The following is a 112,531-nucleotide window of genomic DNA, read 5'->3' as shown; positions in this document are numbered from 1 at the left end:
TGCAACAGGTCCCAGGCGGTAGCAAGATCCTGGGTCCACAGCGCGGCTGCGAGGCCGAATTCCGTTTGATTTGCCAGCGCGATGGCTTCATCGGTGGATGCCACGCGAGTAATTGCTGCGACGGGTCCAAACGTTTCCTCGTCAAAGGCCGCCTGGCCCGGTTTGACGCGGTCGATGATGGTGGGGCGATAGTAGAATCCGGGTCCCTCAACAGCCTCGCCTCCGAGCAGGAGGCGTCCGCCTGCATCCAGGGTGCGCTGGACCTGGTCGTGAAGTGAGGCCCGAAGGTTCTCACGGGCCATCGGCCCGACCTCTGTTGCAGGATCTGAAGGATCTCCTATGACAAGTTCCCGGGTTTGAATCACGAACTCGGCAACAAACTCGTCAGCGATTTTTTCATCGACGATGAAACGCTTGGCATTAACGCAAGCTTGGCCTGCATTGGTAAATCGGGCTTTGACAGCAACCCTGGCTGCTTCCTTGATATCCGCGTCAGCCAATACGATGAATGGATCTGACCCGCCTAGCTCCAGCACCTGCTTCTTCAGGGCAGCCCCGGCTTGCGCAGCCACTATGCTGCCGACCTGTGTGGAGCCGGTTAATGTGACTGCCGCTATCCGGTCATCTGCGATTATGCTGGCTACCCGTTCAGGCTCGACGAGGATGGTAGCGCATAGGCCGGGGGCCAGGCCCGCCTTATCGAGAACGTCCTGGACGGCCAGCGCCGAGCGCGGGACATTGTTTGCGTGCTTGAGAATGGCTCCGTTACCGGCAGCGAGTGCCGGAAGCGCGAACCGGAAGAACTGCCAGAACGGATAGTTCCAGGGCATGATCGCTAGCACCACACCCAATGGTTCGAAAACGACTCCGCTGTCCTGAGCCCCGCTCTCGATGCTTTCGAAGCTCAGGAACCGGGGGGCGTTCTCGGCGTAGTAGTCCGCTGTTAGGGCGCACTTTTCGATTTCAGCACGGGCCTCGGCTATGGGTTTGCCCATCTCTAGGGTGATGAGATGGGCGTATTCCCCGCTGTTTTCACGGAGGATCTTGGCGGTGTTTCGCAGTATTTGCACCCGGTCTTCAACAGGCACAAGCCTCCACGCTTTTTGGGCCTCGGCTGCTGTGGTCAGGATGGAATCAACCTGGCGGTTCGAGTGTGCATCGAAGGACTGAAGGTGTTCGCCCGTGGCCGGGTTGATCGTGGCGATCATGATGTTTTCCTTTAGGAATGTGGGTCGTGGCCGGGATGTGGTTGGTCAGAAACTTAGGGGTCTCTGTACCCAGCTGCAGCCTCGCTGGAAAGGTGGGCAAGACTCCGGCAGATCATTTGGACGCGTGCTGCCTCGACTGAAATCAGCTACGTCCTGGGGGAGGGAACCCGGCCTGGCGGCAACCGGGTTCCCTCTAATGTGTGCTGCGCTGGATTGGCGGTCAGGCCCCGGCAGGTGCGAAGTGGTGGATGGGCTGCTCTTCGACGGCTTCGGCCGACTGGTTGTCTGCACCCTTCCAGGCTTCATCGTCCTGGTACGGGAACCACCAGAAGTCATGGCTGGTGGCGGCCGGGTCGATCATGACAAGTTTGGTGTGGCGGAACGTGTCCAGGCCCTCGGCACCCAGCTGGCGTCCGATGCCGGACATTTTGCGTCCGCCGAAGGGTCCTGCGTCGTTGTCGAGGATCGGGGCGTTGATCCAGACCATGCCGGCGACAATTTCGTTCGTTGCCCGGGTGATCTCCTCCACGTCCTTGGAGTACAGGGTGGAGCCGAGGCCAAAGGGGGAGTCGTTGGTGATCTTCAGGGCTTCTTCGAAGCTTGATACCTTGTATACAGGGGCAACGGGGCCGAAGACCTCGGTGGTGAAGATGTCCATGTCCGGGCGCAGGCCTTCGAGGATGGTCGGTTCGAAGAAGAAGCCGTTTTCCAGCTTTCCGCCGAGGTTCAGCCGCTTTCCGCCAAGGGTGATTGTCGCGCCTTGTTCCACCGCGCGGGCGAGGATGGCCTCAACACGGTCAAGCTCACGGGCGGTTTCCAGAGGGCCAAGGTCAACCTTGTCGAGGCCGTGTCCTATGCGCAGTTTCTTTACGTTGGCGATGAAGGCCTCCATGAACTCGTCATAGACGTCTTCGTGGACAAGGAACTTTTCTGCCGAGGTGCATACCTGACCTGCATTGAAGAAGGAGGCAAAGGTGGCCGCCCGTGCGGCCACATCGATGGGTGCCGAGGGCATGACCAGGAAGACGTCACTCCCAGAGGCTTCAATGAGGTGCGGCTTGAAGTGCTCGGCGCAGGCGCGGGAGACAGCCTGGCCGGTGGAGATGCTGCCGGTGAATGCGATCATGTGTGTGTTCTTGTGGGAGACAAGCTGCTTGGCGACATCTGGTCCGCCGGTCACACACTGCACCAGGCCGGCCGGAAGAGCGTCGAAGGCCCGCATGAACGAAAGGGTTGTCAGAGACGCGGTCTCCGAGGGCTTGATGATGAGGGAGTTACCGGCGGCCAGCGCTGCCGCCGCAGACCACATGAGCAGCAGAATCGGGAAGTTCGCGGGCAGAATGCTCACGACAGTGCCCATAGGTTCCTTGAGCGTGTAATGGGTTTGCCCGGGGACGGTCGAGCCAAGCATGGAACCGATTGAATGCCTGCCCAGCTCGGCATAGTAGTCAACGGCCGAGACGGACCAGCCCATCTCATCTGCGCTTTCCTTATAGGGCTTGCCGGTTTCAAGCGTCAGCAATTCAGCGATTTCCGGGCTGATTTTCTTCATCTCTGCTGCGACCTCGTGAAGGATTTCAGCCCGTTCGAGGGCGGTCTTCGCATACCAGAGCTTCTGCGCGGAGTTGGCATTGGCAATGACTGTCTCGATGTCGTCATGGGGGACTTCGGCCATGCTTCCCAACACGGTGTTGTTGGAGGGATCGATAACGTCACGCCCGTGCGGCGCTGCCAAGTATTCACCGTTGCTGAAGAAGCTGTTGCTTACGCGGGCGAATTCGATGTCGGAGTTCATGACTTGGTTCCTTTTCGGATTTGTTTCTGTGGATAGGGGCCGGGGTGCCGGCTGGATTGAACGGCCTTTGGTTGCCGGAGCATCCGCAGGTTGGCGGCCTCAGTACTGGCTGACGATGGAGTAGGACTTGACCAAAGGCGCGGTTATTCGCCATCGGCCTGCCCATCCTTCTGGCAGTGCTACGACAGTCCCGGCGCGCAGGTCGATGGTTTCGCCGTCATCGTGGATGAGTTGGCCTGCGCCCTCGACGATGTGGATAAATTCCCTGTAGCCGGTCAGCCTGGTCGTGAACTCACCTGGTTCGACCTTCCAGAGCCCGGCTTCTGTGCGGGAATCGCGGTAAAGGACAAAGGTGCTTGCGGAAGGACTCCCGGAAATCACACGTTCTGGGCTGATGGCTACCTTCTTTGGCCATTGAACAGTGGCTATCGTTGCTACGACGTTTGTCATTGGACACCCACCACCTCGGCAGCAACGCCGACGGCAGCGTGATGAATCCTGGCGGCTGCGCGCTCCCCGCTTCTCAAGGCACCTTCCATGAGGCCCGTGAAATCGGGGTCTGCATATTCGCCTGCAAAGTAGATATGGCCGACTGGTCGTTCGAGCTCTTCGGAGTCTTTCTTCCCTCCGCCTGGGCCGAACGCAGCATAGGCGCCCCGGGCGAGGGGGTCGTGACGCCAAATTGTGGTTACAGCTTCGGACTCATCGAAGTCCAAGTCCGGTCGTATGTGCTGGGCGTGTGTAATCCAGGCCTGAAAGTCATCGTCACTGCCGGCGGCCCTGTCCAGCGCTCCGGGGGAGCCCATGAATGAGTTGAGCACCGGCGTCACTGTCCCGGTACTGTCGGTCGCGGTCCAGGTCCAAAAACGACCGTTCGTCGACATAACTGCGCTGGTCTTTGGCGCAGAGCGGAGAGGAAGATGGAGCTTGGCAGCGTCTCCCTGCAGCACCCGACCCAGTGCCGCCTTCTTCCATCCGGGCAGGGGCAGCGCGATGGTGGCCGCGTCCCTAATCAGAGACAGGGGCAGCGCCACAACCACTGCATCAAAAACTGCCACTCCGCCTGTCGTTTCCACGACGACGCCGGCTCCGGAATCCTGTACCGAGTGAACGTATTCCCGATAGCGGACTGCACTACCAAGACGGGCCGCCAGGGCCTTTGGCAGTTCCTGGTTGCCGCCGCTGACTCGCCAGCTAGGGAGTGGCTCGAAAGAGGCTATGTGCTCGAGGGTGTCAGCACTGACCTGATCCGCCGCTACAGCGGTCGAGATCTCAATGCGGCCCCGCAGTGCGTCGACGAGGCGGTCGCTTAGCTCCAACCGCTGCAGAACGGTTTCGGCTGAGGGCGGCGTATCGTAGGTCCGGGCGATGGCTGCAGCGGCCCGTCCTGCTTCGACGACATCATCCGTGCTGATTTCCGGCGTGTCTGCCAAGGCACGGACGTAATAGCTCATCCCCGTGTCGACGAGTTCAAGCCCGGTATGAGCCAAGAGGCGGCGCATCGTCGTGTAACCGTTAAGCACGAACTCTGCGCCACGCTCGATGATGCACGGTTCCTCACGCCCGGCCGAAATGGATTCTGACCAGACGCGGCCGCCGGAGCGGTCCCGGGCCTCAAAAACGGTTACCTGGAATCCGTCGCTCTTGAGCTGGGTAGCAGCGGCCAGACCGGCAAGACCAGCGCCGAGCACGGCAATTCTGGCACCTTCACGAAGGGTACTCATTGTTTTGTCTCCCTACCGACGCACAACGAGGCGTTGGCCGCGGCTATACCTGGGCGGTGTGCTGCTTTACGCCATAAATCAGCTGCAAGCCCGTAGCTTGGGGCCATCGGTGCATCTCCTTTGATGGTTGCTTCCATGTCGTGTGACTCACAGTACTGACCATGAAAGGGGAGATATATCGTACGAATGCAAGAATTTCACTGCAATTTGGTTTAGGCGTACCATTTCATACGTGGACCAGTCTGTTTTGACCGTAAATGACCTAGTAAGCACCCAGAGCTTGGGGACCCGAGTCCTGGCAGGGGCAAATGGTCTTGACCGACAAGTCCTTTGGGCCCACAGCTGCGAGCTAAGCGATCCGGACCGTTGGCTGGGGCCCCACGAACTGCTCATGACCGTTGGGCTGTGCGTCCCGCACGAAGCCGAGGAGCAACTGGCTTTTATCAGAAGGTTGGACGAAGCGGGTTTGGCCGGAGTAGCCCTTGGCGACCACCCAAGCTTGCCGCCATTAACTCAGGAACTCCTGGATGAGGCCGACCGCCGAGCATTTCCAGTTCTGCTCACCAATGAGGAAACCCCCTTTGCGGCCCTTGGCCGCACCGTTGCTGCCGCAACTGCCTCCACTCAGACACTGCAGGTGCTCAAGCTGAGCAAGCTTTACCAGCTTTCTACATATGCCCACGCCGATCCGAAGCGTTTGATGGACGACCTTCAGGCCCTCTTAGGGGCTAGGCTCAGCGTGCTTGACACCCAGACGGGCCTGACCATCCTCGAGGGGCCGCCCGTTACCACGATGTCGCCGAAGGCTCGCGAGCGTTCATACTCCCTTCCCGGCGATACCAAGGTAAAGCTAAGAGTCACCGAATTTCCCGGCGAAGAAATCGGTAGCTTCCTGCTGATCCACGTCCTGCAGGTTATCGACGTCGCAGTGAGCCAACTTCTGAGTTCGATTAGAGAACGAGCTGAACGCTCCGCACACGCGCTTGAAGCCCTTCTCGACGGCCACATACCCGATAATCTCGATGCTGTTCTGAAGCCAGGTGCCATCGCGGCTGGGTATCAGATGGTTGCGATCGCGACGGACCAAGGGCCCAAAGCCGCCAGGGCAGTCTCGATCGGGGGAATGCCAGTGCTCGCCGGCCCCGGACGCAACTCGTTCATGCTTCTTATGCCCGAGAGAATCCGCAAGGACGTCCGGCAGCTCCTTGAAGGGCTAGGAATCCGAGCCGCCGCGTCATCAACCTATATTGATCTCCGGGACGCAAAATTCGCCGCAGAGGAAGCCCATAAAGTCTTGTCCTCCGGTGGAGCAAATCACCAGTGGCTCGACTTCGCGGGCGTACCAATTTCGCTACTGACCCGATCAAGGAAAGAGGCGTCAGCAATTGTGCAGCAAGTGCTAGGTGAACTGGCTGCGCCCGACGCCAAATCCTCAGCTCTTCGTGAGACGCTTTTCGCTTTCCTTGCAAAAGACCGCAGATGGAACGAAACGGCCGCGGAACTAGGGATCCATCGCCAAACCCTGTCTTACAGGTTAGCCAAGATCAAAGAGATCACCGGTAGGGATATCTCATCGTCAGCGGACCTTTCTGCGTTCTGGTTGGCATACCAGGCATGGGCCTCCTATTCACCAACTTCAGATTGATCTAGCATCCGCTAAAGCAGATGCAGCGAGAAACAAAACGACGCGTTGCGGGGATGCTCACCGACAACGAACCGGCCACGGGTGCAGCACTTCCGCCGGGAGCTGACGAAGGCCGCCCGTCCCCAACCTTTCGTCACCCTAGGCTGACATAATCCCCGGTATCGGGGATGTGCGAAGTACTTGAGCTGGGGGAGCGGTCGCGCTAACCGTGTTTATGCTGACCTTTCACGGCTGACAGGGCGGGTGCAGGCGCAGGCTTCCGCCTGATGAACCGTGCGATGCGCTGACATCTTTGCCGCCCAGGCTCGGCGCCCGACTCACCGTCCCCCCACTTCGAGCACGTCGAACACGGTGCGGAGCAGCGCCAAGGCCAGGCTGGACGCCGCGATCCACAGGCCCGCGACCTGGACCCGGGTGGCCTTGCCACTGCTTTGTTCCTTCACCTGAAACCACCTGTTCCTTCGACTGGGATGATCATCGTAAGGGTGGGGTGCTGACACTACGATGTGCCCGAACCAGCGCCGGAGGCCGCTGCACACAGCATGTCCACGGGCACTAGCGGGCCAGATTAGGGATCTGTGGAAAATTGCCTTCCCCTGTCCACGGAGAAATCATCGGCGTGTCTAGGCGGCCGGGAGTGTCATCCTGGACGTTCCGGTGATGTGAACCCGTTCGGCCCTTGTAGCGAACGTTCAATTGTCCAAAGCGCTTTGGACAATTGGAGCAACCCGCTTCCCGGCCCGGCCAGTTCCAAAGCGAATAGCTCAAATCCTGAGTGCTCGACTTACAGACTTCCAGACAGACAGAGTCCGGAAGTGCCAGTCAGCCGCCGATGAGTGGCCGAAGCGCAACGTCCAGCAGGGGCTGCGATATCCAAGGACGGCCTCCGAGGGGTCCGCCGCAGGCCTCAGGAGTGCCTTGGCAATGGCCTTGCCGGTCATGGTGCTGCTTCGGTGGCACAGGTGGCCTATGAACCACTATCGGTTGGAAGCTCCCGCCGTAATGTGTGAGGCGTGGTCCAAGGCAATCCCAACCTCGCCGGGTGATGATGGCGGAGCTCACCCGCACACTTAGGTCCACGACGATGAAACGCGAAGACCTCGATATGACCACGATTGTCGATCAGGCATTCAGCCGCTGGCTCGAAGCCAACTCCCTCCCCGGCATGATGGGTGCCCTGCCGCCGCCGAAGCTCGAGCAGCTGAAGCGCTCCATGGCCGCCCCGATCTTCCACGCCATCCAGCACGTCATCGCCGGGCTGGAGGAAGAGATCATCTCCTCGTTCTCCACACCGGACAGCTTCGAAGGCCTCACGCCGTGAGCCGCCACGTCATCGACGAGGCCACGGCTGAATCCGGCGACGGGCACACTCTCACCCTCAGGGCCCTCACCGAAGACAAAGCCCTGGGCGAGCCGTGCGTGGCCAACCGCGGAGCCGTCGACGTGATCGTGACCGCCCCGGACGGCACCTGCCTGTCCTTTCGCCTTCCGGGGGAGCAGGCCGAGCTCATCGCCGGACCCCTGGCACGCGGCGCCGTCCTGCGCGAGTCGGAAGCAGACGTGGCACGCCGTAACCTACGGACCGCCGGCAACTGGATGTCGCCCGGGCAGATCGCCGATCTCAAGCGCAGGGCCGGAGAGTAGTGCGCAGCCCACTGTCTTGGGAGCTGAACCAGGACGACCCGGTGGGCCCTTTCGCGGCCGGCATAGACCCCTGAACCGAAGGACTCCCGCACCGGCTGGCACCTGCGCGGGAGGGCTTCCCTAGGTCCGCGTGCGGCGGACGCCTTACCGGATCCCGTCCTGACGCCGCGGATTGTCAGGCTGGGCGCGCGGGAGACTGGAGCATGGCGTTGTGCGGGCCGCTGGAGTTGAGAGAATGCCTGTATGGAAGACCCTGTAGCCGAGATGACGGACGGTGCGGACTCGATTTTGGAGGTCCGTGTCCGCCTTCCGGAATGCGATCCCGAGATATGGCGCGTGCTGGAGCTGGCTGGTTCGTTGTCGTTGGGGCAGGTCCACGAGGTCCTGCAGGCGGCGTTTGGGTGGGAGGATGCGCATTTGCACCGGTTTACCGCCAGCGATCCCTTCGCGCGTCTGCACCCTGTTGACGGGGAAATCGTCGAGCCCCCGCAGTGGCTCCCTGCGGAGTGGTGCGAGGAACCTACCGATCTGGCCGAGGAGGAGTGTTCGCTGGACCAGCTTTTCGCCGCGGAATCAGGGTCCGCGTTCTATGAGTACGACTTCGGCGACAGCTGGCTTCACCGGCTTGAGCTGGTCACCCGCCGGCCGCGGAACGAAACCGACCCGCTGGCGCGGCTGGTCGCCGGCGCCCGGCGCGGCCCGCTGGAGGATTCGGGTGGCTTCCCGGGGTACGGGGAGATTCTGGACGTCCTTGCCGATCCTGCCCACCCGGATCACGCCGAAGTATTGGAATGGGTGGCCGGGGTCACCGGCACGGATGAAACCTACGACCCCGACTTTCTTGACGTCGATGCGGTGAACCGCGCCCTCGCCGCCAGCTCCAAGGCAGTCTGACAGCGCCTGACGTGCCGGGGTTGCTCGGACCTTTCTGCCTAGTGCTGGTAGATGTCCCGCCGGTGGCCCATGGCGACAACCAGGACGATCAGCTCAGCGTCCCGGATCTCGTAGATGATCCGGTAATCGCCGGTGCGGACGCGCCAGTCGCCGCTGCTTCCGGCGAGCTTCTTCGCCCCTGGAGGGCGCGGTGTTTCGGCGAGCAGTTCGATGGCGGCCTGGATCCGCCGGCGGGCGTCGGGCGGGAGTTTGCGCAACTGCCGCAGCGCCGCCGGCGCGACCTGCACGACATAGCTCACGCCAGGCCCAGCTCCGCCTTGACTTCCTCCCAGGGCACCGGGCCTTCGCCGGTCTCCGCCATCTCGGTCCGCGCCGCGTTCGCCGCGCGGAGGTCCTCCAGGTCCTCGGCGGCCTCGATCAGCGTGGCGAGGTCTTCGGCGTCAATCAGCGCCGCGACGCGGCGGCCGCGGCGCAGCAGGTACACAGGTTCGTGACTCACCCGGGCGGTGTCGACCGCCTCGGAGAGACGGCTCCGCGCGTCCGTCACTGTCATCTCGCTCATGATCCAATTTTAGGCCGCGTGCGCTGAAATGTACATAACCGCAAGAAGCGCGGAATTGCCGATAACGGACGTTATGTCGTGTTGTTAGGATGATAGGACAAATTTCTCGCTACTCCAGAATAGTGATCGCAGCTCCAAGATGCCGCGGCCGCAATACTTCAACTTCCTTGCCTTAGAGCCTTTTGTCGCAGCTCAGTGGGTGCGTCTTTGGCAGGAGCCTCGGTTCGGGGACGCGCCGGCGGCCCTTGACGTTCTCCTCGTCGACCCAAACCGTGTAGCCGCGGGGGCAGCGGCAGACGTAGCGGGTCCCTACGCGGTTTTCAACATCCACGATGGTGAGCCAGTCGCCATCGTGCTGACTGTGGTGGTGATCCGGGATCTGACTCAGGCGGGCCTTGATTTGGTCCACCATGGGCCGCTCAGTCTCGCCCACCGAGCCTCGGACTTCACTAAAGGTCTTCCGCCCCTGCTTCGCAGCTCGTTGAATTAGCTTGGTCCAGTCAATGGCCATAAGTCTCCTAGGTCGAGATCGGTTCCACACAACTCTAAGGGGTGCTGCCGGGCTTAAGATGCTGGTCAGGCGCCGACCTGGGCCAGTAGTCTCGCGACCACCTGCGGGGCAACGACACTGGCCGGCTGCCGACTCCCAATGCCTCAGCGCGGTCCCATGCGACCTAGACTTCTCGATGGTTCGTGCACTTCGGGACACAGTGGCGCCAAACTGCGACAGTCGACTGCAAATACGATTCGCCTTACTACAAGAGTGATACATTCATGTATCCAAATGAATCACTAAGTAGAATAGGCGACCTTTTGGAACACCTATCCGAAGTTGTAAAGATCCTTGAAGCCGCGCTCCGTCACGACCCCCGAAAAGCAATCGATTACGCGAACCTCCTAGCCTCCAAGCTCGAGTCTGAGCATCAGGGACGCCAGGCCAGAACTTTGAGAACCGTACTAGCGAAGTCGCCAGCTCCAGCCTTCGCCGCAAGCGGTGTGGGGGCTGCACCGCCGAAAGACAGGGAGTCACAGACCCACACTGTGGATGTGTTGCAGCCGGTTCTACCCATGGAGGACCTAGTCCTTCATCCCTATGTAGCATCCAAAATCGACGACTTCATTGCGTCAATCAAATCGCATGAACGGTGGGAGGCCGCAGGTGTGGCCACGCCCAATCGGCTATTACTGTACGGCCCCCCGGGGACGGGCAAGACCTCGATAGCTGGACAGATCGCATATGACCTTGACCTGCCCCTGGTTACAACGCGCAGTGACACCTTGGTCTCATCGCTCCTGGGCCAGACGAGCCGAAACATCCGGGAAGTCTTTGAATACGCTCAGAGTCAACCTTGCGTGCTGTTTCTTGATGAATTTGATGCTCTTGCGAAGAATCGTGCTGATGTTCGTGAGATCGGCGAACTTCAGCGAGTAGTCATCGCTCTACTACAGAACATAGATGCACTGCCGAGTTCCACCATCCTTATCGCGGCCACGAATCATGAAAATCTCCTCGACCCTGCCATCTGGAGGCGTTTCGAACATGCGGTGAGGTTGGCCCTGCCGTCCAGCGAGGAACGCCATGCAATTTGGAAGAGGAAACTTGCTCCCGTCACGTTCTCCGAACGCGACCTTAGTCATTTAGTCCGCTATTCGGACGGTCTGTCCGGGGCAGCCATTCAAACTGCGGCCTTTGACATAGTGCGCCAAGCACTAACAGAAAATGCGACCACTATGTCGATCGGCGCGGCGCTTCGACGTCTTGCACGGATACTTTGGAGCGACCGCTACGATCGATTCAACGGTGTCAAGTCCGAAGTTGCCGCCCTCAGAGAGTGGGCGCCGGACGTATTTAGCATTCGAACACTGGGGGACCTCTTCGAGATCAGCACTCGGCAGGTTACGAATGCGATGAAGGGGAAAGAAACTGATGGCGCAGCGCGAACCAATTCTGCTGCTTCCGGGGATGCCCAGCGAAGCTAGAAAGAAACACGGCGGCGGCGGCCCTAAGATTCCACTTGTGCCAGTGACATCCGCGCTTCTAGCCTCCATGCGGGCAGAACTTGCGCGTGTGGAACGGCTTGCGGGTTCAGCCGCTCCCCTAACAGGCGACAGCATCCCCCTCGCAATTAAGCTTCGTGATAAGGCTCTGGCTAAGACTAAGCGCCCTACAAACTTTCTCGCCGGCACTGGAATCTCAGCGCGGGCCACTGGACGCCCGGGACAGCTGATAGCGGAAGCAAGTAGTGACAGCATCTCACGGCTTAGGGCGGCAATTGCATCCCCTCAGACCGTCGAAGCAAAGTATGCCGTTTCGACTGTCGAGTCTTTTGACCTCTGGCACCCTTTTCTTGGCAACGGGGTAGTCCAGGGTAACGGCGTCGTCGAGGCAGCCGCCGGGCTCCATAAGCCCTTGCGACTCGACCTTTTCCCTTGGCTTCATCTGACGTCGCCCCTGTCAACTGGGGAGATCTTGGAGGACTACCTCGCCGACTCCGGTTTCAGACTGATCCGACGGGCCGGTGATGAAAGTCGCCTCAGTCATTACTTTGCCGTCGATGAGCACACTGATGCCCAGGCCCTGACAAAAATCTTGGGAATTCGGGGAGCGACCGTGGCGCCTGACTATGCTGCATTTCAGGATTTGGTGTTGCAGTCATTTCGCCCTGTCGAGCCAGGTGCCTCAGTAACCTTAGCGGGCGATCCTTCAGTTCACCGACCAGTCGGGGTTCTTGACTCAGGAATCGCTCCAGGAGTGCTGGATCCATGGATTGCTCATCGATATTCGTACGACGTTGGCGCAGACCTAGACACTACACACGGGACGTTTGTGGCTGGACTCGTAGCCGCCAGCAGAGAACTAAACGACGACGCAGGGTTTTTCCCAAGTGACACTGCACGCCTGGTTGATGCACAGGTTCTCTCGCAGGGGCCGATCTCAGAGGATCTTCTGCTGGAACGAATTGAAGAAGTACTCAAAGACCAAGGCGAAGACGGACCACGTGTCTGGAACTGCTCCTTCGCTGCCGTGTCACCACTGAGCCCTGTTATGTATAGCCCCATCGCCCAGGCTATGGACGAACTATCCGCGCGATATAACGTGCTTTTCGTCCAGGCCGCCGGAAACTACGTCATTCCGCCGGGCCGGTCCTGGCCGCCAGCGCAATCAGTCGAGGACGGAATTGCGAGTCCGGCTGACGCGGTCAGGTCCCTTACGGTTGGATCATTGGCCCACAAGGGAGGGGTGGTTCCGCATGGCGCGCCGTCTTCCTACTCGCGCCGAGGGCCCAGTTTCGCTGGCCAGCAAAAACCTGACATCGTTCACTGGTCGGGCGATTTTACTTCGTTTGGCGTCTTGGACGGACACGGCGTTCAATCCATCGCCCCGGACGATGTTCTGGCTGAATCTGTCGGCACGTCGTTCGCGACTCCGATTGCCAGTGCTGTTGCAGGAAACGTATGGGGGGCGATTGAAACCAGTGAAGGGGCCAGCGCCGCTACCCCCGAGCTCGTCAAGGGGTTGCTGGTCCATGCTGCGGCCATCGGCAACCCTGATATTGATCCGCTTCACAGAAATTATTATGGGGCCGGAGTCCCTTCCAGCTCGATCGAGATCCTCGGCAACACGCCTGATACATTCACTACGGTTCACGATGTGAAGCTGTCGCGGGGGGTCAACTGGTTCCGAGAAAACTTCCCAGTTCCCGACTGTCTGCTGACCGCGGAGGGTAAACTCCGAGCTGAAATAGTCATGACGGTCTCATACTCGCCATTGATCGACCCTGCTCATGGCGATGAATGCGTCCGGACAAGCGTCGAGGCGAGCTTCGGGCGACTTGTCCGGGGAAAGACTGGTATGAACATCGACGGCATCGTACCGGCTGAAAGAGACTCGGCTCCGCACGCTTGGGAGTCAGATCGAATTTCTGAGGGCAAATGGAGTCCTATTCGGACTCATCGCAAGACCTATCCAGGTGGCCACCAGGGTGGTGAAGGCTGGGGACTCAGGCTATCGCTCGTAGAGAGGGAGGATGGCGAGCTTCAGAGCGAGCAGCGCGTTTTCGTCATCCTAACGTTCAGGGGACTCGAACCTGACCTCCCTGTTTATCAGGATGGGATCGACGCCATCGCCCGGCTTAGGCATTCAAGCTTTCGATTGAGTTCAACTAATCAGCTTCGAATCACCAGTGACTCATGATGTTGAATCAACTGATTACGAGCCTGGACGTGCGGCGAACACCCAACCGGTTCCTCAGCACTGGACGGGTCGCATGAAATAAGGGATTCTGCGGCCGGACCGTGACTGCGTCCGGCCGCATCCAGGCGATCGTGTTGCCCCTTAGCTATCTGACGGGTTCACGCGTGAGCCGCTCACGCACCTGAGTCGGTAGCAGTCCCGATTCCCACAGGACACGTGTGGTTTGTCTAATTTGTTCTGCGTCGTTGGCGTCCGTGGCAAACGTTCTAATGGAGGCCCAGGCCTTTTTTACATCCAAGGCGATTCCCTTTATGTCGTCGGGCGAGGAGAGGTACATATATTTATTGGCGCCTGCTACAGCTGCCGGGCGGACGACCCCTTTGGGGCTGACCATAATGCTGATGCTTCGCGGCGGATACTCTTCCGCGCCCTCGTCGTAGGCAAGTGAATTCAGTTGCGAAGCAACTTGGCGGACGTAAGTGGGATTGATGGTACCGCCCTCCAGCTGCTCGCTCTTAGCCTCAACAGTTACCCAGACCGAGTCCCAAAGCCATGCACTGTCTGACCTGGCATCGCCCTCGGGCTTGAAGGCGCGGGCGCCAAGGTAGGTGCCGAGCGTCGCCAGACCACGTTCGTAGACGGTAGCTTTAGTCTGGCCAAGGTCGGCGACCATCTGCGTCAATTCGGTTGTGGTCTTGGTTGGACGGGTAACGGCCGCAGCCTTCGAATGAATCTTCAAAACGGCGTCGCGTTCCCAGTCCTCCAGCGATGGAGTAGCCGACCTTTCGCGCTGCAGCTCCTTAAGCCAAGTCGTCCCAAATGAAGCCCGATGGGCAAGATCCAGGTAGTCCTGCGACTTCTTAAGTGTGGGTGCCCCGGCGTCAGCTGCGCGAGCTAACCAAGAGTGCGCGAGGTAGGCCCAAAGCGAGCGATATGGTGTGAGTTCGGTCCCGTTGAGTTGAGCATGAATCTCCATTGCTAATTGCCCAGCCGCCGCCCAGTCCCCTGCCCAGGCTTCTCGCCAAGCCCGGACTTCTCGAGGGGCTGAGGCCGCCAGGACCTCCAAATCAGGATTTGAAACCGAACTTGAGTCTTCACGCCACTCGATAATCTGAGGTTCGGCTTCCTTTGTCCATTTCTTGTCTTGTGTAAGCGCGCTTTTCGCCAAGGCAACCAGCTGCGAGCCGGTCACGCTGTCGCTGGTGTTGAGACCAAACTGGAGTTCCGCCTGTAGTTCACTGGGCATGGCTGCAATGTTTTCGTCCCGAGACAGGAACCTGACCAACGCTTCGTCCTCCACAACGACCACGGAGTAGTCCTGGGGGCCACGGGTACAGCGGCCTAGTCCCTGAATGACTCGTGTGCGCAGACGCTCTTTAAGGACACCCCGCGCCCGCAGTTTGGACTCGAAGAAACGATCTTGGAGATGGCTTGCGGCAGGGAGGCCATCCATAAGCATCATCCGACAGACGTCATCGGCAAGATCCATGCCGTCATACCGGTTAGCCGCGAGCAGTGTCCCATTAGTTGCGCCTACAAAGGCATTGAATTGCCCCTTGTTCACGCGGTAGGTTTCATCATCATCAAGCTTCAGAACAGAAGCAATCTGGTCAGTCGCGCGAGTGTTCTGTGCGAGTATGAGTCGTTTAGCGGCTAAATCGAGAAGTTGCTTCGTCAACGGTTCTTCATCCTCACCTGCATGAGACGCGTCTTGAATATCCTCCTCGGCCAGACTGGGGAACACGAAGAACCTCCGGCCGCTGCCCGTCTTTTCCCACGCATCCGGCACTCCGATTTTGGCGATGAGAGGGCGTCCGAAAGCGCGCTCCAATTCGCCACCCCGACCTATCGTTGCCGACAAATAGATCCGCTGGACTGGATCTACGAATGGCCCATGCAGGTATGTGGGTGGAATCATCGGCCGGATGTACCAACTCTTCTGGTCCACATAAAAGAGGCATGAGTCCAGATGAGGAAGCAACCGCTGGACGCTCCATTTGAGTTCGTCTTTTTCCTGCACAGCCGACTTTAGAACCAAAGCCAGCGCAGCCTTGTTCTTCGCAACTACCGCAAACGGAAGCATCCGCACCTCCGGTGCCGACTCCCCATCAGCTTCTAGGGAAGTCATACGTTGAATGAGGACCTCATCAAGATCCTCGACTAACGCGTCGAACATCTGCTTATACGCAGACAACTTCGACGAGATAGTGACCGCCCAAGACTCAGCAACGTAGTTCTCCGCCGCGTGAGAATCATCAAAAACAATTGCTTGAGCATCCGGGAAACGCGAGTACTGATTGAAGATGTGACTATAAGTCGTCACTGCCGTAGCGCTGCCCCGCGTATAAGCATTTACATCTGCGGGATTCCAACCTTTGTGGCTGTCGATCAACAGCACCGTTTCCAAGCCCTGTCTTATAGCCGACGCATGCACCTGCTCCGCAAGCTGCTGGGTGGGACATGCGTATACCGTCCGATTTGAAAGGGCACGTCGACGCCACTCCGAAATCAAGAGTCCCATGAGTGTCTTCCCCGAACCCGTTGGGAGCTCGAGTGCAACATCTGAATTATCTTTGTATTCCTTATGAAACGTGCGAAGCTGATCCGCTTGGTGAGCCCAAAGTACTGGTGCTCGTGTCGGTGTCTTAGGCAGGGAACCGAACAGCTCCTCAGGATCGACAGGAGGCCTGACCTTCCGCTTTCGGACAGGAAAAGATACATCCTCGACTGACGTCAACTACTCCCCCAATTTTGTGAGATCGATATTGACCTCCAGAGTACATTCATGAGAACCTCCGATCCGGGCCGGCGTCTTTCGGGACGGGCTTATCTTCGTCGGTGCTCCAGGATTTGGTGGCCGGGCAGGCTTGAGGTGAACGATCAGTGGCTGGCCTCACCTCAGTGCAGTGTTCTGCAGCCGCAATTCAGGCATGGATCTGCGCGATCGTCATGGGTCGTTCCGCTGCGGATGGGCCGCGGGGCTGAATGTTGGACAGAGAGTCCCTTTGGCGTCATGAAGAACCTTCTTGGTACATGAAGGCAAGCATCTCGTCTGGCCTTAGCAGAGCCTCGGATGCCCAAATTGGCGAAGCCCCGATCAAATAGCGGTTTACCGAAGCTTCGGTCGTATTATGCCCAACCAAGGTTTGAGGTTGGCTGGGAGGACAGCAGACCTCTAGGAGTCATCCCGGGTAACTGCGGTCAACGGGGGCTCTGATGGCCTTTAGAGACCAGCCAGGCCCTCCCGGCTCTTCTGTTCGCTGCTGCTCCTGGACTGCGCGTTCCGCGTCGAGACGTGCTTGCCGTTGCGCTTCGTCAGGGATCTTCTCGGCCGTTGGCTTTCCGGCCGGCGTCGGAAGCACGTTGGGCCTATGATTTCTGGCCTGGGTGTCCTGGTGACCGTCCAGTTGAGGCACACCCCAACCTGACGTCAGGCTGGGACTTAAACACCGTCAGAATAGGGTCCTGAAGGCGTTTCCTGGACGCCCTTAGCCCCACTCTTAGATGCCAATCTGACGGAGTTTGCAGTCTGGAGGGTGATGCACAGTTCGGGTGAAGACTGATGAATCTTGTGAATCCCAGCGGGGTGTCGTTTCCCGCTGGGACTTGTTGTTCCCGGCCGGTGAATCACGTCGCGCCAGTAGTCGACCGGGCCTGGACGGGCGGTTATTTCTTCGGTTTCGTGCGCCTCTTTTGCACCGGGGGGACGTCCAGGTGCGGGACGGCTCGCAGCATGAACCGGTCAAAGTGCGGCACGGTGAAGCCGGCGTAGCCGTGGGCGGGCGTATAGAGCAGGCCCATGTTGATGAGTTCGGATCGTGTAGGGGCCAGCTGGGTGGACTCGCGTCCCATGACAGCGGCGACGTCGGCGGCCTTTTGGGAGTCGGGGCCCAGCTGTGCCATGGCGCGCATGTAGGCGATCTGCAGCTGGGTGGCCCTGTCGAGCCGGACGCGGAAGAACGAGGAATCAAGTTTTGCCTCGTAGGCGTCCTTTGCATCTTCAACATCTTCCAAGGTGATGGAGTCGCCGTCTGCGACTGCCCACACCTGGTACCCAAGTTCCTGCACGAAGTATGGGTAGCCTTCAGTGAGGTCGAAGGCCCGGACCAGTGCATCGTCCTCGAAGTGCACATGTTCGATGTGCGCTGGCTCGGCCAGTGCTTTCTTGGCATCTTCGAAATCCAGGGATCCGAGTTTCGGGAACTTGAAGAGCCGCTCGGCGTAGGATTTTGCGTCGCCGGCAAGCTCGGCGATCTGGGGCAGTCCTGCACCGACAAACGTTACCGGGAGTTTTCTCTGCACCGATTTGTGGATCGCTTGGATGACGGCTTCGAGTTGTGATTGGCTCAGGAACTGGACCTCGTCGAACAGCAGCACCAGGCCCGTCCCGTGTTCCCTGGCGGCTTCGCCTATCGAAACCAGGACGTCCGTCAGGTCCAGGGTAAGACTGCCGTGATCGGCAAATCCTTCGGCGGCGTCGACATCGAGTGACAGGGTCGGGATACCCGAGGAAGGATCGATGGAAAGGCTGAAGGACTGCAGGACCTGGGCAGCCTTCCGTGCTTTGTCTCCCCACTTGGCCCGTGGTGAAATCTGGTAGAGCGCGGCCCGCAGCTGCGAGTAGATAGTCCTGCGGAAGTGGTCGTCATCGTGCTTGCTGGCCTCGAGCTCCAGCACCTTCCATTTGAACTCTTCGGCTATCTGACGGAACTCCCCCAACAAAACGGTTTTACCGACACCGCGAAGCCCGGTGACGATCATGGATTGATTGGTGCGGCCCTTGTCGAGCCTCCGCAGGAGGACCCGGAAGTCCTCAAGGAGATCGTCACGGCCGATGACAATTTCCGGCGTCGCACCCGCGTTCGGAGTGTAGGGGTTGTTCACTGGATCCATGTCCCGAATCTTACAAGATTTACTTCACTTTATTGGTTTCTCATAAAGTGCGTATTTTGCAATAAAGTAATCCGGGGCCGGGCTCGAAGCTTACCCACTGCTGTGCGGCCTGGCTTCAGCGAGTCCTCGGCGTCCTGACAGCATCGCTGGTTCGGGTGCTCCGACGGCGGATGGAAGCCGTGAATGCCTTACGGGTGAGAAATCCAAACGTTCAACCAGGCCCGGGCAGGCGCTGATCAACGGCGGAAGAGCGGCCCCGCTCCTCGCTGGAAGACACCCACTCTTATGGTGTTGCGTGGATCACATTTGGTCTATGGTTATTCGGGGTCGCTACAGCGTCGTGGCACCCCAACATAGAGCGGAGAAATTTCGTGACAGACAAGCTTCGGGTGTTGGTCCGGGTGGACCTCGACTGCGCAAAGGCCCAGGTTGCCGCGCAGGGTCATGTGACATCCAAAAGCGTCCACGGCCTGTATGCAGTGATGAAGCGCGCCAACTCGCTCACCACGGACATGGCCTTAGAGCTTGATATGACCCGGGCCCGGATCGAGCCCGACGCGCTGGAAGAACTCCGGGCCTGCTCGAGATCCCACCATCTGCCTGCCCGCGTCGATCCGCTCCAGTCCGACTACAGGCTGAGCATCCTCGCCCCTGAGACCGCGGCCCTGGCAGCAACGGCTACCCAGGCAGCCTGACCCGCAACAACCAACTCCCCATATCAGGGCAAGAATCCACGATGAATGGATGCCCTACCCTTCGCATTCGATGCAGTACGAGTGGCCGTTGCTTTCGCGCGCGAGTTGGGACCGGTGCCGGACAAGGAAACAGGAATAGCAGGTGAACTCATCCGCGGCCTGCGGAATGACCTGAACAATGAGCTCCTCGGCGACGATCTCCCCCCCGGGGGTGAGGCCCGCATCGAGCGCATCGGCCTCGTCCAGTTCCGTGACGACGCTGCGGGCATCCGGGGCATTCGCGGACTGCAATGCCTCCAAGGAACGGTCCTGGGATTCCTTGACGTCGGAACGGACTTCGTCGTAATCGGTTGCCACTTTAGGTGATTCTCGTTTCTGATGATTTCTACGATGTTCTTCTGACGAGACAGCAACGTACACCAATGCGCCGCTGTTCCCACCTCCAAGGACCGAAAGACGTCAGTGTGCCGTCCTCAGCCGCGGACGGCGTCGGTGCATTCCCCGCATTACGCAGTGCCAGAGCAATATGCCGCCGCCGGATCGGGAAACTCCCCAACAGGCGCTGCCTGATGGCAGCCCCTGTTGCGGTGTGCCTACCGGCTGAGGCCGTTCTTACCTCGTAAAGCCCCTACTGCTGCCCCAGTGCGAGACTTTCTGGCTTTGGCCGCGCCCTTGCCCATGGTTACTGCCGAATTAGGGTGTGTGCCCTCACTGCGGGCTGCGGCGAGGCGGCCCCGAATCTGGGTTTCGCTAGCGCCGGTGGTTGCCAGGGACTCAGCGAACTTCTCGTGGTGTTCGGCCGAGCCGTAATCGGCGGCCGACGTAGTCTCCGCTTTGAGGCTTTGGTCCGTCAAACGGCTGCTGTCGTTACCGTTGACGCGGTTCTCGATCTCGCGGCCGACGCTTTCCATACGGCCGAAGAGTTCCTTTTCCGCTCGTTCGTAACGCTGTTCAGCTGAGGTCCGCTCGGAGCCTTTGAACCCGCCCTCGGCGAGGAGCCTGGCTTCGTGCATGTCCTTGGCGGCTTTCACGAACGCGGGATCCTCGAAGTGGGAGTCGCCGGCGCCGTTGACGATCGCGGTGGTTTCCTTCCGCAGCTGGTCAATGTTGGGACCATTGATCCCGTCCTTGCCGATAAGGAACAGACGTTCCTGCACGGTAGCGTCCGCTGCCGCCACTGCCGTGGGGGTCTTCGCGCTGTGGGCGGCCTGCAAGGCCTGGGCCAGTTCGGGGTTGGCCAGGTACTCGGCAGGTACCTGGTGGCGTTCCATTTCCGGGGCCAGTGTCGCGGCCTGGGCGCGGAATTCTTCCGTGCGGGCCGCTGCGAGCAGCTGCATGGCCTTCCCGTGTTGGGCGGCGGCCGTGCGGGTCTCTTCCTGCCTACGGTCCAGCTCATCCTGCCGGGCCTTCCCGGTGGTGATGGTCTGGATCCCTGACTCAAGGTAGGCTGCGTCCGCGCCGACGTCGTGGGTGTCGATGCCGTAGCGGGTGAGAACTTCCTGACGGATTTTCTCCGAGGCTGCCAGTGCGGCCGGGTCGTGGTCCTTCCAGCTTGTCGCGACGGCGTGTGCCGTGGCGATGTCACTGGGCTGTGCCTTGTCCCACCACTGGTCCTTCTCCACGGGCGCCAGCGCTGCGCGGGCCGCGCTGCGTTCAGCCCCGAGGCGAGCCTTGGCTTCGTGCGCTGTCTGGGCGTCCTGGTGTTCCTGTTGCCGCTGGGATTCCTGCCGGCGGCGTGCCAGGGTCTCTGCGATGCGTGAGGCGATCATCAGCGACTGCCGCAGACCGCCGTCCAGGACGTCATCCATGCCATCTGATTCACTCATGCTGTTCCCCTTGCAGTTGGTGGTGGTCTATCAGTCCAGGCCCGGCCCGGAGTCGCGCCGGCTGGGCTGGTAGGTCTTGGCCGGCGTCGCCGGTGTTGGCGTCGTCGGCACCACTGACCCGGGGCGGATGGGGACCATGCCGCGCCGGGCAATATCAATCGCCCTCGGCGCCACTGCAACGTCGGGAGCCGGCTGCTGCCCGGCGCCCACCGGAACCGCCTTGGGCATGGTCCCGGTGAACGGGGCCAGCCGCTCCTCGACCACCGACCGGATGCGCTGCGCCTCACGGGTCCGCCCGGACTGGGCGTGCATTTCATACACGGCAAAGGCGGTATTGATCAGCTGCACCATGAGTGCCGTTTGCGCGGCCGTCTTATCCTTGCTGGATGCGGCCATGAACAACATGGCCGTACCGGCAATCGACGGGAGAGCGACAGGTTTGCTGTGCTGCCTTGGTGCGCGCAACTGGGCGGTGCGGGACAGTTCAGCGGCGGTGGCCGCCAACGGACCGGGGGTTGGTTCAAGCCGGTAGGACCATGCCGCGAACGCCCCGGAGACGTCCCGTGCAGCCTTCGCCCAGGTCGCGTGATCATCACGCGGAATAGTGCGCAGCTGGTCAGCCAATTCAGCCGCGTTGCGGGTGTATTCCACCCACGCTTCCGGCGGCGGTGTTGCGTTCTCGGGGCCGGTCCTGGTGACCGTGCGTTTATTCCGGGCAGCTGCGTTCCACTCCGCCGCAGCCTCGGTCGCCAGTTGCGGGGTGTCGGGCCATTCCTCCCGGAGGGCACCGAGTTTGAGGTCAGAGGCGAGGGTCCCGCCGCCGAACCAAATGGGACGTTCACCCCGGGCGGGACGTTCGGCTACGGAGTATCCGACAACGACGTCGGTGGTGTTCTTCGCGTACCGCGGCCGCACCAGCAGGCCGGTGTCTCGTGCCCGGCGGACGAACTCCGCTTCGGACCCGGAGGCGCTGGCGCTGGCCCGTACTTTCCGTGCCAGGGATGTCCGGTGCATTTCGCGCTCGTCCCTGACGGCGGTGGCCTTTTCGGCCCGGTCGTAACCGCGGGCGGCGTGCACCGTGGAGAGCTGCTCCAGACCGTACTTGGTCTCGAGTGCCCGGCAGGTCTGCTGCGCTTTTTTGTAGTCGCCGTGGGTGGAGGCTTTGGTACCGTCTTCACGGACCAGGGACACCGCGATGTGAATGTGGTGATTGCCGTTCTCGGACGTGCCGTGGTTGATCGCGGCCCAGCGGCACTGGGCTTTGCCGCTGGCTTCGGTGAAGCCCATGGCGTCGACGAAGTCGTTGGCAATGTCCCCCCACTGCTGATCCGTCAGCGGCCCCTCTTCGGCGCGGAGGCTCAGCGAGCAATGCCAGACATCCGCCGGTTTGTGCCCGTTCTCCACGCGCTGCTTCGATGCCGCGTCCCAGCGGAAATCCTTCTGCAGAATCTCGACGCCAAAAGACTTCCGGGGCTGGTCCAGGTGCTTCGCGATCGCCACGGCGTCATCGCGGTCCAGGACGCCGTCGTCGTACCAGGCCATGATCGCTGCATCCCCGGCCACCAGGTGCGGATCGGTGTGGGAGTTCTTCGTCTTATCCGCATCGGTCGAGGCCAGATACAGCAGCAGTCCGGACATCCTGGAGCCGCGGGTGATGTTGGGAATCATCGGCTACATCAGCCCCTCAATGGTCCGGTCAATCCGCATCGCGACCTCGCGCACATAAGCCAGCGCAGCCTTCGCGTCCTGCGGGAACTCATCGCCGGCGTTCGCATGCCGGGCGATCTGGTTCACGTTGTTCGACACCCGCGCCAGGAGCGTGTGCAGGGCCATCAGTTCCGCCATCGCCGCCTTCCGCTCCGTCGGCGTCTCAGCAGTCTCGGACAGGGCCGCGGTGATCAGCAGGTTCGGGACAGTAACCTTCTCCCGGGCGGCCCGGGCAACCAGCGCCGCCTCTTCCCCGGCGGTCACCCATACCTCGCGGCGCTTCTTCGTCCCCGCCGGCGAGTTCTCACGGCGGCGCTTGGACAGGCGCGGACGGGACTCATTCTGCTCAGTCACGCACTCCCCCGTCCCCTTGAAAGCCCAGCGCAGCGACCCCGAAACCGGGGACCACACCACCGAGTGTGCCAAGCAAACCGCCGCAGGCGCGTGAGCGACACGCCATTTACACCCGTGTAAATGTATAGCTTGCTCCGCCGCGATTCCGGAACGCCGTCGGGTCACCGCGTGTCTCGGCAGACGCCGATGGGTGGCGGGTTAGGGTGGGTGGCATGGCGAACCTCGACCTTGAACAGACACGTAACCAGGCCCGCGCGCTGCTCGACTCGCGCATCGAATCCGTCACCACACTGGTCAAGTCCCGGCAACGGGTCGCGGACCTCAAGGAACAGCTCGCCGAAGCCGAACGCGACGACAAACGCGCCTACGTCCGGGCCACCAGAGACGGATGGAGCACCGAAGAACTGAAGAAGCTCGGGCTCGAACCCGGCGCCGTCACCCGCCGGCGGAAAGCTTCACCGGCCGAGACCGCCGGACAGGCCTCCGCTGCCCCGCACGGTGGTGTTCTGACCGCCGCCACCACACAGCCCTAGCGGGCTGCCGGGTCCTTCCCCATGGGTCATGCCGGGTGCGTCCGGCGCGCCAGAGGTGTGGGCCGGCTTTCTTCAGCCAAGGACCACAAAGAAACACCCGCAAGCGGGTGCACCAAACGCAGGAGCGGCCGTCACCTTTAGGTGGCGGCCGTCGTCCGTTTATCCGGTCTACGGCCTGGCGTCGCTGCGGCTCCAGCAGGGGCGTTGAATTGGCGCCGCAGGCCGGCGGGTTGTTCCATGGGTCAGGTGGCTGGCTCGATGAGTTCAGGGCCGTTGTTGCGGACGCTGTTCACCCTGTCCGTGACCACCGTCGGCGTCAACACCGGTTCGGGAATGGCATCCAGGATCTTCTGCACCTCCGTCTTGTCGGTGGTGCCGGGATTGAGCCAGTCACCGAACATCTCCGGCGGGACGATGACCGGGGCCCGGTCATGGACATGGCCCAGGGAGTCGTGGGCCATGGTGGTCAACACGGTGCAGCTGAGCAGCCACCGGTGCGGGTCATCCACGGGCAGGGACGGATCCGGCCAGAACTCATAAAGCCCGGCGAAGGCCAGCAGCTCGTTCTTCACGGAGTGGAGGTAATGCGGGATCTTCTTCCCGTCCGGGGTTTTCTCCCACTCGTAGTAGCCCTCGGCCGGGATCAGGGCGCGCCGTTTGATCGCCGCCTTGCGGAAGGCCGGCTTGTCCAGGATGGATTCGCTCCGGGCGTTGATCAGTTTCGAACCGATCTTCACCTCCTTCGCCCAGGACGGGACGAGGCCCCAGCGGGCGATCAGCAGCCGGCGCTCCACGGCGTCCTCATCCAGCCTCTCGGCGATGATCGGGACGTCCTGGGTCGGCGCCACATTCCAGCTCGGCGGCGGCGGGCTGCCCTCGACTTCCTTCGCCTCGAAATGGCGCAAGAGATCCCCGGTCGCCTTGGACATCACATACCTGCCGCACATGCCTTAATTCTCCCCCACAAGGGTTTGCGGCGGAGGGATAGGCGGGTCAGTCCTCGGTGGTTTCCGGGATTTGTCCGGCCGCGATCCGCTGGGCCGTTCTGTCGTAGGCGGCTTCGATGTAGGCCAGCAGGTCATCTTCCCGGACGCGCCAGACGTTCCGGCCGCCGAACTGCGCGGCCCGCAGTTCCCCGCTGCGCACCAGCGTATACACCAGAGGGCTGTTGACGTTCAGGATCTCCTTCACCTGATCCAGCGTCAGCATTCTCGGCCATACCCGGCCGTTGAGGGCCGGCGGCGTCTGGGCCGGTTCCGTGGTCTTTCCGGGCATGGGTCAGTTGTCCTTGGTGTCGCGTTGGCGGATCTCTTCGCGGGTGCGCTGGCCGTGCCTCAGCGTCCCGGCCGGGGCGGGCTCCCATGTCCTGCCTTGGTTGTGTTTGCGCTGCAAGCGTTTCACTTCCCGCATCGTGGCGCGGACGATGAAGTCCGACACGCTCGCGTCCCCTTCAAGCCGGCCGGTGGCCAGGAACGCCGCCCGGACTTGCCCGGCCTGTTCCTCGGTGAAGTACGGGGTGAACGCCGGAATTTTTTTAGCCGGCATCCGGCGCCTGGGGCCAGGGGTGGAGGCTGTCCAGGTATCCGGGCTTCAGGCTCATGCTTCCGTCGTCGGTGGTCCGGACATCCGAGTGCTCGTGGCTACCGCCGGCGTGGGCGATGGCGGCCAGTAGGAGGTCAAGGTTGCCCCGGTCCAGTCCCGGAACAACCTTGCCTAGATCGACCGAATAAGCGTCGGCTACCGAGGTGGCCAGCAGCAGGAAACGCCGCTCCCCGCCGGAGAGCCCGTCAACGTGTTCCGGGATGGCCGCGAAATCGATCCACACGTTTCCGCCGCCGTCCTCCTGCTTCACCCATGGCTGCCCGAGCCGGGCAAACCGGCCGCCGAAGGCGCGCAACAGGAGCTCCGTTGCCGCCTCAAGGGTGTAGGTGCCTTTGGCCCAGGCCCGGAGTTCATCATTGTGAGTCATGGATCAGCCTTTTCAGTGGACGGGCGGGACGGTGCTGTCTGAAGACTAGTGCTGCAGACAGCTCACGGCCAGCCTTGGCCGTGGCCGCGGACAGTATTTAGAAGGCCGGCTCGGTATCAGGGGAGGAGAGGTTAATGTGGCCGGCCGGGTTGGCGGCCAGGCCGAACCAAGCCTCATCATCCCCGAACTCCCGGGGGGACAGGCTGAACCTGTCCGGAGGGAACTCCTCGTCCTGCTCCGGGCCGGGCCCGGTGTGCGTGAGGACCGCGGTGGCGTGGCGCAGGGACGGGCCGATGTCCTCGACCTCGAGCTCGACGACGGTGCGCGCCTCCCCCGCCTTCGTCGTGTAGGACCGGGGTTTCAGGGTTCCGGTGGCGATCACGCGCATCCCCCTGGTCAGGGACGCGGCGACGTGTTCGGCGGTGCCGCGCCATGCCGTGGCGGGCACGAACACAGTCTTCCCGTCGGCCCACTGACCGGTCCGGGGATCGAGGGTCCTTGGGGTGGAGGCGATGGTGAAGCAGGCGAAGGCGGTCCCGGATCCGGATCCGGTGGACCGCAGCACCGGGTCGGCGGTGAGGTTGCCGATGACGGTAATGGCCGTTCCGCCGCTCATGCGAGGGCGTCTTCCCGGGTGCCGGCTTCGATTCCGATGACCCTGGCGATCTTGTCCGGGTTCAGCCCGGACCAGTGGTCCTCTGTATTGTCCTTGTCGTAGACCACGACGGGGACCTGGGAGTAGCCGAGCTCTTCGGTGATGTACTCGAAGGCGGGCCGGTTGGTGGTCACGTCGACCTCGGTGAAGGCGATGCCGGCGTCGGTGAACTTCTGCTTGGTCTTGGTGCAGCCGAAGCATCCTGCGGGCTTGGTGTAAATGGTGACAGTCATGGTCAGTCCTCGGTTTCGTATCACTCTTAGTTAGGTTCGTCTGCTCTGTACTGCTGCCTCAATTCTACCAATCATTCAACTGAATGAACAGGAGTTTAGCCGCTAATTCTAGATGTTTTTGCCTGCACTTCTGTGACCATTCGCGCCGGTGAGACCGTCAGCAAAGAGGCGTTGAGCCACCCGGCACCCGGTCCCCGGAATAGAGCCGCGGTAGAAGCCGCCCCGGGATTCGCCGCATCTGCACACGGCAGGGTCCCCGCCCGCTCCTGCTGTCGTCCACGGCCATTCTTCCCGGCTGCTGACCGGCCTGGGGAAACAATGAACGCAGGTGCGGCCGATGGGTGATGACAAAAGCCCGGCAGTGATGTGTTGAGCCACTTCGAAGCTGCGGAAGTTGGGGGTGCTGATCACCGGCAAGGACTGTGATCGCGCGGGCCAGGTCTGTGTCCTTGGGCAGGGGGCCCGTGGGCGGCCCTGCCGGTGCGCGGTGTCCAAGGCAGGTCGTGCCCGGTCGCGCCAACGGCGGTCCGCCGCTGGTGAGTGGCTGCTGTGGTTCGCCCTGGGCGGCGGACCGCCCGCGTTGCGGGAGGTTCCCGGCCCTTCATGGGATGTGTGGCCGGGCGGCTGTATTGGGGGGTCAGCCGCCCGGCACACTTTCAGATTAGTCGGTTTCGGCGGTGTGCTTGTCGATGATGACGCGCTCGACGTCGCTGGCGGTGTAGCCCCAGGAGACGAGCTGGTTCAGGTAGTGGAAGTGCCGCTTTTCGGCGCTCCGCCATGAGTCTTTCTGGATGGTCTTTTCATACCCTGCGCAGATCAGGGCGATCAGGGAGAACTCGGGCCGGGCTGTCGTGGCGGCGGTGTGGTCCCGCAGGGGGTTCCGGCCCCACCGGTTGGTGTCCTCGCCGGTCTTGGCCCCGATCATCTCGGTGGCGACCTTGCCGTCGTAGCCGCTGGCGGTTTCGGGGTGATGGGTGATGGCGTGGACGGTGAAGTACTGCCAGCACTTCGGTGCGACTTTGCGGGACAGCAGGGTCTTCACGAATTCGCGCCTGACCTTGGTCGCGGACTCCATGGCCTTGTTGTTGGCGATCAGGGTCTTCCGTTCGGCCTTCTGTTCTTCGGTCATCGGTCCCTTCTGTGCCTGGGTGCCGCCGTCGTAGCGTTCGTACTTCGGGGTGAAGCCCAGTTCCTTCCAGCCGGTGATGACGGGGACGGCGGTGTGCTGGCGCCGGTAGTCGGTGCTGATCAGGACGGCGTTGGCGTCCTCGTCGGTGGCCGGTTCCCCGTCGGCCCGCTTCAAGGCATCCACGCGGAGGGTGTCGTGGTCGCCGTAGTGCCCGGCGTCCTCCACGATGGTCTTTCCCTCGGCCTCGAGTGCGGATTTCAGTGCGGCCAGCTGTTCGCGGGAGTCGCGTTCGTCCCGCAGTTTCTGGGTTATGTGGTCCAGGTATTCGGGTTCGTCCTTGATGACGGATTCCAGCTCGGCCGTCGCGTCCTCGTCGGACTCGAATTCGGCGAGGATGAGGGCCTGTTCGACGGTGTAGCCGTTGTGCAGTGCCTGGGTACCCGCGGTGGTGGCTTTGGCTTTCAGGGCGCTTTCGACGGTGGTTTTGGTCCGTCCGGTCTTTTTGGCGATCGCGGCGGCCGAGACGCCGATCAGGGAGAGCTGGTGGTAGGCCTCGGCCTCGTCGGCTTCGGTGAGTTCGGTGCGCTGGATGTTCTCCACGACCTGCGTGATGAGCCGGTCGGCTTCTTCCGGGCTGGTAACGATCATGACGGGGATCAAGTCGCGCTTGGCTTCGACGGCTCCGAGGGTGCGGCGCTGGCCCATCAGCACGTGCACGGTGCCGTCGTCCTTGCGGTGGGCGATCACGGGTTCGAGGACTCCGAGTTCCTTGATGCTGGCTACGAAACTGGCCGACAGGGCGGCGTCTTTGCGGACGTTGACGTCGACCGTCAGGGTGGCCGGGTTGAGCTGTTCCAGCGTGGGTGTGGTGTTCATGGTGGTGTGTCCTTTTCCGAGGATGTGGCGGGCGGGGWKCGGTGGGTGACCGGCCAGCTTCCCCTTCTCCCCCCGTTGTTTTTTGGCTGCTGGCGAAGCTTGCGGAGCTGTGCCCGACGGAGGCCCKGTCCACCCGMAGGGCCAGGGACGTGCAATCTGCGCAGGAAATAAGCGACKWAGGAGCGCCGGAGCCGATTGCGCGGGCCGCAGGCCCCGACGAAGGAGGGGCTGGAKGGGGCCGGAGCGGGCACGATAATCCGAAGGACAGCAGCCAAAAAACGCCGTAGGCAAACAGGTCCGGGGTGTCCGGAGCCCTGCGACGGACACACTGGACCCCACAGCCGGCCGCGCCAGCGGACGCCCGTTCTGGTCTTTGGTCCTACTGTGAGGGGCATGACTGATGCTGATTCGCCCCGAACCAACGGGCGCGCTGCGCGGCCGGGCCGCGCGGTGCTGCCCCGGAAGGCGCTGCTGGTTCTGGCAGTGGTCTTTTCCTGCGTTGCCTTGGGTTCGCTGGTCCTGGTCGGCATTGACTTGGCCATCGGACGGGCAGCGGCCGGCGATGTGTTTATTGCGGGGCTGAATGGCGTCATGGCCGCCGTCTTCTGGGTGTGGCGCGTACGTTCCCGCGAGCATGATTCGAGCCGGAGCAGCTAGCGGTGGGCAGGTAGGGTGCATCGAAAGAATAACTCTATGAATTGGGGAACCGTTGAGACTCGAGCTGTGGCACCTTTTGATCATTCTGCTGATCGCGGCGGGCGTCGCTGTCGTCGTCATTGTGGCCCGGGTGGTGCGTGGGGCCGGACCGGAGACTCCGGTCACGGTCCTGGGAACGGCCGGCTGACGCGGCGCGGGACTTCTTGTCTTAAGGCGAAAGAGCCGGCACAAGGGCCGGCTCTTTCTGTTTCCCTCGGAAAAAGGAAATCTTAGGGTGCAGCGTCGATGCTGCAGGGGTTACGGCTCGTCGAGCCGGTGGTCTTTCACGGGAAAGTCTACCGGGCCGGTGTGCGGGCCCGCGGTCAGCAGGCTCAGCTCCAGCACGTCTTCGAGCTGGTTGGCGCCCGGGGCTACGGTGTCTTCCTCGGTCATGCGGATCTCATCGGCCACAGCTGGGGTTCCTTGCCTGGTGTGTCGGACGCGGTGTCCTTTCACACTAGCGGGAGTTCCTGCGCGTTCACCGGTGTTGGGGCCGCGCCCGCGCCAGCGTTACCGGCGGCCGGCGGAGATGTTCCTATAGAAAAGCCTCGTGAGAAGCTTGCAGAAACGATCTCATATGGGGGAAGACTTTGGACATGGTTTCGATAGTCATCGGCGTGGTTGTGGTCGCTGGGACTGTAGTTCTCGCTGTAATGGCCCTGTATTGGATCATTCGCCTCGGAGTGAAGCACGGGTTGCGCTCATACGAAATGGATAAGGCCCGAGACTCAGAGACTGTGGTCTAAGCACTTCGAGTCGGGTGCGGTTACGGCCTCTTGTACCAGCTCCTAATTCCTCGCCCCTACATTCCTGATCGCGCTGTTGTCGCGCCATCGGCGGCCGGCGGAGCGGAGCGGGGGAGGCCGCCGCGCACCTGGGGCAAGATCCCGACGGGTAGGCCGAACCCCTTTGTGTGGGGCCCGGCCTCAGTCCCTTCGGTTAGCGGTTCTTCGGGCGTGCGTAGGATTTTTCCGGGTTCCGTGCGCAGTCAGCGACGAGCCCGCGGTTCACGAGTTCGGCCAGCAGCACGGCGAGGCGGTAGTCGGTGGTGTCCTCCAGTGCGAGCTTGAAGTACCGGGCGGCGAAGCTGGACTTGCCTTTGAGCCATTCCAGCCAGCCGATCAGGCACAGCACCGGGGCGCGCTGCCCTTCGGGGGTTGCCTTCATCAGTTCGAAAGCGACTTCCTGGGCGGTGTCCACGCGTGCCCAGTCGGGGCGGGTCGGGAACACTCCGAGCATGACGGACGTGAATTGATCCGGTGCACTGGTGATGACGTCGGTCATCAGGTAGTCCCGGGTGGTGGGGTGCTGGAATGCTCCTGCCAGTTCCTGCGCGGTCCGGGCGGTCAGGGTGGCGGGGTTCCCCAGCACCTGGTCCCATTGGGATCGGCTGTTCTCCAGTGCTTCGGGCCATCCATCGGGGCGGTAGGCCGCGATGGCTTCGCGGGTCCCGGCGTCCCCGGTGAACGGTGCCGGTTCGGTGAATCCGGTGATGTTGCTTCCGGCGTAGATCAGGGCGGCGTTTCCGGTGCTGGTGGTGATCGCGTCCAGCGGCTCCTCGGCGCAGCACAACGGGTTGGTGCAGAGGTAGTTCATCCAGACTTCGGAGGTGACCATCCATGCGTACCGCAACGGCATCCCTGCGATGTCCAGTTCGGTGCGGAGCGCGGCGACGTGCTCGGAGTAGGGGCGCGGGTTGTCGGAGCTGTTTTCGTCGGTGTAGATCGCGAGGATGCTGCCGGTGGCTGCTTCGTCGGCGGTCAGGTAGCTGACCAGCGTCTGGGCGTAGTCGAGCGGGTCCGCGCCGAACGGGGCGTCCATGCGGAGCGTGGCACCGAGCCGGTTTCCCTGCATGGTCAACGCGACGAAGGATTCATTCGGGGCCTCTCCGAGCGTGTGCGGGATGAACGCGAGGATGTCGGCCGCGGCGGTGAACTTGATGGGGTCGTTCATGGTGGTGTGTCCTTTTCCGAGGATGTGGCGGGCGGGGARCGGTGGGTGACCGGCCAGCTTCCCCCGAAGGAGGGGCTGGAGGGGGCCGGAGCGGGCACGATAATCCGAAGGACAGCAGCCAAAAAACGCCGTAGGCAAACAGGTCCGGGGTGTCCGGAGCCCTGCGACGGACACACTGGCCCCAACAGCCGGCCGCGCCAGCGGACGCCCGAATGGGTGCGAGCCCCGCGAGCATGCTTCCTGCCAGGTTCGACGGGATCCGCCCGACCGGGCCCCGAGCCCTGGGTGGCCCGGCACGCCGGCCTTGCCACCTGCGGGACTTTCCCGAAATGGCGGTCCGCCCGCCGGCGACCCCCGCGGCACCCGGCCACCGGCGGCGGGCCGCCCGCGGTGACCGGCCCACACAAGGGGCCGGCCACCGGGCTCCTACTCGCGGCGGTCGTGCAGCGGGACGGCTCCGTAGAAGTCGATGCCGGCGCGGAACCGTGAGTCGCTGCTGAAGATGAACGCACCGCCAAACATGTACCACGGCGCGGGTTCATCCTCCGTCGGCAGGGGTTCGGCGTGATAGGTCGCCTCGTTCGCGTTCTCCCGCTTGATGATCCGGACGGCGGGCCGTTGTTCGGTGGCTTCAAAGACGGGGTCGATGCCGGGGCCGACGACGGTGACTTCCGTTGCCGTGGCCGAGATTCCCCGGTTGGAATAGTCGATGCCCAGGGCGTCGCGGTAGATCAGGGCGGTGAGGCCCTTCAACGGTGCAGGGTTTCCGGTCATGGTCGTGTCTCCTGTCTGGGGTGTTAGGTGCCGGTGCGGCCCATGGGTTCCATGGGCCGCACCGGCACAGGGGTGGCTAGTCTGCGAAGACGGAATACGGTTCGCGGTAGCGGCTGGGCAGTTCCGCGGCGGCCATGGGCAGGTCGAGCGGGCCGTGGGCCTGCCCGCTTGTCCAGTAGAAGAAGGCGTGTTCGGTGATCGCTTCCCACTGCGCCCGCTTCGTGCGGTAGTAGCTGGTCTTCACGTCCCCCTCGCAGTACGTGGCGACGCCGAACAGGTTCCCGATCCGGTCAGCGGTCCGGATTCCGGCGACCATGACGTAGGGCCAGTTGCCGAGGTCCCACCCGTCACAGCCCCAGCTGGGGATCACGGACCAGCCGTGTTCGCCGATGAGTTCCATCCAGTCGTAGCCGTCGTTCATGTGGTAATCCCCCAAAACGGGGGCGTCGTGGATCACCTCGCCGGTGTCCTTGGTGGTCACGGTCGCGGTAGCGATTGCGTTCATGCGAAGGAGGGGCTGGAGGGGGCCGGAGCGGGCACGATAATCCGAAGGACAGCAGCCAAAAAACGCCGTAGGCAAACAGGTCCGGGGTGTCCGGAGCCCTGCGACGGACACACTGGCCCCAACAGCCGGCCGCGCCAGCGGACGCCCGAAAGCAGTGTCGTTGAACCCGCGGTGCCCGCTAGCCGGGCCGGGGGTTTCCCCCGCCTTCGGGCCCTGGACCTTTGAGCGGAAGGCGCTAAATTCACGTCGTTGTCACCGGCGGCTGTTAGGGTCCGGGCATGGATGAACTGCTGCTAGAACCAGGCCCTGCTGCTCCACGCGACCTGTCGGACCGGCCCGGTTTCGACACCGCCTTCCTCGGCGTGCCGGTGCCCGTTCCGACCCTGCCAGGGGTCGAGACGGTCCTTCTGCCCTACACGCATTTCTCGGTGCTCATGCGGCCGGACAAACGCCTGGCCGCGGTGACGGCCCTGGGGATAGACGGGGCAAAGCTGATCAACCTGGACCGCTCCGGCATCCAGTGGCGGCTCGACCCCCGGCTGGGCGAAGACCAGCAGACCGGCGAGAAGATCTACGCCCGCAACGACATCGACCGCGGCCACCTGGTCCGCCGCGCCTCAGCCGTCTGGGGCGAAACCCGGGACGAGGCAGCCCGCGCCAACGAGGACACCTTCCACTACACGAACGCCGCACCCCAGGCGGCAACATTCAACCAGGGCCTGAACCTCTGGCTCGGCCTGGAAACCTACCTACAGGACAACGCCGCCGACAACGGCCGGCGCCTCGTCGTTTTCACGGGCCCGATCTTCAGTGACACCGACCCCGCCTACCGCGGCGTGAACATCCCGCTGCGGTACTTCAAGGTCGCCGTCTTCCTCCACCACGGGGACCTCGCCGCCACCGGCTACATCGTGGACCAGACACCCGAGCTCGCGAACCTGCCCGACATCCCGCGGCCCGGCGCCATCGACGAGGCTCCCCCGCTTGGCCCGTTCCGCACCTTCCAGGTCCCCATCCGAGACATTGCCGCCCTGACAGGCCTGAACCTGGACCAGCTCGTAGCCGCAGACCGGATGCCGATCGCCCGCGCGCTGACCACCGCACCGGTCACCTCCACCTGGAGACGGCTGAACTCGCCGCTGGACCTCGACCTGGACTTCGACCTCAACGGCACGGACTGACACCCGGCCCGACCTGACCTAACCCGGCACCGGAGCCACCCCGGCAAGGCAGGCTCCGACGGTGGCAAAAGCAACAGATTTGGGCACGGCAAAGTCCTGCGACGGGCCGTGGCAGGATGGGTCCACTATGGACAGGCGGTTGCGGCGGGCTCCCGACGCGGAATGGGTGCTGATGTACCGGCTCGGGCTGAGCCGGAAACGCATCGCTGCCCTCGTGCGTGCCGAGCCCGCCGCCGTCGGATACCACTTGGTCATTGCCCGCCGGCAGGACCCGGGCCTTGAGGCCGAGCACCAGGCCGCGGCCGGCGCCGCCCCCGTTCCTCACCCCTCCCCCACGGACCTTGCCCGCATGGAGGAGGTCATCGCCTGGGTCACGGCCGAAGGCAGGCTTCCCGGCTGGCGATCCAGTGACAGACGTGAGAGGTCAATGTCGCGATGGATGACCGCGCGGCGGCGCGAAGCAGCCGCCGGCACCCTTGACCCGGCCTACAGCGACGGCCTTGCCCGGGTGCCCGGGTGGGCCGACAACCGCAGGGAAGCCGAGGACGAGGCCCGCTGGCACGACCACCTCACCCAGCTCGTGGCCTACCGCGAGGAAGGCAACGACTGGCCCCGCCACCAAAGCACCGATTCGGAGCGCGAACACACCCTCGGGGTATGGATCCACACCCAGCGGTACAAACGCCGCCGCGGCGAACTCGACCCACTGAAGGTCAAGCTCCTGGACGATGCAGCTCCCGGGTGGCAGACCGGGCGGACCCGTGGCCGCCCTCCCCGACAGTGACCGGAAGGTCGCGTCTCCAGCGGCCATGAGGTCAGGCCCGCTAGTACACTTACATCGGCTCTCCAGTCCCCCCAGCTTGGAGAGCCGGGAGTCGCCGCGCTTGAGTCCTGGACTCGCGCGGAGGCTTTCCTCATCTGCCCAACAAAAACCACGTGGTGCCAGGCAGCAAACGACCTCACCAGGTTGTGCCCACTGGGGGCAGGTGGAGCCCTCCGAACAGCTCAGGCTGGGTGGTTTCCAACCATCGACTCTTCTATGAAGCTTCTATATCTCGTCAACCCCCAATTTCGCTGCCGGCGGCGGCGTTGAGCGTGCGGTAGATGCGGCGGGCCACCTGGCGCAGCCGAAAGGTTTAGCCGGCATCGTTCGGCTTTGGTGTGGGCCCGGGCTATTTTAGCGCCTTCGTTACCTTGTCCGTGTCCGGTTAGTCCCCACGGGCTCGAACTGCATGCACGAGGCGCCGCGCGAAGTAGACGACGGCGGCCACGCTCACCGCCGCGAAAATCCACGTGCCATCCATGCTGAGCGCGGGGCCGCTAGTACACATGCTCGTAGCGCCAGACTCGATTGTGTAGTCAACGCACTCGCCCCGTTTATACCCCAGAAGCGTTATGTTCACGGTGATCACGAGGAGGACCGCGATGGCCCAAGGCCACCATCGCGGTGAACGGAATCGCGGCGTTTCATCCATGCAGTCACCCTACTGATCGGGCCATCAAATTTCTGCCTCCTTCAACGTTCTGATTAGTACCTGCAAATCCTCCGGCCGCCCCCCATTGGGTACAACCCGTCCTGCCGGCGACCGGTCCGGAACCTGAATAGTTCTTTTGTCGGCCCACACCAGTAGACTGAATGAATCGAACATATATTCGAATAAAGGTGTGTTGTGGGCGTTGTTGTCGGTCCCCGCGTGATAGACGCGGGCGCATCGTTGTTGTCGGTGCTGATCTCTCCGGTCCCCGTCGCGGCCGGGTATCCCTCGCCGGCGCAGGACTACTTTGATGGGCGGATCGACCTCAATGAGCACCTGATTAAGGACATCACCAGCACCTACGTCGTGCGGGTCTCCGGCGACTCCATGCAAGGCGCCGGCATCAGTGACGGCGATGAACTGATCGTGAACCGGGCCCTGGAACCACGGGACGGGTCCGTGGTCGTGGCCGTCCTGGACGGGGAACTGACGATCAAGCGGCTGCGGCTCACCGGAGCCGGGGTCGTGCTGCAGGCGGAGAATCCGGCGTACCCGGACATCCGGGTCCCGTCGGTCGCGGATCTGGTCATCTGGGGTGTCGCGACCCGGTGCCTGCATCACGTCTGAGGCGCGCAGTGTCTAAGCCTGCCACCATGCGGCGGATGCCGCAGATCGCGCATGTGGATGTGAACTGCTTCTATGCCTCGGCCGAGCGGGCGTTCGACCCGTCCCTGGAGGGCCGGCCCGTCATCGTGCTGTCCAACAACGACGGCTGCGCCGTCACCCGGTCCCCGGAAGCGAAGGACCTCGGTATCCCCATGGGTGAGCCCTGGTTCAAACTCGCCCCGCGGGCGAAGGAATGGGGACTCGTTGCCCTCTCCAGCAACTACGAGCTGTACGGGGACATCAGTGCCCGGGTGATGGAGCTGCTGGGCCGGTATTCGGCCTGGCTGGAGGTGTACAGCATCGATGAGGCCTTCCTCGGAGTGAAAGGCACCCCGGACGAACTCCTGGCCCTGGGCCGAACCATCAAGGCTGCAGTGCGGCGCAATGTCGGGGTACCGGTCTGCGTGGGGATCGCACCCACGAAGACGCTGGCGAAGCTGGCCAACAAATGGGCCAAGAACAACCCGGCCTTCGACGGTGTCTGCCACTGGGACTCCGTCCCCGCCGCCGACAGGGAATCCCTGATGCGCCGCCTGTCGGTGATTGAGATCTGGGGCGTCGCCACCCGGCTGACCAAACGGCTGAACGTTCTGGGGATTCATTCCATCCTGGAGCTGTCCCGGGCCGATCCGGTCATGATCCGGGACCGCTTCTCCGTGGTCATGATGCGCACCGTCCTGGAACTGCAGGGCACCCCCTGCATCCCGATGGAGGAAGAACGGATCAGCCGGGACCAGCTCATCTTCTCCCGCTCCTTCGCCACCCCCATCACCACCGCGGCCGGGATGCGGCAGGTCATGAGCGTCTACGGCCAGCAGGCCTCGGCCCGGCTGGCCAAACACGGGCTCCAGACCAAAGTCCTCACCGCGTTCGCCGGCACCTCACACTTCAACCCGAAAGACACCTCCTACCCCTCGGTCTGCGTGCCGCTGCCGATGCCCACCGCCGATCCCGTCCTGCTCACCAAAGCCGCCCACGCGCTGCTGCCCCGCATCTGCGAGGGCATCCCGTACGCCAGGGCCGGCATCATGGTCACCGACCTGCGGCCCACCGGCAACCAGGCACCGCTGGCTCTGTTCGAAAATCCCCACGAGGAACGCCGCGTCGGCACCCTGCTGGAAGACGTAGTTCGCCGCTACGGGCGCGGCTCCATCGGCCTCGGCCACGCCGGAATACGGGGCGGACCGGACTGGACCATGAAAAGGGACATGCTCTCTCCCCGCTACACCACGCACTGGGATGAACTCCCCCTCGTCAAAGCCGCCTAACCAAAACACACCAGCACGACAGCATCACGAAAGAGCACCACTCCATGAGCACCATCATCGACACCGCCCCGCTGAACCACGCCACACTGGTCCGACTCGATACGGCGGGCAAACCCCTCGCCATCCGACACGACGGACGGATCTGGCTTGTCGATCCCGACACGGAATCCCGGCACTGGTACGGCAGAGACGCCTGGTGGGACACCCGCCGCACCGCGGCCGTCGGCAGCGGCGACCTGGTCAGCATCGAATACTGGCAAGTTCAGGTCCGCTCCGGCACCCATTCCGCCCTCCGGACCGCCACGCTCCGCCGGAACCCGCTCTCCACGCACTGGCTGCTCGACAGCATCAGCGACGCCGACGAAACAACCGAAGAAGAGTGAACGGCCGACCCATCAACGAGCAGACGTGGGCAGGGATCCGGACGGAATTCACGCTGCCGACCCTGGACCAGGTCCACCGCCGCCTCTCCGAACTCATGGAGGACCCGGAACCGATAATGCAGCAGCTCGTCCCAGACCGGCGACACGCGCCGTTAACCATCGGCTTAGTCCGGTAAACAGATCATCGACGACGGCACCTTCTGCCCCGGATTCCAGTTCCTCCCCGGTGGCCAGCTCCGCCCGCCGGTCGTTGAGCTCTTTGACCGTGCGCTGGAGCTGCAGATCCCGCACAACTACTTCACGCTCTGGATGGTCACCCCATCCAAGCGACTTGCCGGTTCCCGCCCCGTCGACCAGCTGAAAGGCGACCCCGCTCCCCTGCTGCGCGCGCTGGAAGCCCACCGCTGGCACTGACACTGACCCTTGACCGCGCCGGCGGGCTGCGCGGCGGCCGTCGGCAGCGGCGACCTGGTCAGCATCGAATACTGGCGCGTGCAGGTCCGCCTCGGCTCGAACTCGGTGCTGCGGACCTTTGAGCTGCGCCGCGACCCGTTGTCCGAACAGTGGCTGCTGGAGTCCATCACCGACAACTGAGCCGGGCCTGCGTATAGCGTGGGGCCATGGGACCCATTTACGATGACCCGCGGCTGGCCGCGCTTACGCTGATGCGCATGGCGGCAGAGGAATCCCAGGGCCCCAACGAACTGACAGGGCGCATGCATGCGGTCCTGGACGACCTGGCGCAGCGGAACGGGGCCGGGTATCTGGCTGAGCTGGCCATCGCCCTGGCCCGGACCGGGTTCATCGCGCTCGATGAGCTGGCCAGGGTCACCGGCAACAGCACCACCGAGCTGCTGGACGCGGTCGAAATCGACGCGCTCGAAGGTCTCGATGACGGCCGCTAGACCGCCGGCCGGAACCGGGCTGCCGGCGGGCCTTGCCCCGCCGGTGAAAGTCGCCCTGGCCCGGGCCGTCACGAAGATGCCGCGTGCCGGGGCATTGCCCGGAAAGCTGATCTACGAGCCCAAATGGGACGGCTACCGGGCCATCGGAATCCGTGACAACAGCGGGGCCACACTCTGGTCCCGGCAGGGCAAGGACCTGACCCGGTATTCTGTAGGGCTTCAGCACGACCACGGTGACTTTTCCCTAGTCAAGGGGCAGTTAGTAGTGCGCGACAGGTGTTGCCCACTTACTTCCCAGTTAATCCAATAGTCAGGTCACCCGATCGAGGAGCACCTCCGTGGGACGTATTGGGCTCCCTCTCGCAGCTGTGGTGTGAGGGGCGAACAGCAGAGCGATCGGGACGGGGCGGACGACCACTGCCGGGTCATGGTCGTCCGCCCCGTTGTCCTGTTCTGTTACGGCTGCCGGGCTGTGGCGTGGGTGACGATGGGTGCCGCTCCGGTGTAGCCGTCGCGTGCAGCGGCGATCTGGCGGATCCGCTCGCGGCATGCGTGCCAGCCGGCGATCATGAGCGCGACCGCGATTGCGGTTACGACCATGGTCAACGGGGATTCGATAAGGATCATGACAAGGACCACGGCGAGGAAGGCAATGGTTAGGTAGCCGGTAAACGGGGCTCCGGGCATGCGGAACGCGGGACGTTGGGTCCAACCTTTCCTGCTCCACCGCTGAAACTGGATTTGGCACAGGACGATCGCGGCCCACGCGACGATGATGCCAACGGCAGCGATGTTGAGGACGATCTCGAACGCGTCGCCGGGGACGATGTAGTTCAGCGGGATGCCGAGGAAGGAGACTGCTGCGGTGATGGCAATGCCGCCGTAGGGGACGCCCGCCTTGTTCATTCGGAGCGCGAATTTCGGCGCTGAGCCGGCGGCGGCCATCGAGCGCAGGATTCGTCCGGTTGAGTAGAGCCCGGCGTTGAGCGAAGACAGGGCGGCTGTGAGCACGACGAGGTTCATGATGGAGTCCATGCCATTGATGCCGATTGAGCTGAAGAACGTCACGAACGGGCTCACGCCCTTTTGGTAAGCGGTGTAGGGCAGCAGCAGTGAGAGCAGGACGACGGATCCGACGTAGAAGACCGCGATGCGGGCGATGACGGCGTTGATCGCCTTCGGCATGACCTTGGCCGGGTTCTCGGTCTCGCCGGCGGCGGTGCCGACGAGCTCAATTGAGCCGTAGGCGAAGATGATTCCCGACATGAGCAGGACCATCGGCATGATGCCGTTCGGGAAGATCCCGCCGTTGTCGGAGATGAGCTGGAAGCCGACCGGGCCACCGGTAGGGGTGCCGAAGACGACGAAATAGATGCCCACGAGGAGGAACACGACCAGTGCTGTGACCTTGATGAGGGCGAACCAGAATTCCATCTCGCCGAAGACCTTGACGGAGACGAGGTTGAGGGCAAGGACGAGCACCAGGGCGATGAGGGCCCAGCTCCATTGCGGGACCGCGGCGATCCAGGGGACGTACCTGCCGAAGAAGCTCATGTAGAGCGCGGCAGCGGTCGTGTCGGCGATCGTCGTCGCGGCCCAAACTAGCCAGTAGAACCATCCCACGGTGAACGCTGCCTTCTCTCCGAAGAATTCTCGGGCGTAGGAGACGAACGAGCCCGACGATGGCCGGTGCAGTACGAGTTCACCGAGGGCGCGCAGGATCAGGAAGGCGAAGGCCCCGCAGATCGCGTAGGCGATGAAGAGTGATGGCCCGGCTGCGACAAGGCGGCCACCTGCGCCGAGGAACAGGCCGGTGCCGATCGCGCCCCCGATGGCGATCATCTGGATTTGTCGGGATTTGAGTCCTTTCTGGTAACCGGCATCCTCGGCGTGCAGGACTTGGTCAGGTGCGTCTGCGTGCCCGGAGTCTGTGACGGGCGGCTGAATCGACATGGGAAGCCTTCCTATGGATGTGAAGCTCGAACTGCGAGGCCTGATGGTCTATGGCGTAACCGCCGGAGTTGGGGTCTGGGCCCCGGCGGATATCCGCCCTTTGCAGGGCTTCCAGGCATTCGAGGTGATTGCCGTTCTGGGCCCGCCCGCGGTCGGCAGTGATGAGCAGAACGACGGATATGGCAAGACCTGAACCCCGACTGTCAGAGATTCAAATCACAGTTGAGAGTATGCGGGATGTCACATCCAAAGATCAACACTTTGTTGGATAGATTTTGATAACTCTTGGTGCGATACCAAGGGAACTAGCGAAATGGCGCCTTTAGGGCATAACGCTCGGTCTACCGCATGTAAACGAAATGTGTAATACTCGTTGAAAGCTCCGCTTCATTCAAACTGTATGTTGAATACTCTTGGAAGTGGATCGACGTGGCTTACCTACTGTGCCGCGTCTGTCTCTCGAACGTCTGGAAGGTTTCTCATGGCTGAGTCCGTTACGTCCACACCGCTCTATGAACGCGCGGTCCGGGTGGGCGATCTACTCTTTGTCTCCGGCCAACTCCCTATCGGAGAGGGTGGGTTGCTCTATCCCGGGCGTGTGGGCCAGGACGTTACAGTCGAGCAGGCGCGTGAGGCTGCAGTGCTCGCTGCCAGCCGTTGCCTGGACGTCGTCCGCGACGAACTCGGGTCCTTGGATGCGGTCAAGGGTATCGCCCGGATCGGAGGGTACGTCTCAGCAGGGGAAGGATTCGTGGATGCGCCCGCCGTCGTCGATGGTGCCTCCCAACTCGCCCTCGATGTCCTTGGAGAAAAAGGGCACCATGCGCGGTTGGCAATGGGAGTAGCCTCGCTGCCGCTGGGTGCATGCGTCGAGATTGAAATGACTGTCCGGTGCTAAGGGCAGCCGGGCAGACTCAAACCCGCAGCTTCACGACAATCGGGAACCCGCTTGAGGAGCTCTCCCTCGAACAGCTCCGCCAGCGCACGAGCATGAAATGGCGCACTCATCCCTCGGACGTGCTGCCTCTGTGGGTTGCTGAGATGGACGTCCGGCTCGCGCCGCCGGTATCGGAAGCGCTGCACCAGGCCATCGATGCCGGAGACACCGGATACCCGGCTGGGACGGAGTTCGCGGAGGCCATAAGTGCGTTTGCTTCCCGGCGCTGGGGCTGGGATGGGCTGGCAGTCGAGCGCACCGCCATCGTGCCCGACGTGATGATGGGCGTCGTCGAAATCCTGCGGCTGATCACAGATCCAGGAGACGCCGTTGTCGTCAACTCCCCGGTCTATGCGCCTTTTTACGCTTTCATCACCCATGATTCGCGCAGGATCATTGAAGCGCCGCTAGGACAGGATCTCCGGATCAACCTCGGCACCCTCGAGGAAGCTTTCAAGCGCGCGCGGTCTCAGAGACGGAAAGCCGCGTACCTGATCAGCAATCCGCATAACCCGACCGGGGTGGTCCACAGCCCTGAAGAGCTCGCAGCTGTCGCGGCCCTCGCCCGCAACTACGGGGTCCGGGTCGTCTCGGATGAGATCCACGCCCCGCTCGTCCTTCCGGGGGCAACATTCACGCCATATCTCAGCGTGCCCGGGGCCGGGAACGCGTTTGCGCTCACCTCCGCGTCAAAGGCCTGGAACCTTGCCGGCCTCAAGGCAGCACTCGCAATCGCCGGACCTGACGCGGCGGATGATCTGGACCGCATGCCCGAAGAGGTCAGCCACGGACCGAGCCACCTGGGGATCATCGCCCACACCGCCGCATTCCGTGATGGTGAAGAATGGCTGGATGCTCTCCTCCAAGGCCTCGACGCGAACAGGGCTCTCCTCGGAAAGCTGCTCGCCGAGCATCTTCCCGGCGTCGGGTACGCCGCTCCCGAGGGGACATACCTGGCTTGGCTGGATTGCAGCCCTCTCGCCCTCGATTCGTCAAGCGGCCCCGAAGGCCTCGCCACCGTTGCCGACCTTGCCGGGCCGGCCAAGATGTTCCTCGACAAGGCGAGGGTCGCTCTAAGCTCCGGCCACGTCTTCGGCACGGGCGGGGCGGGACATGTCCGCCTCAACTTTGCCACTTCCCAGGCCAACCTCACAGAGGCCATCACCCGGATGGGCCGAGCCGCCCACGCCGATTGAACCAAACTTCATCAGCCGTGCCTCAGGATCTAGCAATTAACCCCGCCGGGCACCGCTGACCACGGAGAACACGATGGCCCTGCGTATCCACCACACCTGGCACCCTGTCATCGGCCAAAGAGTCCAGATGCGCAGCGGAGGCTTCATCGTGCGCGAAGGTATCGTCGACGCAGTCACCCTGGACGACTCGATTCTCTGGATCGCCGGCGGCGAGTTGCAGCCGCGGTCAATGTTCCAGCGGACCGAGGGCTTCGAAGTTTGGCTCAACTACCAGTGGGAGTCATGCAAGGGAGAACCAGCATAATCCTTACCCTGCAACAACATGTTGAAGAGGAAAGGACTTGCTTGGGGACGGATCACTGACGATAGCGGATACGCTTCAACAAAAGGCACAATTACGGCGGTTCACCTGGATCGCCGACTAATCGGAAGGACAGCAGCAATGACCCAGATTGGTTCGGTCGGATCAACAGCTCCGTCCCCGGACGCGCTGCACGGCATGGACGCCGAGACCATCAACCTGGTCCTTGAGCTCCTGGTGGCACCCCTTCAGGCCGCGGTGCCTCAGCCCACGGAGGTCGTCCTGCACGACCTGCAGCGAATCCCTAACACAGTCCGTGCTATCGCCGGAGACGTCACTCGCCGTCAGATCGGTGACCCGCCTACCGACAAATTGCTCGAACGCATCGCAGCCGGTGACTTCTCCCATGAGATCGGCTACCGCTCGCAACTGCCTGACGGGAGAATCCTCCAGAGCACGACGATCATTTACATCGACAGGGAAGGCCGGGCCGCGGCAGCCCTGTGTCTGAACGCTGACGTGTCGGCCTGGGTCACGCTCCGCTCGGCCTTGGACCGCTTCGTTCTCGGCCATGACGGGAGCTCCATGCTGGCGGCGCCTGCCGTGAACAGAGCGACGTCGGTCGGCCCTCAGGGGAGCGAGTACTTCCCGCGCAGCGTGGAGGAACTCAGCTCCAAGCTCGTCGAGGCGGCGATCGCCGCCATTGGGGTCCCGGTTGAGCAAATGCGCAAGGAACACAAAGTGCAGGTCGTGGCGGAGCTCGAACGTCGTGGATTCTTCCTCGTAAAGCAGGCTGCCGAGACTGCGGCCATCGCGCTCGGGGTCACCCGGTTCACCATTTACAACTACCTCAATGAGCTCGGCGGAGAGGTCGAAGAGACAGCCTAACCCCGGCAGAAGCCAGCGTTACCCGGTTCCTGGAGCTCAAGCCTTCATCAGCGCCGGATCACCAGCAATGAACAATTCCCTACCCCGTCATGCCCGAAATGAGGCACTGGACCATCACACTGCCCCATCAAGTCAGGCAGGAAATATCGAGGGTATGGATCAAGCACCTCCCTGAACCAGACAATCGTCAAATTTATCAAAAGGAGAAAAAATGAACACCGTCACCACCACCAAGCCGTTCGCCGACCTCGCTGCTATCGAGGCAACCGTCGAAGCCGTCACCGCCCAGCGTGAACTCGGCCGCGTCACTTTTACCATGAACAGCGAATCCGCAGGCGGTCTAACGGCAAAGACCGAAACAGGACCTCTACTGCAGGCAGGCATACCGGATGACTCACGACGTGGAAAGTACACGCTGCACAGCGACGAGCCCATCTCACTGCTAGGCACAGACACTGCCGTCAGCCCGGCTGAATACATTCTCAAAGGGCTCGCCGGCTGCTACATCGTTACCCTTGCCTCACTCGCCGCAGCTCGCAACATCACGCTCGAACAGATCCGGCTCACCCTCGGATTCGATATCGATCTGAGTGGATTCCTCGGCATCGACGAATCCGTCCGAAAGGGCGCAGAACACATCACGGTCAACGTCGAACTCGAAAGCCCGGGCACTCCACGGGAAGACCTCCAAAACCTCGTAAAGGCACTGGAGGCGACCTCGCCAATCCGCGACACGCTTGCCAACCCCGTGAAAGTCACCACCACGCTCAACTAGCACCATCGGTGTGTTCCTGGGCCGGGCTTCGAAACCCGGCCCAGGAACACCTGGGAAACCAACGGCTCATCGACGCCATCACGCAGTACTTTCTCCTTTGCCGGAGCACGCCGATGACCTCATCAAGAACCTGGGCGCCCGCTGTCCGCACTGGTGCATGCGCCCGACGGGCGTGGATGCGACCAAACTGGCCAACGGTAACTCACACAGTCGACCCCTGCAGCGCGATCTCGCACGGCCCCTCAGTGCCCCGGAAAACACATGAACCTGCCGGGGAGAGGCCCGCCTGAAGCCTCGGTCAATCGAGTCCAACTACTGCAACTAAAGCGTGTCGCTTGTCGGAATAATCTGCGCGGGCTGCGTCCAGGGCGTCTGCTGCGAGACGCCCAGCGACACATACTCTTTACCCTATTACCCTGCCCCCGAGGTATGTCCTTAACCGTGTATGCGTGAAGGCATGCCGGCGGTGGCCGACTTGCCGTCAAACAGGCGCTCGGAAGCAGCGCCTGCCCGCACCCGCCGATTGCCCGGGCTCGACGGCGAGTGGTGACAGTTCGGAAACTCTTTAGTGCGGTCAACGGGCTACGTGGTCGTTGAACTGAAGCCGGGAAGGTTCAAGAGGAGCCCCTTGGACATGCTGAACTTCTCAGCCGATGCAGCGGAACCGCTCGCACCAGACCCAGAAGTTGGGGAGGTTTATCCACGCCCCAACCGCTTCCCGCTTCGGTAGACCCGAGGCAACATCCCCACCAGATGTTCGTAGTGTGCCAGGACCACGAAGTCTGGGTAACGCCACAGGAGTTCTCCGGCGACCTGCACTTTCGAATGACGACACAAAAGATCTTCGGGACCTCTTCAGGAGTGAAGCCCTGAAAGGCACTCGAAGTCGTCAGTCGTGCATGCTGGGACCGCCGATCGAACGGTGAAAAGCCCCGTCCCCAGATGTCCTCCTAGTGGGCCGCGCCGAGTTCAATGAGTAGGACGCCGGCAATGATGAGGCCAAGACCGGCGATCATGACGGGGGTCAGGTGTTCTTTGAAGAAGATATGGCTGGCGACCGCAGTAAGTGCGACGCCTGCAGCAGCCCAAGTGCCATAGGCGACTCCGAGGCTCATGCCCTGATCCAGGGTCAGGCTGAGAAGAGTGAACGCGAGCAGGTATCCGATGCCGACAGCGACGTACCAGATGCTTTTCCCCTGCGAGGCAAGACGCAGACACAGGGTAGCGCTCACCTCGGTGAGGATTGCCGCCGTTAATAGCAGCCACATCATGGCCCAACCTCCTTTTGGGGTTGTTGTTTATGGGAACCAAGTTCGACGCAGAGCACGCCGCCGATAACCAGGGTGACCCCCATGAACATCAACGGCGTCAGTGGTTCGCCTAAGATGGCGGATGCCAGCAGCACGGTGAGAATTACGCCAAGGGCAGCCCAGATGCCGTAGGCAACCCCCAAAGCCAGGCCAGCCCGGAGGACTCCTGTAAGGAAGGCGAAAGAAGCGGCGTACCCGGCAACGACGATGATGAAGAAGACCGGCTCGTTCAGCGCCGCCTTCAGGGCGAGGGATGCGGCAACCTCGCTGATGATCGCGCAGCCCAGAAGTATCCACTTCATGCTTTAAGTCCTTGTGAAGTCGTTAGCGAATCATCAATTTGCTGCCGTGGCGTCAGCGGAATCGGTTCCGTGCTGGCTGCGCCGCAAGGCAACCCTCCTATCTTTCGCGTTCCGGACAGCGGCCACCGGTGGCGCAAATGTCCATATGCGATTGATTCAGGCCAAAATATCCGGCGCGGGAGCCGTGACCTTTTTGCGGGCGTATGCGCGGTTGGCCCGTTGCCTGGCGCCGCAGCGGGCGGAGCACCACTGCCGCCTCCCGTGTGTTCTGACCATGAAGCGATCGCAGGGTTCGGACGCGCAGCGTGCAACCCGGTCCGCATCAGGACCCGTCAACAGTGCGGCTGCGTCCTCCGCGATCTGCGCCATTGCATGGTCGACGATCTGGGTGAGCGGGTGGCTGGCTACGCGGTTCAGGCCCTCCCCGGGACTGTATCGCAGCAAGGCGGCGCTTGGCACTGCCGAAAGGGCACGGTTGATGCCTTCCAGCGAGTCGGGATCGGGAGCGACGCCCTCGGCATGGGCCAGCAGCACGGCGCGGAGCTTCCTTCTCAGATCCGTGAGCCGAAGCTGGCAATACTCCAGCAGGCCGGTGCCCTGTGGTGCCAGGCCATGGCCAACGAGCCACGCCGTGGCGTTCACGGGGCCGTCCAGTTCATCGAACTGCTGCCCGCCCGGGAGGGTAACAACACTGTTGCCCAAAGCCAGGCACAGATGCTCGGCGGTTCCCGGAGCGTCAGGAAGTGGAACTGTGGTCATCTGATCACGTTATCAGTTGCAATTTAGCGTGATAAGCCTCTACCGTGTACTCATCACGCTAAAAACATCTACATACCGTGATAGGTGAGGTAGTTCCATGTTTCGTCCACGTCCTTCCGGCACAGCCCCGTTCGCGCTGTCAGTGCTCGACAATGCTTTGACCGGCGCCGGTTTTTCAGCCCAGGAAGTGTTCAGCGACGTCGTTGGACTCGCGCGGCTTGCCGATGAGCGCGGGTACCAGCGGTTCTGGATGTCAGAACACCACGCCATGCCCGGAGCTTCCATCCCATCTCCCCAGCTCATGGTGGCGCGGCTCATCGGCGAGACCCGGCGCATCCGGCTCGGCGCGGGTGGAATCATGCTGCCCAACCACGCTCCCCTGATGATCGCCGAACAGTTCGGCATGCTGGACGCACTGGCCCCCGGGCGGATCGACCTGGGCCTGGGGCGGGCGCCTGGAACCGACGGAGAAACGGCGGCGGCGTTGCGCAGTCATCATGCCGCGAATGATGACTTTCCCGAGCAGATCGATGAATTGCTCGGCTTCCTTGGGGACGATTTTCCGGAGGGCCATCCCTACCGGGGCGTGCCGGCCGTGCCCGGTCCATGGCAGGACGAACAGAACCGGGTCCCTCGGGCCACTTCGCGCGTCGACATCTGGATTCTGGGATCCTCCACCTATTCGGCACACCTGGCGGCCCGCCTCGGCCGGCCATACGCCTTTGCGCTGCAATTCGGCAGCGCAGACGTTCTGAATGCCATGCGCATCTACCGCGAGAACTTCCGCCCTTCACCGTTCCTGGACAAGCCCTACAGCCTGGTCAGTGTGGGCGTGGTGGCAAATGATGATCCGGTTGAAGCCCGGCGCCAGTCGGCGACGGCGGCCCTGGCGATGCTGAGGATGTTCCAGCGCAAGACTTTTTCGATCTTCCCGCCCGAAGAGGTTGAGGCCTTTCGGGCCACCTTCCAGGAGAGACAGGTCATTGAGGAGTACACCGACCGGGTAATTCACGGAACGGCGGACGACGTGGCGCAGGGGCTGGAGGAGCTTCACGGCCAGACCCGTGTTGACGAGGTCATGCTGGTTGTCCAGGGTCACTCGCGGGGCGTGCAATCGCGCACAGTCGAGTTGCTGGCGGACCATTACAATATGACCGCACAGGCTGCGACTGCCTAACCCAAGGTCATTGGGGCGGTGCGGTTGTCATAGGAATCCCGGGCTGACAGTACGTCTTCGATATGTTGTTCGGCCCAGCGGCCAAGCGCCGTTAATGGCTCATGCAGTGTTTGGCCCAGGGTGGTCAGCTCGTATTCAACGCGTGGGGGCATTTCGTCGTAGGCCGTCCGTTCTACGATCCCGTCACGCTCCAGATCCCGCAGGGTATCGGCCAGGACCTTGCCGCTGATGCCGTCCACGGCATCACGCAGTTCGCCGAACCTCAGTGGACCGCCACTCAGGGCGATGATGATCATTGCGGTCCACTTGTTGGCGATTTTCGCTAGGGAAGTCCGCGAGGGGCAGGTGGCCACCATGACGTTCCAGGCGGGTGCGTTCATGGAATCGGGCTCCTTAGTTACGTTGATGTAACAGGTTACCGAATGTAACCATGAGCTTCGTAACCCAATCTAGGAGATCAAGATGACTGACCAGACACCCGTTGCCGTAGCCGGCTCATACTTCGCCGCCCTCGGCCGGGGCGATGTGCCCTCGGCAATGGCATTGCTCAGCCCCGACGTCGTCTGGCACCAGCCGGGCTCGAACCGATTTTCCGGTGATCACAGGGGAATCGACGGCGTGGGTGCGCTGCTCGGCGGGATGATGGAAACGAGCCAGGGAACCTTTCAGCTCGCCGTCACCGGGCCCGCGATGGCGAACGGCGAGTTCGTCGCCGTTCTGGTGCAGTTCTCCGGTAAGCGCGCGGATGCATCGATGGACATGTCCGGCGTCGATCTCCTCACGATCCGTGATGGAAGGATCGCGGAGGTTAGGCTCTTCTCGGCGGACGGCCAGGCGGAGGACGCCTTCTGGGGTCAGCCCTAAGCCCTGCGGCAACGGACAGCCGGCAGTGCCAGCAGCATGCTGCTGGCTGTCAGCCTGCCCGCCATCGCCGAATCTAAGAACGCCCGCTCCAGCCGGACAGCTTCCTTGAACGTGGCCGCGACGCGTGCGCGGATCACCGCGTCGGCGGGCTCGACGGCGTTGAACTCCTCCCGCAGCCACGTCACCCAGCCGTTGTACTCCGGGTTGTTGTGCAGCCGGATCCATTCGCTGTGCTTCGGGGCTGCCGGCCAGGAGCCCGGCTCGCCGGCACGTGCCGCCCAGTCGCAGTACAGCCACTCGGCCACGAGCAGCACCGCAACAAACGTCCGGGTAGCAGCGGGTGTCCAAGGCACGGCGCATCAGGGCGTCGAAGTCCTGGGTGGCCGCCGTCAGCTCCGGGCTGTTGCGCTCCGCTTCAGGGACGGCCAGTTCCTTGAAACAATCCTGGAAGTAGCCGTTTTCATCCAAGGCGAAGGCTCCCAGGACACCGGCGAACACCAGCCTGGACGGCAGCGACGGCGAGGAGGCCACCGCCTGCCCCAGCAGGGCAACAAAGGCATCGCAGAACTCGTAATCCTGCACCAGGTAGTGCCGCAGCACGGAATCCGGGAGGCTGCCGTCCAGCACCCGGACGACGAATCCGTGCCCGACGGCGGCGTCCCAGTCCGCGGCGCAGCGGTTTCTCAGCTCTTCGGCAAAGCCCATGATGTTCGCTCCTGGAATGTCAGGTGGGAGCCTGACAGTTCCCCAGACGCGTCGTTCTAGAACGGAAAACGCAGCATATGCTCTGACCATCTCCAGACCTGGGGGCCGGTAACAAAGCGCCCGTGGAAGGTGCCAAGGCCCACACACTCGGGTCCCGTCTCCGACGTCCAGCACTGGTAAGTGCCCGCATAGTCGACGTGTGGCCCTTTGTAGGCAAGGCTGAGATTACTGGTGATGACGACGACGCGCCGCCCGTCGGGAGCGAGCCGGCTGAGAGTCTCTTCCGGCGACGTGACACGGCGACCGCCGTCGCGTTCTTCCGCAATAAGGCGCGCACCGCGAAGCAGGGTCGCCAGCCCTTCAGGATCCGCGGCAGCGATGGCGGAAGAGAACCCCGCAAGGAGGTTCTCGAGGTGGTGCCGCGCCACGGCAAGGCGTGACTGGAACTCCATGTCCTGTTGGGCTGCTGCGAATACCCCGGCGAGGGCTTCAGCCCGTGGCGCACAGCTGACGGCTGTCATGTCAGCTGGCCGGAGCCCGGCGATCCGTGAGCAAACGCAAAAGGGTCCACACCGTGACGGCCACGACCAGGGCCATGGCCCCTGCGCCGAGTCCGGAATAGCCGACGGCGGTGAGAACCGGTCCTGCGAGGGCTCCGCAGCTTGCTCCGGTGAGGTTCATGAGGAGGTCTGAAACACCTTGCAGGGGACCCCGGTCGGCTACGGACACCGAGTCGCCCACCAGGGCCGAACCGGAAACGATTGATGCCGACCATCCGAGGCCCAGGAGGATCAGGCTTGGAGTCACCATGGTGTGCGGTTCGAGCCAGGCGAGCACCAAGGAAGCCAGCAGCATTGCCTGCCCCGTCAGCAGCACCGGAACCCGGCCGAGGCGGTCTGAGAGCCATCCGAACAGCGGTGAAAGGCCAAACATCCCTGCAATATGGAGGCTGATGGTCATGCCGACGACGGCGAGGCTTGCCCCATGGTCGTGCAGATGCACCGGCGTCATTGACATCAGCGCCACCATGGTGCCGTGGCTGAGCGCCACCACCGTCACGGCGTAACGGGCGCCGGGTTTGCGGCGAAGGATCGAGAAACCGGAATCGGTTTTGGTGAGGGCGCCGTCGTCTTCTGCCGCCGCGGCTCCCTCGACGGGAGGTTTGGCCCGGAGGCCCGCGTAAAAGACCAGGGCGGCAAGCAACTGGGCCGCCACGGTGAACGCGAAGGCGCCCGTCAGTGTCGGCAAGTGGAGCAGCCTGCCGAGGGCCTCTCCCGGTTCGAAGAGGTTGGGGCCCGAAACTGCTCCAATGGTGGTTGACCAGACGACGATGGAAAGGTCGCGGCCGCGGGTCTTTGGTGTTGACAGATCCGTGGCGGCGAATCGGGCCTGGAAGCTCACCGCGGTTCCCGCACCCAAGAAGATGAGTCCGATCAGCAACGCCGGGAAGGCTGATAAGGCCGCCGAGGCGATGGCGATGGCTGCTCCGAATCCGGAGGTCAGCGATCCGGCCGCGAGCGAGGCGCCCCTTCCGCGTTTTACGGCGGCACGGGCCAGGGGGATGGCAAAGGCGGCGGCGCCGAGTGTGTTCATCGTGGCGGCCATTCCGGACCAGGCCGTGGAACCGGAAACCTGGACGGCAAGGAGGGAGCCCAGCGAGAGCGAGGCACCCATTCCGATTCCACCGAGGATCTGCCCTGCGATAAGGACGCCGATGGTGCGCCGTTGGTCTTCGTGCCGGCCCGGGGCGTCCGTTTCAGCCGCTACTTGAAGTGTGGCAGGAGTTTTCATATTTGCTGACTTTCTCCGTGAATCGGGCACGGCAACAGAAGGGAAGGTCCGCGAAACAAGCGGAGCTTCCCCGTTGCCGGACCTCAGCCCCAGGTGGTCTTGATGCTTTCGATGAAGGTTCTGAACTGCGACACCATGGAGAAGCTCCCTGGAGCGCAGAGCCATTGCTGCTGCATGCCGTCGAGGACGGCGATGGTGTTGTTGACGATTGCCTCCACGGGCGCGTCCTGTGCGACGTCCCCGTGGCTCTTCCCGTCTTCCAACGCTTCGCCGAGCCATCGGCGCAGGCTCGAGTAGTGGTCCAGGAGCCATTGGTGCGCAGGGTGTCCCGGTTCGGTGGCTTCGGCGGAGAGCCTGACGAAAAGGCCAACCCAGTCGGGCCTGGTGGAGTTCCTCGCAACCAGGGACACCAAAACGTCGAAGGCTGCCCAGCCCAGCGGGGCCAGCTCTCTGTCGAAAAGGAAGTCTGCGTCTTCCTTGGAACGGTGCTCGAGCACCGCTGCCAACAAGGCCGTTTTGGACGGAAAATGATGGAGCAGGCCGGATTGCGAGAGTCCGGTCTTCGCCGCGACATCGGCGATGGACGTTCCACCGTAGCCGCCCACTGCGAAGAGCTCAATCGCGGCCTGGATTGCCTTCAGCCTTGCGGTTTCGCCGTTGCGGCGGCGCCGGGGGCGCTCCCGCTCTATCCGGTATCCGGCTGGATACGACATGGTTTACTCCTTGCTTGTTCCGGCCGCCATGGCCTCGCGCTCTGTGGGAGCCAGTTCCAGTCTGACATCGCCGAGTCCACGCGCGACGACGATCCGGCCTCCGGTGATTTCGTCCCAGCGTTGGGCGGTACTGTTCCACAGCCGTTGTGCGCGGCAGTCGCAGCTGACGTCGATGCTTGCCTGTCCTCCGGGTTCCAGGTGAAGCTGTGCCCAGCCGACGAGCCGTGGAGGGATGGACGGGTCATCGGGGAAGCGGTAGACCTGCACTGTTTCTGTTCCTGCGCGGTCCCCGACGTTGCCGAGCGTCACGCGTACGGATGTCACGGTTTCCCGTTCCATGGAGGTGATTTCGGCGCCCTTGTAGTCCCATTCGGTGTAGCCGAGGCCGTGTCCGAACCAGAACAAGGGTTGCTCGTCGGAGGTGCTCCATCCGCGATATCCCACCCGCGTTCCCTCAGAGTAGGGGAGTTTGCCGCCGCGCGGCGTTACTGACCATGCCGGGCCTTGGCCGTCCCGGGCTGGGAAGGTGGTCACCAGGCGTCCTGCAGGTTCGACGTCGCCGGTCAGTGCCGCGGCGATCGCGTCGCCGGCTTCCTGTCCGGGCAAGCCGGCAAACAGCACAGCGTCCACGTCCGCGATCCAGGGCATGAGAACGGGTGTGGCGGCGTTGAGCACGACGACGGTTTGCTTCGCCACGGCTGCGACTGCTGCCACGAGGGCGTCCTGGTCCCCGGGCAGGGCGAGGGTGTTCTTGTCCTGGCCTTCCGTTTCCTGTTCCTGGGTGTATCCGACGACCACGACGGCGATGTCGGCGTCTGCGGCTGCTGCGACGGCGTCCCGGATGGCGGCGGCGCTGTTTTTCAGCGCAGGCTCCACGACCAAGCCGATGAGGCGGTTCTCGTTCTCAGCGTCGGTGGTCGCGGTGATCCGCGCGCCCGGTTCGACGTCCAGTGGTGCAGCGTGGCTCTTGGGGCGGAAGAAGCCGCCTCCCGGGCCGTCGTGGAAGGGGGTCCGTACCGATTCGCGGTGGCCGGGGGCAGTTATGTCCCAATTGCCGGCCCCGCGGGTGCCGATCATCATCCGGGCGGGCCTGTCGATTGTCAGCTCGGCTGAGAGTTCGATGGACGCCGCTCCGGAGGCCCAGCTTTCGCCACTGACTTCAAGCTCCGGGACTTCGAGATGGCGGGTCCCGAGCAGCTTGCCTTCCTTGTCGAAGATCCGTGCACGCGCACCGCGGGTCCCGGTTTCCGGGTCGCGGAGGAGTTCCGGGTTCGCTGCGAGCCATTGCGTGCGGGTCTGGACCCCATCGACGACGGATACGCGGTCCTTGCCGAGGGCGCGCGCTATTCCCGTGGCGGCGCTGACGACGTGGGGCGGGCGCACGATGGCGGAGCCGCCGCCTTGGGCCACCGTATCGATCCCGTGGCGACCGATCACCACGACGCTTTCTGTGGAGTCCTTGCGGAGCGGAAGCGTGCTGTCGCGGTTGAGCAGGACGGCCATGCTGCGGGCGGCGAGCCGGCGCAGCTGTTCGCGGCGTTCCGGGCCGTCAGGGCGCGGCAGATCCGTTGTCCAGTTGCGCCCTCCATTGAAGGCCCCCACCCGTGATGCGAGCCTGAGGAGCCTGCGGAGGTGGTCATTGATGGTGTCCTCGGAGACGTCACCGCTTTGGACGGCGGCGACCAGGGACCGGCTCCAGGGAGTGTCCGGACCGGGCATGACGAGGTCGAGTCCGCCGTTGGCGCTTTCAACCGCGGTCTTGGCGGCGAGCCAATCGGAGATCACCAGACCGTCGAAACCCCATTCGTCCTTGAGGACCTTGTTCAGCAGTTCGTCGTGCTCGGTGGCCGTGGTTCCGTTGATCCGGTTGTAGGAGGCCATGATCGTCCAGGGCCGGGCGTCTTCCACCATGATCTGGAAGGGAAGAAGATACAGCTCCCGGAGGGCAGCTTCCGGAACCACGGAGTCCACGGTGGTGCGCTCGGTTTCGGCTTCGTTGGCCAGGAAGTGTTTTGGCGTCGCGGCGATCCCACGTTCCTGGAGGGACTGCACATAGGCCGCTCCGAGGTGGCCGGTCAGCAGAGGGTCTTCGCTGAAGCATTCAAACAGGCGCCCGCCCAGAGGGGTCCGGTGAAGGTTTACCGTGGGCCCCAGGACCACGTGGGTTTCTTGGTCTTCTGCTTCGTCCGCAAGGATTTGCCCGACCTCGCGCATCACGTCCAGGTCCCAGCTTTGGGCGATGAGCGTTGCGTTGGGCAGGAGGCAAGAGACCCGACCTCCGACCACCAGCGGCCCACGGACCCCTGAGGGGCCATCAGACATCACGATTTCCTCTAGGCCGATCGAGGGCTCGTCCCAAAGGCTGAACATCCTTTCGCCGGAGAGCAGCCGCACCTTCTCCGGGAGGCCCAAAGTGGCGATTGCCTGTTCGATGGCGTTGCCAAGGTCCTGGCCCATTGCCGCGGCCTCCTCGCGGTCCGTGCTTGTCTGGTGATGTTCACTCATCGGACCCTCTTTACGGGGAGGATGGTCAGTGCACCGAGCAGGGCAATTCCGGCCGCGACGGCGAGCATGAGTTTGTAGCTTCCGCCTCCCATTGTGAGCAGTGCGGCTGATACTGCCGGGGCAAGTGTTTGGGGACCGGCCATGGCGATGTTGAAGACGCCGAGGTCCTTCGCTGTGTCGTCTGGGTTGGGGAGGACATCGATGACGAGGGCGAGGTCAACGGCGATGTAGATGCCGAAGCCGATGCCGATGACCAGTTCCGCCCAATAGAACCCGCTTGTGGAGTCTGCCAGGCTCAGCATCCACGTGCCTATGCCGAAGATTATGGCTGAGATCCAGATGAAGACCTTTCGACGCCCGAGCCTGTCCGAGATCCAGCCGGCGATTTGGCCTGCCGTAACGAGGGCGAGGGTGTAAATGAGGACACCGGTCGCCAAGGCACCTGCTGCGTCCTGTTTGGAAAGGCCCAGGTCCTGCTGCAGGTACAGGAGGCGGAACGTGACGAACATGAACAGTGCCAGGACGACGAGAAAGCGTGAGATCCAGGCAAAGGCGAAGTCCGGGTGCTTGACCGGGTTGACCCAGAAGGTCTTTAAGGCGGTGCGGAAGCCACCTTCGGATGCAGGTCGGCGTTCCATGGGCTGGTCCGGCAGCACGAATGCAAAGACGAGGACCAGGATCAGCCCGATGACGCCCGGAACCACGAAGAGAAGGAGCATGTTCTGCCCGAGAAGACTTGCCGAGTACGCCGCCCCCAGGCCGGCGGCTTGGGAGGCGATGCCGATCATGCCGCTGACTTTGCCGCGCTGCCACTGAGGTATTTGGTCTGCCAGGGAGGCCGTATGTGCAGCGACCGCAGCATTGCCAAGGGCCTGTGCGAAGAACCAGCCGATGCCTAGAACCACGACATTCGGTGCCATGGCAATCACGGTCAGGCTTACCAGGAGTCCCAGGGCTCCAGCGACCAGCCATGGGCGACGGCGGCCGAAACGCCCAATCGTTCGGTCGCTCAGCCGGCCAAAGACGGGATCGAAGAGTAGGGCGGCGAAGGCGCCCATGGAGATGACGAAACCGAGTGTAGGGGCAACTTCAGCTGGGGACACCAAGGACTGCACCTTGAGCGTCATCCCGGCCACGATTGGCACGGAAAGGGCCGTCATAAGTCCAAGCCGGGCGGCCACCATCGTGGCGATCACGCTTGCTTTGGCTTTTTCTTTGGGGGCAGAGGTGGGGGGCGACTGCAACGTCGCTGCTGCAGCCGGATCAGACACAACCATGGGTCTCATCGCTTTCTGTGGATTGGGAACGCCAGGCATCGGTGCCGGGTGTGATGAATACCACGGTAGCATTAACAGACCGAGTACTCGGTCTGTTAACCAGATCGTTATTTAATTCCTTGGGCCCGGAGCCTTCTGAACGGAATGTCAGAAGGCTCCGGGGCCCGGACTATCCGTGAAGCCGGACGGCTCTGCTCAGACGGTGAAGACGCCGGCCTGTGGCACCGTTGCGGTCTCTCCCGGTTTCAGGACCAGCAACCTGTCACCGCTGCCGTCTGCCTCGAACAGCTCGCGCATCTGGCCCGAGGTCTGCCGGAAATGCGCCCAGGAATCGGCATGGACGGGAATGATCAGCGCCTCGGCAAGAATCTTCGAAACTTCGAGGGCTGCGTCATTTCCCAAGGTGAGGTCGGCACCGTCGGCCAGTTCCTTGAATCCCGCGCCGCCGGCACACAGGATGGCGACGTCAATGGGTCCGCAGTTCTCCTCGATTTCCGCCACCACATCAACGGATGCGTTGTCTCCGCTCACGTAGATCCTGGGGCAGTCCTCACCCGACAGGACAAACCCGGCTACCGGTCCACCCTGCTGCACTACTGCTTCAGGGCCATGCCGTGCCGGAACCGCGGTGACAGTGAGGGCCTTGCCGACCGGGCGGGCCACCGTGGCGGACTCATAGTCCGCCAGCCCTGTGACATGCTCTCCGAACTTGGCTGCCGCGTCCGGGGTGGTAAAAGCCCTGGCCGAGGACGCCAGGAACTTCCGTCCCGCGCGGTCCAGGTTGTCATCGTGCTCATGCGACGCCAAAACCAGATGCACCGGGGCGATCTCCCCGGGCGAAAATGCGGGCCCGGCCGTCTTGACGAGGGTGATCGGAGCACCTTCCTGGCGGTATTCGCCCGGTGGATCAAAAGTGGGATCGGTGACGATCCGGAATCCGTCAAGGTCAAGGACTGCAGTGGGCCCTCCAATGAGCGTGACGGTGAGGGTCACTGCGCCGCTACCCCCGCGGCCGATTCCACCAGGTTGCTCTTCTCCAGTGGCTGCTCCGCATGGACGGCCCCGCTCCAATCCGCGGTATTTGCCACGGCCGCGAAGTTCGAGTTGAGCAGGGCCATCAGCGTGGTGTGCACGGTCTTCGCGTCCACGGTGCCCGCGCTGTTGGAGATGTTGATGGCGCCGGTGGCGTCGGAGAGGACCTCGGTGGTGAAACCGTGGATTTCCGCGTCGCTGGCGGATGCGATGACGCAGTTGTTGGTCATGTAACCGGCCAGCGCGATGGTGTCCACGCCGTTCTCCCGGAGCCATTCCGCCAGCCCGGTACCCGGGAAGACGGAACTGTACTGCTTAACTACCGTCTTCCAGTTCGTGGAACGGCGCTCCTCCAGGGAGGGATGGAGCTGCCATGCTTCTTTGCCCGGATTGAACACCGGGGCGTCCTCGCCGGCGGAGTGCTGGACCATGACAACCGGAATGCCGGCCTGTTCCGCGGCTTCGACGGCGGCCGCGATGCGCTGGATCGAGTCCTCGCGCGGCGGGTACTGGATGGGCAGGAGTCCGGTGAAGTATTCCTGCTGGGCATCGATGACGATCAGGGCACGACGGGGAGCCGTCATGTCCACCTCCTGGGTTCTTGGACGGGCGCGGCCTTCGCGCCCAAGTCCAGCCTTCCGTGCCCGCGCATGTGCCACAATTGGCACAAGTGCACAACTCCGATGAAATCGGGCCAAGCAGGAGGTGCTTCCTTGTGAAAGCGGTGAAGATCGCTGTCTATGCTTTCGACGGCATAACCATGTTCCACCTCTCGGTTCCCCAGATGGTGTTCGGCGAGGTGGCCCGGCAGGGCCTGGCCGACTGGGAGACGGTCCTGTTTACGGACCATGGCGGGTCGGTCCGCACGGTGGAGGGGTACGGGATCGATGGCCTCTCCGGAAACGATGTGGTGCCCGCGGCGGACATTGTGGTGGTCCCTTCCTGGTTTGACGACGGACGGCCCCTGCCGGAGGCATTTGCCGGCGCGATCCGGCAGGCACACGGGAAGGGAGCGATGATCGTCGGCCTATGCCTCGGGGCGTTTCCGGTGGCTGACAGCGGCCTGCTCGGCACCCGCCCCGCGGTAACCCATTGGCATGCGCTGGACGCGTTCAGCGAACGCCACCCCGGCATCCCCGTGGACCGGTCCGTGCTCTACATCGACCACGGGGACGTCCTGACCTCCGCGGGAACCGCCGCCGCAATGGACGCGTGCCTGCACATCGTGCGTTCGCGGCTGGGGGCAGAAGCCGCCAACCGGGTAGCCCGCAGCTTGGTGGTCGCTCCGCACCGCAGCGGCGGGCAGGCCCAATACATCGAGCGTCCGGTCCGCCGGCCCGGGGACTCGAACCCCATTGCGGAGGCGCTGGACTGGGCGGTGGAACACCTTGGCGAGAGGCTCGGCGTCGACGACCTCGCCCAGGCCGCCCACATGAGCCGGCGCAGTTTCATCCGGGCATTCCGGGCGGCCACCGGCACCACGCCGGCCACCTGGCTCCGCACGCGCCGGCTGGACGAAGTGCGGCGGCTCCTGGAAATCACGGACCGTCCCATTGAGCAGATCGCCGCCAAATGCGGTTTCACCAGCCCGGTCACCATGCGGCAGAACTTCATGTCCGCCTACGCCACCACGCCGTCCGAGTACAGGCGCCTTTTCAGCGGGCAGACCGCCACAGGTTAGCTAGGGCGACAGGGACCACACAGGCGATGTCTCCCCGCGCCATTCAAGGAGTGAGGCAGTTGGGTCCTGGTAGGCCGCCTGCGGGATGGTGCCACGTCGGCCATCTAACCATCGCTTGACGTCGATTTATTGAGCTGACCTATGAGTTGGCGGTTCGCCTCCCGGGCGGCACCCAGTTCTTCCTCTTGGTCTTGCAGCTTGGCTTGTAGTTCTTGGATCTCATTCTGCAGTATGTGGTTCTGCTCCTCGAGGGCGGCATGGTTATGGGGTGCACCCAGTCCTGTTCGGGAGTAAGCCTGCTCGCCGAGGAGTTCCGACAGCCGGGCTTCCAGGTCGGCGATGTGCTGGGTCTGGCGGCGGACGGTGGCTCGAAGGTTTAGGTTGTCGGCTTCGAGGCTTTGGCGCGTAGTCGTGGTAGCGGTGGCTGCTGCCGACGGCTGGTCTGCAGCCGCGTAAACGGCCGCGCGGAGGTCGAGATGGCGGTGGATAAAGGAGCGGTGCACTCTGGCTCGGGCTGCGACCGAGGAGATGGTGATCTCGCTGCCTTGTGTCCGCATGGCGTCCAACGCCTGGGCCACGCGGGCGCGGCGGGCATTGACGTCGCGTCGTCGGGCGACGGTCAGCGCGCTGGGACCAGGTTCGGGCATCATGACTGCCCCTCTTGGAGGCCGATTGTGGGCATGCCCAGCGATACCTTCTGCCGGGCGCTGCGAATCACGTCGATCGCTTCCAGGATCTGCTGCTGGTCCGCGGGACTCAGCTGGTCGAGGTCATCCTCGACACGGCGGATCAACGCGCGCAACTGGGCGATCTCTTCGTCACTGGGCGCCGCCTTGGCCCGTACCCACTCCTGCACGTCGGTTGCCGCGAGGATCCGTTCGCGGTCAGCCAAGAGCTGTTGGAGATAGGACTTCAGCTCAGGTAGGTAGGAGGCGTCGCTGCGGAAGTGACCGCAGCCGATGCAACTGTACTTATAGGGGCAGGCGTGGCCACCAGCTTTGACGTTTGATGGCTCCGTGCACACGCCAAACGGCACGGCGATCTGCCCAACGCGCAGCCGTGCGTGTTCCTCAGCGACCAGTCCGGCGATGTCGGCGAAGACACGGTGGCCCTGACTGTCGAACTGGTGCTGGGCGACTTGATTCACTGCCTGGCGGACCCGCTTTTCCGTCACCCGGTAGTAACCCATCGTTGTTTCCATCGAGACATGGCCCATCAGTTCACGCAGTACGTCCGGAGGTGTGCTGTGATCGGCGTGGCGTTGGGCGTAGCTGTGCCGGTAGGCATACGGAACCACGACCCCGGCGGGAAAGGGCTGGCCGGCGGCGTCGACGAGCTGCTCGGCAATGGAGTCAATGAAAGCTCGGTGAGCTTTGCTCATATGCGGGACGCCCACGTGGAAAGTGCCATAAGGGTTTAGCTGGTTCCGCGGGAACAGCGCCAGTTGGTCCAGCGGCGTGTTGGGGAACCGCTGCCGAACGTTCTCGCGGTGCTCTCGAATGAGGTCGGCTGTCTCGACGCTGATCGGGAGACGACGGTTCGGTCGGTTGTTTTTGCTGTCCGTGTAGATCAGCACTTGATGGCCGTCCGCTGTGGTGTCCAGGCAGTCCCAAGGGAGCTCGCATGCTTCCTCGGGGCGTCGGCCCGTGTCGATCAGCACTTCGACGATACGGCGCACGTCCAGTCCCGCGCGTGCTTCCAGTTCTGCCAGGTGCCCGTTGATGGTCCGCTGGACGGGGATGGGAAGATCCCGGCCCGGCCCCGGGTCCTCTGGCGGCCTGGGGATATCACTATGACGCAGTCGGAAGTCGTCCGGCAGCCCGGCTAAGGGCTGTGCCGGCCGGGTGAGTCCGAAGGTGCGGACGTCATCGAGGAAGCGCCGAACCCGGGTGCTGATGACGTAGCGCTTTTTGCTGCTGATCTCGCCGCTGCGTTCCAGGTATGCCAGACGGTTGGTGAAACGGACCACGTCGGTCCGGTCGAGTTCGTTGAGCACGAGGCCGTGGTCGGGGCGGCCGTGCTGCAGGCTCCAGGATAGATACCGAATAGCCCGGACCGTCTGCTTGGAGGTGGCGCTGGCCTGTCGACCGCGGTGCAGGGGAAGATCCTCCAGCACCCAGTGCTTGGCTGCCTCCCGGAGCCACGGCTGGGACAGGACTTTGAAGTTGATCTGCCCCTTGCCGCCGAAGATCGCCAGGTCCCATCGGTCGCGCTGTTGCTCTCGCTCGGGAGAGGTGAGGCTCCGTTGCACGGCGAGAGTCAGTCCCCGGGTCAACGCGGCCATGTGCGCGGACTCCCTGCATATTGTGTTCTCGAGGAGATCGAAAATACTGGACACCTGTTGCTGGCGGGCATGGCGTACCAGGGCACGCAACTCGATCATGGAGGTCTTGGTGTGGTCATCGGTTCGCCATTGCAGTCCGGCGAGGATTTCTGTGATCAGCTGATCGGGAAGTCCCTTGAACGCCACGATCCGGCCGCTGTCGGCGGGCGGTTCCTGGGATTGTGCCCAATCCGCCAGGTCCGGTGGCGGATCTGTCCGCCGGGACCGGCTCCACCGGAGGCCGTGCGGGTGGCAAAGTCGGTTCGTTGCGCCGGCGACGCGGGAGCAGGAGGGTACCCGACATGGTCCGAAAGAGGACAACGGCGTTGGCTTGGCCGTCTGCAGCCAATCCTCGACGGTTGATGAGGGATGCTGGATGAATCGGTAGTCGTGGGCCGAGCATAGGCCTGAGCGTTTGAAGGCGGGGCGAGGGCATCCGGAGACGCGACAGAACCTTTCGCCGCACACGGGTCGTCCACTCGTGGTGTTCAGGAATGCCTCGATCGATAGGCGCCGGCTGCGGAATTCACGGCCACAGGCCCGGCATAGATCGTGGCCCGGGGTGGCAACGCTGGTGCTGCAGTCCTTCCGCGCGCACTGCCGGACGCCGAGCAGCGGGTGGTTCCGCGGGGGTTCCAGGATCTGCTCGTCGGCCTTCCAGCCGGCTGCGGCCAGGAAGTCGGGCCGCAAAGCGGCACGCAGCGCATCGATCTCGCTGTTCGGGGCTTCGGCTTCGACTCGGAAACGGCTGCCGCTGCTCATGTAGCTCACTGTTCGTCTCCCGTCGTTCGGGGTGCGGGTACCCGCTCGACGACGGCACGGAGCCGTTCAGGTGATGGGTGCAGATACACCTCGCTGGATGAGATCCGGGCATGGCCGAGGAGTTCTTTGAGCACGTCGGCGGTGCCGCCGTGCTCCGCTACGTTGGTGGCGAAGCTGTGCCGCAGCATGTGTGGATGAACCGGTCGGCTTAGGTGGGCACGGGACGACAGCCGGGCCAGGAGTTCGTTGATGCCGCCGGGCCGCATCGGGGTCCCGACGGGGTCGGCAAACAGGTTCACCAGCAGGAAGTCCGACCGCCCGCCGGGGTCGATGCGCTCCCGCTCAACGATGTACTGGTCGTAGGCCTGAACGGTGAGCCAGTCAGCCGGTACGACACGCTGGCGGCGGGACTTTGCCCATGCGCCGTTCGGATTTGTCCTTCGCACCACGTGCAGGTGCGTGCCTCGGAAGCCGCAACCGAGCTGGGAGGCATGAGGCACGAAGTGGATGTCTGAGCGGCGCAACCCGGCCAGCTCTCCCCGGCGCAATCCCATGCGCCACATTGCCAGGACGATGAACCGGTCGCGGGCGTTACGAGCCGCTCGGACCAGGCCAACCACGTCCTCCCCTTCAGCGTTCAAGATCGGAGAGTGCGGTTCGGCCAAACGATGCCGGGCGCTTGCGCGGGGATGATGGGCGCCCCGTTCTGCCTGGTTGAGGGTATAGCTGTCGAAGGAGTCATAGACCACTCCCAGCACCTGCGGGTCCAGCTGACCTACCGCGGCAGCGTGCCGGAAGAAGCTGCGCACTGCAGCCATGATCGCGTTCACTCGCCGTGGCCCACGCACCACTTCGGTGCGGCTGGCGGCTAGGTGGTCCGGCCGATAGTGCTGGAGCCAGTAGACAAAGCGGCCAAGATAGGGGGCGCTCTCCCGCCACGGCTTGCGAATTGATGCAGCCCAGTCGAAGAAGAGTGCCAGCGACGCAGCGTATGACTGGCTGGTGGACTCAGCTCCATCCCGGCCGAGCCGGTGGTGCAGCAGGAAATCATCTGCCTCCATCCCTACACGATGGGCTGGATCGAGCACAGTCCAGTAACGCAGCTCCGAAGGCATCCTCACCAGAAAGGACCTGAACGTCGCCGCGGCCAGATTACCCCCTGCACTCATCCCAGAGATGATGCTCATGCGAAGGATGGTAGAACTTGCGACGTGAAGGACGTTCCCGACACACCGACAGTTGCTGTGCCGGACACATAGGGCAGTACAGAAATACGACGTCCGCGACAGCCTTGGCGGACCCAACAGAACCGGTATTTCCCGGAACTCGTCGCGGCCCTCGCCTCCGAGGTGCCCCCGGGGTGTGTGATCGACGGCGAAGCCGTGATCTGGACGCAGGGCCGGCTGGACTTCTCCGCGCTGCAGCAGCGCCTCGGCGCCGGCCCGAAAACCCTCCCCGGACTGGTCAGCCGGACACCCGCTAACTACACCGCGTTCGACATCCTGGCCGTGGCCGGACACGACGCCCGGGGTCTGCCGCTGCACCAGCGGCGGGCACTCCTGGAAGAACTCGCCAAGGAATGGCAGCCGCCGCTCTCCCTCTCCCCCGCCACCACCGACCCGGAGGAAGCGGCCCGGTGGTTCGAGGAGCTGCCCACACCGGAATCGAAGGCCTCGTCATCAAAGACACCGATCAGCCCTACACCCCGGGAGCCAGGAACTGGCTGAAGCTCAAGCGCCGGGAAACCGTCGAAGTCGTCTGCGGTGCGGTCATCGGACCGATCACCCGGCCCGCCGAGGTCGTGGCCGGCCTGATCTTGTACGGCGAACTGCGGATAGTCGGCCGCTCCGCCCCGCTGAAAACAGCGGCAGCCCGCGAGCTGGCACGCTGGCTGGAACCACCCCGGCAGGTCCATCCGTGGCCCGCCACCGTGAAAGGCACTGCCCTGGACCGGTTCAACCGGGACAAAGAACCGGTGGCGCTGACCCTGGTGGAACCCGTCGTCGTGGAAGTCTCCGCCGACACCGCCTGGTCCGGCCGATCCTTCCGGCACCCGCTCCGGCTCGTCCGGGCTCGGCCCGAGCTGTCCCCGGCAGACATCGGCCTGCCCGATATCCTCCGGCCACCCCTTCACTAGACGGGGCTGTGGTTTTTGTCCGCGGTCCCTGACACACTGACTGTCAGGATTTCCTGACAGAAGGACGTGGTCCATGGGCTGGGTATCGAACGACAACGAACACGAGGGCTGGGCGGCCGCCGTCGCACCCGACGGGCGGCTCTCCGCATCATCATCGGGCGAAGGAATCCTGGTGCAGGGCATCACCGGCCGCTACCCGCCGGACAAGATGCTCCCCGACTACGAAGTAGTCCCGGACCGGGAGATTACCGGCTGGCGCGGAGCCTGCACATGCGGCTGGCGAGGCGAGCTGTGGGAGCGCGTCACGTCGCCGGCGGCTACGGACTTCAGCCGCCGGCGGGACTTCGTAGCGCCGGACGAATTCGCCGACCCTTCCTCCGAGGTCGAAGACGCCATCCACGAGGAGTGGAAAGCCCACCTCGCACCGCTGGAAGCCGTAGCCGGTGTGGAAGCGGCAGCGCGCGAATACAACCAGGCCGGCCACCGGCTGGACAAAACCGTGGCGGCCGCGAAGGCCGCCGGCGCCTCCTGGACTGACATTGGCCGCGCAGTCGGCATCACCCGCCAATCCGCACACGAACGGTGGAACGAGAAGCAATAACACCCGGCGCAATCAGCCAGCAAACCTCGGAGGTCATCCGGGCCGAATTCCCTCTTCCCTCCTTCGACCAGGTGTGATCCAGGCTCACCTGCAAAAGTGCCGTAGACCCCGATCGGATTCCCCGCGGTAATAGCCCGCAGTGGCGACGGCCACTGGACGCACGCGCTATGTCTACGCTTCGACCGTTGGAGCGTATGGACGGTCGGGCGCCAGTACACTGAATCCGGCTTTTCCCTTCGGGGCGGCCGCGTGGGGAAGGGCCCATGAGAATAGCGTTACGACGTCCGCTGGATTGGCCACGTCTGGAGGCATCGCGGCGGGACTAGAAAACGCCTTCTGGCCGTCCCACTGATCTGCTGCAAGGGTAAGTATGACTGCCCCTGTCGTACGGGAAGAAGGATCATCCAGCGCCTTCTCTTTGGTGAATTGCTCTTCAAGCGGCATTCTTGTCCACCGCGAAGATCCCGAAAAATCCCCGCGTTCACGCCTGTTCCGCTCGATGATTGGGAACTTGACAGATCCTGTCTCATCCAAACCGATCGTCCGCATTTCCGGGTTCCCGGTCGGAATTGGCATAACGACCTTGAAGCAGGTGATGCTTCCCTTGTCTGCCGCTTCTCTCACGAACTGAATGTCCGCGGCAAAGAGACCCGGCCGGCCCCACTCAAACGAAGAGAGGGAGTCGATAATCATTTGCGCTGGCACCAGGCCAGTCCTGGCCTTGTACGACGACTGCTTGTTGGTGCTGGTGGTGTAGTCGAAGGATTCCACCTCCGTCAGACAGTTGAGGACGGGTGCTATAGCCACCAGGTTCTCGCGGTTCTTAGTTTCCTTCGGAAGCCGGGACGGCAAGTAGAAGAAGTCCTTGAAGCGGTCGCCCTTTGCATATTGAACCAACTGAGCGTTGTACATGCGGCTGCGCGCAGTCGGCCTAAGCCACGGCAAGCTCTGGAACACGAGCGGTGGAATGTTGATGGGGAGCACCTGGGGCTGTCCATTTTCATCCAGTTCAGCAAAAAGCTCGAGCTGGTCGCGAAACTCTTCCTCATCACCGATCATCGATTCAAAAGCCTCGTACAGATCATAGGGCTTAGGGTTGCTGGCCGAAGCTGGAACTTTTCGTCCGATATACAGCCGCACAAGGTCTCGATACCCCGGCCGGTAACCGAACCAGCGGCCCATCTGCATCAGGGTGTCCGCTGCCAGAGCCTTTCGTGAGTACCAAGTCACGGTCAGGCCTTCGATCGTATAGCCGCGGGAGAGCTTTGCCCCGCCTACCAGCATTTTCCACACTGGCCCCTTCTGGAAGTCGGCACCGGCCTGCGTGTATTCGCTATCTTTGTCGCCGTTGACAACGGCGATCGGGCTAAGCCCGGCCTCTACGCGCTTCACGACCTCGGGAAGGTAAACGGCGACGTCATCAAAGGAAGAGGGGATCGGGTGTGTGCGTGGATCGGGCAACTCAGAATCGGTACGCTGCGCCAGTTCTCGCATAACCACTTCAAAGTCGTCCGCCCATAGTTGCGCCATGCGGTCATACCCGTCGAAGCCCAGATAATCAGATTTCTTCCATAGACCATGAATCTCGCGGGCGAGGGCATCGTGCTCGACCTGCCTGACGGATTCGTGAAAAAGCATCGTGTGATGCTTGAAATCGCCCTGACTGCCTCTAGCCTCTCGCCAAAGCTTAATTGCGCCACTTAGAACAAAGGAATCCACGGCTCTTTGCATTTCAACCTGCCGCACTTCAACCATGTCTGGAGGTGAAGATATGTCCCTCACGTACGCTGCTTGGTTGCTTGTAGCAGGAGTTCTAGTCTCGCCAGGTTCAAAGACTGCATGACGGTCGTGAAAGGAACGGCCCCCCATGTATGTGTCGGGAGGAGTCAGACTGAAAATGAAGTCCTTGGGATAAATATCATCAACATCCGAGGCGTCGATGAAAACGTTGGCGAAGGGGGTAGCTGTGTATCCCACGTACTGGGCGCGAGGCAATATCCCCAACAGTTCGGACAAGAGCTTGTTGATGGCAGTCCGCTCTCGCGCCTGCTTGTTTTCTTCATCCTGTTCTTCTTTGGTGAGCTTCACAGGGGGCTTTTTGGTATTGATTCCGGCTTGATCGGCCTCATCGTCGATGATCAGGGCCGGGTAGTCTTGGGTGTTGCCCCGGATCTGTTTGAGATCTTTGATGAGCTTGCGCAAGACCGCTGCGTTCTTCTTGATCACTACAAGCCGGACAGGCGTATCCCACAGGTTGTCCGGATGGTAGATCTTCTGTTGGTTGCGGATATTCGACTTGTAGTCGAGGGTACTGAGGCCGGCTTTGAGTGATTTGTAGTCATCGGTGCTTTTGGTCAGGCGGATTATGTGGGGGACTCCCGGAACACTTTCGGGGTCGTAGCCGAACTTTACGAATTTGTCGCCTGCCAACCAGTCCGCATCCCGGTTCGCTATATAATCGATGTTCTCTCGAGCCAGTACTTCGTCTGAGAGATCGATGCCGCCGACGATGTTTTCAAAACCAACGAGTTCCTTGTCAAGGCGCCGCTGGGTCTGGCTTCGAAGAAGCTCAAGGGTGCCGGTCAGTACGATGATGAGCCGGTAGCCCGCATCGATCGCTTTTGCTACGGTGCCGGTGAAGTTCGCCGTCTTTCCACTCTGAACATGACCCACGACGAGACCTTTGGTCTGATAGGTTTCGTCCCATGTGGGGTCTGCGAACCGGCTAACGATCTCTGTAGTTGATTCATCTAATGCCACAATTGCATCAGCATCGAAACCTCGGCGTTTGAGTATCCCCTGGTAGACGTCCCAATAGTGGCTTCGCGTTCGACGGTCCGATGAGTACCACGGCCAGCGGCCATCAGTTGGATTCGCGACAATCGTGCCTGCGTTGATGATCGGATAGAACGAGTTGATGGCATCAAACTCGTGCTCGGAAAAGCCCAGTTTTCCGAGCACGTATGCGCGCCGTTCCCGGCCCTTGGGCTGGATAGCGGGCTGCGGTGCCTCGTTAAGCCATTGTGAATCGGTTGTCTGATCCCATCTGGACAGAGCCAGCCGAAATTCGACCTGGATGGGGTCGTTTGGGTCCCCCTCAAGGGTCAGGAGGTCGGTCAGTGCCAAGTGTGTGAGCGCTTCGACGCCGTCTTCCTCAAGGGAGAAATTAACACGGTTGAGGAGTGGCTTGGGTCCCCTCTCGGCGATCATGGCGATGGCGCTCGTGACAGCGTCTGTCTTGGTCTCAGCTATGGGCATCGGGACCTCCGTAGTAGGAACTCGTGTAAGCAGCAAATCCAGTTAGCGCGCTGGGAATTCCATCCGCACGCAGGTGCGAGACATCGGTCCTATATGAAACTTCCGAAAGGTGCTCATAGTGGGGAATCGCCAGTCGAAGAGCGGAATCTTGGAGAGATGGAAATTGCTCGTCCACTTGGTAGAAGGCCGGGTGGGAGCGGAGAACGTACGCGTTGCGATACGACTCGATGTCCGTTTCCCTCCACCCCAGCCTGTCTAAGTACTCATTGAATTGCTGAGCGTGAGGGCCAAGGACCTCTCGAGCCCTGTCTACCAGGTCGACCAGGCTGAAGGCGTTGTCTGCTCCGCCGGCCGCCGTGATCTGAACTGACAGAAACCACAGATTTCGATTCGCCGTAGGTTCAAGCTGCGTTGCTGATCCAATGCGATGACTTCGTCGTTCTGATTTGGTGGTCTTGACTTCTAGATCGAACGCATCAAATGCGAAATCGTGCTGTTCGGCTTCCGGTCCAAGCCAGGAGGTCAACGCCGAAGCCGGGTCAGTGCCGCAGAGGTATGTCAGGAGAAGCAGCTCTCCCAGGAGCCCGGTCTGCTTCTCCAGGGTCAATAGCTGACGGCTTTGGAGGAGCATCTCATATTCATCGATGCTCCGGGAAACAGCGACAGAAAAGTAGTGACCCTGCTGCAGTTCCTCGACAATCTTGGCTATGAATGAGTATGCAGCGTAGTGCATTCCATCGGCCGCAAGTTTCAGGCTATAGCAGTCCTGATCGGCCAAGTATTCAACGTCGATGTTCTCGAAGGGGTTGAGGTCAGGTATCGAGGCGTCCTTTGGAACACGGAGTTCAAGGCTCCCGGTCGAAGGCTCTATGCGAAGCTCGCAGCGAGGAACCTGGCAAAGAAGATGCACAACGGTGTTGGAGGACTTGAAATAGCGTTCGATGGTCTCGGGATCCAGTCTGCGAACGGCTTCGGGCGAACTCGGGATCATCTGTTGCCGTTCTCGTCGTGGTTCTGCTGACCGAAATCTTCGTTAAAGGCAGCCATCAGGACTTCATTCAGGATGCGATGTCTGTCTTCGCGCAGGGCGTTCCATCGTTGTTCGACTTTAAAATCGCTTTCCAGAAGGAAGTAGAGGAACGTTTTGAGAAGCTGTCCGTCTCGATTGCTCAACCTGCCTTCGGATCCGTAGATCTTCCGGACGAGTTCCACATTGACATCGACCCGCCGGGCCGAGCGATCGGCACGGAACAGTTCGGTGGACGGAAGGGTGACGAAGCGCAGGTCAATTGGATCGAAATCAGAGAAATCTTGTAGGCCATCAAGCCGAGACACGACGCTGGGGTTCAAACCGAGGGCTGGCTCAACGAGCCGTATCTCTTGGCGTTTGGTTTTCTTCGCATCCTTGTGGACGCGCTGCAGATCAGAAAAATAGGAATCCAAGAAACTGGGTGTAGGCCCGAGTGTGTGGGCTCGGGCCATTGCCGTGGTGAAATCTGCAGAGTAGACCGGCGTGACCTTCTCAGGATTGAGCGTTATGTAGCGCTCGTTCGTGGCATCAAGGTCAATCTTGATGCGCCCAAGTCCTAGCTCTTTCTTCGGCAGACGGAGGCCAGCCCAGTTTTGTCCCCCCGACAAGAGCCTTCCTCGTCGATACAGGTAAACTCCCTGTCGTGCTTCTCCTGGTTCTCCGCCCAAGTCGAATGCAGGTGAGTTCAGACGTGGAGGAAATGCGTGTGCCTCAAGGGTGCAGGACGCTCCGTCTGGAAGATCGACCACAAAATTACGGGGGTATCCATCCTGCTCCAGGGAGTCCTCAAACGGGTCGATAGGATCAACTCGGGTGGGTGGCAGAGCTCTATCGCGGTCCACATCGAAGGTGTCTATGTCTATTTGGATGTCGCCCTGGTGTAAATGACGATGAAAAGTGACTCCGAGGTGTTCGCGGATGGCGCGAAGCTTGGCTGATCTCCATTCCGTTAGCTCGCTCTGCTCGGTCGTGTGTATGACGTCTTTGAGGCCGCGCCACTCTACTATGGTGCCGCTTGTCAGGTCCATGCCCGCTACCCGATCAAGCCGCTCGTTTGCGGCCCCGTCAGCCATTACACCGACGCTGAAGTCTCGGCTGACCGTCTGGTCCATCCGGCGGCCAACTGCTGGTCCCCATTTCTGACGTGAGTAAACCTCAAAGGAAGTTGCCTGCGACAGCGAGGCCGCCTTGAGGCCGAGCCCAAAATGTCCCAGTTCCCCCGATCCATAGTCACGCCGCGCCCCGAAGGTCATCGCTCGTTTGATGTCCTCAGCGGTCAGGCCTCTTCCGTTATCGATGATTTGGATCCCCAAAATAGCGGTTCCCCGCTGCACGAAGCGGATCCGGACATGGCTCGCTGTGGCATCGATTGAGTTATCGACTAGGTCTGCCAATGCACTCGTGAGGTTGTGGTGCATTCCGATGGCGGCAACAGCTGAGGGGTCCGGCAAGACCGTCTCTGTAGACCATTGATGTTCGTCGAGTTCGTATCGCACTGACATTTCTTAGTCCTCGAACCGTGCTTGGCCACCGAGCTTCGAAACATTTTCCGTCACCTTGGTAACTGCCTCGGTGGCGATTCCATCGGACGCGTCTACCTCGAAGTTGATCCTGAGGTCAAAAACGTCTGCTTCTGGGGTGTCCAGGTAGCGAAGAACCGCCCGTTCGATCAACGTGATTTGTTCGCTCAGGTTTCTAGATGCGTCAAGCGGGATAAACCCGCTGACATGCGTCTTGAGTTCCTGGGGCTCGGGATCGGGTTCGGGGTCGTGACCCTTCTCCGGCGGTCTGCTGCCTATTTTTGCCAGCCGCCTCATCTCTGCTTCCACGTCCGCGGCCCGGCGGGCACTGCCAGCGTCCTGCAGCAGCGCGGTTAGGAGCCTTCTACTGGACAGAGAGGATGAATAGTAGAAATTCGACCCGTCGCGAAACGTCTCATGGTGCTCCACATCTTGCTCTTCGCTGAAGCTGTTTGAACGGACAGTGCGCAGCGACAGACACGGGATGCACTTGGAGCTTCGCCTGATCTTTGACTCAACTTGGTGGAGGAAGGGATACAGGGAGCTAATGGCCTCCGCTTCCGTTTCCTCATCTTTCTCGTGTTCGAAGGCGCTGAAAAACTCCACCTTCACTGCCTGAAGCTTCCATCGGTCGACAAGGGGCTCCGTGAGCTCCGGGTTTCCGGTATAGAGCACTGGGACCTTGGCGGACTTCAGAAGGAACTGATAGGTGTTTTCGTCTTCTGCAACAGTCGTGAACTCCGCCGCATATCTGGTGGTGGACCCGTCCGATTGTTGGACCAGGAACTCCGACGGCCTACGAACTCCAAGTTTTGCCAGTAAGCCATATAGCTCATGAACGCGCCCACACGGAAGCTTCTTTTCGGCCAGCGGCAAGGCAAAGCTCCAGTTGACGGTCTCGACGGAGTTCGGCAGTTCAAGCTTTTCTGCGTGCTCTGGCCCGGGATAGGGCAGGAATCCCACAGGAATCCCCTCCACGGCGCCGGCGCAGTATTTGACGTCAACCAAGTCCAGCCGGGTTTGAAGGACACCGTAGTTCCGCACCCACCAAATGTCTGGCCCATCGATGACCTGGGCAGTCTTGTAGGCGCTGCTGAATTCCACCTTGGACTTGTACTGGCTATTAGAGAGAATCCTCTGCGTGACCTTTTCGCGTGTGCGGATGGATGCCTTGGCCAGCAGGTGGAGGCCGGCAGTGGCCATTGCCGGCCTGAAGCGAAGCGATGCTTCTGACACTGGCACGGGTGAAGTTCTTGATTCCGCGGAAATCCTCGCGGCCTCCGCTGCCTTCCAGAAGTCGTACGATGGCCCGTCCTTCATGGTGGCGGGCTCCGGTAAGGTGCTCCTCAACCCCAGGTTCTTCAAGAGGTTGAGATCCTGTCGATGAAAGAGATCGTCGACGAGAAGATATTCATCTCCGATGCTGCCCGTCGGAATCAGGCCGTTAGGCAGCCATACATCAGCGGTCGGACGCCAGCGTCCGTCTTTCGATCGAACGCGGAGTCTATCGACATCAAGCCTGTCGCCAATGATAGACAGCATCTCCGGAAGCGGGAGGGCCCTTGACAGCCTCCAGAGAGAGTCGGCGGCACCTTCATCCTCGTAGTCCTTTGCCACTTGTCGGGCTATGCGATCGACTTTGCCTCTGTCATCAAGGGCTTGGAAGTCTAACGCCCGAAGGAGAGTGCTGACGTCACCGTGGTGCAGCAGCTCATAGGAAACGAGGTTATCTCCTTCGTCCTGTTCGTCTATGGGAAGAAACGCTTTGGTCGTAATGGGCGGCCGCGTGCTGCCATCACGCATGAGCACAATGCGGCTCCTGCGCATGGCGGCTTGGTGGTCCGGGTGACGCTTCTCTATCTCGACCGCGATGCGGAGAGCATTTTCGAAGTCATCGAGCCTCCGGCCATGTGTGATCTCCTCCAGCCATTGCTCAACTGGAGCTCTTCCCTTGTTCGCTATACCCAAGAGTCTTCGCACCATAAGCCTGCGTTCTTTGGTGGCCGATGCTGAACGATGCAGCCACGGCCGATCAAGCCCTACCCAGCTGTCCCACATTTCCTCCAGGCGAGTCGCTTCATCCAGGTCTGGCGGGAAGAACAGATCGGAGATGGCCTGAAGCTCCCCTGCCCTGTCAGGCAAACAGGGGACGGCCGACAGCGCAGCGAAGATGGGCTCATTAATGACAGAATCAGCCCACGAAATGACCTCCCGTCCACGTGCGGGAAGGAAATCTAAATACCCGGCAGGATCAGCCGCATCACGGAACGTGGCTAACGCCCCCGCGACCATCATCGGAACGGTTTTCTGAAGAATTTCCTTGTTGTAGAGCGTGTGAAGCATGCTGTGCCGGTCTTCATTCATTTTGAAGGCCGCGTTCACGATCCCCCGGAGAGAGGTCGCGTGGCTTGTGGGAAAGTAGTTCCAAAAGGTGCCACGCGCACGACGCGGATTCCCCGCGATGGGTACCGCCCAAGTGACTTCAACTGATTCTCGAGCTGCGATCGACCCTGCCTCTGCGGCTGCCATGAGGCCGACCTGATGCCTATGCCGGAAAATCCGCCATTCTTCCTGCGATTCGCCGTTTTCCAGGATGACGTCGGACCCATCGCGTCGTGCGGACCACGCAGTGAGAGTTCCGTCAATTCTGTTGTCGAACTCAAGGGACCCAATGTTTTGCGAGAAAAGCAGAAACTCGTGTGGGAACGTGCGCATCTCCTCGGTCAGCCATGCAGCCTGCTGAGCCAACGGGAGCTTCACGACTGTCGTAGCCCAGGACATGAGTTCGCCAAGGACAGGATCGGATGCTGCCGCTGCAGAAGGATCGACAGGGGTCGCAATTCGCAGGACTGGATACGAAATCAGCCCGGGGTACAAGGGTTCCAAGAGTTCAGTACTAAGCCGTCTGTCCCACCCCACAGAACCGCTTTTACTAAAGATCTGAGGGGAGTCCGAAATCTGAATTACAGACTTGAACCCAAGCCCAAAGCGCCCAATCTGGTCATCCCTCTTTTCAGAAGAATGCGAGAGCATCAGCGTGCGATACCCAGCTTCCGTAAACGGGGAACCTTCGTTCGCGCAGTAGAGCGCTCCGTCGGTTAGTACAACCCGAACCCGTCCATTTGGGAGATCGACGGCATCTGCGGCATTCTGAATCAGCTCATTCAACTGTTTGCGGCCGTACCCACTCTGGGTGATCGCTTGTTCAATGTTGCTGTGTTCGCGGACCAAATCTGGATGGGCTCTGTACGCATTCAGCGCTTGGAGTGTCTCACCTGCCACAAAACGACTCAGACCACCCTCCGTGTCCGCCCAAGACTCGTATGGCAAGTTTGTTCCCCCAAAGGATCCGTGACGGGGCTTCCCAGGAGCGGAAAACCCTGTATTTGAGCGCATAGAGCAAGTTGCTGACTGCGGACGAGCACGCCTAATGCGAGACGCTGCAGCTTACTCTACGGCGGCGAGACCTCGCGCTTCCGCAACTCTGCATGAAACTGTGCTGCCAAGAGGTTCCCCAGGTGGCTTGCGAGCTGGACGGGTACCGCGTTACCAATCTGGCGAGCGACGGAAGTCTTGGAACCTGCCCATTTGTAGTCATCCGGGAATCCTTGGAGCCTAGCGGCCTCAAAGTGCGTAATGGCCCGATGCACGCTCGGGTTCGGGTGAAGATACCTACCCTTTTCGGGCTTGAAGAACTCGGTCCGAATCGTCACCGAAGGCCGGTCGTTGCGGAGCCGTCCCATGACATCGCCGGATCCCGTCTTATGAGTCTTCCAGCACTCAGCCAGAAGTCGAGTGGGGATGTTGAACCGATTGCCCCCACGTGGGATCTCTTTAAATCTGTCAAGCGAGAGTTGCGTGTAGTTCCGAGTCACATGAAGGTCTTGCATGCTATAGGGGCCCGGCATTTTTTGCCCGTTGTACTCGAAGGAGACTTGGGGGAACTGAGTTTCGACTACGTGGGCATCGATGGAGGCGAAGGCTTCTCCGACGGTGCGATGCCGGCCGCCGAAAGCACCCTCTGGTTTCGGCACTTCCGGCAGCTCCCTCAGGCGGCCGATGACGATGCTCCTCACGCGCGATTGGTAGGCACCAAAATCAGCGGCGTTTAGAAGGTATGGCTGCAGAATATAGTTTTCGAGGGGCTTCCCCGGTTGAGTCCAACGTTCGAATTCTTCATACTGCGCCGACTTCAAAAACTGTCGGACGTTTTCAACGACGAAGTACTTCGGCTTGGCGGCTATTATGGTTTCCGCGTATTTCTTCCATAGAAAATTGCGTTCGTCCAATACATCCTGCTTGCCCAAGGCCGAGAAGCCCTGGCAGGGCGGCCCCCCGATGATCACGTCGGCTTCAGGTACGCGGCCCTCTGCAAGCCAATCTTCGATCTTTCCTGCGTAGACCCGCTCAGCCTGGTGGTTAAGGGCGTACGTGGCAGCGGCCTGTTGGTCATATTCAACTGCGACGATGGTCTCGAACTTTCCGGTGGACTCAAACCCTTCGGTCATTCCGCCTGCACCAGCAAAGAGATCAATGAGTCGTAGTGGTTTGGCCATGTCTAGGATTCTAGCCGGCTACACAGCGTAGACCGTAAACGAGCACCAATTCGCGGCAGCGCGTCAGAGAAGTTTCTCTTACAGGACCGGGGCGTAGGCGTGTCGTCGCCTTCCAACCGGTTCGGCGCGCCTGCCCCATCCGCGTCGCGGCTGTTGCACCGCCGTCAATGCATCAACTGACCGGTTGAGAGTCTCCGTCCACGAGAGCACGTCCCGGGCTGGCGGTCGAAGGCCCGTCACGTCGCTGGCCAGTGACGCTAGGCCCACAGAGGTCGAGATGTCGCTTTCGAATCCAAGCCGATCCCCTCTACCGTTCTGATGGCAACAGGTCAGCTTCGACCGCGAGCATCCACTCCCCGTCTCCGAATCGGATCTCAAACAACAACATCCCGCTCGAGTCAGTGCCTCGTGGTCGGGCCTCAAAGTAGGGCCACCCTTCTCTGGTCTGGGCAACGGCATCCCGCGTTTGAACAGCATGAAACCACCCCATTGGCTGGATCTGACTGTCACCCGGCACGCTTCTATTCCTTACCTCTCCTCAGCACCACTACGGTTGGCTCCGTACGCCACGGCCGAAGTCAGGCCGCGGAGCATTGGACCAACGACCACCAGATTCTCGTTCCCAGTTCACCGTGGTCATTCACATAGGATCGCATGTGCCTCCGACACATGACTCACAGGCGGAGCAGACCGCATCGGCGGTGCTTTTCATCAGAGGATCCGGGTCACGAAACGTCCGCGCGTCCCCCTCCTAACTGAGTTTCCGTTTTATGGTCCGGGGATGAGACTCAGTGATCCCCCGTTTCCGTATACCAACTTCACCAGCCGTGCGTTCTTCATGCCTGAGATAGAAAGCTCTGCGGCCGAGGAAGTCTTCCAGGACATTCACTCCAAGATCGTCGGCCGGCCAGCGTCCACTTCGCGCATCCAGCGCTTGAAGTACATCCGTGACGGCCGACCCTACATCGCCGAAGTAGGCGATGCTCACCATAGAGGAGAGAAGTTCGTCATGGCCCTGCTCGGACCGTGCATCGAACATGGGGATTACTACATAGTGACAGTCAGGCGCGGATACCTGGATCCAAGGACCGCGATGTCTATCCGTGCCAGCGAAGTACGCAGCCTCGACCAATTTCTGTGACCAATACCGCGGAGTGGTGCTGTCCCGGTTCCTTGGGTACGAGATCCGCAGAGGCGAATCAGGCGGCGATTGTAATTGGCATGGGCAAAGGTCAACGATCAGTATTTTGGCTGTAACTGAGTGCCACAAAGCTCCTTCAGCCGGTCTTGGGATCGCCCCATAGATCCAACCGACTTCTGCTGGCTCGCCGTAAATGCGCCGGTGCCATCAAGGTCCTCGAAGCCAGCGGTTATCGTGAGAACGGGTTCGGCGACTGCCTCGTGCCACTTTGGGGCCGCCGCTTTCAAGTCCCCTATAGCCGTGTCCGAGTAACCGCCGCTAGTAAGACCCAAATATTCCTGGTAGGAAGCTCTAAGCGACGTTTCATGGCTTGGAGCGCAGCTGACCAAAACAAGCGTGAGGGCAACCGCAGCCACCGGCACGAGTAGGTGGGGTGGGCGCGTCATAAGCCAAGAGACCGCTTCAAAACCTAACTCGGCATATCCCACTTCCTTGGAACCAGGACACCTGTTGGTGGGTCACTCGCTAACCAAGATTTGGTGTGGTGGTTGCTACGTGTCGCAGCAGTGCCCGTAAGGGATCCCTCAGCGGGCACCTGATACTCGTGGGTAGGAAGAAGTCTGGGCACAATTGCTTCATGTACACACGTACGGCATTCGCGAGCGGAAGAGGCCGATGAACCAGGAACGTCCGAACGAGGCCATCGCGAAGCAGATCGTTGAGCGGGTGATGGGGATTCAGCTCGAGCACGCGGACACCCACGGCGGAGTCGATTACATCTCCACGGATGGCACCGCCGCCCTCGAAGTTACGGCTGTCACTGACGGCGAGAAGCAGGGCGCTCGTGACGCGCTTTCCAGGTCTGCGGCGAAGGGCTCTCCAACGACGAGATTGCAGGGCTGCTGGATCGTGTTCGCCGCGGACACCCAGTCACGGATGAAAACCTTTGTGCAGCGAGTGCAGCCGGCGATTGCGGAACTGGAGCTCGCGGGCGGGACGTACTTCGACGACCAGCCGGCAGCAGCGCACGTTATCGAAAGGGGTGAACTTTCGCATATCTACCGGCCGCTACTGGATTCAGGCGTCGAGAGAGCGGTTTACGCCCCGCATCGGAACCGCCAGGACGATCCGGATCACGTTCACCGTCTTTGGGTCAGCACCGGAAGTGGCGGCTCAGTGAGCGGCAGCGATGAGTCACTTGACCGGCTGATGGAGGAACTCAATAAGAAGACCGACAATCCGACCAAGCTGCGTGCATCCGCCGCCCAGCAGCGCCACTTGTTCGTGTGGCTAAACGACGACACCTGGTACAACATCGCCCGCCCACTTAGCCGTGAGGCACCTTCTTGGGCGGACGAGGGATGGGGTCTCCCCACGACCGAGCCGCAGCTGGATCCCGTCATTACACATTTGTGGGTCGTGCACGCTCGGTCCCTCCTGGGCTGGCTGTGGGACGGCGAAAGGTGGCGGGAGCTGCGAGACCCCGAGGCCGCGCCAGCGTAGATCGGTGCGTCCCTTGCGGTCACCGGCAGCCGACGAGTTTCCAGCGCTGACCGCGACCAGCGGTCGGCACTGAGTCGCTGCACAGTATCGTCCCACTTCCTTGGAACTGGGACACCGTTTGGTGAGACACTCCTGCGCCATTCGATCCGCACCTGTCAGTTTTCGAAGTCGTCTGCACGAGTGACGAAGCCGTCTGCACCAATTGTCTGCGACGACTGCGGTTATTTCAGCTGTAGGTTCCACGGTTCGCAATAGGCGGGCACCTAGACTCCCTTCCATGCGCGAATTCGACATCACCTTCAACTACAAGGTCGACTGCCCTCCAGGAAAGGACCCGGACTCCCATAGTCCGCTGCTCAAGGCTGACCATCAGCTGCTCTGGACCAAGCAGCTATGCGACGGGGAACTGTTCAAAGTGCAGGTCCCGGCAGAGCCAAAGGAGCGTCGTAAAAACTACCTAATGTTCGAGCAGACCCCCGACAAAAGGTTCACGTTCGGCAGTGACGCCATCACGAACTCCTACACCAGGTGGGGGAAGCCGAGGAACTTGGTCGAGGCTAAGGCCGAGTTGAGCGAGGAGCAGAAGCGCCGCTATTTCAACCCGCCGTACACGATCGGCAGTGCCATGATCTGGCCCGTCAGGAAAATACACCGGCCCACCCTAAACACCGCCAGGGGAATGCGACTACGGATCGCGGACCGGATGGACCTAACTCTGGAATGCATCCGGCGCCACTACGCTGAAGAGCCAGGCAGCCCCCTCGCCGATGTCACCTCTAACTACGCGGACTTCTTCAAACTCTTCTGCACGTTCAAGCAGTTCGTGGAGTTCTTCCACCTCCAGGACCTCGTGACGCCGGAGGGAAAGATCGACTTCTTCCTAGAGGAGGACGAGAACTTCAAGCGCCCCGGCGTCCCGACCACGAAGGACGAGTACATCAGGGTTCGGGAAGCCTCGCTGAAGTTCATAACGCTGCGGGGCAACCGGATGGCCGACTGGGTCGGGAAGAACCACCCCGACATTAAGGTCCGACGGCACTAAAGAGGGTGTCCCACTTCCTTCACGCGCTCTGGCTCACAACGGCGGCGCTACTCCTCCCTATTTCAGGTGTTCCTTCACGAATTGTCTGGCTTGAACCGCGTCCAGCGACATCCTCTCCAGCGGAGTGGAGCCGTACTGAGGATAGGAAAGTCGGTACCGCTTGGAGGCCGACTCGATGCCCTCCCAGGTGTAGCTGAACAACCACGGGCCCGGTAGCTCGCGGAGCACTCGGAATCGGGTGGCGTCCAATTGCTCTAGGTATCCTGTGTGCACCAGAGCCCGTGCCATCTGCGAAGGTATTTCCGTCACGCCCAAATGCTGGAAGGATGGGATGCCGCGTTGGTTACCGGTGTGATAAGTGAGGTCAATGATTGGGCTCTGTGTCATGCACGTCACCTCTGCGGGAAAGGCGTCTAGGCCTAGACCCATAAGAGTATGAAGCCGGTGCCTCGTGCCGGTGTCTATTCGGTACAGCGGCCCGTAGAGGCCGGGAATCTCACACAGCTGGATGCGGTCCATTTTCTGGAACCATTGCTCGTAGGAACCATGATGGAATCCTTCCAGCAGCCCATTCATGATGTGGGAAAAGGACTCCGGCCGGTTGTTAACGACTCCCCACCGGAGTTCGTGGTCCACGTGAGCGATAAGGCTCAGATCCGCATCGGTGCTGGCGTACTCTCGCGCGGAAGTCTCTGCGCTAAACACATAAGAGAACGGGACAATGGGGCGGGACTGGTTCAGCGTTTCCCATCGCGCGTCCAACCATAAGAGGGCATCTCCTCCCTGCTCTTCGAGGATTGCCGTACACGCTGAGTCGAGGTGCTCTTTGGTGTCAGAAGTGGGACTCACTATTGCTCCATTTCTCAGTTTGGACAGTCATTTGGACCTTACTTCACGGAAGTGGCAGCGATTTTCGAAGACCATGGAGCGGGACAGGTTCTAGTGGAACATCCTCGGCGGGAGTGCCCGCGCTTTGAGTACAGGGGGTACCCGAACTCGCGTGCACCAACGACCAAGAGACCTTCGCGTTGCGATAGGGGCAACACGCCACACGTTTTTCTCGATCGGCGCAGGGGAGTCCCACTTCCTTAGAACCGGGAGACTCAATGTGGGACACTCCTCCGTCGCACGGACGTCGGTTTCAAAAATCGCCTGCGCGGAATGTCAGAAGTCCTCTACACGCGCCGGCCGCCGGGCACCAAGGCCCGTACACGTCGCGCCCGCCCAAGCGATTCCTGCCAAAGATGCGTGCGATGGCCTCCCTCTGCCTTTGCTGCTCGCGTTCACTGTGGACAGGGAACGCCCGACGGATCGCGATAACCTGCCAGCAGTCATTCTCTCGGCGAATGGCCAGGAGGAGGGATGTACGTGAAGTATTGGTATGCGATGCAGGGACACAACTTCAAGGTCGCCATGGAACAAAAAGCACTGTGGACATGCCCTCGAGGTGGAAATAGAACATTAAAGGAAACGCGTAGCATCATCTTCGAGATGCAGGCCGGTGACATCGTGTTCCATCACGCGAAGGGTTACCTCCGAGCCGTAAGCAAAGTGACCGAAAGCTACAGAGACTGGGAACGACCGCCGGGGTACAAGCGGCGGTCTGATGAAGGTGACACAGGTTGGCGGGTCCGCGTAGAGCCCATGAAGACAGGGCTGCGCCTCCACTACACGGAACTTGCCCGATTGATCGAGGTCGGCCGCCCTGGGCCGCTCAATACCCCTACCAACCCTTACCTTGGGTTCCTTTCTCGGTTGACGGAAGCTGACGGTCTCTCTCTCCTTTCTGAGCTACAAATAACGCTCCCCCTTCCAGACTCCGGGCTGTTAGGGCGCTCCTCCGACTATTGGGATGATGACGAAACCGACGGCTCTACATGGAGCACCATCCGCAAAGAGCAAGGCCACCTGCGAAAGCACCTTCTCAATGGACGGACGGCAGCTCCCTGCTCTCTCTGCGGCTCGGAATTGCCGTCCGGTTTGCTAATAGCGGGACACATCAAGCCCCGGAGCAAATGCAGCGAGCAGGAGCGCCGGGACTTTCGCTCAGCAGCGATGCTGATCTGCAGTCTTGGCTGTGACGCCCTCTTTGAATGGGGATATGTGGTCGTCGGCGCAGCAGGTGAAATCCTGCCGGGGGCTGCAGCCGAAACTCAGCCCCTCACCAACGCCATCGCTCGGCTTATTGGCCGTCGATGCTCCGCTCATAACGAGCACACGGCAAAGAACTTCGCCGAACATAGACAGATGAAACTGGTTGCATAACGCACGCGGCCTCGCATATCCGCCGGCGCCGCATGCATTCTCAGCTTCACGGGGCAGCATTTGTGAGAGAACTAAGAGCGGTCCCGGGGAGAGCGCCAACCAGCCAGTCCAGCAAATCTCTATCACTCAGCTGGAATGAACCTGCCCATCCCAAAAATCGAACAAGGACTGTTCTGTTGCAGATTTGATTTCCGTCAGTCTTGACAGCAGAAACTGCTCTTTGTCGGTTAAATATGTGCCTGACTTGATCTTATTTAATAAATCTTCAATGTTCTTCGTGAGCATCTCAACACAGATATTGGCTGCTTCATTGAAGCCCTTCTCAAATGAAGCGTCGGAATGCTCATATGCAGCTCTTCTCACACCTTCTAGCGCGACTCTTCCTACGCCGCCTAGTAAGTCGCGCGTTACATTTTTCTCACTCAACATATGCTCCCCGTGCTCGTGGTGGACGATGCCGCGTCGATCAACTCTAGCGTCGGATGTGGACAGGGGGATACTGACCCAAGGGGCGTCCCGCTTCCTTGGATTCGGGACGATCGTTGGGAGCGAGCGACGATAGAGAGGATCCCACGGGCTTTTGTGCTGAGGTCTTGTCGCTGGGCTCTCTCAGACGTCACTGATCCGCTTCGCGACCAAAGCGGAGAGACTCGCTGTTATGGATTGTTTCACCCCGCAAGTTACTGTTTCGAGGGGCGTCGTCTCAATCCACGTGTATCTCCACCCCCCTTTGCCGCTTATTCCACCATCTCGCCCTGGTATGCGACTCGACTCGCCCCGCAGCCGTGCTCCATTCAGGGATATCAGGCAGAGCTCTGGATGGGGGTTCCAGACTTCGCCCGCGGCTCGTGCAGCTTCCGCCTCCGCTACGGCCTGCGCCCTGTCCGGTCCGAGGATCCACGCCTGCACGATTTCCTCTGAATACGTGTCGCGCATGGGTTCAAGGTGTTCTAATTTCCACGGAATTTCACCAGAGTCGAGAATCTTGCCAGTACGCATTTCAGTGTGCCATTGCCGTTGGTGCCAGCGGGGAAAGCCGACATCGGGCGCAATTCCACTATTGATCAGAGTCTCTATGGCCTTGCTCCCCAAGGTCTCTTCACTGTCAGCAGCCGGCGCCTCGAAACTCTCGTTTACTGAATCTGGAAGCCATACATGCCGTCCGCTCCGCACCCTAGCGGGGTCCGTATTCCGGCGTGGCCCAGTGATCACCGTAACCGGCGATGATCCTGGATATTCTTCGTCTACCTCCCGCAGGATGGCCTCTCCGGCCCCGTCCCGCATTTCCAGAATCATCCATGAGTGACGCGCCACATTCTCGTGCCAATCCTTGGCTGGCCGCGATGCATGCTCAGAGTAGAACGACTGTGCCACCGCGTGGAAGGCGTCCAGCTCTAGATGGCCGTAGCCGATAGCGTTGTCCTCCCCATCGAACAAGAGAGGTACACCAGCGGTTGCGCTCAACTGCACAGCTGACATCGACGTGACGATATCTAAGAAAGTGAACGACGGCTCGGGTTGTTGGCCGGCCTGTGCAACCTTGGCCTCGAAGTCGAGCCGAATCCGTTCCCATTCCGCGCCTGAGATGGTGAAGCTGTTGAGTTCAGGTGGTAGCGAGAGCTCCCATCCGCTCGGTCGACGTTCTGGCTCAGCAGGAGCTGCCGGGTCATCGGCTGGCCAAAGGTAGACACGGCCTTTCCGATTAGCAGCGACAATCACCGCAGCGTCGCAGAGGTCAGACGCCAACTGAGCAAAACGAGAATTGGGCATTCCCAGCATCTTGGCCAACGACGCTTGGGCACTGCCCGGATCTACCTCAACACACTCTCGAATGCTTATGTAGGCATCCAGATTCTGCTCGAGCGATTCTGCGATTTTGTGAGCCCAAGGATTTCGTTCACCGTCAGACGTGGCGATGCACTCTGCCAGACGGGATACGTCACGCGCCAAGCACACATCGCCATGGATCCCAATAAACGGCGCAAAATCAAGTATGCGGTCTCCCTGGCGCCCTTGCCCATGCCTCTCCGCTGCAAGCAATGCAACATTAGTGGCGTTCCGAAGACAACTCAGAGCCCGAGCCGTATCCGCTGAACTAATCGCCTCATGAGCCTCTCGAATCCACTGAAAAATCTCCGCTCCATGCAGTCCTAGTTCTTGGTTCGTGTATTCCCTTTTCAACTTGCGCCCTCCCGGAACAGTCAGTGAAACCCGAAGACCGGTCGGGATCCAGCTCTACTATCTCAGCCCGGCGGAGGATTCCATCTCCTGGGAAACGGGACGTTCCGGGTTCTGCATAGCAGGATGGACTAAACCGGCCGACCTCTTGTCTGGAGCTCGGAGTTCGATGAGGCCTGCGCTCCCCTTGCCGGAAGCGTCGGTAGCCTCTGGCCACCCGAATCCCGGTTCTTGAGAGGAATGGAGGCAAGCAGGCACCCAAAGTCTGCTGCCCTCGTAGTACCAGGTGGTGCTGGTGATCACAGGAAGAGAGGGCACCACTTCATATCGTGGCCCACATCCTTGGAACTGGGACACCCTTGACGGGACACTCCCTCGCGGATCTGGATCCGCAGCAGACCGCGCAATCCGGGTGTCCCGGATGTTGTTCCAAAACTCCCGACTCATTCGCACGTCACAGGGATAACTTTCGGTACGGTTTAGGCATGGAAATTGGTTACGCCCGCGTGTCAACGGTGAAGCAGGACCTCGCCCGGCAGCTGGACGCCTTGACCGCCGCTGGCATCGAGACGGTCTTCTCGGATAAGAAGTCCGGGGCCACCACGGACCGCGTGGGGCTACAGGACGCTTTACGTCATGCCAGGGCCGGTGACGTACTTGTGGTCCACACCCTCGACCGGCTGGGACGGACAGTGCGGGACACACTAAACCTGGTCCACGAACTAAAGGAACGCGGCGTCGGCGTTCGAACGCTGGCTGATCCCCTGCCTATCGACACATCCAACCCTGACAACCCCATGGCGCAGCTGGCGGTCGTCATGCTGGCACTCTTCGCGGAAATGGAACGTACTTATGCGGCCGAACGCGCCTCGCATGCCAGGGCGGTGGCCTCGGCCAACGGGCGGCGTACGGGACGGCCTTCCGTGATCGACGCGGATAAGCTGGAACACGCGGTTCTGCTGCGGGACAAAGGCTTGTCCATGAAGGAGATTACCGCCAAGACGGGGCTGAAACGTACCACCCTGTACCGGCACCTTCCACCACGCTCCCCCGCCACCGACCTGGTAAACACTGATGCCGTTTGACGCGAACACAGTGAGTTTCTCCCTTGCTCACGGGGGAACGCTGGTTGTGGCATTGCTGATGTTTATTGGGCAGTTGCCGCGGCGGGGATCTTCTGATTCTTGCCGGCATCACTTGGCTGACGGCGTACATCATCCAGGGAATTGCACGATCATTCAGCAGACCCGACCCTCAATGAGAATGGCGCCGGCCCAGTCCGCCCCCCGTTCACTCAGGGCCGCCGACCCAGGCGGGTCCGTAATCGACTTAGTGTAGGTGACGACGACACGCACGAAGCGTGCGCGAGTCTCGCCGATGCTGACGTAGGCCCACGCTGTGAGGTCGGGAAAGCGAGGTGAAGCGTGGACAGACGCCGGGCCCTACAAGTCACGCGTGGGATCCGGCCCGGACGGCCTCGGCCCAGGATCGGGCACAGGGCTTGGCCCAGGAAACGTCGGGTCGGGAGAGTCGGGCGCAGGCACAGGGGATGCCGGATCCGGAGAGTCGGGCAGCGGCCCGGGGTCTGGCGGAAACGGGTCGGGTTCGCGTTGCGGCGGAAGAGTCATGGACTACCCCTAAGGTCTGGCCCTAAAACGGAAGGAATCCCCAGACTAAGTCCCCGGGCCGGGAAAGGACAGGGGTCGAATTGACTCGTGGGAATACCGCCGCTTCTACGCCGTCCTCGTCGCCGGCAACGCCCCGGTTGTCGATCATTATCCAAACGGACGGCATTGCAGGGAAAGCGCCCGGCGGGCCTTAGCTGCCTGTTTCTTCAGGATCCCTGCGTGCCCTTTTCTCCTCCGGCGTGGCGCCTTCCGCGTCGGGCACCAGATCCGGGTCAACAACAGGGGAGAAGGCATCAGCGGGAACTTCGTTCCCGTCAGGTCCCTCGTCGGGATCAGAGGGGCCGTTTTTTGGAATCTCACTCATCTGCACACCGTAGGCTCGCACGTCCGCCCTGTCCACCTACGTGACCTCGGGAAGTGAGGGGGCGATCGAGCGGCCCAAATGAAAACGTGCTCCAATACGCCGAGGAGGCGACACCGAGGTTTCAGGTGACCGGGACGCCGGCGGGGGCGCATGAGGGGGACGTGATGCCCGGCCGCGCGCCGGTTGAGGAGAGCGCGCGGCCGGAGTCCGTGGATCAACGACCGCGCCGGGGTCGTCATTTCGAGGCTTTTCTCAATGTCCTCTTCGAACTGAGAACAACCTGAGAGCCGTCTCTCCGCGGTAACGCCTCCCACCGGCCGGATCGGGGCCTGGCGGTGTGTCGCCGCGGCCCAGGAGGAGGTAGCGCATGAGGTGCGCCAAGGGCTGCCTTCGGACCCCTCGAAGTAGGCGTGCGGGATGACTCCTGTGGTGTCCCGGAGTGCCAGGAGGATGGCCGCGATGGCGTTGGGGGCTGCCGGGCTTTCGGCCCGCGGTATCCGTTGAGTTCGACGCCCTTGGCGTCGAGCGAGCTGTCGAAGTTGGACGGATCGATGATGTCGATCTCGACAAAGGTGATGTCAGCGGTTCCGGGCACTGCGTTCTGGCCGCGCTGGTCCCGTTCGTGCCAACTAGTGCAGTCCGCCGGCGCCGCCCGGCATGCCGGCCTTGATCAGTTCCATGACTGACGAGTCCGCCAGGGTGGTGACATCCCCGATCGGCCTGTCCTGCGCGACATCTTTGAGGAGCCGTCGCATGATTTTGCCGGACCGGGTTTTTGGCAGCTCGGCGACCACCATGATTTGCCGGGGCCGGGCGATTTTGCCGATTTCCTTGGCTACATGTTCGCGCAGCTCCTGGACGACCTCCGGTCCGCCGTCGCCCGCATCGCTGCGCAGGATGACGAAGGCGACGATGGCCTGTCCGGTGGTCTCGTCAAGGGCGCCGACAACGGCGGCTTCGGCCACCTTCGGGTGGGCGACGAGCGCGGATTCGATCTCCGTCGTCGAGAGCCGGTGTCCTGCCACGTTCATCACGTCGTCCACCCGGCCGAGAAGCCAAATATCCCCGTCCTCGTCCTTCTTCGCGCCGTCCCCTGCAAAGTAGAGGCCCGGGAACCGTGACCAATACGTCTCCACGTACCGGTCGTTGTCTCCCCAGATGGTGCGCAACATGGATGGCCAGGGTTCCCTGAGGACCAGATAGCCGCCGGAGCCGTTGGCAACCGGTGTGCCCGCGTCATTGACGACGTCGGCCACGACCCCGGGCAGTGCCCTCATGGCGGCTCCCGGTTTGCCCGCTATGACTCCCGGGAGCGGACTGATCATGATGGCTCCGGTCTCGGTCTGCCACCAAGTGTCCACAACGGGCGTTTGGCTGTGCCCGATGTTCTCGCGGTACCAGATGTATGCCGCCGGGTTGATCGGTTCGCCCACGGTGCCGATTACGCGCAAACTCCTGAGGCTGTATTTGGCCGGTATTTCGGCGCCCCATTTCATGAACGTACGGATGGCGGTCGGGGCACAGTAGAGAATCGAGACTTTGTACTTGTCGATGATTTCCCACCAGCGGCCCTGGTGCGGGGTGTCCGGCGTGCCTTCGTACAACACGGAAGTGGCACCGTTAGCCAGGGGACCGTACACGATGTAGCTATGCCCGGTAACCCAGCCGATGTCCGCGGCTGTCCAGAAAATATCGGACTCCGCCTTGAGGTCAAAGACCGCCCAGTGGGTATAGGCGCATGCCGTGAGGTAGCCTCCGGTGGTGTGCAGGATGCCCTTGGGCTTGCCCGTGGTGCCCGAGGTGTACATCACGTACAGGGGATGTTCGGCGTCGAAGGCCTCGGCGTCATGATCGGCGGAAGCCAGCGCAACCGATTCGTGCCACCAAATATCGCGGCCCGGTGTCCAATCGACCTCCTGGCCCGTGCGGCGGACCACCAGGACGTTGCGGACGTCCGGGCAGTCCAGCAGGGCCTCGTCCACGGCTGACTTCAACCCGCTGGCCTTGCCGCGGCGGTAGGCGCCGTCGGAGGTGATGACGATCCGCGCGTCGCAGTCGTGGATCCGCGTCCGGAGCGCGTCCGCGGAGAACCCGCCGAACACGACTGTGTGCGGCGCCCCAATTCGTGCGCAGGCCAGCATCGCCACGACGGTTTCCGGAATCATCGGCATGTAAATGGCCACCCGGTCCCCGGACACGACGCCCAGATCAGTCAGCGTGTTCGCCGCCTGGCAGACCATGTGGGTGAGCTGGGCATAGGTGATCGTGCGGGTGTCCCCGGCTTCGCCTTCAAAGTAGTAGGCGACCTTGTCTCCGCGGCCGGCAGCTACATGCCGGTCAAGGCAGTTGTACGCGGCATTGAGCCTGCCCCCGACGAACCATTTGGCGAATGGCGGATTAGACCAGTCCAGGACCTCACTCCACTTTTGGGACCAGTCCAGCCGCTCCGCCTGCCGCGCCCAAAACGCCAGCCTGTCGCCGTCGGCTTCGTCATAGTCCGACGCCGCGGCGTTGGCCTGCGCCGCAAAGCCGGCGTCCGGGGGAAAGCGCCGCTGCTCGTGCAACAGGTTTGCGAGGGTCTCATCCGATTCTGGGTCTGCGGGCATGGCCTGTCACCGTCGTCCCACCGGAAGCACAGTCCGTTTGTAGGTGGAGTTGGCGACCACTGCGAGGGAGCAGTACCAGGCAATAAGCGCCGTCACGATTCCCAGCCAACCGCCCAGCATCGACAGCCCGGCTGCCCCGAAGAAGGCGCCAAGAAACAGCGCAATGAAGGTCAGGGTCAAGAAGACGAAAACGGCAAAGACACCCATGCTGACACGCCAAGCTGAAACGGTCATGTAGGCGGTAAAGATTGCCCAGCCCAGAAGATAGAGGCCGACAGCTTTGCCGGCGTCCGCTGCCGGAAGACTGCCCGCGCTGAACTGGCTCAGGAACCAGAAGGACAGCCAGAAGGCCCCGTACGAGCAGAACGCCGTCGCACCGAAAACGTTGCGGTTAGCAAATTCCCAGATCCCGGCGGCGAACTGCGCCATGCCGCCGTAGAACAGTGCCAGTCCCAGGACAACGGGTTCGACCGCTTTGGGCATCAGGCCGGCATTGATGACACTGAGGACAAACGTCGTCATTGCGAAAGCGCCCAGACCTAAAGCTGCCGGATCGGCAAAGGGCGGGCTGGTGCTCGCCTGGGGCGACACAACTGCGTCTTGGGCTGGTACGGGATTTTCAGCCCTGCGACCACCTCCCGCCGGGACGGTCCCCGCCGCGGAGCTTGATTCGACACTCATGGTACGACTCCTTGGTCAGCACCAGCACCATCGCTGGTGATGCCTATCAGGTTACTCCTGAATGCGCAAGTAAATTATCTGAATTTGTTGTGATTCAGGTCGCGCACCCTTGTGACGCAGATCACATTGCTTGGCCCAGTGGTGAAGTGCCGGCAGGACCATGCCCCCTCTTGGCCTGAACCGTACCGCCTATGGTCGAGCGTGTGTGTACCGTTCGAACCGAACGGCGCCACGCCGGGCGGACCAAAAGTCGACTCTGCGGCTCCCGTCCCGGGTCAGGACCTACACTCCTGTCCATGACCACCCACAATGAACGGCAGGCCCGGGCGGAACACCGTTGGCCTGCCGTCATCGGCCTTCTCATCGCACTGGCGCTATACGCCACGCTGCCCACGACGTTCCTTCCGGCGGTACGCTACTCCGTTGTCGTCGTCGGCCTGGCGCTGCTGATTCCGCTCATTATCCTGAATCCACGCAGGTTGGTCCGCGAAACCCGCTGGTCAAGGCATCTTTCCGTCGGCCAGGCGTTGTTGCTTGTCGTGGCCAACGAGGCAGCACTCGTCCAACTGGTCATTCTCCTCACGAACTCCGGAAACAGCAACGGGCCAACGCTGCTGCTCGCGGCCCTTCAGGTATGGGTGACAAACGTCATCGCGTTCGCCTTGGTCTACTGGGAACTGGACCGGGGCGGTCCGGTCACCCGGCGCCACGCCACGCGCCATGAGCTGCCCCGGGCAGACTTCCGGTTCCCCCAGGACGAAGACCACGACGCAGTGCAGGAAGTTGCCGCCCGGTCCTCCGTGAAGACGGACTGGACGGCTTCATTTGTCGACTACGTCTACTTCTCCCTTTCCAACTCGATGGCATTCAGCCCCACAGACACGATGCCCCTTTCGGCCCGGGCAAAATCCCTGATGGGACTGGAGGCCTTCGGAGGTTTCGTGCTGCTCGCACTCGTCATCGCCCACGCCGTCTCCCTGCTTGGCCAGTAGGCCGCCGGGCAGCAACGGGCCGGACACGAACGACAGTCGTTCCACGATCGAAGCGCCCTGCCCCTATATGTCACACACACCGGTTCACAACGAACAACTGCTCCCCGCCAGCCAATTTTCCGCAAGGTCGCTTGCGGCTGGTCTCAGTTTTCGTCGAAATATCTCGGCCTCCGTATGGTCAGTGGCGGTGTCCTCCTGCAAGAGGGTGTGTTAACTGTCGTCATGGTGCCGCTGGCCGGGCGAGGCGGTGAGCTGTTTCGAGCATGGCGGCATGGACGAAAGCCTGGGGGAAGTTGCCGCGCAGCTGGCGCTGTTCGACGTCGTATTCTTCGGTGAACAGTCCCGGGGAACCGCAGGCGGCCCGGTTGCGTTCAAAGAGTCTGAATGCGTCTGTGGTGTTGCCCTGCTCATGTTCGGTCAGGGCCAGGAAGAAGCCGCACAGGAGGAAGGCGCCTTCGGCGTCCGCCAGGGGGCCTGGCCCGTGCCTGAACCTGTAAACGTATCCATCGTCGAGGAGTTCTTTCCTCACGGCCGCCGCGGTGGCGAGGGAGCGGCCGTCGCGCGTGGGGACGGCTCCGCGGATGGCGGGAAGAAGCAGTGCCGCGTCGATCCTCTCGTCGTCGGCCGATCGTTGCCATCTGCCGCTGGGGTGCGTGCACGTGTCGGCGGTATGTGCCAGAATCCTGTCTGCCAGTGGTCCCCAGGCAGAGGCCTGGGTGGCGGGGGCATACCGGGAGACGGCTTTGAGGCCGGCGACGCACATCAGCCGTGAATGGGTCCACCGTTCGTTCTCGAGTTCCCAGATGCCGGCATCCGCCTCGGCCCACTTCTCCCCTATGGCCACCACCGCCTGCTCCACGGCATGCCAGTGCCTGTTGTCGAGGTGGTCATGGCGGGCGGCGGTGGCGAAAAGCAGCAGGGCCTCGCCGAGACTGTCCAGCTGGAATTGCCCGTTTACCCAGTTGCCGACCTTGTCCGTCCCGCCCGGGTAACCCGGAAGGTCGAGTGTGTGCTCGTCCGGGACCCTGCCGCCGCGGACGGTGTAAGCGGGTTTGAGGCTGGTTCCGTCCGCCAGCAACCGTTCGCTGACGAAATGCACCGCACTGTCGAGGAGGCCGGTGGCTCCGCCGGCACCGGCGGCCTGGCCGGCAATGCATTGATCCCGGATCCAGGCGTAGCGGTAGTCGTAGTTGCGTTTTGCCTCGTCACGCTCCGGCAGGCCCATGGTGGCGGCTGCGGCCATGGCACCGGTTGCGCCCGTCATCCCGCGCATGACCGCGTAAGCCCGGCGGGCGTCGGCAGGGGCAACAGTCCCGTTCATTGCAGGTACCGTCGTGGCCCAGGCGCGCCCGGTGGCCGTCCAGAGATCCGCAGGGACGGGCGGCCGGGCCGGCAGCGGCCCGGTGGAAAGCTCCATCACGACGTGGTGTTCCTCCCCGGGCCTAAGCTGAACATCCTGTTGCAGCACGCCATCGTTCGCGTTTGCCCGGCCCATCCCGCTGACGCGAAGGTGCAGTCCGCCGCCCTCACCTGACCACACACCGTCCCCGCCGTTGGAAAGGTCCACCCGGCACCGGCCGAAGCCCGGCCGGGGATGGAGAAGGACCCGGACCGGCGCGGTGCCCGAGATGACCCGGATATGACGCATCAGCACCGCCAGGGCGGGGTCCCCCGGCATCGCGAGGGCCTCGCGGCATTCGACGATGCCGTCCGTGGTGACCCAGCGACTGTTCCAGATCAGTGTGCCGTCGTCGTAGTGCCCTCCCCACACATAGCGCGGGTTCAGGGGTGTCACGGAAAATGCCCCGGCGCCGCCCACCAGGGACGAGAACACGGCGGGGTCATCCCATTGCGGGGCACACAGCCAGACAACGTCACCGCGCGGGCCGATCACCGCGCCCCGTTCACCGTCCGCCAGCAGGGCATAGTCGCGCAGAACCTGGGGCGGGAAGAAGACTCCTCCGCCGTCGGGCTGGGCTGGTGTCATCAGGTGTCCGCCCGACCCATACCGGCATGCGTGCGTCCCTGAAAAGCTGAGTGTTTCAAACTGGCTCCTTCTGGTCTATGGCCTAGATTCGGTAGGGTTCGGCGTCCAGGGCCCGGAAAATGAGTCCGTTGCCGGGCCGGTCGTCGCTGGGCCGAACGCTGCCTCCTTGTGGATCGGGCGTCCCGTCGAAGAACATCTCCTCGATCCGGACGTGGTCGTGGAACCACTCCAAGTGTCGGAAATTGCGGGTGCTTGCAGCCGCGGGGACCGTCTGGTTCGGTGTACAGTGCCCGGAGACTTCCAGGCCGTGGGCCGCGGCTACCGCGGCGGCCCGGAACCACTCCGTGATTCCCCCGCAGCGGCTCACATCCACTTGAAGGCAGTCAACGGCGCCGGCGCCGCACATCTGCTGGAAATAGAACAGGGTCGTACCGTATTCGCCGGCTGCGACGTCCGCCGTGACAGACTGCCGGACCTGGCGAAGCCCCTCAAGGTGATCGCTGGATACCGGTTCTTCGAACCACGTCAGATCTTGCTCTGCCGCGGCGTCGAAAACCCGAACGGCTTGCTTGGCCGTGTAGGCGCCGTTGGCGTCGACGAAGAGCTGAACGTGCGGCCCGACAGTGTCCCGTGCCTGACGGATCCGGAGGAGGTCGCGGGCCGTGTTCGCGCCGCGGTCCTCGCCGATTTTGATCTTGACCCGCGGGATCTGTTGCTGGCCGGTCCAGCCCTCCAGCTGGCGTCGGAGCTGGGCCTCTGAATAGGTGGTGAACCCGCCGCTGCCGTAAATCTCCACCTCCGCCCGCGCCGCCCCGAGGAGCCGGTGCAGGGGAAGGCCGAGGATCCGTGCCTTGAGGTCCCAGAGCGCGCAGTCGACGGCGGAGATCGCGTAGCCGGCCAGTCCGGGGCGTGGAGTGTTGCGCACCGCCCGGGCCATGGCTTCGGCCGCTGCAGGAACGTCGAAACAGTTGAGCCCGGTAACGGCCGGTTCCAGGGTCTCCTTGATCAGCGCCGCGCAGGTCCCCGGCGCGAAGGTCCAGCCGATGCCGGTCCAGCTGCCGGCCACGGCCTGGACCAGGACGATGGTGGTGGCGTCCCACGCCAAGGTTCCGTCGCCCTCCGGCGCGCTGGTCGGCACCGTGTAGGCCGAGACGTCAAGACGTCCCAGCTGAAGGCTTGAGCCGGCCATGACGGTCAATCCTTCTTGTGCGGGAGGAACTCCTGGGCCTTGGCTTTGACGCCTTCTTTGATGATGCCCCAGCCGCTGTCGTCGCCCTTCATGACCGCTTTTGCGCTGTTGAGTGCCTGTTCCAGGGTGGCGTGGGGCGGGATTGGCGGGATGTCCGGGTCTGTGCGCACATCCAGAACGGTCGGCCGGTCCGCTGCGAGTGCCTTCTCCCATGCGTCCCCGAGTTCGTCGGGGGACCCCACGCTGATGCCCTGCAGCCCGAGGCTGGACGTGAAAGCCGCGTAGTCGACGTCGGGAAGGGCTTGGGATTCACGGAACGCCGGGGCCCCTCCCATGGCCCGCATTTCCCAGGTCACCTGGTTCAGGTCATCGTTGTGCAGGATCGCAACGATGACCCTGGGATCAGTCCACTCGCGCCAGTAGCGCTGGATGGTGATGAGCTCGGCCATGCCGTTCATCTGCATGGCGCCGTCCCCGGCGAAGGCGATCACAGGACGTGCGGGGTGGGCGAATTTTGCTCCGATGGCGTAGGGTACCGCCGGTCCCATGGTGGCCAGGTTGCCGGACAGGGAGCCGCGGATGTGGCCGTGAAACTTCAGTTGCCGGGCGTACCAGTTGGCCGCGGATCCGGAGTCTGCTGTGAGGATTGCGTCGTCAGGCAGCCGGTCGGAGAGCTCGGAGAAGAGCCGCATGGGGTTGATGGGGCTGGCTTCGACCATGGCCTCGGCGCGCATGGTCTCCCACCACCGGGTGATTTTCGTTTCCAGGTCTGCGCGCCAGGACTGGTTCTGCTTCCGCTGCAGATGCGGAATCAACGCCCGCAGGGCGGTGGCGGAATCGGCGACGATGTTGAATTCGTAGGGGTACCGCAGTCCGATCATGCCTGGGTCGATGTCGATCTGGACACCGCGCGCCTGCCCTTCTTCCGGCATGAACTGCGTGTAGGGGAAACTTGATCCGATGGTCAGAAGGGTGTCGCAGTCGCGCATCATTTCGTAGCTGGGGCGGGTTCCGAGCAGGCCGATTGATCCGGTCACATAGGGAAGATCGTCCGGCAGGGAGTCCTTGCCGAGCAGCGCCTTGGCAACGCCTGCGCCCAGCAATTCCGCGACCTGGCGGACCTCCGCGGCCGCGCCACGGGCCCCCCGGCCAATCAGCATCGCCACTTTGCTTCCCTCGTTGAGCAGCTGGGCCGCGCCGCGAATCGCGTCGTCGTTGGGCTGGATTTCAGGCCAACGGATGCCGAGGCTGGAAGGAACCATCTTGAAGGCGTGCGTCGGTGGCGTGTACTCCAGTTCCTGGACATCGGACGGGATGATGACCGCCGTCGGGGCCTTCCTTGCCAGGGCTATCCGTACGGCCCGGTCCAGGACGTTGGGGAGCTGCTCGGGGACCGTGACCATCTGGAGGTACTCGGAGGCCACGTCCTTGAAGAGGCTCAGCAGATCCACTTCTTGCTGGTAGGAGCCTCCCATCGCGCTGCGGGCTGTCTGGCCAACGATCGCCACCACCGGCACGTGGTCCAGTTTCGCGTCGTACAGCCCGTTGAGCAGGTGGATCGCGCCCGGGCCGGAGGTGGCCATGCAGACCCCGACCTTGCCGGAGAACTTGGCATAGCCGACGGCTTCGAAGGCACTCATTTCTTCGTGTCGGGCCTGAATGAATTTCGGTTCGTTGCCGGCTTTCCCAAAGGCAGCGAGCAACCCGTTGATGCCGTCCCCCGGAAAAGCAAAAACTTTGTCGACGCCCCATTCACGGAGCCGGGCCAGCAAATAGTCAGCAACTGTCTGTGATGCCATGATCAGTTTTCCCTTCCAGTGCTCAGTTGTTCGGCGGCGCGGGCCGCCACTGCCATGATGGTCAGCGCCGGGTTCGCGCTTCCCTGGGTCGGCAACACGCTGCCGTCGGTGATGAACAGGTTCGGGACGGCGAAGCTGCGGCACATCTGGTCGACCACGCCATGGCGTTCGTCGGCAGCCATCCGCGCCCCGCCCACCAGATGGGCGAAGCGTTTGATGGTCATGACTTCGTCCGCGCCGGCAGCTTTCAGGATCTTCTCCATGACATCCTGCGCGGCGCCCATCAGTTGCCGGTCGTTCTCGCATTGGCTGTAGCTGAACCGGGCAACCGGCAGCCCGGTCCGGTCTTTTTCCTCCGCCAAGGTGACACGGTTTCCTTCCAGCGGAAGAAATTCGCACAGCGCGCCCAGGCAGGCCCAATGCGGAAAGTCGCTCATATAGCGGCGCAAGTCCGCTCCCCAATGTCCCTGGGCGGCGACGTGCTCGGCCCAGGTGATGGGCAGCGGCGAAACGGTCTGAATGGAGAATCCGCGCTTGTAGGGCTTGGTGGGGTCCGTTTCATAGAAGTCCTCAGTGCTGACTTCCGGCGGCGGAGCCTTCCACATGCGTACCTCCGCGTCGAACCGGCCCGCCGTTTGCGGGGCGCCCTGGACCATCACGTACCGGCCGACCTGGTCGAAGTCGTTGCACATACCCTGCGGGAATCTCGCTGAGGTCGAATTCAGCAGGAGACGCGGTGTTTCGATCGAATATCCGGCGACGGCCACCATCCGCGCACGCTGGAACCGTTCCCGCCCGTGCCGGACGTAGTGGACCCCGGTGGCCCTGCCGGACTTTTCGTCGAAGCCGATGCGGGTCACCATCGAATCGGCCCGCACTTCGGCGCCGTGGGCGAGTGCGTCCGGAATGTGGGTTATCAGGGGCGAGGCCTTCGCGTTCACCTTGCAGCCTTGAAGGCAAAAGCCCCGGTAAATGCAGTGTGGCCGGTTGCCGAAGCGGCCGTTGGCGATCGCGACCGGACCGACCTTGGCCGTGATCCCGCAGGCGCGTGCGCCGCGGAGGAAGAGCTCGCCGTTGCCCGAGACGGGGTGCGGCCGGTGCGGATACCGGTGCGGATCGCCCCACGGCCAGGGTTCTCCGGCTACCGGGAGTTCCCCTTCGATGGCCTCATAAAAGGGACGCAGATCCGGGTAGTCCAGGGGCCAGTCGGCGCCGACGCCGTCCGTGGCGAAGGTGTGGAAGTCGCTGGGGTGGAACCGGGGGGTGTATCCGGCGTAGTGCACCATGGAACCGCCCACCCCGCGGCCTGAGTTGTTCGATCCGAGGGGCACGGGGTCATCGCCGCCGATCACGCGCGGATCGGTCCAATACAGGTGATGCGAGCCGGCCTCGTCACTCACCCAGTCACGCTCAGGGTCCCAGAACGGGCCAGCATCGAGGGCGACCGCCCGCCATCCCGCGCGGGCCAGCCGTTGCAGCATGGTTGAGCCGCCCGCTCCGCACCCCACGATAACGATGTCCACTTCGTCACGGTCATCGAACACGCGCATGTCATCGCGCAGCCGGTGGTTGCTGCCCGGGCCGGCCGGCAGCAGCCACGCGGATTCATTACGGCTCCGCACGCTCCGCACGTGGCTCACCTCCGGGTTCCACCGTCCAGCGCCACGGGGTCCTCCGTGGGTCTGGTATCGGCCACTTCGAACGGTTCCAGCCGGTTGAGTCCCACATTTTTATACCCGCGGGGGTACGCGGGTCCCCCGAATCCGATCTCGTCCCACGCCCACGGATGTGAGTAAAAGGCCGTGCACGCGTAGCGGGTCCACAGCCCCCACACGCGTCCGGCCGGCAGGCCCTGCCATGACGCAGCGCCCAGGTCCCTGACGGTCCGGAGCAGGTCGGCCTGCCGGTCGTCGTTGCAGTTGGCGAACGTCTGGTTGAACGCCTCCTCCGCCGAACGGTCTAGCGCCGACAGCGATTCGTGCCAGGCCTGTCCGTCTTCAGGCATGTCCTCGAAACGCCAGCCGTCTGTCTGGTTCTCGGCCAGGCGCGCGTCGACGAAGTTCACCACCGGGACGCGGGGCTCGGCATGCTGGTCAAGGAGTTGGTCAAAGAGTGCCCTGGCAGTCGCCTCTTCGGCCGGGGTGAAGAACCGGATGTCGGCGGGTGGCGCCAGCCGGCCCAGGACCACGCCCGCGGTTGCCCGGTCCCAATGGCCGGACTGGGCGAGCGTGCTGAACCCCGGGTACCGGCCACCACCGTCGCCGCTATCCAGGGGAAGCCGGCTCATCGCTCCCGCCTGAGAACGGAAGCCAGCAGCCCCATGCCGCCGACCAAGGTCACCAGTAGCGGCGCAAGCAGCGGCGGCCCCATCTCCAGGTTGTAGCGCAGATTGGAGAACCCACCCGGTTTTTTAGCTACTCCTCGGGCATGCAGATAGGTTCCCTGCAGCCCATTGGCCACTATCGCGGCACTGGCGATCGGCAATGCAGTTTTGGCCATCCGGCGGCTGAAGACCCCTGCAACCCCGGCCGCGGCGACCACCGGACCAAGTGCCACGGGCAGCCACATCCACTTGTTCCCGAAGCTGGCTTTGTCATGTTCGAAGTAGATTTCTGCCGCTGTCACCAAGGCCCCCGCTGCGGTGAGCCCGGAAAGAGACCGTTCGAATTTGCCCGTTTTCACGTTGCGGACCAGGCGATCAACGAGATGGGTCATCTCCCTTTCGGGTGCATGCTTCATGGTGTGCTCCTCCGCAATCAGGAAAAATACGTGCCGCAGGGCAAACTTTGCTGCTCCGCAAGCACCGGGGTAATACTGGGGTGCGTGGAAAGAAACAGCGACGACCGCGCCGACGCCCAAATCGATGCGGTCCTTAGGGCCGCGAACGTGCTGCTGCGTGTCGTGGCCCAGTCAGTTGTCGAAGTCGAAGACATTGTCACCAGCCCCCAACTGCGTGTGCTGGTAATGATTGCCTCGCGCGGACCGCAAAATCTCGGTGCGGTAGCCACGGAACTGGGGGTCCACCCGTCCAACGCCACCCGCACCTGCGACCGGCTGGTCAGCGCCGGGCTGATCGCGCGACGCGATGATCCCGCGGACCGGCGGTACGTGGTGTTGTCCCTGACCCCTGATGGCGCGTCGCTGGTCAACACCGTTCTGGAGCACCGGCGGAACGCCGTTGCCGCGGTGATGGGACGGATGACAAACGAGTTGCGCGGCGCCACGGCGCTGGGAATGGACGCGTTTGCCGCGGCGGACGGCGGCGAAGGCACCGAAGACGGCAGGTTCACCATCGATCTGCACAGGTGACCGGCGCCGCTGCCAGGCGCGGAAGCAATACCGCTGACGAAGATCATCCGAATTCCCCCGCCGCGAAGACCAACGCAAGGGCCGCGCTGACTGCCGCACACCTCCGATGACGGCTATCCAACGCGGCGACACCGGCCATACTCGCGGCATGGACCGCATCCACGCTGCCTCCGACAAGGTGGGCAGAGCGGCCGCCGCGGACAGTCAGCACCGCCTGAACCAGGTGCCGTGCGCCCAGAATCCGGATCACTACCCGGGTCCTGCCGTCCGGTATCTCACCCAGTAGCCGGCCGGAAACATAATCCGGTGCCAACAGCTCGCACATGCCGTACGCCGCCCGGACCAATTCCAGCGGCTTCACCGGTTCGCCGACCGCAAAAGCGCGCGGCCCGCGACGGCCACGGAGGCGAGGAGCCCGGCTGCGGCCGCGCCCACCGCTGCATGGTGCTGGGAGGCCCACAGCTGCGCGCTGCGGTTGGAGGCCCTGGAATCAAAAATGCCGCGCGTCCCGAAATCCTTCCGTTTGTCGGCAGGTTCCCAGAGATTCTTGGGCTGGTCGGGATGGCGGGGTTCCGCGGTCTGCTGGGCGTTGAAGCCTGTCTTGGCCAGGTAGCGGTCGAGCAGGCCTGGGGCGACGGCGTTCGCGATGAGTGTCCCCGCAGTGCTGCCGCCGACCCAGTACTCCCGACGCTGTGGATGCTCCGCCGCGTACACGACCGCCCGGGCGGCCAGCTCCGGCTGGTAAATCGGCGGCACGGGCTGCGCCTGTCGCGGGAGGCGGGACAGGACCCAGGAAAACTGGGGCGTGTTGACCGCCGGCATTTGCACCATCGTGGTGTGGATCCCGCTCGACTCATGCAGCAGTTCACACCGCAGCGATTCATTGAAACCCTGGATAGCATGTTTCGCGCCGCAGTAGGCGGTTTGCAACGGGATGCCCCGGTAGGCCAGGGCCGAGCCGACCTGCACTATGACGCCGCGGTTTCGCGGCCGCATGCGCTTCAAGGCCGACATGGTTCCGTAGACGTAACCGAGGTAGCTGACCTCGGTCACGCGTGCGAACTCAGCTGCGGAAATTTCCGAAAAGGGGGAGAAAACCGAAGTGAAGGCAACGTTGACCCAGACGTCGATGGGCCCCAACTCGCGCTCAATTCGCTCGGCGGCAGCATCCACAGCATCGGCGTCGGCGACATCGACGCTCAAAGTCCACGCGCGGCCGCCGGCGGCCTCCACCTCCTGCGCGGCCCCGGCCAGACCTGCCTCGCCACGGGCAAGCAAGGCAACGGTGGCGCCTTGACGGCCAAAGGCAACCGCCGATGCGCGCCCGATTCCGCCACTGGATCCGGTAATAGCGACGATACGCCGGGCCTTGTCCATGAGGGTGACTCCTTAGAGTGTCAGCAATCGCGTCAGCTTCCCGCCCTTCCTGCACGGGCGCCGAGCCGTGTCCCCCACTAAGTCTTCAATCTAACGGGAATCATTGCGTAACCGCAACAGTATGCAGGCTTATGGATCTCAGGAAAATACCTGACTGTGGCGGCCCTTGGGTCGTTCTCGTCGACATGGCCCTTCCGCATGCTGGCGACTCTGCACTATTGCAAAGCATGCGTCACGACCAGGAACCCCGGATCAACCGTTATCCAGACACTCCTGGAGAGGGTTCCGTGGACGACCGATTCGGCACGAGTGGAGCTCCGCAGGCCCGTGTCGTCAGGTGGCCATAGAGCCCGCCTGCGGGAACTCGGATGTAGGTGGTGCCGTCGCGGAGCACGGCCCAGAAAAGGTTGAGGCGGCGCCGGGCCAGGGAGAGCATGGTCTGGGTGTGGGTCTTGCCTTCGGCGCGCTTTCGGTCGTAGTAGGTCCGGGAGGCGGGCAGCTCTTCAGGGCCGAGAGATCCGACCGGTAGAAAACCCGCAGGAGCTGCCGGTCGTAGCCGCGGGGCGGTGGAGGTTGCCGGGGCTCCTGCCGGAGTCCCGCGGGGGTCCGGTGTTTGGTCCGGATCACGGCCGGTGTGAGGCGGGGCGGCCGGGCTCCAACGCCCCACCCGGTCGAACCACAAATCGGGAATTTCCTGTCTCCGGAGCAACGACCGTGGCCTGCACTCCGGCTCCCAAGCTCGGAGATCGCCGCGGCAACGGCTTCCGCCAAGGCAAAAAGACCCCGGCCCCTCGCGGACCCTTCGGACGACGGTCAACGCGAGAGAGTCTTGAGCGGTTCGTAACTTGCGGCGGTGATGGCGTGGAAGTGGTTATGGCATGAGTGTCAACGCCGACGACAAACCGACGGAATTGCGCCACGATAGACACACCTGCCCCTTGTCTCGTCCTCGTTTCGCGGATAACCAGGCCGCGTTCGGTCGGACCCAGTCCGGTAGAGGTGACTCGGAACAGCACCGTCCCAGCCCCGCCGCACGGGCTTCCGGGTCAAGTTACCGGGCGGCGAGCAAGTACCGTCGATGCCCGCGGACGGGCAAATTCGAAGGGCAGTTGGACCCAACATGACAGAAAGGAACCCCATGAGCCCCGACTCGCGCAACGCGGGCACACCCAAGACCGGGCCACTTAACACCGACCCCGTTGAAGAGGCTCCGAGCGCCAAAGACCCGGCAGCGGATGAGAAGGTGCAGCTCCAGCTGGCCATTTTCGAAGTCACGCAGGTCGCCCGGGGCAAGAGCCTGGGTGAGATCCAGCAGATGCTCCTGGCTGCGTTCTCGCGCCGCGGGGTGGAACCCCCGCCCGGCATCTGGCTGGACTCGGTGGCTTCGGCGGCCTATTACGGTGAGCCCTACATCGTGGACCTCCCCGCAGCGGTGGCAGCGGACGGCGTAATGCCCGCTCCGAATGAGAAAGTGCGGCGCAGGCTTGCCTCACGTCGGCGTCTCCGACAGCAGAGGCTTCCGGCCGGTATCTTCCCCTCCCCTGCCGAATGGGAGGTGACGGACAACGAGGTCACAGGTGGCAGCACCGGCCAGCCCGCACACGGGTTTCCCCGTGCCGTCACCGGGCGGCTGGGTGGACCGGGCACGGCCTTGGCCGCGGCCGTGTTGATCGTGGCCGCCGTAGTTGCCGTGCGCGCCGTGAGCGCGGTTCGCCAGGAGCGTGCAGGCAGTCGGTCGGGCCGCCCCGGGTAACCGAGGGGCAACGACGCGGTCCTGACGAGAGCACCGAACAAGAAGAACGAACAAGCTTTTCAAGGATCTGCGGGGTGACAAAATAGCGCTGCGAAAAGACCGCCATTTATCGCTGCGAGTCACAAGCCAGCACCTGCACGGAACGTAGCGGCGCGTTCCTGGGCACGGTGATCGACCGGCATACGGACAGCTGGTTCAGGGAAAATGAAGGGCTTTATCCTCAGTCGATGGAGCGATTTGAGAAACGGTTGATAACAGTTCGCCAGGGGAATGTCCGCCCGACCGGCTCGTGGCTTTATGTGTGGGTTGATACTGCTGATGGCGCGATGGCGTACCGGTGCCACCGGCTTTGACCCTGAGCTGCGAGCACACTTGCATCTGACAAGTGACAACCCCGACCATGGGCGAGTGCGCGCATCGGTTCCGCGCTTTCAGGAGCGGGACTTTGACGTTCTTGCGTTCAGCTCCCAGATAACCTGTCGCGCTCCGAGGTAACACCGCTCTAGTCAGGCAGCTTGTCGATGGTGATCTTAAGGTCACAGAGAAACACAGATGCCGGGATACTTCTCGGCGTTCCCAGAGGCCGCCGGTTGTTCTATAACTAATAGAACAACCGTGGGAGGTGGGAAGGATGATCCTCAACGTCGACCTGGCCAGGGAGATACCGATCTATCAGCAGCTCCGGGACCAGATCGTGGAGGCGATCGCCGAAGGCGCGCTTGCCGAGGGCAGCACCTTGCCGGCCACCAGGACGGTCGCGGCCGACTTCGGCATCAACTTCCACACCGTGAACAAGGCCTACGACCTCCTGCGCCAGGAAGGCCTGATCCGGCTCAACCGCAAGACCGGTGCGGTGGTGACCCCGACGGTCGCGGATCCGCCGTTCGCCACCGAGTGGACCGCGAGGGCGCGGACCCTGCTTGCCGAGGCCGTCGCCAGAGGCCTGCCGGCCGACGAGGTTCTCGCGACCTGCCGGGCGATAGTCGAGTCATTTGATGCCAAGAAGCCAGAGGACACGCCATGACCGTTGCCATCATCCTGAGCTCCGCGGTGCTGGCACTCGTGCTCGTGATCGCCTTGGTGCTGCCCTCGATCACCAGCCCCGCCGTGCCCTTCGGGGTCCGGGTACCGCCCCAGCATGCCGGGGACCCGACGGTGGTCCGGCAGACCAGCATCTACCGCTGGCGGGTACTCCTCGGTGGAATCGCCACCGCCGCGGCCGGCGTGCTCATCTTCGCCGTGACCGGCGCAACGTTGGTGTTGCCGCTGTCGGTGCTGGTGCTCGACGCCGTCTGGTACGGCTGCTTCTTCCTGGCCAACCACGAGATCCGGGCCGCCAAGGCCGCCGGGGGCTGGTACCAGGGCCTGCACCAGGGCATCGCGGTGGACACCGAACTGCGGACCAATCCACCGCGGTTTCCTTGGCTCTGGCTGGCCCCGGCACTGATCATCACGGCCGCCACGGTAGTGATCGGCGTGATCAGCTACCCATCGATGCCTGGGACGCTCGCGGTGCACTACGACGCGAACGGGGTGCCCAACCGCGTGGTCGCCAAGTCGATCGGCGCCGCCTTCTCACTGGTGTTCGTGCAGATCGGCGTGACCGCGCTGCTCGCGGGTATCGCGGCGGCCATCGTCCGCAGCCGGCCCGATCTCGACCCGGCACACCCCGTTACCTCCGCGCGCTGGTACCGCCGGTACATGTCACTGGGTGCCAAGGCGCTGCTCGGGCTGACCGCGATGATCGACCTGGGAATGCTGGGATCATCGCTGCTGATGTGGACCGGAACGGTCACACCGTGGGCGCCGCTGGTGATCGTGCTCCCGATCCTGACCGCTGCCGTGGTGGCCGTCGTCATCCTGGCCAGGAACAACCGGGAGCGGAACGACGCCGAGGAAGACACCGGCCTGATCCACCGGGACGATGACAAGCACTGGCGCGGTGGCCTCTTTTACATCAACCGCGAAGACCACGCGCTGGTCGTTCCGCGCCGGTTCGGTCTGGGATGGACGCTCAACTTCGGCAATCCCAGGGCAGCGATGCTCCTGGCCGGTGCGGCCGCGCTGATCGGCCTGGCGATCAGCCTCCGTTTTGACGGCTGACACCCATCGTGGCCTCGCGAGTGGGCTTATGTCCCTCCTCAACGTCTATCGGTAACCGCGAAAGCCCCTGCCTCGAGGGGCTTTCCCATGTGCCGGGAGTGCGGGCGGGGCGGCGTTCACAGGCCGCCTGACCAGGGTCCCGGCTCGCCCCCGGCGACCCTCAATGGAGCCAACTACCGTCTGCTCGCAGCAACGGTTGCGGACGTTCGGGACCCCGTGTCCTGCATGCCCGGCGTACGCCTAATGACTTGATGCCTCATTCCCTTCGGACGAAGGGCACGACTATGGCTGTGTGGGCCCACCGACATTGGGATCAGGATGTCGCGAGCCGCGCCTCGGGAATCGTCGGTTCGAATAGTTCGATCGGATTGCCCGAGGGGTCTTCGATCAGTACCTGATTTCCGCCCATGCCCGTCACGATGTCATTGCGGAACTGCACGCCTGCATCGTGGAGGGTCCGCACGGTTGCCGCGAGGTCAGACACCTCCAGCGCGAATCGATTCCACCCACCCGGCGCGGGCCTGGTGCCGTCGGGCATGCTCTGCCCTCCTCCGCCCTGGCCGCTCGGGGCGCTGAGCAGCAGCCGCAAATCACCGCGCTCGAGCATGGCAAAAGGCGGGGCCGGATGCATGACGAGCGTGAATGCCAAATGTTCGCGGTAAAAATTGATGGCTGTATCGACATCATCGACGATGTAGCGCACGCTTACGGTGGCCATAAGGAGACCTCCTTGCTCTGCACTCAGAAATACGCGCCACCTCGCGGCCTGTCAACGCGCCGAATATCAGACACGCCTACGATCGTTCGGGGCAGGACATGAAGGCTGTGGTTGTCGGGGCGGGCATAGCGGGGCTCGTCGCGGCCCGCCAGCTCGGTTTGGCCGGCTGGGACGTCGAGCTCCTCGAGAAATCGGCCGCTCCGCGTCCCGATGGCTACATGATGGACTTCTTCGGTCCGGGAGTCGAGGCGGCGGAAAGAATCGGCCTCTACCCGCGGCTCGCAGCGGTGGCCTACCATGTCGAGGCGGCCGAGTATGTGGACGCAGAAGGCCGCCCGACGTGCAGCCTCGATTACGACCAGTTCGCCCGGCTTGCCGGCGGGAAGGTCCTGAGCTTGCTGCGTCCCGACATGGAGTGCGCAGCCCTCGCCGCGCTCGATGACGTGGCCCCGGGCCGGGTGCGGGTCTGTTACGGGGCGCCGGTTTCCCGGGTATGGGGTGATGACGACGGCGTGCGGGTCGCCGTCGACGGTTCGACGGATACGCTCGCCGCGGACGTCCTCGTCGGCGCTGATGGCATCCATTCCGGAGTGCGCGCCCGGGTCTTCGGCCCCGACGAGGCGTACCTGCGCGCCCTGGGCATGCGTGCTGCCGCATTCATCGTGACCGAACCGATCCTGAATGCCCGCTTCCGGAACCGGTTCGTCCTCACCGACAGCATCGACCGGATGGCCGGGCTCTACAGCCTCCGCACGGACGAGGTGGCGGCCTTCATGGTCTACCGGGACGCCATAGGCGCGACAGGCCACCAGCCGTCCGGGAGCCCGCGGGAGCGGCTGCGCCGCGAGTTCGCCGGGCTCGGCCACGCGGTCGACCGGCTGCTGGAACTGTGCCCCGAGCATCCCTACGACGATGTCGTCGCACAAATCATCATGCCGGGCTGGCAGAGGGGGCGGACCGTCCTCGTCGGGGACGCTTGCGGGGCCGTGTCGCTCCTCGCGGGTCAGGGCGGCTCGCTCGCCATCGCCGGTGCCGCGCTGCTGGGGGACATCCTCGGACCTGTGGCGTCACCTGAGGGGATCAGTCCGGCCCTGACTGAGTTCGAGCGACGCTGGCGACCCGTGGTCGAGGAGGCTCAAGCCGCCGGGAGACACACCGCGTCCTCGTTCCTCCCCGCGAACCGGGCCCAGCGCCTCCTGCGTCGGTGGATCATACGGGCAACCCATTTGCCAGGAATCGACCGACTGGTGGCCCGCCAGATCGTTGGCAGAATTGCAAAATAAGCCCGACCCACGCCATCCCCAGTGACCATTAGTGGGAAGCCGCATGAAAGACCCGCAGAGCAGGCAACGACCTGAACAGCGCGGTGACGTGGTCTCTGATTCCCGAAGGCGCCGGCACGCGGCTGATCCTCATTCACGAAGGGTTCGACCCGAAGGAGCCCAGTCACGTGATAGCTCACCGCATCATGAGCGGCGGCTGGCACGGACAGATACTCAAGAAGCTGACGGAAACGCTGCGCAGACCGAGGAGTGGGTATCCGCCAGTGCGGGGTAGTCGAACCTGATGAAAATGGCCTGCCATTGTGGTTGCACGCCCGCCACGCCCGGCCCGAGCCAGCGCCTCTGAATCGGAGGAGCAAATCTCCCTGTGTCGCCCGTCTCTGAGGATCCTTAATCGCCTATGTTTCGGCCGTCCTTTTCGTTTCGGTCGCCGGAGGTGTCTCTCCGCCTGCCCGGCCCGGAGGCGTGGATTCCTGCAGCCTGATGCGTGCATGCAGGACGTCGCCGATGAACCAGTCGTAGATCAGCACGCCGATCACTGCGCCGATGAAGGGCCCGACGATCGGCACCCAGAAATACCAGCTGAAGGCCCCGTCCACGGTGCCCGGCAGCGCCGTCTGCCCCCATCCGGCCAGCCAGGCGAACAGACGTGGCCCGAAGTCACGGGCCGGGTTGATGGCATAGCCGGCGTTCGCGCCGATCGACATGCCGATGGCTGCAACGGCCAGCCCGATCATGAACGGACCCAGGTTCGCCTGGACCGCGGTATTGCGCATGTCGATGATGGCCACCACGAACATGAGGAGGAAGGCCGTGCCGACAATCTGGTCGACCAGCGGCCCCACGGGGCTGCCGTTGAAGTAGGGTGCCGGGAAGGTGGCGAAAATGGAGTAGCTGGCAAGCCCCTTCGGATCTGCACGCCCGGTCCCGACGGCCTGGTTATAGGCATCGATGGCGTCGTGATACAGCAGGTACACCATCGCGGCGCCGGCGAAGGCGCCCAGAACCTGGGCGACGATATACGGCCCCACTTTGCCCCAGGGAAACTTACGCCGGACCGCGAACGCCAGGGTCACTGCCGGATTGATGTGTGCGCCGCTGACGCCACCGGCAACGTAGATGGCCATCGTCACCGCCAGGGCCCATCCCCAGGTGATCAACAGCCAGTCTCCGGCGGCCATGAAGATCGTCGTCGATGTAGCGGCCCGGCCGGATCCCGGCAAAGCGGCGACTGCCATGGCCACAACGCCGTCGCCGAAAGAGATCAGCACAAAAGTGCCGAGAAACTCTGCAAGAAGTTCACCCCAAGTGCCGCCCAGCTGCTTAAGGCCGCTGCCATGACGGACTGCATTTCTTAGTGGACTGATATCGCTCATCGCGAGTGCCTCCTCGAGTCATCTGATCTACCAACCGACATTTGACAACCCCAGTAGATTCATGCTACGCCGATAGTGTCCGTAGGCAACGGTCTAAGATCTATCCGCCGCGGGCAGCACCTCGGGCCCGCCCCTGCCGTCCCTTCCCGGCAAGCCCTGGCAGGCGCGGAGGCGGATTCTGTCGGGGAGCGCGGCCCACGGCGGGCTTGGATTGCGCCGCAAAGACACAGATTTCGTTTCGGGAAAGGCACCAACGTGACCGACAACAGCAGCATCGAAGGCACGCCGGATGAGGCAGGCCCGGAGAAGAAGCCAGAAGGACCAGACCTGCGCGGCCGGTACGTCGAAGGCAACTACGGCAAGGCCGGAGCGCAAAGCGGCCGCCATGCGGACGACGAGGAAGGCCAATACATCGAAGGGGACTACGGTGCGGCCGGCAGCGAAGGCGGACTGCCCGAACCCCTCGGAGACAAGGCCAAGGAATCGGGGCGCTACGTGAAAGCCAACTTCGGCGACGCCGGCTCGACCCCTGGCCGCACCGCTGAATCTGAAATCGGTCAGTATTCAGAGGGCAACTACGGAGCGAGCGGTTCCGTGAATCCCGTCCGCAAGCCGCATACCGATACCGACACCGACACTGGCACCGGGACAGATACTCAGGAATAGTCCGGCACCTGCATCCCGCAGGACAGGCCGGGAGCGCCGTCGACTACCAGTAGTGAAACCCCCAGGCTGACGCAATATTCGGTGCCGCTGTCAACGGCACGGCTGGTCACTGACTCCCCCCGCCAGCAGCCAGGGTGGGAAGCTGGTCGGCCGCTCACCCGAGGAGCGGCGCATTCTTTGCCTCGCCGATTCCAGAGGGATGGCGTGGCCGGCAGCACCGCGTGACCCACCGGTGCTTCAGCCAGCCACGGATTGAGGCACGCCTGCTCTTCCGGGGAGCGCGGGAGCTGACCGTTGCCGTCCCTCACGTGCGACACAGAACCGTGCAAACGACAGCTGACGCGCGCCTCCTAAACAACGCAGCCTGCGTCGGCCCCACACAAGGAACGAGCACACGGCGGGCAACCTTCCCCACACCCGTAGCTCCGTTGGCAGAGCAGTGAACTCTTAATCCTCGGGACGAGGGTTCAAAGCCCACGGGCGCACCCCAGGACCCCCGCCGCATCGCGCACCCGCGGCGCGGAGGCGGCCCGGGCGAGTTCCAACGGCACCCGGGCCAACCATCACCGCACCCGCCCATCGGGGGGGAACCCGCTGCGGCATATCAATACCTAGGTCCGGGCAAGAGTAACGGTAAGAGTCCTAGGGCCCTGAAACTACGAATGCCTGACGGCCAGCTTTCGGTCGGCCGCCCATGACCTACCGGATCTTGGCATGCGTTCAGTCGCTTCGTTCGTGTTCGCCACGGATTGCGGCCAGGGCAGTGGTGACGGCCGCTTCGGCTGTCGCTTTGTCGATTCCCAGGCCGGCGAGCACACCGGTGCCGGCTTCGAGTTCCAGCAGCGCGAGCAGGATGTGCTCGGTCCCGATGTAGTTATGCCCCAGCCGCAGGGCCTGCCGGAAGGTCAGTTCCAGAACCTTCCGCGCCTGCCCGCTGTAGGGGATGAGGTCGGGCACGCGGTCGGCCGCCGGCGGCAGGGCGGCGTGGGCGGCCTGACGGACGGCGTCCGGGGAGACTCCCTGCGCACTGATGGCCCGGGCCCCCAGGCCCTCGGGCTCGGCCAGCAGCCCCAGCACCAGGTGTGCGGGGCCGATTTCATCATTGCCTGCGGCACGGGCTTCATTTTGGGACGCCGTCACCACGTTCCTGGCCCTGGGCGTGAACCGACTGAAGCCCTGGCTCGGCTCCAAATCCAGCGGTTCAGCAGAGCCTTTCGGGACGAAACGCTTCTGGACGGCCTGCTTGCTGACCCCCATGCTCCTGCCGATGTCCGACCAGGACGCACCCGAACGCCGCGCCTGGTCCACGAAATGACCGATCAGATGGTCGGCCACGTCGCCCAGATGGTCCCCGGCAATGACCGCGTCGGACAACTGCTCGAGGGCGTCGGTATGCACCTTTTTAATCGCCTCGATGAGATCGTCGAGCCGGACAGCGTTCGTCATGCGGATGGGATCTGTCATGCGTCAATGCTAAGTTGACGCGACTGTGAAGTCAACCTTGGGTTGACGCCGCCCCCCGGTACGTTCACCGGTTCCGTCCATGTCCCCGTGCGCCCCTTCAGCGAGCCGCCGTTGGGCCTCGAGCTTGGCGGCCGTCCCGGACACCACGGAGGCTCTCCGGGTCCATCAGGTTTGGAGAGCCGGGGGAATCTCCGCTCCGGACTCTTAAGTGCTGCTCTGTTGAGGACGCCTGACTCCCAGCCCGGTCCGGGCCGCCATAAGGGCGGCGGCGAGCCGGGCGGCGTCCGTTGCCCGCTTCTGGTCCGTGGGTGGCGCGGTGCCGGCCTCGCTGGTGCAATTCAACAGTGCTGCCGTGACTTCGGGGATCAGGTCCGGGAATTGGCTGGACCGGTAGCCTCCGTCGGAGGGGTTTTCGGAGTGGTCGAGGGTTGCGGTGACAAGCAGGGCGGCCTGCGTCCTGGTCGCGGTGCCGAGTTTCGTCAGGATGGTCGAGACCATGTTCTTCACGGTTTTTTCTGCCAGAAACATCTCCTTGCTGATTTGGCGGTTGCTCAGTCCTTTCCCCAGGCCGATCGCGGCAGTCATTTCCTGTTTCGTGAGAGTCAGGAGATTCTCATCCGGGCGCTGTGGATGGAGCAGGAAGAACGGGGCCACGATCGCCGGGTAAAACCGGCCGCTGTACGCGGTGTGCCCGGCCAGGGCCCGTCGGATGAGTCTGAGCTGTTCGCTGCCCTCATCGTCTTTGGACAGGCATCCCCACGCGCCTGCCAGAATGGCGTCGATCAGCACGGCCTCGCCGCCCTCCTCGGTCATCAGCACACACCGGATCCGCGGGTCCGCCACGGCAACGGCACGGCACACCTCGGCACCGGAACCGTCCGGAAGGTCATCATCAATAATGACCAGCTCCGGGCGAAGGGCAGGGATCCGCCGGACCGCTTCGCGCGCGGATCCGGATTCCCCGGCGATGCCGAGACCATCGAACTCCAGCAGCTGGCGCAGCCCCCGCCTCACGACCTCGTGATCGTCCAGCAGGTATACCCCCCGACCGACAAAAGCGGTGCACGGACGGAGTTCCGGGTCAGCCATCATTGCTCCTTCCCTAGCCCCAGGGTGTCAGTCGGGTATCTCCATTTGGAACCCGCAGCTGCAGTGCAGGACCCTGGTGCGCAGGTACACCTCCAGGGGGCCTTCACCGGTCAGTTCCGTTGAGAGCGTGGCGTGGATGCTGCGCTGCTGGGATCCGGTCATTGTCATCGGTTCCCCGCAGTGCAGGTAGTTGCCGCCGAACTGCAGCACCCCGGATCGTTGGCCCGGCCGGTTCAGGACCACAGCAACATCCCCCACCGAGGCGGTGTGGGCGTAAAAGAAGTCACATTCAACGCAGGTGTACGCGACGTCGACCAGCCCCATGCGCGGTGGCCGGAGGGTGTCGATGGATTCGATGATCAGGTACTCATCCGTCTGGCATTGAGCGCACCAGAGCCGCTGCCCCTGGGACCCGCTGGACGGCCCCGGTTTGCGCGGATGGGAAACGGTAGACATGACAGACTCCTTTGTCCGGGAAAGCTGGCCCACATCCAGCGGCCCCGCTTCACTCGTCGTGCCCCCGTGAATCAGGCTAACTCCCGGTCCTGACACTGACAAGGAATCGGCCAGCCGAGGGGGCCATCCCTGCACCGCCGCCCGCTGGGTCAGCCCACCCGTCCGGAACCGCGGGACGAGCCAGGCTCCGGGGCCCATTTGGAACCGTTGACCGATACAAACCATTGCCCCCTGTAAATTCACCCACCGGACCAGGCCTACGTCATTGCTTGCTGCCAGGTTCCAGGGACAAGGGAACGCCCTCAAGGCCCCTGCAGACAGTCCCGGCCGGTCCATGATGCGCATCGAGGTCAAAGCGTACGTTCCCATTGACAGTCGCAGCCCGGCATCCTAAATTCTCTATGTGCCCGGCAGCCAGAACTTTCAGAGCCGGGCTGCGCGCAGCGAACATCCAGCCCGACCGCCACCGCGGCCTGTGCACCGGGCTGGCGATGACCGGCCCCGCTGCCTGCGACTACATCCTCCACCGGGAACTCCCCCTCGCAACGCTCCCCAGGAGATCCAAAGAAACGTCGACGACGGAGCCACCCCCATCGGCCGGAAACCCGCGGAAGGAAACGGCCCGGCAGCGGCTCCGGCTGCCTAGAGCCCGGGCCGATTCCCTCGATCCGTCAGGGAACGCCGGCGCTCCCACGACGTTGCAAAATTGTGCCTTTTGCCCAGAAAGATCGTGTGCGACGATGCGGTCATGAGCGAACCCACCGATCCCGGGCCGACACAACGCCCCGCCCCGTGGACGCGCCGCGAGGACCTGACCACACACCAGATGCGCACCATCGGGCAACGGCGCGCTGCAGCTGAGGAAAAGCTCGCACGCCATCTCAAATAAGCACACCACCTGGCCGGAGAACACCCTCCGGCCAAGGAAAAATCTCCTGACGTCTAACCGGACACGTCAGCCCGCCCTACGCCGGACCGGCCCGGCGCGGGTGCGGGCGGCACGGGGATCCAGACCGAATCTGCCCGAGCCCTTTTCAGGGAACGCCGCGCGCCAAAATTCGCAGACCGGCCAGGGCAGAATCAGCATTTCCATCCGCAGACAAACAAGGGAGACTCTCATGTTGCTTTGGATAGCCATCATTATCGCTGTTCTCTGGCTTCTCGGCCTGCTCGGAGGCATCGGCGGCGGGTTCATTCACCTGCTTCTGGTAATTGCCGTGGTCGTTCTGATCGTCCACTTCCTCCGCGGCAGGTCCCGCTTGTAAATACGAACTATGTTCCCGCCGCCGCCGAATTGTAGGGCAGTCCGCAGGTGCCGGAAGAGCATCCAGCGTCAACAACGGTCGATTGACTAGTCGCCTTGAAGGGGCTTCCATGGGCCTCTGACCGCCGAAGGAGTAAGCATGAGAACTCGGGTATCCGATCACAGCCGGCAACTCTCCCGTATTCTCTCAATCCCGAACAATTCGCTGTTGTGAGACCGTCTTTTGTTGGACGGCATTTCGAGACAGCGGCGGCCCTTGTGGTGCCGGGAACTCCTGGCGCCTCCGGGAGAGCGGCCGCGGTGTCTCATTAGTCGATCCTATTTGAGATGCCAGACGGGTGCTCGATGCCACGTCCAACAGGCCACCTGTGGGCACCGCGACCGCAAGGGCGAACCGCTCTACGCCGCGCGGCGCACCCTCCATACTGGATGCGTCAGAGACGGCGACACGCGCAGGTTCCACACGACCCGACGCTTGTGTTACGGGAGTGACTGGCATTCCAGACAGCGAGGCGACCACAATGTGGTTATGGACCCGATCGATCCAGATCTGGCGCTAGCCTTTACCAGCGCCGCGGCCGTCGGTTCGTCGATGATCCGGGCCTTCCGCATCGACGACGCGAAAGCCTGCACGCGGCTTTGCCGCAGAATCCTTCTCTACGCAGCCGCTCCCCCGCCCTCAGACCTGGCCGGGATGGTCCGCGCCCTTTCCGGCCTGGACAACATCTTTGCCGCCTTGGGTCTCCTGACCCGCCGCCTGGCCCCGCTCGGGACCGCCGACGCCATACACCTGCGCAACGCCGATGCCGCCCTCACGTCGCTCCGCGATGTTCTGGGCTCCGGCTCGGCTGCCGGCCTTCACCCCGCCTGCACTCCGGCGGGCTCCCGTCGACAACTCACGGGAACCCGCCCATCAGCTGCACCGGCACGGCCGGGGCGCCCTGGCACCGGCAGAACTGCCCGGCCATCGTGAACGCGGGCCGCACATAGCAGGACGCAAAATGCCCCCGTACCGGTTGGGGGATCGGTACGGGGGCATTCACTGCTGGCCACGCCGCCACTTGGGGGAGGTGTGGCGGGGACTCATTAACCATAAATCCGGAGAAGTGCAAGTCAAAACGTCGCCGGGTATTACGAAGGACGGACGGCACATCGGCGGGAGCGCGGCCCGAGGCAGTGATTCCGGCGCGGTACACGGCGTTCGCCCCGGGACCGCAACAATCGCCAGGTGCTGCCTGCGTGCTCCCCCGCAGCGAGTGTCAGGGTTACCCCTTAGACCTTGCCGGCAGAGTGTCAGGCAATGTCGCGGCAGACTCCAGCCTGACGCAAATGCCCTAAGCGGACGGTATTGGAGTCGGCCATCGAACATCCGTCATTCAGAGGTCCTGCTGGGAACCGCGGCCCACCCTGGACCCTGACACTCCGGACCCCGGAAGTCACGAACTCCGGGAGTCTGTCTGTACGTGAGTCACAGAGTCAGTGATTACCCCCTTCAGGCGCCGACCATGCAGTCCCGGCGAGCTACTTCCGAACCGCGTAAGTCTGTCACTCTGTCATATCCGTACTCACGGAACTGCCGGACTCTGTACAAACCGCGCCGGC

Annotated in this window: 110 protein-coding genes and 2 pseudogenes (1 of these 112 cut by a window edge); 46 read left to right on the top strand and 66 right to left on the bottom strand. The window is 62.7% G+C overall.

Going from position 1 to position 112,531, the window contains the following annotated elements:
• From AC1DDO_RS16945 to AC1DDO_RS16930, 4 genes are all read right to left on the bottom strand, one after another.
• Window positions 1-1,208, bottom strand: the 5' portion of a protein-coding gene (locus AC1DDO_RS16945; RefSeq protein ID WP_441410100.1) for an NAD-dependent succinate-semialdehyde dehydrogenase. It extends 172 nt beyond the left edge of the window; the window shows 1,208 of its 1,380 coding nt (coding positions 1-1,208); its start codon is at window positions 1,206-1,208; the stop codon falls past the left edge of the window.
• A gap of 220 nt (window positions 1,209-1,428) precedes the next feature.
• Window positions 1,429-3,003, bottom strand: coding sequence for an aldehyde dehydrogenase family protein (locus AC1DDO_RS16940; RefSeq protein ID WP_441410099.1), 1,575 nt, complete (start codon window positions 3,001-3,003; stop codon window positions 1,429-1,431).
• Window positions 3,004-3,102: 99 nt separating this feature from the next.
• Entirely contained in the window at window positions 3,103-3,453 is a 351-nt protein-coding gene (locus AC1DDO_RS16935; protein WP_441410098.1) for a cupin domain-containing protein, read from the bottom strand.
• Window positions 3,450-4,727: a flavin monoamine oxidase family protein gene (locus tag AC1DDO_RS16930; RefSeq protein ID WP_476972345.1), complete on the bottom strand. Its 1,278-nt coding sequence runs from the start codon at window positions 4,725-4,727 to the stop codon at window positions 3,450-3,452. The genes AC1DDO_RS16935 and AC1DDO_RS16930 overlap by 4 nt, the downstream gene beginning before the upstream one ends.
• A gap of 232 nt (window positions 4,728-4,959) precedes the next feature.
• Here AC1DDO_RS16930 and pmfR point away from each other — a divergent pair, with 232 nt between their 5' ends.
• A complete protein-coding gene (gene pmfR, locus AC1DDO_RS16925; protein ID WP_441410096.1) occupies window positions 4,960-6,372 on the top strand; it encodes a transcciptional activator PmfR in 1,413 nt (470 codons plus the stop codon).
• 317 nt (window positions 6,373-6,689) lie between these two features.
• Here pmfR and AC1DDO_RS16920 read toward each other — a convergent pair whose 3' ends face one another.
• Window positions 6,690-6,815 carry a hypothetical protein gene (locus AC1DDO_RS16920; protein WP_476972344.1) on the bottom strand — a complete coding sequence of 42 codons (126 nt, stop codon included), beginning with the start codon at window positions 6,813-6,815 and terminating at the stop codon, window positions 6,690-6,692.
• Between the two features lie 641 nt (window positions 6,816-7,456).
• On the opposite strand from AC1DDO_RS16920, the gene AC1DDO_RS16915 reads away from it, so the two are divergent.
• The 3 genes from AC1DDO_RS16915 to AC1DDO_RS16905 all read left to right on the top strand — a co-directional run bounded on the left by AC1DDO_RS16915 (window position 7,457) and on the right by AC1DDO_RS16905 (window position 8,910).
• Window positions 7,457-7,693 carry a hypothetical protein gene (locus tag AC1DDO_RS16915; protein WP_476972343.1) on the top strand — a complete coding sequence of 79 codons (237 nt, stop codon included), beginning with the start codon at window positions 7,457-7,459 and terminating at the stop codon, window positions 7,691-7,693.
• Entirely contained in the window at window positions 7,690-8,016 is a 327-nt protein-coding gene (locus AC1DDO_RS16910; RefSeq protein ID WP_476972342.1) for a hypothetical protein, read from the top strand. The genes AC1DDO_RS16915 and AC1DDO_RS16910 overlap by 4 nt, the downstream gene beginning before the upstream one ends.
• Window positions 8,017-8,259: 243 nt before the next feature.
• On the top strand, window positions 8,260-8,910 hold the full coding sequence (locus AC1DDO_RS16905; RefSeq protein WP_476972341.1) for a plasmid pRiA4b ORF-3 family protein: 651 nt from the start codon (window positions 8,260-8,262) through the stop codon (window positions 8,908-8,910).
• A gap of 38 nt (window positions 8,911-8,948) precedes the next feature.
• On the opposite strand, the gene AC1DDO_RS16900 is transcribed toward AC1DDO_RS16905, so the two are convergent.
• From AC1DDO_RS16900 to AC1DDO_RS16890, 3 genes are all read right to left on the bottom strand, one after another.
• Window positions 8,949-9,209 carry a type II toxin-antitoxin system RelE family toxin gene (locus AC1DDO_RS16900; protein ID WP_476972340.1) on the bottom strand — a complete coding sequence of 87 codons (261 nt, stop codon included), beginning with the start codon at window positions 9,207-9,209 and terminating at the stop codon, window positions 8,949-8,951.
• Window positions 9,206-9,472, bottom strand: a complete 267-nt coding sequence (locus tag AC1DDO_RS16895; protein ID WP_476972339.1) for a type II toxin-antitoxin system Phd/YefM family antitoxin — start codon at window positions 9,470-9,472, stop codon at window positions 9,206-9,208. Before AC1DDO_RS16895 ends, AC1DDO_RS16900 begins: the two co-directional genes overlap by 4 nt.
• Before the next feature lie 172 nt (window positions 9,473-9,644).
• Window positions 9,645-9,884 carry a hypothetical protein gene (locus tag AC1DDO_RS16890; protein ID WP_476972338.1) on the bottom strand — a complete coding sequence of 80 codons (240 nt, stop codon included), beginning with the start codon at window positions 9,882-9,884 and terminating at the stop codon, window positions 9,645-9,647.
• 656 nt (window positions 9,885-10,540) lie between these two features.
• Between AC1DDO_RS16890 and AC1DDO_RS16885 the strand changes: the two genes are divergently transcribed.
• Together AC1DDO_RS16885 and AC1DDO_RS16880 are read left to right on the top strand one after the other, a co-directional pair.
• Window positions 10,541-11,452 carry an AAA family ATPase gene (locus AC1DDO_RS16885; protein ID WP_476972337.1) on the top strand — a complete coding sequence of 304 codons (912 nt, stop codon included), beginning with the start codon at window positions 10,541-10,543 and terminating at the stop codon, window positions 11,450-11,452.
• Between the two features lie 490 nt (window positions 11,453-11,942).
• The gene (locus AC1DDO_RS16880; protein WP_476972336.1) at window positions 11,943-13,667 is read left to right on the top strand and encodes a S8 family peptidase; all 1,725 of its coding nucleotides are present in this window, start codon (window positions 11,943-11,945) and stop codon (window positions 13,665-13,667) included.
• A gap of 145 nt (window positions 13,668-13,812) precedes the next feature.
• On the opposite strand, the gene AC1DDO_RS16875 is transcribed toward AC1DDO_RS16880, so the two are convergent.
• Complete coding sequence (locus tag AC1DDO_RS16875; RefSeq protein ID WP_476972335.1) at window positions 13,813-16,404, bottom strand: DEAD/DEAH box helicase; 2,592 nt, start codon at window positions 16,402-16,404, stop codon at window positions 13,813-13,815.
• A 929-nt stretch (window positions 16,405-17,333) separates the two neighbouring features.
• Window positions 17,334-18,560: an ATP-binding protein gene (locus AC1DDO_RS16870; protein WP_476972334.1), complete on the bottom strand. Its 1,227-nt coding sequence runs from the start codon at window positions 18,558-18,560 to the stop codon at window positions 17,334-17,336.
• Between the two features lie 371 nt (window positions 18,561-18,931).
• Between AC1DDO_RS16870 and AC1DDO_RS16865 the strand changes: the two genes are divergently transcribed.
• Window positions 18,932-19,255: a hypothetical protein gene (locus tag AC1DDO_RS16865; protein ID WP_476972333.1), complete on the top strand. Its 324-nt coding sequence runs from the start codon at window positions 18,932-18,934 to the stop codon at window positions 19,253-19,255.
• A gap of 54 nt (window positions 19,256-19,309) precedes the next feature.
• Here the strand turns inward: AC1DDO_RS16865 and AC1DDO_RS16860 are convergent, their stop codons facing one another.
• From AC1DDO_RS16860 to AC1DDO_RS16845, 4 genes are all read right to left on the bottom strand, one after another.
• Complete coding sequence (locus tag AC1DDO_RS16860) at window positions 19,310-19,612, bottom strand: DUF4193 domain-containing protein (protein ID WP_476972332.1); 303 nt, start codon at window positions 19,610-19,612, stop codon at window positions 19,310-19,312.
• Window positions 19,613-19,848: 236 nt separating this feature from the next.
• On the bottom strand, window positions 19,849-21,081 hold the full coding sequence (locus tag AC1DDO_RS16855) for a hypothetical protein (RefSeq protein ID WP_476972331.1): 1,233 nt from the start codon (window positions 21,079-21,081) through the stop codon (window positions 19,849-19,851).
• A gap of 30 nt (window positions 21,082-21,111) precedes the next feature.
• The gene (locus tag AC1DDO_RS16850) at window positions 21,112-22,749 is read right to left on the bottom strand and encodes a relaxase/mobilization nuclease domain-containing protein (RefSeq protein ID WP_476972330.1); all 1,638 of its coding nucleotides are present in this window, start codon (window positions 22,747-22,749) and stop codon (window positions 21,112-21,114) included.
• A gap of 3 nt (window positions 22,750-22,752) precedes the next feature.
• A complete protein-coding gene (locus AC1DDO_RS16845) occupies window positions 22,753-23,142 on the bottom strand; it encodes a MobC family plasmid mobilization relaxosome protein (RefSeq protein WP_476972329.1) in 390 nt (129 codons plus the stop codon).
• Between the two features lie 212 nt (window positions 23,143-23,354).
• Between AC1DDO_RS16845 and AC1DDO_RS16840 the strand changes: the two genes are divergently transcribed.
• Window positions 23,355-23,675: a hypothetical protein gene (locus AC1DDO_RS16840; RefSeq protein WP_476972328.1), complete on the top strand. Its 321-nt coding sequence runs from the start codon at window positions 23,355-23,357 to the stop codon at window positions 23,673-23,675.
• Window positions 23,676-23,917: 242 nt separating this feature from the next.
• On the opposite strand, the gene AC1DDO_RS16835 is transcribed toward AC1DDO_RS16840, so the two are convergent.
• The 7 genes from AC1DDO_RS16835 to AC1DDO_RS16805 form a co-directional block, all read right to left on the bottom strand.
• Window positions 23,918-24,622 (bottom strand): SOS response-associated peptidase, encoded by a 705-nt coding sequence (locus AC1DDO_RS16835; RefSeq protein ID WP_476972327.1) that lies wholly within the window; start codon window positions 24,620-24,622, stop codon window positions 23,918-23,920.
• Between the two features lie 46 nt (window positions 24,623-24,668).
• On the bottom strand, window positions 24,669-24,950 hold the full coding sequence (locus tag AC1DDO_RS16830; protein ID WP_476953622.1) for a helix-turn-helix domain-containing protein: 282 nt from the start codon (window positions 24,948-24,950) through the stop codon (window positions 24,669-24,671).
• 3 nt (window positions 24,951-24,953) lie between these two features.
• Window positions 24,954-25,220 (bottom strand): ParB family protein, encoded by a 267-nt coding sequence (locus AC1DDO_RS16825; protein ID WP_476972326.1) that lies wholly within the window; start codon window positions 25,218-25,220, stop codon window positions 24,954-24,956.
• Window positions 25,210-25,644, bottom strand: coding sequence for a hypothetical protein (locus tag AC1DDO_RS16820; protein ID WP_476972325.1), 435 nt, complete (start codon window positions 25,642-25,644; stop codon window positions 25,210-25,212). Before AC1DDO_RS16820 ends, AC1DDO_RS16825 begins: the two co-directional genes overlap by 11 nt.
• Window positions 25,645-25,741: 97 nt before the next feature.
• Complete coding sequence (gene ssb, locus AC1DDO_RS16815; RefSeq protein ID WP_476972324.1) at window positions 25,742-26,260, bottom strand: single-stranded DNA-binding protein; 519 nt, start codon at window positions 26,258-26,260, stop codon at window positions 25,742-25,744.
• Window positions 26,257-26,532 (bottom strand): glutaredoxin family protein, encoded by a 276-nt coding sequence (locus tag AC1DDO_RS16810; RefSeq protein WP_476972323.1) that lies wholly within the window; start codon window positions 26,530-26,532, stop codon window positions 26,257-26,259. The genes ssb and AC1DDO_RS16810 overlap by 4 nt, the downstream gene beginning before the upstream one ends.
• Window positions 26,533-27,193: 661 nt before the next feature.
• Complete coding sequence (locus tag AC1DDO_RS16805; RefSeq protein WP_476972322.1) at window positions 27,194-28,537, bottom strand: ParB/RepB/Spo0J family partition protein; 1,344 nt, start codon at window positions 28,535-28,537, stop codon at window positions 27,194-27,196.
• Between the two features lie 393 nt (window positions 28,538-28,930).
• On the opposite strand from AC1DDO_RS16805, the gene AC1DDO_RS16800 reads away from it, so the two are divergent.
• Window positions 28,931-29,194, top strand: a complete 264-nt coding sequence (locus tag AC1DDO_RS16800; protein ID WP_476972321.1) for a hypothetical protein — start codon at window positions 28,931-28,933, stop codon at window positions 29,192-29,194.
• A gap of 52 nt (window positions 29,195-29,246) precedes the next feature.
• On the top strand, window positions 29,247-29,381 hold the full coding sequence (locus AC1DDO_RS16795) for a hypothetical protein (protein ID WP_476972320.1): 135 nt from the start codon (window positions 29,247-29,249) through the stop codon (window positions 29,379-29,381).
• A 110-nt stretch (window positions 29,382-29,491) separates the two neighbouring features.
• Here the strand turns inward: AC1DDO_RS16795 and AC1DDO_RS16790 are convergent, their stop codons facing one another.
• From AC1DDO_RS16790 to AC1DDO_RS16775, 4 genes are all read right to left on the bottom strand, one after another.
• Window positions 29,492-29,644 (bottom strand): hypothetical protein, encoded by a 153-nt coding sequence (locus AC1DDO_RS16790; protein WP_476972319.1) that lies wholly within the window; start codon window positions 29,642-29,644, stop codon window positions 29,492-29,494.
• Between the two features lie 528 nt (window positions 29,645-30,172).
• Complete coding sequence (locus AC1DDO_RS16785; RefSeq protein WP_476972318.1) at window positions 30,173-31,186, bottom strand: DUF4192 domain-containing protein; 1,014 nt, start codon at window positions 31,184-31,186, stop codon at window positions 30,173-30,175.
• A 426-nt stretch (window positions 31,187-31,612) separates the two neighbouring features.
• Entirely contained in the window at window positions 31,613-31,960 is a 348-nt protein-coding gene (locus tag AC1DDO_RS16780; RefSeq protein WP_476972317.1) for a hypothetical protein, read from the bottom strand.
• A gap of 76 nt (window positions 31,961-32,036) precedes the next feature.
• On the bottom strand, window positions 32,037-32,465 hold the full coding sequence (locus AC1DDO_RS16775) for a hypothetical protein (protein WP_476972316.1): 429 nt from the start codon (window positions 32,463-32,465) through the stop codon (window positions 32,037-32,039).
• A gap of 278 nt (window positions 32,466-32,743) precedes the next feature.
• On the opposite strand from AC1DDO_RS16775, the gene AC1DDO_RS16770 reads away from it, so the two are divergent.
• From AC1DDO_RS16770 to AC1DDO_RS16740, 7 genes are all read left to right on the top strand, one after another.
• Window positions 32,744-33,646: a DNA/RNA non-specific endonuclease gene (locus AC1DDO_RS16770; protein WP_476972315.1), complete on the top strand. Its 903-nt coding sequence runs from the start codon at window positions 32,744-32,746 to the stop codon at window positions 33,644-33,646.
• A 127-nt stretch (window positions 33,647-33,773) separates the two neighbouring features.
• Entirely contained in the window at window positions 33,774-34,430 is a 657-nt protein-coding gene (locus AC1DDO_RS16765) for a helicase associated domain-containing protein (RefSeq protein ID WP_476972314.1), read from the top strand.
• Between the two features lie 886 nt (window positions 34,431-35,316).
• Entirely contained in the window at window positions 35,317-35,748 is a 432-nt protein-coding gene (locus AC1DDO_RS16760; RefSeq protein ID WP_476972313.1) for a LexA family protein, read from the top strand.
• A gap of 26 nt (window positions 35,749-35,774) precedes the next feature.
• Entirely contained in the window at window positions 35,775-37,055 is a 1,281-nt protein-coding gene (locus AC1DDO_RS16755) for a Y-family DNA polymerase (RefSeq protein ID WP_476972397.1), read from the top strand.
• Window positions 37,056-37,099: 44 nt separating this feature from the next.
• Entirely contained in the window at window positions 37,100-37,438 is a 339-nt protein-coding gene (locus tag AC1DDO_RS16750) for a hypothetical protein (RefSeq protein ID WP_476972312.1), read from the top strand.
• Between the two features lie 423 nt (window positions 37,439-37,861).
• Entirely contained in the window at window positions 37,862-38,032 is a 171-nt protein-coding gene (locus AC1DDO_RS16745; RefSeq protein ID WP_476972311.1) for a hypothetical protein, read from the top strand.
• A gap of 26 nt (window positions 38,033-38,058) precedes the next feature.
• On the top strand, window positions 38,059-38,343 hold the full coding sequence (locus AC1DDO_RS16740; protein ID WP_476972310.1) for a hypothetical protein: 285 nt from the start codon (window positions 38,059-38,061) through the stop codon (window positions 38,341-38,343).
• Between the two features lie 456 nt (window positions 38,344-38,799).
• Here AC1DDO_RS16740 and AC1DDO_RS16735 read toward each other — a convergent pair whose 3' ends face one another.
• Window positions 38,800-40,296, bottom strand: a complete 1,497-nt coding sequence (locus AC1DDO_RS16735) for an amino acid permease (protein ID WP_476972309.1) — start codon at window positions 40,294-40,296, stop codon at window positions 38,800-38,802.
• 13 nt (window positions 40,297-40,309) lie between these two features.
• Here AC1DDO_RS16735 and AC1DDO_RS16730 point away from each other — a divergent pair, with 13 nt between their 5' ends.
• From AC1DDO_RS16730 to AC1DDO_RS16705, 6 genes are all read left to right on the top strand, one after another.
• Window positions 40,310-40,489 (top strand): hypothetical protein, encoded by a 180-nt coding sequence (locus AC1DDO_RS16730; RefSeq protein ID WP_476972308.1) that lies wholly within the window; start codon window positions 40,310-40,312, stop codon window positions 40,487-40,489.
• A 288-nt stretch (window positions 40,490-40,777) separates the two neighbouring features.
• Window positions 40,778-41,194 carry a RidA family protein gene (locus AC1DDO_RS16725; RefSeq protein ID WP_476972307.1) on the top strand — a complete coding sequence of 139 codons (417 nt, stop codon included), beginning with the start codon at window positions 40,778-40,780 and terminating at the stop codon, window positions 41,192-41,194.
• Window positions 41,195-41,286: 92 nt separating this feature from the next.
• Window positions 41,287-42,429, top strand: coding sequence for a MalY/PatB family protein (locus tag AC1DDO_RS16720; protein WP_476972306.1), 1,143 nt, complete (start codon window positions 41,287-41,289; stop codon window positions 42,427-42,429).
• Between the two features lie 73 nt (window positions 42,430-42,502).
• Entirely contained in the window at window positions 42,503-42,733 is a 231-nt protein-coding gene (locus AC1DDO_RS16715) for a hypothetical protein (RefSeq protein WP_476972305.1), read from the top strand.
• Window positions 42,734-42,871: 138 nt separating this feature from the next.
• Complete coding sequence (locus AC1DDO_RS16710; RefSeq protein ID WP_476972304.1) at window positions 42,872-43,618, top strand: helix-turn-helix transcriptional regulator; 747 nt, start codon at window positions 42,872-42,874, stop codon at window positions 43,616-43,618.
• Window positions 43,619-43,829: 211 nt separating this feature from the next.
• Window positions 43,830-44,393 (top strand): OsmC family protein, encoded by a 564-nt coding sequence (locus AC1DDO_RS16705; protein ID WP_476972303.1) that lies wholly within the window; start codon window positions 43,830-43,832, stop codon window positions 44,391-44,393.
• A 950-nt stretch (window positions 44,394-45,343) separates the two neighbouring features.
• Here the strand turns inward: AC1DDO_RS16705 and AC1DDO_RS16700 are convergent.
• The 3 genes from AC1DDO_RS16700 to AC1DDO_RS16690 form a co-directional block, all read right to left on the bottom strand.
• Window positions 45,344-45,664, bottom strand: coding sequence for a DMT family transporter (locus tag AC1DDO_RS16700; protein WP_476972302.1), 321 nt, complete (start codon window positions 45,662-45,664; stop codon window positions 45,344-45,346).
• Entirely contained in the window at window positions 45,661-46,005 is a 345-nt protein-coding gene (locus AC1DDO_RS16695) for a DMT family transporter (protein ID WP_476972301.1), read from the bottom strand. Before AC1DDO_RS16695 ends, AC1DDO_RS16700 begins: the two co-directional genes overlap by 4 nt.
• Window positions 46,006-46,161: 156 nt before the next feature.
• Complete coding sequence (locus AC1DDO_RS16690) at window positions 46,162-46,764, bottom strand: CGNR zinc finger domain-containing protein (protein WP_476972300.1); 603 nt, start codon at window positions 46,762-46,764, stop codon at window positions 46,162-46,164.
• Window positions 46,765-46,861: 97 nt separating this feature from the next.
• Between AC1DDO_RS16690 and AC1DDO_RS16685 the strand changes: the two genes are divergently transcribed.
• Window positions 46,862-47,941 carry an LLM class flavin-dependent oxidoreductase gene (locus tag AC1DDO_RS16685; protein ID WP_476972299.1) on the top strand — a complete coding sequence of 360 codons (1,080 nt, stop codon included), beginning with the start codon at window positions 46,862-46,864 and terminating at the stop codon, window positions 47,939-47,941.
• Here AC1DDO_RS16685 and AC1DDO_RS16680 read toward each other — a convergent pair.
• Entirely contained in the window at window positions 47,938-48,321 is a 384-nt protein-coding gene (locus AC1DDO_RS16680) for a winged helix-turn-helix transcriptional regulator (RefSeq protein ID WP_476972298.1), read from the bottom strand. The genes AC1DDO_RS16685 and AC1DDO_RS16680 overlap by 4 nt on opposite strands.
• 82 nt (window positions 48,322-48,403) lie before the next feature.
• Here AC1DDO_RS16680 and AC1DDO_RS16675 point away from each other — a divergent pair, with 82 nt between their 5' ends.
• Window positions 48,404-48,805, top strand: coding sequence for a nuclear transport factor 2 family protein (locus AC1DDO_RS16675; protein WP_476972297.1), 402 nt, complete (start codon window positions 48,404-48,406; stop codon window positions 48,803-48,805).
• Here AC1DDO_RS16675 and AC1DDO_RS16670 read toward each other — a convergent pair.
• The 9 genes and pseudogenes from AC1DDO_RS16670 to AC1DDO_RS16630 form a co-directional block, all read right to left on the bottom strand.
• Window positions 48,802-49,158, bottom strand: coding sequence for a hypothetical protein (locus AC1DDO_RS16670; RefSeq protein WP_476972296.1), 357 nt, complete (start codon window positions 49,156-49,158; stop codon window positions 48,802-48,804). The two genes, AC1DDO_RS16675 and AC1DDO_RS16670, sit on opposite strands and share 4 nt — an antisense overlap.
• Before the next feature lie 85 nt (window positions 49,159-49,243).
• Window positions 49,244-49,510 (bottom strand): annotated as a pseudogene (locus tag AC1DDO_RS16665) (thiaminase II/PqqC family protein); the annotation flags it as partial.
• A gap of 56 nt (window positions 49,511-49,566) precedes the next feature.
• Window positions 49,567-50,031 (bottom strand): hypothetical protein, encoded by a 465-nt coding sequence (locus tag AC1DDO_RS16660; RefSeq protein ID WP_476972295.1) that lies wholly within the window; start codon window positions 50,029-50,031, stop codon window positions 49,567-49,569.
• Window position 50,032: 1 nt separating this feature from the next.
• Complete coding sequence (locus AC1DDO_RS16655) at window positions 50,033-51,301, bottom strand: MFS transporter (RefSeq protein WP_476972294.1); 1,269 nt, start codon at window positions 51,299-51,301, stop codon at window positions 50,033-50,035.
• Between the two features lie 83 nt (window positions 51,302-51,384).
• Window positions 51,385-52,014 (bottom strand): TetR/AcrR family transcriptional regulator, encoded by a 630-nt coding sequence (locus tag AC1DDO_RS16650; RefSeq protein ID WP_476972293.1) that lies wholly within the window; start codon window positions 52,012-52,014, stop codon window positions 51,385-51,387.
• 3 nt (window positions 52,015-52,017) lie between these two features.
• On the bottom strand, window positions 52,018-54,519 hold the full coding sequence (locus AC1DDO_RS16645; protein ID WP_476972292.1) for a glycoside hydrolase family 3 C-terminal domain-containing protein: 2,502 nt from the start codon (window positions 54,517-54,519) through the stop codon (window positions 52,018-52,020).
• Window positions 54,516-55,796 (bottom strand): MFS transporter, encoded by a 1,281-nt coding sequence (locus AC1DDO_RS16640; protein WP_476972291.1) that lies wholly within the window; start codon window positions 55,794-55,796, stop codon window positions 54,516-54,518. The genes AC1DDO_RS16645 and AC1DDO_RS16640 overlap by 4 nt, the downstream gene beginning before the upstream one ends.
• A gap of 195 nt (window positions 55,797-55,991) precedes the next feature.
• Window positions 55,992-56,789, bottom strand: a complete 798-nt coding sequence (locus AC1DDO_RS16635) for an MBL fold metallo-hydrolase (protein ID WP_476972290.1) — start codon at window positions 56,787-56,789, stop codon at window positions 55,992-55,994.
• On the bottom strand, window positions 56,786-57,412 hold the full coding sequence (locus tag AC1DDO_RS16630) for an isochorismatase family protein (RefSeq protein WP_476972289.1): 627 nt from the start codon (window positions 57,410-57,412) through the stop codon (window positions 56,786-56,788). The genes AC1DDO_RS16635 and AC1DDO_RS16630 overlap by 4 nt, the downstream gene beginning before the upstream one ends.
• A gap of 131 nt (window positions 57,413-57,543) precedes the next feature.
• On the opposite strand from AC1DDO_RS16630, the gene AC1DDO_RS16625 reads away from it, so the two are divergent.
• Window positions 57,544-58,509: a GlxA family transcriptional regulator gene (locus AC1DDO_RS16625; RefSeq protein WP_476972288.1), complete on the top strand. Its 966-nt coding sequence runs from the start codon at window positions 57,544-57,546 to the stop codon at window positions 58,507-58,509.
• Window positions 58,510-58,613: 104 nt separating this feature from the next.
• On the opposite strand, the gene AC1DDO_RS16620 is transcribed toward AC1DDO_RS16625, so the two are convergent.
• The 3 genes from AC1DDO_RS16620 to AC1DDO_RS16610 are packed head-to-tail and all read right to left on the bottom strand — an operon-like array spanning window position 58,614 to window position 62,781.
• Window positions 58,614-59,159: a DUF6262 family protein gene (locus tag AC1DDO_RS16620; RefSeq protein WP_476972287.1), complete on the bottom strand. Its 546-nt coding sequence runs from the start codon at window positions 59,157-59,159 to the stop codon at window positions 58,614-58,616.
• The gene (locus AC1DDO_RS16615) at window positions 59,156-61,594 is read right to left on the bottom strand and encodes a tyrosine-type recombinase/integrase (RefSeq protein WP_476972286.1); all 2,439 of its coding nucleotides are present in this window, start codon (window positions 61,592-61,594) and stop codon (window positions 59,156-59,158) included. The genes AC1DDO_RS16620 and AC1DDO_RS16615 overlap by 4 nt, the downstream gene beginning before the upstream one ends.
• Before the next feature lie 5 nt (window positions 61,595-61,599).
• Complete coding sequence (locus AC1DDO_RS16610; protein ID WP_476972285.1) at window positions 61,600-62,781, bottom strand: tyrosine-type recombinase/integrase; 1,182 nt, start codon at window positions 62,779-62,781, stop codon at window positions 61,600-61,602.
• A gap of 177 nt (window positions 62,782-62,958) precedes the next feature.
• On the opposite strand from AC1DDO_RS16610, the gene AC1DDO_RS16605 reads away from it, so the two are divergent.
• The 3 genes from AC1DDO_RS16605 to AC1DDO_RS16595 all read left to right on the top strand — a co-directional run bounded on the left by AC1DDO_RS16605 (window position 62,959) and on the right by AC1DDO_RS16595 (window position 64,332).
• Window positions 62,959-63,321: an ATP-dependent DNA ligase gene (locus AC1DDO_RS16605; protein WP_476972284.1), complete on the top strand. Its 363-nt coding sequence runs from the start codon at window positions 62,959-62,961 to the stop codon at window positions 63,319-63,321.
• Window positions 63,231-63,731, top strand: a complete 501-nt coding sequence (locus AC1DDO_RS16600; protein ID WP_476972283.1) for a hypothetical protein — start codon at window positions 63,231-63,233, stop codon at window positions 63,729-63,731. Before AC1DDO_RS16605 ends, AC1DDO_RS16600 begins: the two co-directional genes overlap by 91 nt.
• 73 nt (window positions 63,732-63,804) lie before the next feature.
• Entirely contained in the window at window positions 63,805-64,332 is a 528-nt protein-coding gene (locus AC1DDO_RS16595) for a hypothetical protein (RefSeq protein ID WP_476972282.1), read from the top strand.
• A gap of 171 nt (window positions 64,333-64,503) precedes the next feature.
• On the opposite strand, the gene AC1DDO_RS16590 is transcribed toward AC1DDO_RS16595, so the two are convergent.
• Genes AC1DDO_RS16590 through AC1DDO_RS16570 form a run of 5 tightly spaced genes read right to left on the bottom strand, consistent with a single transcriptional unit; the run spans window position 64,504 to window position 74,696 of the window.
• On the bottom strand, window positions 64,504-67,590 hold the full coding sequence (locus tag AC1DDO_RS16590; RefSeq protein WP_476972281.1) for a Z1 domain-containing protein: 3,087 nt from the start codon (window positions 67,588-67,590) through the stop codon (window positions 64,504-64,506).
• A complete protein-coding gene (locus AC1DDO_RS16585; RefSeq protein WP_476972280.1) occupies window positions 67,577-68,581 on the bottom strand; it encodes a PD-(D/E)XK motif protein in 1,005 nt (334 codons plus the stop codon). Before AC1DDO_RS16585 ends, AC1DDO_RS16590 begins: the two co-directional genes overlap by 14 nt.
• Window positions 68,578-70,116: an ATP-binding protein gene (locus AC1DDO_RS16580; protein ID WP_476972279.1), complete on the bottom strand. Its 1,539-nt coding sequence runs from the start codon at window positions 70,114-70,116 to the stop codon at window positions 68,578-68,580. Before AC1DDO_RS16580 ends, AC1DDO_RS16585 begins: the two co-directional genes overlap by 4 nt.
• Window positions 70,117-70,125: 9 nt before the next feature.
• Window positions 70,126-73,536, bottom strand: a complete 3,411-nt coding sequence (locus AC1DDO_RS16575; RefSeq protein WP_476972278.1) for a sacsin N-terminal ATP-binding-like domain-containing protein — start codon at window positions 73,534-73,536, stop codon at window positions 70,126-70,128.
• Between the two features lie 56 nt (window positions 73,537-73,592).
• Window positions 73,593-74,696 (bottom strand): DNA cytosine methyltransferase, encoded by a 1,104-nt coding sequence (locus tag AC1DDO_RS16570; RefSeq protein WP_476972277.1) that lies wholly within the window; start codon window positions 74,694-74,696, stop codon window positions 73,593-73,595.
• Window positions 74,697-75,477: 781 nt separating this feature from the next.
• On the opposite strand from AC1DDO_RS16570, the gene AC1DDO_RS16565 reads away from it, so the two are divergent.
• The 3 genes from AC1DDO_RS16565 to AC1DDO_RS16555 all read left to right on the top strand — a co-directional run bounded on the left by AC1DDO_RS16565 (window position 75,478) and on the right by AC1DDO_RS16555 (window position 78,382).
• The gene (locus AC1DDO_RS16565; RefSeq protein ID WP_476972276.1) at window positions 75,478-75,837 is read left to right on the top strand and encodes a hypothetical protein; all 360 of its coding nucleotides are present in this window, start codon (window positions 75,478-75,480) and stop codon (window positions 75,835-75,837) included.
• A gap of 675 nt (window positions 75,838-76,512) precedes the next feature.
• Window positions 76,513-77,340, top strand: coding sequence for a hypothetical protein (locus AC1DDO_RS16560; RefSeq protein ID WP_476972275.1), 828 nt, complete (start codon window positions 76,513-76,515; stop codon window positions 77,338-77,340).
• A 277-nt stretch (window positions 77,341-77,617) separates the two neighbouring features.
• The gene (locus AC1DDO_RS16555) at window positions 77,618-78,382 is read left to right on the top strand and encodes a DUF6994 family protein (RefSeq protein WP_476972274.1); all 765 of its coding nucleotides are present in this window, start codon (window positions 77,618-77,620) and stop codon (window positions 78,380-78,382) included.
• A gap of 57 nt (window positions 78,383-78,439) precedes the next feature.
• Here AC1DDO_RS16555 and AC1DDO_RS16550 read toward each other — a convergent pair whose 3' ends face one another.
• Window positions 78,440-79,231 carry a hypothetical protein gene (locus AC1DDO_RS16550; RefSeq protein WP_476972273.1) on the bottom strand — a complete coding sequence of 264 codons (792 nt, stop codon included), beginning with the start codon at window positions 79,229-79,231 and terminating at the stop codon, window positions 78,440-78,442.
• A gap of 519 nt (window positions 79,232-79,750) precedes the next feature.
• Between AC1DDO_RS16550 and AC1DDO_RS16545 the strand changes: the two genes are divergently transcribed.
• Complete coding sequence (locus AC1DDO_RS16545; RefSeq protein WP_476972272.1) at window positions 79,751-80,647, top strand: HNH endonuclease family protein; 897 nt, start codon at window positions 79,751-79,753, stop codon at window positions 80,645-80,647.
• Between the two features lie 126 nt (window positions 80,648-80,773).
• Here the strand turns inward: AC1DDO_RS16545 and AC1DDO_RS16540 are convergent, their stop codons facing one another.
• Entirely contained in the window at window positions 80,774-81,076 is a 303-nt protein-coding gene (locus AC1DDO_RS16540) for a hypothetical protein (protein ID WP_476972271.1), read from the bottom strand.
• Between the two features lie 180 nt (window positions 81,077-81,256).
• Entirely contained in the window at window positions 81,257-82,828 is a 1,572-nt protein-coding gene (locus tag AC1DDO_RS16535; protein WP_476972270.1) for a hypothetical protein, read from the bottom strand.
• Window positions 82,829-83,310: 482 nt separating this feature from the next.
• Here AC1DDO_RS16535 and AC1DDO_RS16530 point away from each other — a divergent pair, with 482 nt between their 5' ends.
• Window positions 83,311-83,910 carry a recombinase family protein gene (locus tag AC1DDO_RS16530; RefSeq protein ID WP_476972269.1) on the top strand — a complete coding sequence of 200 codons (600 nt, stop codon included), beginning with the start codon at window positions 83,311-83,313 and terminating at the stop codon, window positions 83,908-83,910.
• Window positions 83,911-84,643: 733 nt separating this feature from the next.
• On the opposite strand, the gene AC1DDO_RS16525 is transcribed toward AC1DDO_RS16530, so the two are convergent.
• The 3 genes from AC1DDO_RS16525 to AC1DDO_RS16515 form a co-directional block, all read right to left on the bottom strand.
• The gene (locus tag AC1DDO_RS16525; protein WP_476972268.1) at window positions 84,644-84,817 is read right to left on the bottom strand and encodes a hypothetical protein; all 174 of its coding nucleotides are present in this window, start codon (window positions 84,815-84,817) and stop codon (window positions 84,644-84,646) included.
• 629 nt (window positions 84,818-85,446) lie between these two features.
• Window positions 85,447-87,423 (bottom strand): acetate--CoA ligase, encoded by a 1,977-nt coding sequence (gene acs / locus AC1DDO_RS16520; RefSeq protein WP_476972267.1) that lies wholly within the window; start codon window positions 87,421-87,423, stop codon window positions 85,447-85,449.
• Window positions 87,424-87,429: 6 nt separating this feature from the next.
• Window positions 87,430-88,104: an acetate uptake transporter gene (locus tag AC1DDO_RS16515; RefSeq protein WP_476972266.1), complete on the bottom strand. Its 675-nt coding sequence runs from the start codon at window positions 88,102-88,104 to the stop codon at window positions 87,430-87,432.
• Window positions 88,105-88,400: 296 nt separating this feature from the next.
• On the opposite strand from AC1DDO_RS16515, the gene AC1DDO_RS16510 reads away from it, so the two are divergent.
• The gene (locus AC1DDO_RS16510) at window positions 88,401-89,096 is read left to right on the top strand and encodes a hypothetical protein (RefSeq protein ID WP_441410677.1); all 696 of its coding nucleotides are present in this window, start codon (window positions 88,401-88,403) and stop codon (window positions 89,094-89,096) included.
• Between the two features lie 220 nt (window positions 89,097-89,316).
• Here the strand turns inward: AC1DDO_RS16510 and AC1DDO_RS16505 are convergent, their stop codons facing one another.
• The 6 genes from AC1DDO_RS16505 to AC1DDO_RS16480 all read right to left on the bottom strand — a co-directional run bounded on the left by AC1DDO_RS16505 (window position 89,317) and on the right by AC1DDO_RS16480 (window position 96,810).
• Window positions 89,317-91,083 (bottom strand): glycoside hydrolase family 15 protein, encoded by a 1,767-nt coding sequence (locus AC1DDO_RS16505; protein WP_476972265.1) that lies wholly within the window; start codon window positions 91,081-91,083, stop codon window positions 89,317-89,319.
• Between the two features lie 82 nt (window positions 91,084-91,165).
• Window positions 91,166-92,272 carry an enolase C-terminal domain-like protein gene (locus AC1DDO_RS16500; protein ID WP_476972264.1) on the bottom strand — a complete coding sequence of 369 codons (1,107 nt, stop codon included), beginning with the start codon at window positions 92,270-92,272 and terminating at the stop codon, window positions 91,166-91,168.
• A 5-nt stretch (window positions 92,273-92,277) separates the two neighbouring features.
• On the bottom strand, window positions 92,278-94,071 hold the full coding sequence (locus AC1DDO_RS16495; protein WP_476972263.1) for a thiamine pyrophosphate-requiring protein: 1,794 nt from the start codon (window positions 94,069-94,071) through the stop codon (window positions 92,278-92,280).
• A 2-nt stretch (window positions 94,072-94,073) separates the two neighbouring features.
• Window positions 94,074-95,711 (bottom strand): GMC family oxidoreductase, encoded by a 1,638-nt coding sequence (locus AC1DDO_RS16490; protein WP_476972262.1) that lies wholly within the window; start codon window positions 95,709-95,711, stop codon window positions 94,074-94,076.
• The gene (locus AC1DDO_RS16485) at window positions 95,708-96,358 is read right to left on the bottom strand and encodes a gluconate 2-dehydrogenase subunit 3 family protein (protein WP_476972261.1); all 651 of its coding nucleotides are present in this window, start codon (window positions 96,356-96,358) and stop codon (window positions 95,708-95,710) included. The genes AC1DDO_RS16490 and AC1DDO_RS16485 overlap by 4 nt, the downstream gene beginning before the upstream one ends.
• Window positions 96,355-96,810 carry a hypothetical protein gene (locus tag AC1DDO_RS16480; RefSeq protein WP_476972260.1) on the bottom strand — a complete coding sequence of 152 codons (456 nt, stop codon included), beginning with the start codon at window positions 96,808-96,810 and terminating at the stop codon, window positions 96,355-96,357. Before AC1DDO_RS16480 ends, AC1DDO_RS16485 begins: the two co-directional genes overlap by 4 nt.
• 84 nt (window positions 96,811-96,894) lie before the next feature.
• Between AC1DDO_RS16480 and AC1DDO_RS16475 the strand changes: the two genes are divergently transcribed.
• A complete protein-coding gene (locus AC1DDO_RS16475) occupies window positions 96,895-97,380 on the top strand; it encodes a MarR family winged helix-turn-helix transcriptional regulator (RefSeq protein ID WP_476972259.1) in 486 nt (161 codons plus the stop codon).
• Window positions 97,381-97,528: 148 nt separating this feature from the next.
• A complete protein-coding gene (locus AC1DDO_RS16470; RefSeq protein ID WP_476972258.1) occupies window positions 97,529-97,666 on the top strand; it encodes a hypothetical protein in 138 nt (45 codons plus the stop codon).
• Window positions 97,667-97,737: 71 nt separating this feature from the next.
• Here the strand turns inward: AC1DDO_RS16470 and AC1DDO_RS16465 are convergent, their stop codons facing one another.
• Complete coding sequence (locus AC1DDO_RS16465) at window positions 97,738-98,757, bottom strand: SDR family oxidoreductase (RefSeq protein WP_476972257.1); 1,020 nt, start codon at window positions 98,755-98,757, stop codon at window positions 97,738-97,740.
• Between the two features lie 370 nt (window positions 98,758-99,127).
• Window positions 99,128-99,321, bottom strand: a pseudogene (locus AC1DDO_RS16460) (IS110 family transposase); the annotation flags it as partial.
• A 574-nt stretch (window positions 99,322-99,895) separates the two neighbouring features.
• Here AC1DDO_RS16460 and AC1DDO_RS16455 point away from each other — a divergent pair.
• The 3 genes from AC1DDO_RS16455 (at window position 99,896) to AC1DDO_RS16445 (ending at window position 102,613) form a co-directional block, all read left to right on the top strand.
• Window positions 99,896-100,510, top strand: a complete 615-nt coding sequence (locus AC1DDO_RS16455; protein WP_441410668.1) for a hypothetical protein — start codon at window positions 99,896-99,898, stop codon at window positions 100,508-100,510.
• A 631-nt stretch (window positions 100,511-101,141) separates the two neighbouring features.
• Window positions 101,142-101,534 (top strand): GntR family transcriptional regulator, encoded by a 393-nt coding sequence (locus tag AC1DDO_RS16450; RefSeq protein WP_476972256.1) that lies wholly within the window; start codon window positions 101,142-101,144, stop codon window positions 101,532-101,534.
• A complete protein-coding gene (locus AC1DDO_RS16445) occupies window positions 101,531-102,613 on the top strand; it encodes a DUF1648 domain-containing protein (RefSeq protein WP_476972255.1) in 1,083 nt (360 codons plus the stop codon). Before AC1DDO_RS16450 ends, AC1DDO_RS16445 begins: the two co-directional genes overlap by 4 nt.
• A gap of 313 nt (window positions 102,614-102,926) precedes the next feature.
• Here AC1DDO_RS16445 and AC1DDO_RS16440 read toward each other — a convergent pair whose 3' ends face one another.
• Entirely contained in the window at window positions 102,927-103,331 is a 405-nt protein-coding gene (locus tag AC1DDO_RS16440; protein ID WP_476972254.1) for a VOC family protein, read from the bottom strand.
• A 98-nt stretch (window positions 103,332-103,429) separates the two neighbouring features.
• On the opposite strand from AC1DDO_RS16440, the gene AC1DDO_RS16435 reads away from it, so the two are divergent.
• Together AC1DDO_RS16435 and AC1DDO_RS16430 are read left to right on the top strand one after the other, a co-directional pair.
• Window positions 103,430-104,614, top strand: a complete 1,185-nt coding sequence (locus tag AC1DDO_RS16435) for an FAD-dependent monooxygenase (protein WP_476972253.1) — start codon at window positions 103,430-103,432, stop codon at window positions 104,612-104,614.
• A gap of 71 nt (window positions 104,615-104,685) precedes the next feature.
• Window positions 104,686-104,898, top strand: a complete 213-nt coding sequence (locus tag AC1DDO_RS16430) for an SRPBCC domain-containing protein (RefSeq protein ID WP_476972396.1) — start codon at window positions 104,686-104,688, stop codon at window positions 104,896-104,898.
• Window positions 104,899-105,012: 114 nt separating this feature from the next.
• On the opposite strand, the gene AC1DDO_RS16425 is transcribed toward AC1DDO_RS16430, so the two are convergent.
• On the bottom strand, window positions 105,013-105,990 hold the full coding sequence (locus AC1DDO_RS16425) for an MIP/aquaporin family protein (RefSeq protein ID WP_476972252.1): 978 nt from the start codon (window positions 105,988-105,990) through the stop codon (window positions 105,013-105,015).
• A 255-nt stretch (window positions 105,991-106,245) separates the two neighbouring features.
• On the opposite strand from AC1DDO_RS16425, the gene AC1DDO_RS16420 reads away from it, so the two are divergent.
• The gene (locus AC1DDO_RS16420; RefSeq protein ID WP_476972251.1) at window positions 106,246-106,656 is read left to right on the top strand and encodes a hypothetical protein; all 411 of its coding nucleotides are present in this window, start codon (window positions 106,246-106,248) and stop codon (window positions 106,654-106,656) included.
• Between the two features lie 720 nt (window positions 106,657-107,376).
• Here AC1DDO_RS16420 and AC1DDO_RS16415 read toward each other — a convergent pair.
• The 3 genes from AC1DDO_RS16415 to AC1DDO_RS16405 form a co-directional block, all read right to left on the bottom strand.
• A complete protein-coding gene (locus AC1DDO_RS16415) occupies window positions 107,377-108,120 on the bottom strand; it encodes a Clp protease N-terminal domain-containing protein (protein WP_476972250.1) in 744 nt (247 codons plus the stop codon).
• A 204-nt stretch (window positions 108,121-108,324) separates the two neighbouring features.
• On the bottom strand, window positions 108,325-109,212 hold the full coding sequence (locus AC1DDO_RS16410) for a response regulator (RefSeq protein WP_476972249.1): 888 nt from the start codon (window positions 109,210-109,212) through the stop codon (window positions 108,325-108,327).
• Window positions 109,213-109,236: 24 nt separating this feature from the next.
• Window positions 109,237-109,665, bottom strand: a complete 429-nt coding sequence (locus tag AC1DDO_RS16405) for a hypothetical protein (RefSeq protein ID WP_476972248.1) — start codon at window positions 109,663-109,665, stop codon at window positions 109,237-109,239.
• 748 nt (window positions 109,666-110,413) lie between these two features.
• On the opposite strand from AC1DDO_RS16405, the gene AC1DDO_RS16400 reads away from it, so the two are divergent.
• The 3 genes from AC1DDO_RS16400 to AC1DDO_RS16390 all read left to right on the top strand — a co-directional run bounded on the left by AC1DDO_RS16400 (window position 110,414) and on the right by AC1DDO_RS16390 (window position 111,902).
• On the top strand, window positions 110,414-110,554 hold the full coding sequence (locus AC1DDO_RS16400; protein ID WP_476972247.1) for a hypothetical protein: 141 nt from the start codon (window positions 110,414-110,416) through the stop codon (window positions 110,552-110,554).
• 229 nt (window positions 110,555-110,783) lie between these two features.
• A complete protein-coding gene (locus AC1DDO_RS16395) occupies window positions 110,784-110,930 on the top strand; it encodes a lmo0937 family membrane protein (protein ID WP_476919758.1) in 147 nt (48 codons plus the stop codon).
• Window positions 110,931-111,458: 528 nt separating this feature from the next.
• On the top strand, window positions 111,459-111,902 hold the full coding sequence (locus AC1DDO_RS16390) for a hypothetical protein (protein ID WP_476972246.1): 444 nt from the start codon (window positions 111,459-111,461) through the stop codon (window positions 111,900-111,902).
• Window positions 111,903-112,531 lie beyond the last annotated feature (629 nt).

It is taken from the genome of Arthrobacter sp. 10N43 (genome assembly GCF_056394525.1).
This window is presented reverse-complemented; position numbering and strand designations above follow the sequence as displayed.

Coding starts and splice junctions, on each gene's coding strand:
- AC1DDO_RS16465 (WP_476972257.1), bottom strand. CDS start 98,757: ATGGACAAGGCCCGGCGTATCGTCGCTATTACCGGATCCAGTGGCGGA.
- AC1DDO_RS16570 (WP_476972277.1), bottom strand. CDS start 74,696: ATGGCCAAACCACTACGACTCATTGATCTCTTTGCTGGTGCAGGCGGA.
- AC1DDO_RS16705 (WP_476972303.1), top strand. CDS start 43,830: ATGAACACCGTCACCACCACCAAGCCGTTCGCCGACCTCGCTGCTATC.
- AC1DDO_RS16720 (WP_476972306.1), top strand. CDS start 41,287: ATGAAATGGCGCACTCATCCCTCGGACGTGCTGCCTCTGTGGGTTGCT.
- AC1DDO_RS16825 (WP_476972326.1), bottom strand. CDS start 25,220: ATGCCGGCTAAAAAAATTCCGGCGTTCACCCCGTACTTCACCGAGGAA.
- AC1DDO_RS16595 (WP_476972282.1), top strand. CDS start 63,805: ATGGGCTGGGTATCGAACGACAACGAACACGAGGGCTGGGCGGCCGCC.
- AC1DDO_RS16940 (WP_441410099.1), bottom strand. CDS start 3,003: ATGAACTCCGACATCGAATTCGCCCGCGTAAGCAACAGCTTCTTCAGC.
- AC1DDO_RS16585 (WP_476972280.1), bottom strand. CDS start 68,581: ATGATCCCGAGTTCGCCCGAAGCCGTTCGCAGACTGGATCCCGAGACC.
- AC1DDO_RS16630 (WP_476972289.1), bottom strand. CDS start 57,412: ATGACGGCTCCCCGTCGTGCCCTGATCGTCATCGATGCCCAGCAGGAA.
- AC1DDO_RS16615 (WP_476972286.1), bottom strand. CDS start 61,594: ATGAGCAGCGGCAGCCGTTTCCGAGTCGAAGCCGAAGCCCCGAACAGC.
- AC1DDO_RS16660 (WP_476972295.1), bottom strand. CDS start 50,031: ATGACAGCCGTCAGCTGTGCGCCACGGGCTGAAGCCCTCGCCGGGGTA.
- AC1DDO_RS16590 (WP_476972281.1), bottom strand. CDS start 67,590: ATGCCCATAGCTGAGACCAAGACAGACGCTGTCACGAGCGCCATCGCC.
- AC1DDO_RS16675 (WP_476972297.1), top strand. CDS start 48,404: ATGACTGACCAGACACCCGTTGCCGTAGCCGGCTCATACTTCGCCGCC.
- AC1DDO_RS16855 (WP_476972331.1), bottom strand. CDS start 21,081: ATGAGTGAATCAGATGGCATGGATGACGTCCTGGACGGCGGTCTGCGG.
- AC1DDO_RS16835 (WP_476972327.1), bottom strand. CDS start 24,622: ATGTGCGGCAGGTATGTGATGTCCAAGGCGACCGGGGATCTCTTGCGC.
- AC1DDO_RS16775 (WP_476972316.1), bottom strand. CDS start 32,465: ATGAACGCAATCGCTACCGCGACCGTGACCACCAAGGACACCGGCGAG.
- AC1DDO_RS16750 (WP_476972312.1), top strand. CDS start 37,100: ATGAGCACCATCATCGACACCGCCCCGCTGAACCACGCCACACTGGTC.
- AC1DDO_RS16405 (WP_476972248.1), bottom strand. CDS start 109,665: ATGTCTACCGTTTCCCATCCGCGCAAACCGGGGCCGTCCAGCGGGTCC.
- AC1DDO_RS16740 (WP_476972310.1), top strand. CDS start 38,059: ATGGGACCCATTTACGATGACCCGCGGCTGGCCGCGCTTACGCTGATG.
- AC1DDO_RS16525 (WP_476972268.1), bottom strand. CDS start 84,817: ATGAGTGAGATTCCAAAAAACGGCCCCTCTGATCCCGACGAGGGACCT.
- AC1DDO_RS16400 (WP_476972247.1), top strand. CDS start 110,414: ATGAGCGAACCCACCGATCCCGGGCCGACACAACGCCCCGCCCCGTGG.
- AC1DDO_RS16820 (WP_476972325.1), bottom strand. CDS start 25,644: ATGACTCACAATGATGAACTCCGGGCCTGGGCCAAAGGCACCTACACC.
- AC1DDO_RS16530 (WP_476972269.1), top strand. CDS start 83,311: ATGGAAATTGGTTACGCCCGCGTGTCAACGGTGAAGCAGGACCTCGCC.
- AC1DDO_RS16470 (WP_476972258.1), top strand. CDS start 97,529: ATGGACCGCATCCACGCTGCCTCCGACAAGGTGGGCAGAGCGGCCGCC.
- AC1DDO_RS16450 (WP_476972256.1), top strand. CDS start 101,142: ATGATCCTCAACGTCGACCTGGCCAGGGAGATACCGATCTATCAGCAG.
- AC1DDO_RS16690 (WP_476972300.1), bottom strand. CDS start 46,764: ATGACCACAGTTCCACTTCCTGACGCTCCGGGAACCGCCGAGCATCTG.
- AC1DDO_RS16830 (WP_476953622.1), bottom strand. CDS start 24,950: ATGCCCGGAAAGACCACGGAACCGGCCCAGACGCCGCCGGCCCTCAAC.
- AC1DDO_RS16725 (WP_476972307.1), top strand. CDS start 40,778: ATGGCTGAGTCCGTTACGTCCACACCGCTCTATGAACGCGCGGTCCGG.
- AC1DDO_RS16800 (WP_476972321.1), top strand. CDS start 28,931: ATGACTGATGCTGATTCGCCCCGAACCAACGGGCGCGCTGCGCGGCCG.
- AC1DDO_RS16770 (WP_476972315.1), top strand. CDS start 32,744: ATGGATGAACTGCTGCTAGAACCAGGCCCTGCTGCTCCACGCGACCTG.
- AC1DDO_RS16755 (WP_476972397.1), top strand. CDS start 35,775: ATGCGGCGGATGCCGCAGATCGCGCATGTGGATGTGAACTGCTTCTAT.
- AC1DDO_RS16440 (WP_476972254.1), bottom strand. CDS start 103,331: ATGGCCACCGTAAGCGTGCGCTACATCGTCGATGATGTCGATACAGCC.
- AC1DDO_RS16905 (WP_476972341.1), top strand. CDS start 8,260: ATGGAAGACCCTGTAGCCGAGATGACGGACGGTGCGGACTCGATTTTG.
- AC1DDO_RS16505 (WP_476972265.1), bottom strand. CDS start 91,083: ATGACACCAGCCCAGCCCGACGGCGGAGGAGTCTTCTTCCCGCCCCAG.
- AC1DDO_RS16805 (WP_476972322.1), bottom strand. CDS start 28,537: ATGAACACCACACCCACGCTGGAACAGCTCAACCCGGCCACCCTGACG.
- AC1DDO_RS16575 (WP_476972278.1), bottom strand. CDS start 73,536: ATGCGCTCAAATACAGGGTTTTCCGCTCCTGGGAAGCCCCGTCACGGA.
- AC1DDO_RS16565 (WP_476972276.1), top strand. CDS start 75,478: ATGAGACTCAGTGATCCCCCGTTTCCGTATACCAACTTCACCAGCCGT.
- AC1DDO_RS16810 (WP_476972323.1), bottom strand. CDS start 26,532: ATGACTGTCACCATTTACACCAAGCCCGCAGGATGCTTCGGCTGCACC.
- AC1DDO_RS16515 (WP_476972266.1), bottom strand. CDS start 88,104: ATGAGTGTCGAATCAAGCTCCGCGGCGGGGACCGTCCCGGCGGGAGGT.
- AC1DDO_RS16510 (WP_441410677.1), top strand. CDS start 88,401: ATGACCACCCACAATGAACGGCAGGCCCGGGCGGAACACCGTTGGCCT.
- AC1DDO_RS16655 (WP_476972294.1), bottom strand. CDS start 51,301: ATGAAAACTCCTGCCACACTTCAAGTAGCGGCTGAAACGGACGCCCCG.
- AC1DDO_RS16560 (WP_476972275.1), top strand. CDS start 76,513: ATGAACCAGGAACGTCCGAACGAGGCCATCGCGAAGCAGATCGTTGAG.
- AC1DDO_RS16480 (WP_476972260.1), bottom strand. CDS start 96,810: ATGAAGCATGCACCCGAAAGGGAGATGACCCATCTCGTTGATCGCCTG.
- AC1DDO_RS16415 (WP_476972250.1), bottom strand. CDS start 108,120: ATGACAGATCCCATCCGCATGACGAACGCTGTCCGGCTCGACGATCTC.
- AC1DDO_RS16685 (WP_476972299.1), top strand. CDS start 46,862: ATGTTTCGTCCACGTCCTTCCGGCACAGCCCCGTTCGCGCTGTCAGTG.
- AC1DDO_RS16435 (WP_476972253.1), top strand. CDS start 103,430: ATGAAGGCTGTGGTTGTCGGGGCGGGCATAGCGGGGCTCGTCGCGGCC.
- ssb (WP_476972324.1), bottom strand. CDS start 26,260: ATGAGCGGCGGAACGGCCATTACCGTCATCGGCAACCTCACCGCCGAC.
- AC1DDO_RS16700 (WP_476972302.1), bottom strand. CDS start 45,664: ATGATGTGGCTGCTATTAACGGCGGCAATCCTCACCGAGGTGAGCGCT.
- AC1DDO_RS16935 (WP_441410098.1), bottom strand. CDS start 3,453: ATGACAAACGTCGTAGCAACGATAGCCACTGTTCAATGGCCAAAGAAG.
- acs (WP_476972267.1), bottom strand. CDS start 87,423: ATGCCCGCAGACCCAGAATCGGATGAGACCCTCGCAAACCTGTTGCAC.
- AC1DDO_RS16915 (WP_476972343.1), top strand. CDS start 7,457: ATGAAACGCGAAGACCTCGATATGACCACGATTGTCGATCAGGCATTC.
- AC1DDO_RS16455 (WP_441410668.1), top strand. CDS start 99,896: ATGAGCCCCGACTCGCGCAACGCGGGCACACCCAAGACCGGGCCACTT.
- AC1DDO_RS16555 (WP_476972274.1), top strand. CDS start 77,618: ATGCGCGAATTCGACATCACCTTCAACTACAAGGTCGACTGCCCTCCA.
- AC1DDO_RS16610 (WP_476972285.1), bottom strand. CDS start 62,781: ATGAGCATCATCTCTGGGATGAGTGCAGGGGGTAATCTGGCCGCGGCG.
- AC1DDO_RS16540 (WP_476972271.1), bottom strand. CDS start 81,076: ATGTTGAGTGAGAAAAATGTAACGCGCGACTTACTAGGCGGCGTAGGA.
- AC1DDO_RS16780 (WP_476972317.1), bottom strand. CDS start 31,960: ATGACCGGAAACCCTGCACCGTTGAAGGGCCTCACCGCCCTGATCTAC.
- AC1DDO_RS16850 (WP_476972330.1), bottom strand. CDS start 22,749: ATGATTCCCAACATCACCCGCGGCTCCAGGATGTCCGGACTGCTGCTG.
- AC1DDO_RS16495 (WP_476972263.1), bottom strand. CDS start 94,071: ATGGCATCACAGACAGTTGCTGACTATTTGCTGGCCCGGCTCCGTGAA.
- AC1DDO_RS16395 (WP_476919758.1), top strand. CDS start 110,784: ATGTTGCTTTGGATAGCCATCATTATCGCTGTTCTCTGGCTTCTCGGC.
- AC1DDO_RS16885 (WP_476972337.1), top strand. CDS start 10,541: ATGGAGGACCTAGTCCTTCATCCCTATGTAGCATCCAAAATCGACGAC.
- AC1DDO_RS16930 (WP_476972345.1), bottom strand. CDS start 4,727: ATGAGTACCCTTCGTGAAGGTGCCAGAATTGCCGTGCTCGGCGCTGGT.
- AC1DDO_RS16730 (WP_476972308.1), top strand. CDS start 40,310: ATGGATGTGAAGCTCGAACTGCGAGGCCTGATGGTCTATGGCGTAACC.
- AC1DDO_RS16650 (WP_476972293.1), bottom strand. CDS start 52,014: ATGTCGTATCCAGCCGGATACCGGATAGAGCGGGAGCGCCCCCGGCGC.
- AC1DDO_RS16695 (WP_476972301.1), bottom strand. CDS start 46,005: ATGAAGTGGATACTTCTGGGCTGCGCGATCATCAGCGAGGTTGCCGCA.
- AC1DDO_RS16500 (WP_476972264.1), bottom strand. CDS start 92,272: ATGGCCGGCTCAAGCCTTCAGCTGGGACGTCTTGACGTCTCGGCCTAC.
- AC1DDO_RS16715 (WP_476972305.1), top strand. CDS start 42,503: ATGGCCCTGCGTATCCACCACACCTGGCACCCTGTCATCGGCCAAAGA.
- AC1DDO_RS16620 (WP_476972287.1), bottom strand. CDS start 59,159: ATGATGCCCGAACCTGGTCCCAGCGCGCTGACCGTCGCCCGACGACGC.
- AC1DDO_RS16485 (WP_476972261.1), bottom strand. CDS start 96,358: ATGAGCCGGCTTCCCCTGGATAGCGGCGACGGTGGTGGCCGGTACCCG.
- AC1DDO_RS16390 (WP_476972246.1), top strand. CDS start 111,459: ATGGACCCGATCGATCCAGATCTGGCGCTAGCCTTTACCAGCGCCGCG.
- AC1DDO_RS16765 (WP_476972314.1), top strand. CDS start 33,774: ATGGACAGGCGGTTGCGGCGGGCTCCCGACGCGGAATGGGTGCTGATG.
- AC1DDO_RS16710 (WP_476972304.1), top strand. CDS start 42,872: ATGACCCAGATTGGTTCGGTCGGATCAACAGCTCCGTCCCCGGACGCG.
- AC1DDO_RS16735 (WP_476972309.1), bottom strand. CDS start 40,296: ATGTCGATTCAGCCGCCCGTCACAGACTCCGGGCACGCAGACGCACCT.
- AC1DDO_RS16890 (WP_476972338.1), bottom strand. CDS start 9,884: ATGGTGGACCAAATCAAGGCCCGCCTGAGTCAGATCCCGGATCACCAC.
- AC1DDO_RS16840 (WP_476972328.1), top strand. CDS start 23,355: ATGGCGAACCTCGACCTTGAACAGACACGTAACCAGGCCCGCGCGCTG.
- AC1DDO_RS16410 (WP_476972249.1), bottom strand. CDS start 109,212: ATGATGGCTGACCCGGAACTCCGTCCGTGCACCGCTTTTGTCGGTCGG.
- AC1DDO_RS16680 (WP_476972298.1), bottom strand. CDS start 48,321: ATGAACGCACCCGCCTGGAACGTCATGGTGGCCACCTGCCCCTCGCGG.
- AC1DDO_RS16425 (WP_476972252.1), bottom strand. CDS start 105,990: ATGAGCGATATCAGTCCACTAAGAAATGCAGTCCGTCATGGCAGCGGC.
- AC1DDO_RS16640 (WP_476972291.1), bottom strand. CDS start 55,796: ATGGTTGTGTCTGATCCGGCTGCAGCAGCGACGTTGCAGTCGCCCCCC.
- AC1DDO_RS16785 (WP_476972318.1), bottom strand. CDS start 31,186: ATGAACGACCCCATCAAGTTCACCGCCGCGGCCGACATCCTCGCGTTC.
- AC1DDO_RS16445 (WP_476972255.1), top strand. CDS start 101,531: ATGACCGTTGCCATCATCCTGAGCTCCGCGGTGCTGGCACTCGTGCTC.
- AC1DDO_RS16645 (WP_476972292.1), bottom strand. CDS start 54,519: ATGAGTGAACATCACCAGACAAGCACGGACCGCGAGGAGGCCGCGGCA.
- AC1DDO_RS16870 (WP_476972334.1), bottom strand. CDS start 18,560: ATGGATCCAGTGAACAACCCCTACACTCCGAACGCGGGTGCGACGCCG.
- AC1DDO_RS16895 (WP_476972339.1), bottom strand. CDS start 9,472: ATGAGCGAGATGACAGTGACGGACGCGCGGAGCCGTCTCTCCGAGGCG.